The organism is Aquimarina rubra, from assembly GCF_042684305.1.
GTDB lineage: Bacteria > Bacteroidota > Bacteroidia > Flavobacteriales > Flavobacteriaceae > Aquimarina > Aquimarina rubra.
The window spans coordinates 1,541,271-1,656,613 of sequence record NZ_JBHULE010000019.1 but is presented as its reverse complement, the minus strand read 5'-3'; the positions used below and the strand labels follow the sequence as shown (position 1 = coordinate 1,656,613).

The window sequence follows — 115,343 nt, the reverse complement described above, 5'->3', positions numbered from 1 at the left end:
TAGCATTTAAAGTTGGAATTTGCGGTCCAAAATTAGGATCCAATGGACTTAATGGCGCAAACGGAACCGTAGTAAAAAAAGGTAATGTAGAAACATCTGGTAAATTAAGCACCACTCCTTTTGCTCCATTAGCTATAAGAGCACCAATCAAGTCGTTATACACTGAGGCAAAAACGTTGCTATTGGTAATATCATTCCCTCCATAATTAGCAGGATTTAACTCTCCTGTTACATTGTGATCAACACCTATACCACCAGAAGTAGCAAAACTAAGTATATCATTATTTCCTATCCATAAACTAAAAAAAGTAGGACTTTGTGCAATTGCATCTCCTATTACAGTAGCATCCGCAGAAGAAGCGAATCTTGCAAAATACGGGTTAGCTAAACCTGCTGCAACACCTGCAACATTTCCATATCCGGGAGCTGCTAAATGATAACTTTTAGCTCCAGGAACCCCCATATTATTAAAAGAACTACCTAGGTTATTTGAAATTTCTGTAGTTGGAGTAGCTCCTGTATATATAGCAGGGCCAGGATTTCCTTCTGCATCAAAGGCTAAAACAAATCTGTTGTTTAAAATCTGAGTACCGCCTAACAAAGCGCCACCAGTATTATCTGCCATTAAAGGTTGTGTAAATTCTCCACCACCTGCCAATGCAAATTGCTGAGATAATATATTAGGATATGAATTTTCTTGTCCAGTTATATATAACGCACCATCGGCAAAACCAGCTGTTAAAGAATTTCCTAGAGCAACGTAGTTCGAAAAGTCAGCTTCTCCACTAGTAAATACTCCAGCTTCATCAATCGGATTATCAAATTCTGGTTCACACGCTACTAAGCCTAATGCCAGAATTGCTAAATATTTTATATTATTTTTCATCTGTATTTGTTATTTTTTTTAATTGTCAGATGGAATCGCCAAAAATCATTGCGGTTGGTTGCAACCCATTGATATGGCTTATTTCATCTTCAAATTATAATTTATAAGTTAAACCAAGTCCTGGCGCAAATGCGCTCGATTTATAGGTACCTCTAAAAGGAACGCCTTGTCCGTTCTCCTGATAAAAATCATAAGATTCATTCACCTCTTCAAATCTTAGATAAAAGAATGATGCGTCGATCGCCAATTTAGGAGTAATAGCAAAACTCAAACCTCCTGTAAATCCTTGAGAATCATTACGTGGAGTTTCTGGAGCAAAAAATCCAGACTGAACAGGTGACTCATCAATATAATAACCAGCTCTTAAAGAAATCTTGGAAGTAGCATCATACTGCAATCCAAAACGATATACCGAAGAATTTTTATAGTTACGAGGGTTAAGTGATGTCGAACCGTTACCAAACTGAATATCCAAAGATTCATATACATCCCAGAACTGTCTGTTATAATCGAAAGCAAATAACCATTTTTTATGAAACTGATAAGAAAGACCTATAGATAATTCTGCAGGCAAAGGTAATTCTGCATTAAAGGTCGTGGTTCCATTCGCGGGAACGGCTGGAGAGTTCGGAAAATTGCTAAAAGTTGCTTCTCCACCTTCTGCTTCGAGAATAATCTCACTACGGTAGTTAAATCCTAATCTAAAGTTATCTGTAGGATTGAACATAGCACTTACACTCCAACCCCAGTTGCTTACACCTGTATCATCCACAGTAATATTAGAACGATTACCGTCTATATCTGTTAATGTCCTATTTGCGTTACGATTAAAGTTTACAGAACCTGTTACGTAAATCGGACCACCACCAATACTAAACTGATCAGAAAGCTTTATAGAAACTACCGGCTGAATATAAATTGCTGCTAAATCAATATTATTTACTAAATGAGAACCAGCCCAATCTGTTGGCCAAGTAACCTCACTACCATAAGGAGTATAAACTCCAAGACCTAACGCTAACCAGTCATTCACTTTATAAGAACCATATAGATTAAGAGGTGTTCCAACAGAACTATCTGTCTCAGAAGAAATTCCTAGATCAGAATTTTGATAAATTACATCCGTAAAAATACCACTGGCACCTGCACTAATGTTTAATTTGTTTTCTAAATACACAAGACCCGCAGGATTGAAGAATACTAGTTCCGCACTATTCACCACAGCAACACCCGTATGCCCCATAGCCATAGCTCTCTGCCCTTGCACACTAACTCTATATCCACCGGCATAAGTGACTAAAGTCACTAAGGCGAATAGAACTAATAATAGTAGTTTTTTCATAATAAATTAGAATTGTTTTTGTTTTTTAGAATATTTAAAAATTAATGCACCAAATTTAGTAGAAAATACCAATTATCCAACGAATTCATTAAAATATTATGCATACATAGTATTTTTTGTTTAATTTTTAACAAACCCTAACACCGAAGCTAAAAAATCCCCTGGATTCTCTGCATGTAACCAATGTCCCGCATTAGCAATCTCATTGATTTTCGATTTAGGAAATTGTCTTCTAATACGCTCCTCATCTTCAGTCAAGATATAATTAGATTTTTCTCCTTTAAGAAAAAGCGTATCACCTTGGTAAACAAAATCTTCTGATAGTTCTAAACCGATTTCTGAGGAATTTTGCATCAAACTATTCAAATTCATACGCAGCCCAAGTTCACCTTTCTCTTTCCAAAATAAATTTTTCATTAAAAACATTCGCACCCCTGTGTCTTTTACATAAACGCTTAATGCATTATCAACGTCTCCTCTGCTTTTTAAAACCTCAAAATCCAAAGAACTCAATCCATCCAGTATATCTTGATGGTGTAAAGGATAATGCTTAGGCCCTATATCAGCTATTATTAATTTGTCCATGATCTCTGGATGATTTACAGCAAAAAACATTGCCGTTTTACCTCCCATAGAGTGACCCAATAATTTTATATCTGTAAGTCTGTTATTTTTACAGTACTCGAATAAATCCGCAGCCAGAAGACTATAATTAAATTCATTACTATGTGGACTGCGACCATGATTTCTTTGATCAATTAGATGTACTTGGTATCCATTTTCAGAAATTTTTTTCGCAAGGGTTTTCCAATTATCACCCATACCTAGAAATCCATGCAAAATCAAAAACGGAGCACCTTCTCCAAAAACATTAGCGTGTAACTTCATACCACGTATTATTTAAGTCTGTGCAAATACATATTGACTACATTTTCCAATCCAAGATATAACGATTCGCTTATTAATGCGTGCCCAATCGAAACTTCTAATAATCCAGGGATATTTTCTTTAAAGAACTTAATGTTATCCAATGAAAGATCGTGACCTGCGTTCACTCCAATACCCAAATCTACTGCCAACATTGCACAGGTTGCATACGGAAGAACAGCATCCTTGTTGCCCTTTGCGTATTCTGATGCAAAAGTTTCTGTATACAATTCTATTCGATCTGCTCCGGTTTCTTTCGCTCCTTCAATCATTTTTTCTACTGGGTCTACAAAAACCGAAGTCCGTATATCATTTTTCTTGAATTCAGAAATCACTTCTCTTAAAAAATCTTTGTGCTCTATGGTATCCCAACCTGCATTACTGGTTATAGCATCTACTGCATCAGGAACAAGAGTTACCTGAGTGGGCTTAACTTCTTTTACCAGTTCAACAAACTTTGGTATAGGATTTCCCTCAATATTGTACTCTGTGTACACTATTGGCTTTAAATCATAAGCATCTTGATATCTAATATGCCTTTCGTCCGGCCTGGGATGAATTGTAATCCCTTCTGCTCCAAAATCTTGAATATCAGTCGCTACTTTCAGTAAATTTGGAGTATCACCGCCTCTTGAGTTACGTAAAGTTGCTATTTTATTGACATTAACACTTAATTTTGTCATAGTTTTTGATATAACTTTTAATAAAAAGCAAAAATACGAACTTGAGAGTGCCTCCGTTACATATTTTTGATTAATTTGCATAAAAAGCCCCGGGAATATGAAGACAAGCTTATACATCATAAACGAAATAGATCCTCTGACCACAACTGCCAAAGTTGCGGATGCTCAATTCTTGTTTAACGAACTGACATACACCCATTTCCCTGTTTTAAAAGATGGAGTTTACACTGGATGTATTTCAGAAGCAGACATACGATGTTTTGAAACTGAAAAAACCTTGGATTCTTATTTATATGCTCTAGAAGGTTTTTTTGTTAGAAATAATGCTAATTGGTTAGATATCTTGGAATCATTTGCACAAAATCATTCGAATATTATGCCTGTTCTGGATGATGATAATAATTATCAGGGATATTTCGAACTAGGAGATATAATGAATCTCTTTAATGAAACTCCTTTTTTAAGCGAACCAGGTAACATTTTAATTGTAGAAAAAGGAGTTTTAGATTATTCCTTTAGTGAAGTTTCACAAATTGTAGAATCAAACAATGCTAAGTTATTAGGTCTTTTTATCTCCAATATGGAAAACGATGTAACGCAGATTACATTAAAAATAAATGACAGTGACATCAATAATATTGTTCAAACTTTTAGAAGATACAGCTATAATATTGTATCAAAACATCATGAAGATTCATTCTTAAACAATCTTAAAGAAAGGTCACAATATTTGGAAAAATACCTTAATATTTAGACACAAAAAGTCAACTAACAACCAAAACAAATCAATTTATAATGAAGATAGGTATTTACGGCCAGTTCTATCACGAAAAATCCGGAATATACATCCAACAATTGTTAGAAGCGCTGGACAAAAATAATATCGAAGTAGTTATCGAGAAAAATTTCCTGGAACTTATCAATCTTCACGATGATATTGACAAAAGCTATTCTCACTTCAGTACTTTTGAAGAGTTAGATCATTCTTATGATCTTTTTTTTAGTATTGGTGGAGATGGAACTATTCTGAAAACGATTACCTATGTTAGAGATTTAGGAATTCCTATTGCAGGTATTAACACAGGAAGACTAGGTTTTTTGGCAACCATTCAAAAAGAAGAAATTAAAGATACGATTGATCTTATCCTCGATAAAAAATATTATATCTCACCCAGAACTATTGTTACCATAGATACCGTACCCCATTCAGATGAATTTGGAGTTTTAAATTTCGCTATGAACGAAATTGCCGTCAGTAGAAGAAATACAACTTCTATGATTACAGTCCACACTAGTTTAAATGATGAATTTCTAACTTCGTATTGGGCCGATGGACTCATTGTCTCTTCTCCAACCGGTTCTACAGGATATTCTTTGAGTTGTGGAGGCCCTGTAATGATGCCAGATGCAGAAAGCATGGTACTTACTCCTATCGCACCTCATAATCTTAACGCAAGACCGTTAGTGATTCCTGATGATAAAGAAATTAAGTTACAAGTTTCAGGAAGAGAAGATTCTTACCTAGTGTCTCTTGATTCTAGAATACACACATTACCCAACGAAACTACGGTTGTTATTAAAAAAGCTCCTTTTAAAATTAATATGGTAGTTTTAGAGGGCGACAGCTTCTTGAAAACATTACGAAAAAAAATGCTTTGGGGAGAAGATAAGCGTAATTAGACAATAAAATCTACTAAAAAGTGTTTTTTAATTCATACTATTTTACTCAAATTCTTGTGTAGTAAAGTTAATTGTTATATTTGCAAACTTTTGAAAATCTATGAGATACTTAGCATCCTTTGTATTAATTTTGTTTTTTGGACAATCCATCACCTCTCAGACCTATGAGGTTGGACTAATGGTTGGTGGTTCCAATTATATAGGAGATGTAGGATCTACCTACTATATTTCGCCTAATGCCCTTGCCATTGGAGCAATTGGAAAATGGAACCGAAGTAAAAGACATGCGTTTAGAGCATCTTTTTTGTACGCCAATCTTAAATCAAATGATTCCAGAGGAGATGACAGAAGGGTTCAAAGAGGTTTTAGCTTTAACAATTCTGTTAAAGAATTATCTGCAGGATTAGAATTTAATTTCTGGGACTGGTTTCTCTATGATGGTCAATCGCAATTTACTCCATACCTATATACAGGTCTAACAGGTTTTAATTATAGCGCTAAAGCAGTGGATCCTAATAACGGAAATCAAATTAGCTCCTATAGCGAAAAATGGAGTGCAGCTATACCAATGGTCGTTGGAATAAAGAAAACGATTGGAAGACACTGGGTATTAGGTGCAGAAATTGGTGCGAGATATACTTTTACCGATAATTTGGACGGAAGTGATCCGGACAATGCATTTGGAACAGGATTTGGTAATTTGGATAATAACGACTGGTATGTATTTACAGGCATAACATTATCCTACACATGGGGACGAATACCATGTTATTGTGCATTCTAAAAAATGATTAATAAAGAACAACTTAATTCTAATATTCCAGAACACGTCGCCATCATCATGGACGGTAACGGCAGATGGGCAAAAAAGAAAGGACTTTTTAGAGCAGTAGGACATGAAAATGGAACAAAAGCTGTTAGAGAAGTCGTAGAGGGAGCAGCAGAAATTGGTATAAAATATCTTACTTTATATGCCTTTTCTACTGAAAATTGGAACAGACCCAAATTAGAAGTAGAGACTTTAATGAAACTTTTGGTCAGTTCCCTGAAAAAAGAAATTAAAACACTTCAAAAAAATAATATCCGATTAAATGCCATCGGAAATCTACAAGCACTACCAGAAAAAGCAAGAAAGGAATTACTGGAAGTTATTGAAAAGACTAAGGATAACGAACATATGACACTTTCGTTAGCACTTAGTTATGGTAGTCGCGAAGAGCTTATAAAAACTATTCAAGAAATAAGCAATAAAGTTAAAAATAATGTACTTTCGCCACATCTTATAAATGAAGCAGTCATTAATGAGCATTTGTATACGAAAACACTGCCAGATGTAGACTTATTAATACGTACCAGTGGAGAACAACGTATTAGTAATTTTTTGCTATGGCAAATAGCGTATGCAGAATTATATTTTACTGAAATATTATGGCCGGATTTTAAAAAAACGGATTTATTTGAGGCCATTTTGAATTATCAACAAAGAGAGAGAAGATTTGGAAAAACTAGTGAGCAGCTTAGTTAAAAAGATGACAAAAAAATTACCCTTTACGTATTTTGCATTCATTGCATTTCTATTCAATACAGTATTACTTTCAGCACAAGGTTTACCCGGCACAACCGGAAAAGAGTATATCATTGGCGACATAGAAGTAACAGGAATATCGACCTACAGCAAGAATACCATCATCACTTTTACAGGTCTTAAAAATGGTGAACGAATTGCACTACCTGGAGATAGAATCAGTGCTGTAATAAAAAAATTATGGGATCTTGAATTATTTAGTGATATTAATTTTTTTATCACTAAAATTGAAGGAGAAAAAGCCTTTCTTGAAATCAATATTCAAGAAGTTCCCGAACTAAATCAGGCAAGAATTGAAGGTGTAAGAAAACGTAAAGCCGAGGATTTAATAAAAGACAATAGCCTTAATCCTGGAGCTAAAGTAACCGAAAACCTTATTACTACTACACGAAACTTTATTACCAACAAATATCGAAAAGATGGTTTTCTTAATACTAAAGTTCTTATTAGTACTACTCCGGTAAAAGATACAGTTCCTACGAACAAAGTTAATATGTTGGTTCGTATTGATAAAGGTGATCGAGTAAAGGTTGACAAAATCAGGGTTGAAGGAAACGAGCAATTTTCTGACGGTAAGGTGAGAGCGGCTATGAAAAACACCAAACAGAAAAAATTCTGGAGATTCTGGAAACGCTCTAAATATATCAAAAATGATTATCAAGAGGACAAAGAAAGCATTATAAGTAAATACAAAGAAAAAGGATATAGAGACGCCCGTATAACTTCTGATTCGTTGATTGTTGAAGATGACAATAGTGTATCATTAAAACTTGCAATAGAAGAAGGAAATAAATACTACTTTGGAGATATTAATTTCCTAGGAAACAGTGTTTATTCAGACAATCAGCTAGCAAGGCAATTAGTTATCAAAAAAGGAGATGTGTATAACGGAGTTCTTTTAGAGAAACAAATTGCAGATAATACCAAACCTGATGCTAATGACCTTACAAACTTGTATCAGAATAATGGGTATCTATTTTCTAATATCGATGCTGTAGAAACTAACGTAAAAAATGACACTATAGATTTTGAAATTAGAATTCGAGAGGGAAAACTTGTGCATTTTGATCATATCACCGTTACCGGTAATGATAAAACAAATGACCACGTTATTTATCGAATTCTAAGAACTAAACCAGGTCAGATATACAGTAAAGATCTTGTAGTAAGAACAGTTCGAGAAATTGGACAATTAGGTTTCTTTGACCCAGAACAACTAGAACCACAGTTTAAAAATGCTGATCCACAAGCAGGAACTATTGACATTAATTATCCTGTAGTCGAAAAAGGAGCCAGTCAGATTGAGCTTCAAGGAGGTTTTGGTGGAGGTGGTTTTGTTGGAACTTTAGGATTAGCCTTCAGCAACTTTTCTATTAGAAATATTTTTAACAAAGAAGCTTACAGTCCATTACCAATGGGAGATGGTCAAACACTCCGTATCAGAGCTCAAGCCAGTCAATTTTTTCAAACATACAGTTTATCTTTTGTAGAACCTTGGTTAGGTGGAAAAAGACCTTTCCAGCTATCTACATCTTTTTCTCATACAATTCAGTTTTTATTTAACAATAGAACCAGAGACGTAGACAGAGACAGTAAATTTTTGATTACCGGTGGATCTATTGGTATTGCGAAAAGATTAAATTGGCCAGATAACTACTTTACTTTATCACAGGCAGTTAGTATTCAGCATTACAATCTAAAAAACTATAATACAAGATTATTTACATTTGGTAATGGTTCATCTAACAACTTAGCGTATACCATTGGTATTAACAGAAACAACACAGCTGTCAATCCAATTTTCCCCACTTCAGGATCAGAGTTTAATTTGATTGCTAAACTCTCTCTTCCTTATTCATTATGGGACGGTACCGATTATAGTGCATTGGCAGAAGAAAGAAGTGATCTGCTTGATGAACAGCTAAATTTGGTTAATACAGACCCATCAAATACTAGGATTGGAGAAATCACTACAGAAATAGGAGAAATCGACCAGGAGCGTTTTGATTGGTTGGAATATTATAAAATTAAATTTGACGCAACCTGGTATACTACACTAACCAAATTAGGAAAACAACCACTGGTATTAAGAACCAGAGCAGAGTATGGTTTTCTAGGCGCTTACAACAATAACAGGGGAAATATTCCTTTCGAGAGATTTTTCTTAGGAGGAGATGGATTGGGTGCCACAGCACTTGACGGAAGAGAAGTTGTAGCTCTTAGAGGATACCCAAATCAATCCCTTATCCCACTGAGTAGAGCTAATGATCCAGATTTTATAGAAGATGGGGCAACAATTTATAATAAATATTCGTTAGAGCTTCGTTATCCAATTACTCTAAAACCATCAGCTTCGATTTATATGCTGGCGTTTTTAGAAGGAGGAGCGTCTTATGATAGCTTTAGAGGATTCAATCCATTTCAATTAAATCGTTCTGCTGGAGCAGGTTTACGTATCTTTATGCCAGCCTTTGGATTGCTGGGTATAGATTTTGGGTATGGTTTTGACCCAATTCCAGGTACGACAGGAAATAATGGATGGGAGACTCACTTTATCATAGGGCAACAATTTTAATTTTGGCACGATTATTTCTATAAACAAAACAGGATCATGAAAACAAAAGTTCTTTTAGTATTATCAGCTATCCTTTGGTTATCTTTTTCCAATTCAGCAGAAGCTCAAAAAGGTATCAGAATCGGTTACATAGATATGGATTACATCTTAGAAAATGTACCCGAATATAATGAAGCGTCAGCAGACCTGGAAACCAAAGTACAAAAATGGAAAGTAGAGATAGAAGCTGAATTAAAAGAAGTAGAACAGATGAGAAAAGATCTCAATAACGAACGTGTTCTGCTTACTAAAGAACTTATTGAGGAAAGAGAAGAAGATATTTTCTTTAAAGAAAAAGAAATACTGGAATATCAACAAAAAAGGTTTGGTCCTAATGGAGACTTATTTCTCCAAAAAAAGAGACTGGTTCAACCGGTTCAGGATCAAGTTTTCGTTGCAGTTCAAGAAGTAGCGAAGAATAAAAAATATGATTTTATATTTGACAAATCTGCAGATTTGGTAATGCTCTTCTCTGCCGACAGACATGATATAAGTGATCAAATATTATTAAGAATTAACAGAGCTTCTAAAAGAAAGCAAGTAAACAGTAAAAAAGAGAAAAAAGCGCTTGAGAGAGCAGAAAAAAGGAACTCAGAGCAGGAAAAAGAAGTAACCGACAGAGAGAAGGCTACGTCTCAGAAACAAGAGGAAAGAGAAAAATTATTAGCAGAAAGAAGAGCAGCAAGAGACTCGATCCGAGCAGCTAAGAAAAAAGAGTTTGAAGCAAGAAGAGCTAAACTTCTAGAAGCACAAAAAAGAAAAAAAGATTCTATACAAGCTCTAAAAGAGCAATTGAAAAACGATACACCCTCTAATGATGATGGTGAGACAAAGGAAAATGAAGATAATTAGAAAAATTAATTTTTAAATTTATAACACACTTAATATTACTGAAAATGAAAAAGTTTAGAACCCTATTTGTAGCTTGTGCATTCATCCTAGGAGCCTCAAGTTTTGTAAATGCGCAATCCAAAGTAGCACATATTGCTTCTCAGGAACTAGTGGAATCAATGCCTGCTTTTAAAGCTGCCAAAAGCGAAATCGAAAAGCTAAACAAAACATACGAAGCCGAAATCAGAAATATGGTTTTGGAATTGCAGAATACAATGAAAAAGTATCAGGCTGAAGCCCCTACTAAAACTGAAGAAGAAAATGCTAAAAGAGCACAAGAAGTTCAGGCTACAGAGAAAAGCATAGGAGATTATAGACAAAATGCTTTACAGGATCTTCAGAAAAAAGAAATTGAATTACTAAAGCCTATCTATGAAAGCGCACGTGTATCTATCCAAAAAGTAGCAAGAGCACAAGGATTTCAGTACGTATTAGATTCTACAACAGGAACAGGAGTTATCTTGGCTGATGGAAAAGATCTAATGGCTGACGTTAAGAAAGATCTAGGTATCTAAAAATTACCTTTACAGAATAAAATAAAAACAGTGAGTCTAGATTCTCACTGTTTTTTTATTTTTGGTATATACTATTTATATCCATGAACGATCAGGCAATTGGTATTTTTGACTCTGGTGTAGGAGGAACTTCAATTTGGAACGAAATTGCACGGGTGATGCCGAATGAAAACACCATATACTTAGCTGATAGCAAGTATGCTCCCTATGGCAAACGCAGCAAGGACGAAATCATCGCCTTAAGCATTAAAAACACCAAAAAACTTCTGGAGCTAAATTGCAAAATCATTGTTGTTGCCTGCAACACTGCAACTACAAACGCTATAAAAGTACTCAGAGAACAGTTTGACATTCCGTTTATTGGTATAGAGCCTGCGATAAAACCAGCTGCTCTTAATACTAAAACCCAAAAAGTTGGCGTACTGGCCACAAAAGGAACATTGTCCAGCGAGCTTTTTGCAAAAACATCCGATCAATATGCAAATAATATAGAGGTTATTGAAGTAATCGGCACCGGACTGGTAGAACTTATCGAAGAAGGAAAAATACAAACTCCAGAAATGGGTATGCTATTGGATTCCTATATACAACCACTGATTAAAAAAGGTATCGATCATCTCGTTTTAGGTTGTAGTCATTATCCTTACCTTATCCCGGTTCTTAGAAAAATGCTTCCTACTCATATTGACATCATAGATTCTGGTGAAGCTGTAGCAAGACAGACTAAGGTTGTTCTTTCTAAAAACAACCTCCTAAACCCTTCTAATCAAGAAGGGATCCATACTTTTTTTACTAATGGATCGTTACCTGTTTTACAAGAGATTCTAAAAAAAAACGACCTCACTTCTGTTTCAAAAGCTGTAAATTTTTAAAATTTGTAGGAATTAACTTTGTTTTTTTAATAATTTTGTTAAAAAAGTACCTTTTAGCGAATTTTAACACTTTTTATCGTTGATTGTGTCGTTTTTTTTTCTTTATTTGATAATGTATTGATTGTTAAGTTTTTACAATAAAGCAGATACTGATAAACCTTTTACCCCTAATTCTGTAATTATGAAAAAAAGCATTGTAACGCTTTTTGGATTGTTTTGTGTTGCTTTTTCTATAGCGCAAAACAATGTTCAAATAGACGGAAGATTAAAACCACATCTAGATAAGTTTTTCGAATACTGTAAAGAATACAACATCGAATATTATGATAAGTTATTTGAACTTAAAAATATTGACATTGTTGACACGCTAACCGTTTCTCCTAAAGGATCTACACTAGGAATGCTTACAAGAGATAAAAACAATAAAGTTGAAAACATAGTAATTAACTGGGTAGCCATGCTGGATCAGGAAATTCTAAAGGTAGTTGCATTCCACGAATTCGCGCATTATTTTCTGGAGTATGAAAAACACATTTGTGATGATTGTGGAAAAATAATGGCCGTTGTTAACACCAGTTATTTTGATATTGTAAAAGATTGGGATAACCAAGTAAAAACACTATTTCTAGACTCTCCGTTATATAAGAAAAGAAAGAGTGTTGCTTATAGCGGGCCACCTAACAGACATGATGTGTTTGCAAATTAATCATTTCTTATTTAAAATAATCTAACAAGGCTCCCTTTTTAGAAGAGGAAACGAGAAGTTCTTTACCGGAATTTAATTGAACGCTACCTCCTTTGCCCTTTTTATATCGAACGATGGCATTAACGTTGACCAAATAACTTTTGTGTATCCTAACAAAACCTTGATCTACTAAAGAATCCTCAAAATATTTTAAAGTTTTACTGACTAATTTTTGTCCTTGATTAAGGAATATCTTGGTGTAATTATCATCTGCTTGACAATACAATATTTCTGCGACTTTCAACACTTCAAAACCATCTTGTTGCGGTATGGTAATTTTTCCATCAGCGGCAGCAGATATTTTTGGTATTAATACTTTATCCTGTAGTTCTTTTTCGCGCTCTTTTATATGACTAACGTGATCAACAGCCTTAATTAGATTATCTATAGCTATTGGCTTTAAAAGATAATAGGTAGCCTGTGCATTTAGTGCATCAACGGCATAATGATCATAAGCCGTGACAAATACAGTTTCGAAGGTTCTGTCGGGCACTTGTTCTAATAAATCAAAGGCGTTACCATAAGGCATCTCTACATCAAGAAACAGAAGATCAGGATTATTGGATTCTAAGAGTTTTAATGTTTCCGGCACACTTGCAGCCTCGCCTATCACTTTAACTGTAGGACAGTATTTATTTAGATAATTTTTTAATATCTCTCGGCTATTTACCTCATCATCTACTACGATTGCTGTTAAATTCACAGTTATTAAATTTATTAGATTACTTTTAAACTCTTCTGAGTCACTTACTATTTTGAAACTTTTAAAGACTCTTAAAAATATTACGTATCTTTTTTGAGTGTCAATTTTACTTGAGTACCTCCTTCTTCATCAATCAAATCTGAGATAAAAACATCAACTTTATCCTTATACATTGTATTAAGAATATTGATCCGCTTTTTGATATTACTCATTCCTTGAGACTTTTGTTTCTTTTGATTTAATGTTTTTAGTGCTTTAGATTTTTCTCTCCCGATTCCGTTATCTGCGATCACTATTTCTATGGTTTCGCTATTCGTTTTATCAAAACGTATTGACAACAACCCCTTTTCTTCCTTATATCGCAATCCGTGCCACACAGCATTCTCTACATAAGGTTGTAGTAACATTGGTGGAATCATATATTCTTTGATATTAATTTCAGGATCTACTTCTATAGTATACTCGAATTTATCCTGGAATCTAAAATGCTCCAATTGTACATACAATTCTAATAACTCTATTTCATTTTCTAACGGAATGAAATCTTCCTCACTATTTTCTAAAACCGCTCTCATTAACAATGAAAAATCGGTTAGATATTTATTGGCAGCTCTTTCATCGCTTGTAGCTATGAATGTATTTACCGAATTTAATGCGTTAAAAATAAAATGTGGATTCATTTGAGAGCGCAATGATTTTAGTGCCAATAAGTTATTAGCATATTGCTGCTGTTTTATATTGCGATACATAAGATATGCCGCCAAAAACAATAAAACAGACAACCCAATTAATGAATAGATAATTATTTTTTGCTGTCCGGCTAGTTCCTGAGATGCAAATGCCAATTTATATCTACTCTCATTAAGTTCTCTATCTTTTTCTAGTGTAGCAATCCGATTCGCCTTTTGAGCCAGCTCTCTACTAAATCTGGTAGCTTGCGATATTTCCTGATCTTTTTGTACGTATAGTCTATCAATGATGACTTCATATTCTTTAAAAGCTTCAGAAGCTTTTTCTAATTCTCCTTTTTCTCTATATACCTCTCCAAGTTTTCTGGTAGCATCTTTTTGAACAACCAAATCATTTTCTGATTCTGCCTTTTTGATACTTTCTTCCAAATAAGGTATTGCTTCATCAAATTCGGATTGCGCAGCAAATGCATTGGCTATTTTGTAATTCTGCACCTGTGAGGTAATGGCCCTGTCTTCATTAGTAGTAGTATTAGGATCAGACTCAATACTGTCGTTTTTCACAGGACTGTATGCCTCTTTTTTTTCCAAATCCTGAATGTCCTCGAGTGCTTCCTTTCGTAATTGTATTTCTTTATCAAAACTGTTGTTTTTATTATAAAAATCAGCCGCTTTTGCTCTCTGTCGAGCTGAAGATTTTTTACTCCTCTTACTTGCAAGCTGTACAGAATTATCTAAATACTCCTCTGCTCCATCCAGATTTCCTTGAATCTGAAGCATTTCTGCCAACTTAGAATTTAAATCAATAATAAAATCTTCTGACTTGTTCTTTTGCGCAAAAGACAATGCTATATTATAATTATTGACAGCATTTTCGTTACTACCAGAACCCTTATAACTATCCCCTAATCCAGCATATACTTTAATTCGCTGTATAGCATTTAATCTGGATTTCTTTAATTCATCAAAAGTACGTAGGGAAGATTCATAATTTTCACTTTGTAATTGAGCATTTCCCAATTTAATTTTTACATCAGTATTATATTTATTGCTTAGACTAGTGATATAATTACTTTCAGCTAAATCAGGTTGTTTCCAATACGCATTAATATCTCCCAAAGTTTCAAAAAGCTCTGCCTTTTTCTCATCTCCGAAAGTATCATCATCCTCAATAGTTTCAAGAGCTTTTGTTACATAATCAATACTGGTTGTAGCGTCTTTTTTCATGGAATTTCTGGCAGCAGCAAGATGCACTCCATATGCAGCAGATAATTTTTTTTGCTTCCGCTCTCTTTCAGCACTTGAAACCGTGGGATCTTCTTGTACTTTAACATCAATTCTTTCTCCACTTTTAATAGTATGATGAATCGTATTAAAATTATCATGACTAATAATGATCTCATCGCCTATTTTGGCTTGTATTCTAAAATCTCCTAAATTATCCGTGAGATATGTATTACCACCTACTACTCTAATTTCTACATTCTTCAATGGTCGAAGCGTCTTATCTTCTTTTACAGTACCTCTTATTGTCATTCTAGGTACGACTTTTGATCCCTCTAGGATTCTCCGATTGTCTTGACCAAAAAAAGAATTAGGCAACAACCACATAACCAATAAAATGAAACAAAATTTATTCATCACATACCAAATAAGTAAGGTAAACTTAATCCATTTATACGGGATAATAAAATCAGAAATTGACGACAAACTGCTTTTCTATCAATATTTGGGTTACAAAAGACTACTTCCCTAACTGATACGGACTTTTCACTCATTGATATGAGAGCATTCCTCATTATCCATTTTTATCTAAAAAAGTTCCTATTAGTTTTAGCCTAAATTAAAAAAGCAATAATTATGAAGACAATAAATTTATGGGGCTTATTATGCCTACTAATAGTTCCTGTTTCCTGCAACGCAAAAAATAACGGTAATTCTGAGTTAGCTTTTCAATCTGATAACTCATACCAGATTTACACTTCCAAAACAGATCCAGATACAAGAAATATTCAAGTCGCGCTATTGTTAGATACGAGTAATAGTATGGATGGTCTCATTGATCAGGCCAAAGCTCAGTTATGGGAAATCGTAAACGAGCTATCTTATGCAAAGTGCGGTCATTATAAAATAAAATTACAAATTGCCTTGTATGAATATGGTAATGATCGTTTACCGTCACAAGAAGGATATATCAGACAAGTACTTCCTTTTTCTGATGATCTGGATGAAATCTCCAAAGAACTTTTTGCACTGACTACTAATGGTGGTAACGAGTATTGTGGTAAAGTAATCAATACTTCTATAAATCAATTAGACTGGAAAAAAAACAATGATCATCTAAAACTAATTTTTATAGCCGGTAACGAACCTTTTACCCAAGGCCCAGTAAACTATAAAGATGCTGCTATTGACGCAAAGGAAAAGGATATTACTATTAATACTATTTTTTGTGGAAACTACAAACAAGGTATAGAAACCAAATGGAAAAACGGAGCAGATCTAACTAATGGAGAATATAGTGCTATTGATCACAACAGAGAAACAATACACATAGCTACACCTTATGATGATATCATCTTACAATTAAATAGACGATTAAATAACACATATATCTATTATGGAAATGAAGGCTCTAAAAAAATGAGCTTACAAGCCGAACAAGATAGTAATGCTCGGTCTTACAGTCCTGCTAACGCAGTCAGCAGAACTGTTAGTAAAAGTTCTGGGTTTTACAAAAACAAAAGTTGGGATCTAGTAGATGCAGTAGAAGATGAAAATTTTGAGATAGAAGAAGTTGAGAAAGAAGAATTACCACAGGAATTAAAAGGTAAGTCTAAAACAGAACTAAAACAATATATCGCCGAAAAAGGTAATGAGCGAAAAGAAGTGCAGCAAAAAATACAGGAGTTGAATAAGAAACGTATAGAATACATCAAAAATAATAGCAAAAAGGATGATTCTAATCTCGAGGCTGCTTTAATTAAAGCAATAAAAACTCAAGGAGAAAGAAAATCTTTTAGTTGGGAATAATAATAAAAACAAAACCGATGAAAATAAGTTTAATACTTTTTCTAATACCCATTACTATGTTGTCTCAAAGGGAAGATAAATTACAAAAGTCAAAAGTAGATTATAATTCATTTTTGGAAATTAGCGAAGAAGTTTTGAAGTATAGAGAAACCAGATTAATACCTCTTAATAAATTTCTTGACTTCGCAAAAGATTCTAAAACTGTTTTATTGGATACAAGATCAGAAGCTGCTTACAAACGAAAACATTTAGAAGGAGCTGTCCATTTAAATTTTTCGGATTTTACAGAAGCGAAATTAGCGAAGATAATTCCGGATAAAAAGACAAGAATCTTAATTTATTGTAATAACAACATAGATGGTGATATACTAAATTTTCCAACTAAAAGTCTTCCATTGGCATTAAACATCCCAACCTTTATCAATCTCTATGGTTATGGCTATAAAAACATATACGAACTTTCCTCATTAGTTCCTATACTGGATAAACGGTTAAAATTTCATGGTACAGAAGTGAAGTAACCAAAAAGACTAGCTTATGAGGCTAGTCTTTTTTCTATATTGTATACAATGTCTTTGCTAATTATTCACCGCAGGACAATGACAATTCCAACGTTCTTTACGTTCTCCAAAATCATATCCCAATGTTAGTTGATGAAAACCTCCATTGCTTAATACCACAGAATTAGACTGGTAGCTATATGTGTAACCGACCATCCACTTTTTATAATTTATACCTAAAAATGGTGTGATATATTGAAGTTTTTGACTTTCAATTTCGGTACCTGTTTGAGAAAACTCTGCACCATCAAAACTTCTTCTATATGATAAACCTCCCCAAAGCGTGGCAAGCTCTCCGAATCTTCTGTACACCTTTAAATTTGCATCAATAGTGCTTTCCATAGTTTGATCCGTTGCCTGATATAATATTGAAGGCTCCAAACTCCAGGGACCATTTCCTAGCCCAAATACATATCCAACTGAAAAAAGATATCTTCTCTGATTATTAGGTTCTACGATTGTATTATTAGGATTATCAAAAATATCTCTCGTAGTTGGTAATATATTTTTTACTGTAAAATGAGCAAACCAATTAAGATAATGGTAAGACATCCCTACATCTATATTAAAATAGCCATCTTTTTGCAAATTTCCTCTTAAAACCGGATCCGGATCTGCTGGATCATCTAATCCTCTCTCATCTACATTTGATTGAATAAATGCTCCACTAATACCAAAGGACAACATATTAAGATCGGTTCGATCACGAGAAAATAATAAATGATAAGCAAATGTTGTAAATACTCCTGTCTGAGAAAAACGTCCGTTTTCATCTCTATAAACGATAGCTCCTAAACCTACTTTGTCACCTGTTCTAAAATTGATATTTGCAGATTGTGTGCTTGGTGCATTATCTACATCAAACCATTGCTTTCTAGCAGTAAGCCTAATTTTATTGGCGTTTGAGGCTCCGGCCATAGATGGATGAACCAAATATAGGTTATCAGAAAGATAATCTGCATATACCGGAATTCCTTCCTGAGAAAAGATAAATTGAGAGGTCAGAATAACAAGCAACAAATAGTATTTCTTCAAATTCATCAGAGGCATTATATTTAAAAGGAAAAACTAGGTTAATTATTTCAATATAAACTATTTAATTCTGCTTATATTGTGGGGCTTTAATATTTCTTTCCCAAATCAAAATATTATTTATTGCCGGCATCAAATATATAAATTTTTAGCAGAACATATCTTTTGACCCCAGTATTAAAACATTCTTAATCTTATAAACCCTACTATAAAGTGGAATTACTTTTTAGTAAATTTGCCAAAAATATATCCATGGAAAAGAATTTTGAAATAAAAGTTGAACCTACTTCTAATCCAAGTATTATAAAATTTGAGGCGAATTATTTTTTGACTGAACATACCAGCTATGAATTTGAAAATATCGATCAAGCCAAAAATTCGCCATTAGCTCAACAATTATTTTACTTACCATTTGTGAAAAGGGTGTTTGTTGCACAAAATTTTGTAGCAATAGACAAGTACAACATTGTAGAATGGACTGATGTACAACAAGAAGTTGCAGAACAGATAAAAGAGTATTTAAATAGTGGGCAACCTGTTATTAACGAAACTTCTTCTACAAAAAAAGTACCTATAACCATCTATGCAGAAAGCACTCCTAATCCCGCTGTACTTAAATTTGTAGCAAATAAGAAATTAGTTGCCTCGGGTCATGAGTTTAAAAGCATTGATGATACCAAAGAAGCTCCTTTGGCAGAAAAACTATTTCATTTTCCATTTGTAAAGGAAGTATATATCGATGAGAATTATATCTCGATTAATAAATACGATATGGCAGACTGGAATGACATTACCATGGAAATCAGAGAGTTTTTAAGAGACTACCTTGAACAAGGTAAGGAAGTACTTTCTGAAAATATAACAGTTTCTAAAAGCCAGGTGGAAAAGCAGGCGGAAGCTGCATTTGAGAAACTGGATGACACTTCTAAAGATATCGTTAATATTATTGAAGAATACATTAAACCAGCTGTTGCAAGTGACGGTGGTAATATTATGTTTGATTCTTATGATCCTGTGAGTAAAGGAGTGAAAGTAATCTTACAAGGTGCTTGTAGTGGATGCCCTTCTTCAACTTTTACATTAAAAAATGGAATAGAAAACATGCTTAAAGAGATGTTGAAAGATAAAGTAGCCTTTGTAGAAGCCATAAATGGGTAGTTTGTCGAATTATCTTTAATCATATCGAAAAAACCATTTAAATAATAATGGTTATTATTTAAAAAAGACCAAAGTATCTTGTATCTTAGAGAACCTTTTATAAAATATTAACCAAAAAATTATTAAAATGGCAATTGTTAAAGTAATAGAAGTAATAGCAACCTCAGAAAAAGGTTGGGAAGATGCAGCAAAAAACGGAGTTAAAGAAGCTGCAAAAACAGTAAAAAATATTAAATCGGCTTGGATATCTGACCAAAAGTTAGTGATCAAGGATAATGAAATTGCAGAGTATAGAGTTATTCTAAAAATATCTTTTGAAATCAATTAAAAATTTACCGGTATGAGTTGTCCTAAAGTAGGATGATAATATTATTTAAAGCATCTCAGTTTTTGAGATGCTTTTTTTACTAAAAAACCAATCTGATATCTGAAAAACGAATTTGGACAAAAAAAATATCCATTTTTTCAAATTTTCTATATTCATCGAGTTTATCATAAATATCAAACAATATTTTCCTTTAACACCAAATCAAAAAAAAATTATAATAATCATAAAATGTGATTGTTAAGCACGGAACTGAAGTTTTTTCTTACAAAATCTTCCTTTTTTTAGCTATCATTTACTGTTAAACCATAATAAAAAGATGTTAATTATGCAATAAAATAAACAGTAACGAACGAATATTTTGCGAAAAAACGAAATACTTTATCAAATAAATAAAAATAACCCATTAAAAGTTGATTTTTTGCGTATAATATTGCGTTTTATTAAATTTACAATAACCTAAATCAAATTGCCGTGAGAAAAAAACTACATGTACTATTTTTATTATTCTCGCCCATTTTATTTGCTCAACTTCCACAATCTTTAATGGAACCAGCAAAAATAGTGACTACTTTTGATGAGTATGACGGTTCTGTCTATAAAAACTTCAGATACAAGGATGCTAGTGTTATAGACGAAAATTCAGGAACATTTGACACTAAGCTTCGTTATAATACATACACCGATGCTTTGGAACTGGAAAAAGGAGAAGATTTGTTCCAATTAGTGAAGAATCCAACATCCCATGCGAGAATTGATGGAGATTATTATTACTACTGTAATTTTAAAACACAACGCGGATTAAAAAGACCCGGTTATTACGTTCTTGTCGAATTAAATGACAAATACAGAATCTACAAAAAATATGACCTAAAAATCAAAAAGCCCAGTAAAAATGGAGCGGCTAGCGGAAATGCAACTCCTGGAAAACTTAGTATCGAAACAAAATACTTTCTTGAAGAAAGAGGGGTTATTATGGAGCTTCCTATGAATAAAAAAGAAATTTTGGCAACACTTAGTGACAAAGAAGATGAGCTTAAAAAATATATAAAAAAGGAGCGTATTAAAGTAAAGAAAGAAGAAGATCTAATACGACTTGTTTCTAGATACAATGCTCTAAAAACCACCGATGGAAGTAACTCTAGAAGTTTGTTAACTACAAGAAAAAATTAAGCTTATTTACAGAAAATTTAATTGCTTATAATAAAAGCATCTCGCAATGATATTCTTGGGATTCTTTTTGTGTTTTTTAGAGTTCTAATCTTTTTACACCAAATGGATATATTCCTTCAATTTAATACCTTTTAGGCGTGAGAAATTCTTGTTTTTTATCGTACCCCTATCACTCTATAATATCACACATAAGTTTTTGATTTTTTTAATAAGACTCTTCACTCAGTTTATTAATATCAAATTTGTAAACACAAAATATCTCATTTGCACTTTTTTTCTTTGGAGTGATTAAACTTTATTTATACTTATTGAAGTAATTTCTTACAAATCTATAACGTTTTCGGAGCAAAAACTACTGTTTTACCATAAAAAAGTGATGTTATATTTTCAGCAAAACAGAATATTTCCCGTTAATACATTGACAAAAAAGTTAATCCTTTAATGAATTGATAAAAATATTGTATTAAAACTTATATTTTTGCATTTAATCCATCATTTTATTAAGTTTATTTCACCTAAATCAATAAGCCGTGAGAAAAATACTACAATTTTTGTTTTTAGTAATGTCGCCTGTTTTATTTGCGCAACTTCCGCAATCTTTATTAAAACCGACAGAGAGAGTTAGTACATTTGATGAGTATGATGGTTCTATTTTTGAGAGCCATAGATATAAAGATGCAAGTGTAATAGATGAGAAGTCAGGAACTTTTGATACTAAACTTAGGTACAATGCCTACACTGATGCACTAGAATATAAGAAAGGCTCTGACCTATTTGAACTCGTAAAGAGCCCTACATCGCATGCAAGAATAGATGGTGACTATTACTATTATTGTGAATTCAAAACGCAAAGAGGTTTAAAAAGACCAGGTTACTATGTGTTAGTTGAATTAAATGAGCGTTATAGAATTTATAAGAAATACTCTGTAAAAATAACAGAACCTGATGCCAAAGGATCTGTTAGTGGAACAGCTACTCCTGGTAAAGTACAAATTAAAACAAAATATTTTCTTGAGGAAAGAGGTGTAATCATGGAGCTACCTATGAACAAGAAAAAAATTCTTGCCGCACTTGGTGATAAAGAAGAAGAGCTAAAAGCTTACATCAAAAAAGAAAAAATAAAAGTACGAAAAGAGGAAGACCTTATCCGTCTTGTATCAAGATACAATGCGTTAAAAAGTAGTGATGCCAGTCCATCCAGAAGTTTACTTAGCACTAGGTCCAGAAGAGACTAATATCCTTTTCTTATTTTTTAAATAATATTTAGCCATCTGCCCTATACAGATGGCTTTTTTCATGATATCAAATTACATTTTTCTAGATACGATATAGAAAACCACTTTTACCTATATACAGGCGATATTTCAATATTTTTTACGTTAAAAACGTATTTAATCTATGTTTTATGCTTTTTATCGAATTATTTTATTATATTAGTACTTTAAATTTATATTATATGAGAAATATACTACAAATACTAATTTTTTTAACAACTTCGTCTTTATTAGCACAGTTGCCACAAGAATTATTAAGGATCACTCAGGAAACAAAAGTTTTTGACACGTATGTAGGTTCTATTTATACCAATAAAAAATACCAGAATGCGACTATAATTGATGAGAAAAAAGGAACATTTGATGCTCAGGTTAGATATAACATTTTTAATGATGCACTAGAATACACTAAAGACTCTAACTTATATGAGATTGTAAAAATTCCCACAACTCACGTAAGGATTGACAATGATTATTTCTATTACTGTACTTTTAAAGATGAACGAGGTTTTAAGAATCATGGATATTTTGTTCTTGTAGAATTAACAGAACAATACAGAATTTATAAAAAGTATGATCTAAAAGTTACCGAACCAAAAAGCATGGATGCCGACACCGGAACTACTCAAGTAGGTAAAATAAAAACTATAGAAACTTATTATCTTGAAGAAAATGGAACTGCTATAGAATTACCTACTAAGAAAAATGACTTATTAGCTATGTTTTCTGATAAAGAAAATGAACTAAAAGCATATATCAAAAAAGAAAAAATAAAAACTAGAAAGCCTGAAGATCTTGTAAAACTGGTTTCTAAGTATAATGCTTTAAGAAATATTTCTAACCCGTCACGAAGTCTTTTAAGTAATAGGGTTCAAAATAACTAACATCTTCAAAGTTGTTTTTTAAAAACTTCTCATAACTAATGGTTGCCATCTCATTTGCAGATGGCAATTTTTCTGAAATAAATTTTGCGTTTTGATGATTACATATTTCTGCGAACTTAGCTACTCCATTTCCGATAAAATACACCTCGCCCTCTTGTAAATAATTCTGGTAAGAAGTTTCTGTTAATATCTCGGCTTCAGTAGACCTTAGCTGTTCATAATCACTAGAGAATACAGCAGAATATACTTCCATCCTCCTGGCATCAATCATAGGCACTATAAATCCTTTTTTCGACTCTACCTGTAACGCTAAAGAATGTAATGTATTCACAGAAATCAATGGAATATCCAGTCCATAACACAGTCCTTTTGCCGCAGAAACTCCAATTCTTAAACCGGTATAAGATCCAGGACCTTTGCTAACTGCAATGGCATTAAGATCTCCAAAAGTTATTCCTGATTCATCTATTACGATATTTATAAAGTGATGCAAACGCTCAGCATGAGAATACTTGGTATCATAATCTTCTTTGGACATCACTATATGTCCTTCTTTTACCAAGGCTACTGAGCAATTAGTAGTAGAAGTTTCTATGCAAAGAATATAGGCCATCTTTAAAAAAATTTATGCAAAGATACCCTTAATTATCATATTACTCTTCAGTGTTTTTTTCCTTTTTAGAAGTCACTTTATCACCAGTCTTTAGTGTTTTGGTAACGATGTTATAAGGTCCTGTAATAACTTCTTCGCCAACCTGTAAACCTTCAGTAATTTCTATATTGCTATCATCCTGAATACCAGTTTTAATCACTCTTAATTTAGCAGCTCCTCCATCTTTAACAAATACACACTCAAATTTTTCATCAGATTCCTTAAGCTTTTCTTTTGTATAAGATCTCTTGGCTTTACTAGAAGTATCACTCTTAATCACTATCGCACTAATCGGAACTCCAATGATATTTTGTCTTTTATTAGTGATCACATCAACTGTAGCAGTCATACCCGGTCTAAAGGGAGAATAACTTTCTGGCTTATCCTTTACTAAGTCCTGATAGGATTCTTCGAGGATACGTACTTTAACTTTAAAATTCGTTACCTGGTCAGCACTTAATGTGTTTTCTGCGGAATTTGCAATCTCTGTAACTAATCCTTTAAACTGTTTTTTGAGGTAAGCGTCTACTTCTACAATAGTTGAATCTCCTAATGAAATTTTAACGATATCATTTTCGTTTACATCAACCTCAACTTCCATATTACTTAGATTAGCAACGCGTACGATTTCGGTTCCAGCCATTTGCTGTGTACCTACCACTCTCTCACCTAATTCTACAGATAATTTAGAAATAGTTCCACCCATTGGTGCATAAATTGTTGTTCTGTTCAGGTTATCTTTTGCTTCATTTACTGTAGCTTGTGCACTTTTTACACTATAAAATGCAGATTGTTTAGCAGCTTCGGCCACTTCAAATGATGAAACAGATGTATCCCATTCTGCTTTAGAAATTACTCCTTTATCAAATAATTCTTTATTACGATCATAGCTCAACTTTGCTTCCTTAAGACTTGCCTCAGCTTGTCTTAACCCGGCTCTTACATTTTCTAGCGCTGCCTGAGACCTGTTTAAACCAGATTGTATGATATCCGGATTAATTCTGACCAAAAGGTCTCCTTTTTTAACTTGTTGTCCTTCTTTGATTGGTAGATCAATGATTTCTCCAGAAACTTCAGAAGATAATTTTACCTCTACCTCCGGTTGAATTTTTCCGGTAGCTGAAACAGTTTCAATAATATCAAGTTTTTCAATTTTTGATATTTCTACTTCCTTTAGGTTTCCGTCTTTACCAAACCATCCTGCCTTTTTACCAAAGACCAGTCCAATAACTAAAACGACAACAATTATTAAAATGATTAGTAAAGTTTTTCTACTCATGACGTAATTTAAAAATTAATTCTATTGTATGAAATTACAACCTTTTTCATTAGTAGCCCAAACAGACTACTGGTTATTTACAATTTTATATCTGCTAGTTTTATTCCAAAATAAAGTTCTAGTACTTTGATTTTAAAAATATAATCAAACTTTGCCTGAACTTCATTACTTTGTGCATTTTCCAGCCTAAACTTGGATTGACTAAAGTCGAATGCATTCGTTCTTCCTACATCATACCTGTCTTTGGCATACTCATACGCTCTTTCCTGTGCTTTTACCGCAACTAATGATGCTTCGTAAGCTTCTGCGGATCCTTTTGCGTCCAGATATGCTTGATATACGTTACTATCTAGGTCTAATTCTGCTTGCTCTAATTGGAAAGCTGTTCGTTTTACATTAACCTTACTTCGCTTTACATTAACCCTTGACGAAAACCTATTGAGAATAGGCACACTCAATTGTAAACCATAAGAAAACCCATCATTTTCATAAAGTTGTTTTACAATATCTCTATCAAAGAAATCGTTATCTGCCCATCTTGTATTATATCCAAAGAATGCATTTAAGGTCGGATAGTACGCTCCTCTAGCAATCTGTAAATCTTTTTCTGCTAATAACTTGTTCTGTTCTGCAATCTGAACCTCATACCTAGATTGTCTTGCGGTACTTCTTATCTCATCAACTGATTTATCGAGTATAGACGTAGAAGGCACTAAATAATCTTGCTCTGCAATATCAAACTTTTCGTAATCTTTAATTAAAAGTGTTTGTGCTAACCCTACACGAGCAATCAATACCGCATTCTGAGCTTGAACAATACGCGTTAATTCATCAGCAGAAGTAGCTTCTATCTCTAGAAGATCCCCCTGTGGTAATACCCCAGCCTCGACAAGATCTTTGGTTCTTTTTAATTGCTCTAAAGTAATATCATGTTGCTTCTCTATTACTTTTAATGATTCCTTGTTTAATAATACTTGCAAATAACTATTGGCTACAAATAATGCAATATCATCCTTTGATTTACCAAGATTATATTGATTAACCAATCTGTTCAATTTGACCCTTTGTAATTGTCTAAAATTACGTAATCCGTCAAATAAAGTAAGTCCTAAATTAAATCCACCCGTCAGAGATGTAAATGTAGTACTCTCGAAAGTATTCGTTACAGGGTTAATGTTGGCTCCAGTATTTGAAGAAAGGGTTGCAGAAGTATTAACGGTAGGAACAAAATTTCCTAATGCTGCTAATTTATCAATTTCAGCGGCCTCTAAATTAAGTGCGGACTGTTTAATAGTTATGTTATTTTCTAAAGCATATTCTAGGCACTCTCGTAAGGTCCACTTTTTTTCTTGTGCCTGCGTAGCTAACATCCCAAAGAGGACAAAGCAAATAATCGAAATTTTAACTTTCATCTGTTTTTCTTTATTTTCAGAGGTCAGAAGGAAACTCACCCAAACATTTTATTAAAAACGCTTAAGATTTATTTCACAACACCTATTGGTATACTATTGATCGTTGTTGTTACACTTATTTGTAAAAAAAATTAATTTCCGAACTCCGGTTTCTTAATTTGATTCCAAACTTTAATTTTATCTTCTTTAGAAATTCCGCTTTTTATTTCTACGTTTATACCATCACTAACTCCTAATTCTACATCCCTATTCTCAAATTCTTGCTCTCCTGTAGCGACCTCTACAAAAGGCTTTTGAGTTTTAGGATCATATTGAATAAGAGATTCTTTCAGAGCCATAACGCTATCGACTTTTGCTAAAATGATTGATGCATTGGCACTTAATCCCGCTCTAATAAAAGTAGTATCTTTTTTATTTAAGGTTCCTTTTATTTCGAACTGAATAGCTCCATTTTCTTCTTTTCCTTTTGGCGCAATATAATCTAAAACAGCATCAAATTTTTTATTTTCAATAGCTCCAACGGTTATTTCCAAAGGTAGGTTTTCTTTTATTTTTCCAACTTCACTTTCATCTACCTTTCCTTCAAAAATCATTTTACCAACATCTGCTATGGCAGCTATAGTGGTACCATCATTAAAATTATTGGATTCAATGACTTGATTCCCTTCTTTTACAGGAACTTCTAATACCATTCCTGTAACTGTAGAACGTATTAGGGTATTGGCCGCACTTCCTAATCCTCTTGTAGTACCAGTACGAACGATCTGGTAATTCTGCTGAGCGGCTTCATAATTTTGTTTGGACTGCTTGTAAGATACGTCTGCGCCATCAAATTCATTAGCAGAAATTACTCCTTTATCAAATAGCTCTTTTTGACGATTGAAAACTTTTTCCTGATTATCCAAGTCTATTTTTGCAGTTTGGACAGCATTTTTGGCACTTTGTAATGACGATACGTTAGGAATAACCCTAATTTTAGCAATTAAATCCCCAGATTTGATCTGATCTCCTGCCTCGATATAAATTTCTTCAATAATTCCCGAAATATTTGGCTTTATTAAAACCTCCTCTTTTGGGACAATGCTGCCTGTAGCCACTGTCTTTTTAATTATTGTTTCCGTAGTACTTTGCTCTGTTTTATAAGTTACGGGATCTTCCTGATTTTTTTGATACAAATAATATAAGGCTCCTCCGAATATAACCACAATGAGAAGTAAAATAATGACAGTTATCGTTTTTTTCATTTTAGTATTTATTGATTTCTTACTATTCTAAATAGTTAATTGATTGATTTATAATTACTCTGCTCTTAAAGCATCTATTGGCTTTGTTTTTATGGCCACTTGTGCCGGTATTAATCCTGCTAGAAGACCACTGCTAATAAGGATCAATAAAGCGACAAAAACTACCGCAAGATCCACACTTGGATTCGCAAACATTGTATCTTCACTTTCCGGTATTCCTTCTAAAATCTTATTTGCTAAAAATAACACTCCTGTAGAAACTGCAATACCGGTCATTCCGGAAATGATCGTTAAAAAAATTGATTCTAATAGTATTTGTCCACGTACTGACCATGGCGATGCTCCCAAAGCTCTTCGTATACCTATTTCCTTTGTTCTTTCTTTGACAACAATAAGCATTATATTACTTATTCCTATGATACCTGATAGAAGCACTAAAACTCCTACGAAATATGCTACTCCTTTAAGTGCAATAAAAAGACCATTTATTTTACTAAATTCTTCATAAAGATCGAAATTTCCCACTGCACGATTATCCTCAGGGTGTATCGTATGATTTGTTTTAACCACATCGATAATATTTTTCTTAAGATTGGTTATAGAATTATCGTCTTCTGCGGTGATAGCCATCCAACCAACATTATCAGCTCTATTAAATGCCTGTGAAAAAGAAGTAAATGGGACATATATTTCGTTCTGCCCTCGCTCTCGGTCTCCATTGTTGGATTTTTTGACATAGGTGCCAATTACCATAAAACTTACTCCTTGTATCTTTATGTATTCCCCTATAGGTTCTTCTCCAAACTTGAACAACTCTTTCTTCACTCCCTCACCAATCACTGCCACTTTTCTGTTCTCGTCTATGTCACCATAGTTTATGAATCTTCCTGACGTAATTGTGATTGGATCTTGTTTGATAATTTCCGGATAGTCGCCATACACGTTAAACGCACCTGTATTCAACCCCCTAACTACATTATTAGTCCCTCCAAATCCTCCAAGTTGGTTGCGGGGCGATATATAAAGTAATCCCGGTACTTTTTCTCTAATAGAAGCTACATCTCCGATTTTAAAATTATATCTTCTTCCTTTAGGCAGTCCTTTATATGGTTTAGAAGCAACCTGAGTCCACATAAACATGGTATTAGTAGCAATGTCTCCAAAACCCCGCTTTACGCCGTTTTCTAATCCCTTACCAGCTGCCAATAATATCACCAGTATAAAGATACCCCAGAATACTCCAAAAGCTGTAAGCAAGGTTCTAAACCAGTTGGCGGTAAGCGCCTCTATAATTTCATTCCATCGGTCTCTGTTAAACATATTATTCGTCTCTTAATGCTACAATAGGTTTGATCTTTGCTGCTCTCCACGCTGGAAAAAAACCAGCAACTGCCCCTGCAAAAATTAGTATAAATACTGTGGTTAAAGCAACATTGAAATTCACCGAAGGACTTGATATAAAATCAGTTTCTATCATTGGACCCACAACTTCTAACAAAATCAAGCCACAAATCAAGCCTGCAAACCCTGCAATTGCCGTCACGAATATAGCCTCGTGCAAAATCATACCTATGATTGAAGAAGGAAGTGCTCCAATAGCCTTTCGAATTCCAATTTCTTTTGTTCTTTCTTTTACTATAATGAGCATAATATTACTCACTCCTACAACACCAGCAATAATTGTACATACACCTACCCACCAAAAAAATGCTTTGATCATAAAGATCAGACTATAAAAACGTTTTGCTTGTTCTAAAGAATTTCCAATTCCAATTGCTCTTTCATCTGTTGGGGCAATAACATGCTTATTCTTTAGGTATGAAGTTATCGTCGATACGAATTCTTCGGACTTTGCAACGGCTGTTTCAAAATCCTTCTCTGGTTTTAAGGTATATGAAAGGTTATTAATATTCTGCCCTCTATTGAAGACTTGCTGTGCTGTAGTTGATGGAACTGACACTTGTTCTTCTTCTCGTTCACCTCCTTTGTCCGAATACACTCCCACTACCTTAAATGGAATATCATTTAATCTCACATATTTTCCAATAGGATCTTCATCATTTTTAAATAAAGCTTCTTTAACTTTATTTCCTAAAGCTACTATTTTGTTTTTTTCATTAATATCCTGCTGATTGATGAACCTACCAGAAATCATAGATTGATTTTCAATAAATTGGAATCCCGGAAAAACACCTTCAATTCTATAACTACCCGATTCTTTTTTATAAGAAATTACCGCTCCCCATATTCGCACACGTGATGATTCATATTCTATAACATCTTCATTAGTTTTATGAATAAAATCAAAATCCTCATTCGTCATACTAAAAAATCTTCCTGGATTTAGTCCTTTATATTCTACAGAAGTAGGTCTTGTCCAGACCCAAATACTATTGGATGCATCGCCTTCAAATTCTTGTGCTATACCATTTTGCATACCTTGACCTACTCCTAGAAGAATTACCAAAATAAATATTCCAGAAGCTACAGAAAGTCCCGTTAAAAAAGTGCGCAACTTATTCTTTCGAATTGTATCAAATATTTCTTCCCAACGCTCTAAATTAAACATATGAATTGGCTCTTACTTGTTCTACAGTTCCATCGTCAATAATTACCCCATCTTTAAGATTAACTATTCTTTTGGTCATATGTGCGATATCTTCTTCGTGCGTTACGATAAGGATCGTTTTTCCTTCGTCGTTAATCCCTTGAATTAACTCCATTACTTCATAAGATGTTTTAGTATCCAAAGCACCTGTAGGTTCATCTGCTAATAAAACTTTTGGCTCGGAGGCTAGAGCCCGAGCGATCGCTACACGTTGCTTTTGTCCACCGGACAGCTCATTAGGAAGATGAGTCGCCCAATCAGCTAAGCCTACCTTATCTAAATAATGAAGAGCTTTGTCTGTTCTTTCCTTTCTTTTCATACCTTGATAATATAGTGGCATCGCAACATTATCTAGAGCATTTTTATAATTAATAAGATTGAAAGATTGAAAGATGAATCCAAGAAATTTATTTCTGTATTTAGCGGCTATCTTCTCATTAAGATTTTTGATAGGAAGATTATCTAAAAAATAACTTCCACTATCAGCTTCATCCAGCATTCCTAAGATATTAAGTAAGGTAGATTTTCCAGAACCCGAAGATCCCATAATAGCAACCAACTCCCCTTCTTTAACACTAAAATTAATACCTTTAAGTACGTGAAGGGAATTGCTTCCCATTTGGTAAGATTTATGTAAGTCTTTAATTTCGATCATACAGTAAGATTAAGATTCATAAGATGCAAAAAACACCTTTTTCTTTTGATCAAGACTCACTTACTTTATAATACTATAAATTCTAGCAGATTAATTTTCTAGTTTTCCCGTCTAGAAATAATTTGGATTGGTTAGTGTAGTCTTATACCATAAGACTTCTCCTACACCTATTTTGTTACACTTAATTGTGTTATGAAAATGTTAAAGATTAACAAATTAGAAGAAAGCTGCTAAATACTTTGAGAATTTTTCTTTTTATTTCTGTACATAACATATCCTATAGCACCAATAAGCACATACGGGATAATCATCAAATATACGATCCCATTATTGATACCTCTTGCAGTTTCTTGTCCTTCTTCACTTTCGAGTACTGCTCTGCACATAGCGCATTGCGCATCTACAGGAATTGTAAATAGTATTAATAAAACTGTTATATAGAATACTTTTCTTCTCATTTTGGATTCTAGCTTGGGCTGGAATGATAAATTAAACTTTTACATTAACCATAATAAGGAGAAATCATTAGATATACAACAACTCCGGATATTGCCACATATAGCCATATAGGAAATGTTATTCTGGCAATTTTTCTATGTTTGTCAAATCTTTTTGACAATGCTCTAACGTATGTAACCAAAACAAACGGAATTACGACCACAGATAAGATAATATGTGTGATCAATATGAAATAATATACATAACGTATAGTTCCTTCACCTCCAAATTTAGTAGAATCACTCGTCATATGATATGCAACATACATTACTAAAAACAACACTGAGCACGCAATTGCAGACTTCATAAGGTTTTCATGTAACTCAATCTTCTTATTCTTAATTGCCCAAAATGCCGCCAAGAGAATAACCGCTGTCAACCCATTAATACTTGCATAAATTGGAGGTAAAAAAGTAAGCGGTTTTACATCAAAACCCAATTTACGTAGATTAACACCAAATAATGCAGCTACCACTACCGGAATAGCTATCGACAATAGAACAATCCACTTATTATATTTACTTTCCTCTCTTGATGTGTTACTACTCATCTTTTTTCAATAATTTTTTGATATCTTCTAGCAAGATTGTCATCTGCTCCTCTTCTCCATTTTCATCTTTTTCTTCTTCTACCCCAATCGTACCTCGATAATATATTATTGGGTTTCCTGAAGCATCATAACGTGACCTAATATACCCCTCTTGATCGATCAAAGCAAAATATCCATTGTGTTCGAATCCACCAGGTACTTCTGGGTTTTCTGCGGCATAGATATTAAAACCAGCATTGGCCAGCTCATATAAATCCTCTCTTTCTCCAGTTAGTAGATTCCAATCAGGATTAGTAATTCCGTAATTTTCTGCATATTTCTTTAATATTCGGGGTGAGTCTCGTTTCGGATTAATCGTAAAAGAAGCTACTCCAAAATTTTCATAGTCTTTTAGTTCATTTTGCAAATACACTAGATTACGCGTCATTTTTGGGCATATTGTAGGACAACTGGTAAAGAAAAAATCTGCTACATACACCTTCCCTTTATAATCGTGATTCGTAATAACTAAACTATCTTGATTTAGAAAAGCAAACTCAGGGACTTTTCTTGGCTTCCCATTAATTTTTATATAAGCGAGTTTTTCGTTAGCTACTGGGTTCTGGGCGCTCATTCTATCATTTTTCACAATAGAAGACTCCTTTACCCTGTTTACAATTTTAGGAATAAAAATGATTCCAAAAATTAAAATGACAAACGATATACCAACGTATGAATATTTCTTCATTTTTCTATTTTTCTTTACGGTCTGCTTTGTATTTTTTTAGTGCTAAACGATATTCAGCAAGAATTACTTTTACATCATCTACCATAACATTGTTAAGATCTGCTACTGAACTCGTATCATAACCGTATATTTTTTGTTCTTTTTTATCGAGATTCTCTTCTCTGCCTCTTAGATTAGCCTGCTTGTCAATAATAAACACATAATTCGTTGCAAGTTGCTTATCCAACTTGTATGGAGTTTTAAGACCTTTAAAAAATCGTTGGATACTCTCAGGAGTCCCAAAAAGAAATTTCCAACCAGATACATCCACCATATCATCTAATTTGGTTAAAAGTTCTTTTGCAGCATCTTCACTCCCATAAGGTAAAATCATTACAAACTGAAAGTCTCTAAATTCGTAATTTTTTTTGTAGATCTTTTGATTCAGGTTAAATGCATTGCCTTTTTTATTATAAGCGTTTTCTCCAAAAAAGCCCAATATTGTAATCTTATCTTTTAAAGTTATCTGTTCTCCAGTAAGACTTTCGAAATCATCAAGATTACCTATAGATTCTTCTAAAATGGGAAGTTTAGAAAAGTTATCTACTGCTGAAGCAAAAAACAAATACACCACTATTGGTAGTATAAAAAGTATTCCGAGAACTAAAAATTTTTTCATTAAACTATAGACTTTACTTCGTTTGCAAAAATAAAAAAGACGGCTGAAACCAACCGTCTTTTGTAATCTTTTATTATGCTTTTAACGTATGTACAAAGCATCTATTAGAAGTCCCAGCTTTTGTGTCCAGCTTTAAACACTTCATATATATAATCACCTTCTGTTAGTAGTATAAACATTAAGTAACAGATTAGAAAAACTGCTGTCCAAACCACTGATCTTCTTAAACCTTTGGTTTCACCTTCCATATGCATAAAAGCCCAAGTAATATAGTATGCCTTATATATCGTAAGAATTATAAAGATCCAATTAAGCAATTTCATACTAATTACTGTAGTCTCTATCAAAAATGCAGGTTTTATAATACCTAGAATCACTTCAACTATCGTAACTACCGATAGTAAAATAAATACCATCCAAATTCTCTTGGTATTTGATTCATGATGTGCTGTATCGTGTGCCATAATATCTATTCTAAATTCTTTTTATTATTAAACCAGGTAGAAGAACGTAAATACAAATACCCAAACTAAATCTACAAAGTGCCAGTAAAGTCCAACTTTTTCTACCATTTCGTAATTCTTTCTTCTCTCATACGTACCTAATATCACATTGAAGAATATGATAATATTAATCACGACACCGGAGAATACGTGAAATCCGTGAAATCCAGTAATAAAGAAGAAGAAGTTAGCAAATAAGGGTGTTCCATATTCATTGTGGATCAAATTAGCACCTTCTACCACACCGATAGCATCGGTATTCAATCTTCTCAAAGATTCTTCTCTAGACAATATTGTTTTTTCTCCTTTGTCAGTAAGTATCTGTGTTCTAATTAAAAGATCGCTTCTTTTAGAAAAACCAGCTTTTATTTCTTCAACAGTATAGGTAGGTAGTGTTCCTTCTGATTCGTACCAGATTCCTTTTTTACTTTCGTGCTGTACTCTGTCTTGTGCATTATTTACAATAGCTACATCGTGCAAAGCAACTCTGTGTCCTTCGGTATCTACGAATTGAAGAATCTGTCCTCCCTTTGTCTCTATCGCACCATACTCTCCTTTGATGAAGTTTTTCCACTCCCAAGCCTGTGACCCTACAAATATTGCTCCTCCGATAATGGTAAGAAACATATAAAGAATCACTTTCTTTTGTTTCATATGATGACCTGCATCCACAGCTAACACCATAGTTACAGAAGAGAAAATCAATATAAATGTCATCAATGCTACATAATACATCGGTGCATCTACTCCGTGCAAAAATGGAAAGTGATTAAACACTTCATCCGCTATTGGCCATGAATCAATAAACTTAAATCTCGAAAAACCGTAAGCAGCAAGAAAACCAGAGAATGTAAGTGCATCAGACAGGATAAAAAACCACATCATCATCTTACCATAACTCGCCTTGAGTGGTTGATTACCTCCACCCCAGATTTTACCTTCTGTACCTGTATTAGTAACAGTTGTTTCCATATATAGAATTTGGTATTGTTAAATTTTCCACAAAAGTAATCAATTTTATTATCTAACGAAATATAAAAATAAAAAGAGATAAACCCACAAAACATCTACGAAATGCCAATACATAGCACCCAGTTCTAAACCAAGGGTTTGCCCTGTTTTATACTTTTGTTTAAAATGATTATAAATTACGACTAAAAGCACTATCAGCCCAACAATTACGTGAACTATATGCAATACTACTATGATATATAAAAAAGTTGGGACAATGTTAGCAGATGGACCTGTAAAATAATACCCTTGTGACATTATATCTGCAAAGCCTTGAAATTGCAAAAAAATAAACAGTATTCCTAAACTTAGCGTGGTTAACAATAAAAGTGTTGCAAGGCCTCTATTCTGATTTTCTATAGCTTTTTTAACAAAATGTAATGCTATACTACTAGCCAGTATTACAAAAGCACTTATAATAAAAGCATTAGGAAACTGAAGGTCTGTTAACCAATCTTCTCTTGTCTTACTAACCACGTATGCACTGGTAAGGCCTGCAAACGTCATTGTCATGCTTACCATTCCAAACCACATCATGGTTTTTTTTGCTCTCTTCTGTTTTTCGCTTGTTGTTCCTTGCGTTAAATCCATGCACGAATAAATTTATCTGCTACATAAATAATTTGTAGCAGTGTAATATAAGATACGCTTGCCAGCATTAATTGTTTTGCTGTCTTAGCGTCTTTAAATTTGTATAAACGAATTGCATATCTTAACAAAAACAATCCCAGAATTAGTATTAAAATTCCTGAAACCGGTGTTAAATACAATTTTCCTGTAACGCCAAAGACCGGTATTAACGAAGCAACAACTGTCCACAAAGTATAAATTATTACTTGAGTCGCTGTTCCTTTATCTCTTTTACCGGTTGGCAACATAAAGAACCCCCCTTTTTTATAATCCTCAAATAAAAACCAACCTATAGCCCAAAAATGTGGGAATTGCCAAAAAAACTGAACCATAAATAAAGTTCCGGGTTCTATACCAAAATCATTGGTTGCCGCTACCCATCCCAGCATAAATGGTATCGCCCCAGGAATAGCTCCTACAAAAACCGACAATGGAGTTTTGGTCTTTAGAGGGGTATACAAACTTACATATATAAATATCGAAATCGCCCCAAACATAGCTGTTTTCGGGTTGATAAAATACAAAACCGAAATACCTAAAATGGTAAATACTGCAGCAATAACAAAGGCTGTATTAACCGACATTCTTCCGGAAGGAATAGGTCTATTTTTGGTACGATCCATTAAAACATCCAGATCACGTTCGATAATTTGATTAAAAGCATTGGATGCCCCAACCATAAAATAACCACCGATTGATAGCAGTACTAATGTACTCCACGAAATCGTATCAACTCCTAATAAATAACCAGCTACAGATGAAAATACTACACTTAATGCTAATCGCATTTTAGTAATTTCCTTAAAATCCTGGATAACAGAAACTTTGGCAGTATCGACTTGGGTTATACTCAAATTTTGCACGTTTACTAAATAGCTTTTTTAAAAAGTGGTGCAAAGATATGCCTTAAAAGCATTTTAGGCAACTTATAACTATTTATAATTCACCTTTTAACAACTGTTTTAGCTAAACACACAAGTTTAAGCATGATTAAACTCATTTGTTTTAATACAATTGTATAAAAAAACCCAGCTTATGAAAGCTGGGTTTTTACTAATCAATAACCTTAAAAGTAATTGGTAAAATATAATTTACTTTTACCGGTTTATTTCCAATTTTTCCCGGTTCCATATTAGAGAACTTTTTTACAACTCTTCTCGCCTCTTTTTCCAATGCAGGATGTGGAGCCCTTACCTGAACTTCCTTAATAACTCCATCAATATCTACTTGAAATTGAACGTGGATTCTTTGCAAACCCTTTAGCCCATATTCTTCTCCTAAACCTGCATTGAATTTATTAGAAACTAACCTTTGAATTCTACTTGAAAAACAAGCAATTCTTTCATCGTTATTATCGTATTTTTCACAACCCGGATAGATAGGCGCTACAGTAACCTTATCAATAGGATATACAATCTTCTCATCACGACCCACTTCGATGATTGAGTCAATTGGAATTGCTGTAGACTTGCTGTTATTATTTTCACCTATTAGTTCTTTTTTCAGTTTTTGTAAAGCTAAATTGTTATCAACCACTTCTGGTTTCGTCCAGTCAGGCTCCTTAATCGTTTTGGTTTTAATAGTTACTTTTTTCTCAGGCTCTTTTTCAACCTTAAAAACATCCATCGTAAAATGAATTTCATCCACCTCTTTAGAAGCAATCTTTAGTGGTTCAACTACCGAAACCGAAGTATACATCTCGAAAATCACGTACGTGAATAAAAGGCTTGCGATAAGCCCAATCTGAAAGTTTACCAATGTACTTTTTCGTACATTAGCATCATGCTTGTTACTCATACTATTTAGTTTTAACGTTACAATTAAAACCTGAATCAACAAGCATACCAAAAAGGAATCCCGTTTACGATCATCGTAACGGGATTCTGATATTTCTAACTGTAATTGAATGTATTATGCAATCCGATTAATCCTGGATTTTAAACACAATTGGTAATTGATATTTTACCGTTACCGGAGTTTTACGTTGTTTTCCCGGTGTCATTGTAGGAAACAAACCGATTACTCTTTCTGCTTCTTTTTTTAGCTTTGGATGCGGAGCTCTAACCTGTATATTCTGAATAGTACCATCGGCAGCTACATCAAACAAGGTATATATCCTCTGCACACCACTTAATCCATAATCAGTTCCTATTCCTGTATCGAATTTTCTGGAAATAATTTTACTAATTTTCTCCGAAAAGCAAGCTGCTCTTTCTTTATTTGTTTTAAGATTTTCACAACCCGGAAAAATAGGCACATCCTCTACAACTGAAAAAGGAACATTTTCGGGGATCTCGTCTTCTTCATCATCTACAAGTGCATCTGGATTAAATGGCTTAGACTCTACCGGTTCTTCACTTTTAAACTCTTCGGTAATATCATCCAATGCCGCATCATCTTCTACTACTTCAAAATCAGTAGGATCCGGAATCGGCTCTGGTCTTTTTTGAGCGACCACTTTTTGCTCCGGTTCCTGGTAAACCTCAAACTCTCCATTCCAAATAAAAGGTTCATTTTCTAAGACTATCTGCTTGTCATCAGTCTTTTTGATAGGTTCTGAAGTATACACCTCAAACATTACATAGGTAAATAATAGACTTGCTATAAGTCCAATCTGAAAGTTTACCAATGTGCCTTTTCGCACATTAGCTTCATGCTTGTTACTCATATTATTTAGTTTTAACGTTACAGTTATTACTAAACACAACAAGCATACCAAAAAAAATCTCCTTTGCAATATAATTACAAAGGGGACTTCCATTATTCTAGTGATATCTTTTTCCTATTTTCCTTTAATTTGGAAAACAATCGGTAGCGAATATAAAGTTTTTACTGGTTTATCCTGTAGTTGAGCTGGTTTCATTTTCGGTAATAATTTTGCAACCCGTATAGCTTCATCCTGTAATTTTGGATGTGGACCTCTTGCACTGATCTCAATAACATTACCACACTCGCTTATTGCAAATTTCACATACACCCTATTTATTCCCGACAAACCGAGTTCCTCTCCTAACCCAGTATTATAATGATTTGATATATGTTGAAGCATGGCTTCTTTAAAACATTTTTTGTCTTTTTCAATTTCACCTGTTTCTATACAATCCGGATGAATCGCTGGCTTATCGTGTGGTACAATTATACTACCACTACCGTAATCCCTTCTAACACTTAAACCTCTTTTCTTAAATAAATCTAACGAATAAGCAACTTCAACTTTTTCGCCATTGTGTTCTCCTGGAACAACTGAGATTGTTGAAATACTATTTCCAATATATTGATTAAACACTTCATTATCACCTCTAACATTTAAACTTTTAATTGAACCATCAACAGTTATGATAAAATTTATGGTTGCTTTCAAGAATTCTTCTACGTTTTTATTTTGACTGTCAAAAGCTTTGTTTACTTCTTTATCGATTATGTGAATCAATGTATTTGTGAAACAGGCACGCAACTCACATTCCTCTATCCAATCACTACACTTTTCAAAAACCGGTGGCTTATCAACTTCCTCAAATGAAATTGGTTCATTAAATACCGATAATACTATATCATTTGTTGCTTTGAATAGATAATTATTAAAGACGACTAAGCTTATTATTAGGAGACTTTTTGTTAAATGCATTTGTACTAAATTATGATGGTTTTTTGTTGATTTGTTATAACCCGGAAATAAAAAAGCTTTCACGATTGTGAAAGCTTTCTTATGTATATATTTCAGTATTATTTAATCCTGAACCTGGAAAACGATTGGTAAAGAATACAGTACACCTACTGCTTTTCCTCTTTGTTTTCCCGGAGTCATTTTTGGAAGCATCTTTACTACTCTCTGCGCTTCTTTTTCTAGCCTTGGGTGAGGACCTCTTGCCTGAACACCTACTATGTTTCCGTTTCTATCAATTTTAAAACGAACATATATTCTGTTTACTCCAGAAAGCCCTAATTCACTACCAAGTTCTGTATTAAATTTACGGTTAACAAATTTCTTAACCTTATCACTCATACACTTCTTCTTTGCAGCATTTCCAGATTCTTTCTCACAACCTGGGAAAACCGGCACGTTCTCGATTACCGCAAACGGTACATCAGCGATTTCTTCTTCTTCCTCAACATCTTCTACTTCTTCTACTTCTACGATTTCTTCTTCCTGATTCGTTTCAGTAGATTCAATGATCGTTTCTTCTACTTCCTCTTCATCTTCTACAACATCAATAATCTCTGGTGCAGGTGGTGGTGGAGGTGGAGGCGGAGGTGTATTTAAGTTTTGAGTAATCGGAACTTCTTCTTCCTCCAATTCATCAAGATTAACCTGACCTATGTCAATGTTACTTCTATCATAAGTTTTCCACTCTATACTTTGCCAGGTAACAAACAAAACTAAAATTAGCCCAAGTTGTAAAAACAAGGCACTTTTTTTGGTTAAATCTGCTTTCGGATTTTTCTTAGGTTCCATATTACAATGTTATTATATGATTGCTAAAATAGCTAATTTCTTTTGTAATTTCCAATTAAAGATAAAAATGTAAAACAAAAAATACAATTTTTAACTTTTGAAGTATACAAACAAAGCCAAGATTCTTAACAATTGATCGTTTATAATTATTATTTGGGCGTATCACCCCTTAAGCTAACTAATTTATTCTTAAGCACTTTCAAAATAATCAATGCAAAAATAATGCCACTGGTGTTTGCTAACACATCATTCCATTCAGGACTTCGGTAAGTCGTTAATAGTGCTTGAAGCAATTCCATCAAAATCCCAAACAAAAAACCAAAAACTGATGCTCTAATTAAGCTTTGAGAAAATTCTTTGTGTTGCTTTTCTGAATAAAAGAAAAACAAAAACCAAATAATCGTAAAAACAAAATATGCTAACGAATGTCCAATTTTATCACTTCCGGTTATCTGAACATCTATTGGAATAAATACTCTAGCAAGAGACAACCAGCTTACCAAGCTAGTATATGCAAACGCCAACGTAAGCAAAAATTTATGCACCAATAAGGTCTTTATAAGCATCTGCTGATAAAAGATTATCGATTTGAGAGGCATCGGCTATCTTAATTTTCACCATCCAACCTTCTCCGTACGGATCATTGTTCACCAATTCTGGATCACTTTCTAAAGTTTCATTAAATTCTGTAATTTCTCCAGTTAAAGGAAGAAACAAATCAGAAACTGTTTTTACGGCCTCTACGGTACCAAAAACTTCTTCTTGTTCTAGTTCTTCACCAACGGTTTCAACTTCTACATAAACGATATCACCTAATTCACTCTGTGCAAAATCTGTGATTCCAACCGTAGCAATGTCTCCATCTATCTTAATCCATTCGTGATCCTTTGTGTATTTTAATTCTGAAGGAATATTCATCCGAAAAAGTATTTAAAAGTTGTTATTATTTTGAAGACGAAAATAAATCTATTTTATCAGATTTTAGAAAAACCACGCCAAAAATTATTAAAAATTAATCAATGACAGGCTATACCTGAATAAGCTCCACCAAAATTACAATCTATAGTTTACTAAAGAATGTTAATTTCCAAAATTATATCTAAGGGTAAAACCTCCTCGAATTGTAGTTTGCGGAAAAGCTGTAGAAATAGAATATTGGGAGAATGTATGATCGTAAAACAGTAAAGCGGTTAAATTCTTACTCAATGCATAATCCGTTGTAAACTTAATTCCGTAAATATCTTGTCCTGCAGTTACCTGAGTGTTATCAATATCCAGATATCTTATTACAGTTTCGTTTTGCCGCAGTGATAAATCCGCTCTAAAATTAAGATCACTCTTTAAGGTTGTCTTTTTACCTGCTATTTTGGTCACAAATGTTAAGTCTTGGATTCTATACCCAAGTCCAATAATATATTCATTACCTTGAATTTCTGTAAGTAAGTTATTATCAAAACTTAAGGATAAAGCTCTGTCTTTTTTCCATTCTGCCAAAATCTTAATGGAATTCTTCATTTCCATATCCAAACGTATGAGCGGACTAAATTGCTCAGTAAGATTAACATTTGCATATAATTCAGGATTCTTAAAGTTCTCTCCTTCATCCAATTCATCAGGATTATTTGGGTTATACTCAAGATTTGTCTGAAATTGATTAATGGTATAATTAGCACGGTATCCGTGTGCCATTGAGAATCTTTTGAAACGTTTCTTAAACCATTTCAGATTCATTAAACCTGTATACTTAATATCCCAGTTCGGAAGTGGAACATCTCTAAATGCTCCTTTCTGAACGTTTTCAGGATCGGCTCCCGTATATGCAGCAAGAAACGCAGGTAAGAGTACTGCTTGATTAGATCTTCCGTATCCATCAGGAAAACCATCTCCATCAGAATCCGTGGTAACCCCTCTTTCTGCTGCTAAACGCCTTGCTATGATCAACCTGTTTTCTCTAAACTCATCAAATGTTTCTGAAGTAAACTCATCACTTTTTTTGAATGCTGTTTTGATAAGCATTGTAGAGATTGTATAATTACCAAACACATTGGGTGTTAAGGAAAAATAAGGGTCGTATATATTTATCCCCAGTTCATTAAGCTCATTAGCATCTCCATCCCTATTTACTCTATAATTCTCGGTATAGGTTTCAGAATAATTCCTACTGGCACTAATATCGATTTTAAGGTCTTTTAGTAAATCCACAGAAGCCTGTACATTCAACTGCCGCCCTTCTACTTCTCTATATTGCTGGTTAAACTCGTCATACAAGGTTAACCAACCATTTCTAGCGGCTAAGTCTCTTATTTCTGCCTGACTACCAAAGGTAAAGCCTGCAGTAGGTTTTAAAGTTCCTACAAATCCCGGTTCTCGCAGATAACCCGGCAAGAAAATACCGTTATCCTGCTGATAATTAATATTTACTTTCTTTACCGCAGTAACCAGACCTATCGCGGTATTTAAAATTTTATCCCCAACAGTAAGTTTACTAGATTTCTTTTTGGTTCTCTTTTTATTGTTATCAGCCAATGCAGGTTTAGATGCTTCTTTCTCTTCACCTCCTTTTGCTGTTTTCTTTTTCTTCGCCTTCTTTCTTCCAGGTCTTTTCTTGGTTAAACCAACATACTTATATAAAGTACCCATATCCAAGGAACCATTTACAGTATGCACATTAGCATTTTGAATTGTGTTTCCTAAATCAGGAATTCCATCAAGGTTTTTTAACGCTTCACTACCTTTGGTCCATTGAAAATCTGCCGAATATGAATAGGTAGCCCTCATAAACTTGAACAAAGGAATTTTATTAAACGGAATTTCATAGTTGACTTGTAACTGCTGGCTATGAAAGTTAGGATCTCCTATATTAAACAAACCACTCCACACACCTATAGTTTCATCTACCCTGCCCTCATCATCGATAAAGTTCTTAACAATTCTATTATTTGCAGACGTAAAACTAAAGTTAAGAGATTTAGTCAGATTATAATTAATCCCGTATTGCCAATCAAACAGAAAGTTACGCTGAGTAAGAGGAAGTGGAGGTATGTCACCTTCATTAAGTGTAATATCTCTAAAGATTTGCTCGTTAAATTGTCTTGTAATATTTGAATTTACAGAAACACTTGTTGGTAAGAGGTTAAAGTTAAAGTCTTTTATCAGGTCAAAATATTTACTTTTCCCCAGCAACTTTATTTTCTTAAAAGGCTCCACCTCTTTTGGTTGAAAACTAAAATCATAAGTTCCTCCTAAACGAACACTCTGTTCTAAAGAATTTTCAATTTCAAAATCGTGATGATCTGTTTGGTTATAAGTTCCTGAAAAAGCGAAGTTCTCTACATCATACGGCATCGGTTTTGCATCGCCGGTTCGATCTTTTCGAAGACCAATCACATTAAAGCTTTGTCTTTTTGTATAGTTCACCGATTGCTTTCTTATTCTTTCTTTTTCGGCGGCGTCCGTTTGACGATCTAATCTATCATCTAACTCAATATCTAAAAACTCGGGATCATACTGCGGAGTAATCAGCTCTTCTCCTCTACTGTAATTAAATGGAACTTGTATACCCCATTTCTTCGGTAAAAGCTGCCCCAAATTAACATTAGTTGTTAGATCATATTGTTTTACATCTTCGATACTACGCTCATTTGGTCCTTGTTCTATCCCACCAAAACCTATGGTACTGATTCTTCCTGAAGCACTTACTGTGGCAAAATCCGCAACGTTAGCATCCACGCTTCCTACAGCAGCCCAACCACCTTGATTTTTAAGACCGCTTAAACGCATTTCGTTAAACCATACCGTACCAGATTCGTCGGAATTGCTTGAGTTTTTTACTCCGACCATCATGATCTGAATATCTCCAAAGTTTGGGTTTCCTTTTATCCCAACCCTAAGATTATTTGGACCATCAAAAAAGTTAAGATCTGCACTGCTCAATGAAGAAGTCCCTATCACCGTAGCCTTTATTTCCTGAAGAAACTCTAAAGGAAGATTAAGTCTATTTGCTTCTGGCCATACCTCATCCGGATTTGGATTATCTCTACTACCGCTTGAAACTTGTAAGGGTAATTCAATCTCATAAAAGTTGTTCGTAAAATCATTCCCCATTCTTATAAATGCAGTCAATTCATCGTCCGTCAATGAAGTTTGTGCCGGAAGGTTTTCTGCGTGTAAAAACATTTCCAAATTCTCATATTGACGCATATCCACATTGAAGTTTTTATAAACACCACGAGCATCATCTGGTTGCAGATTATTAACTGTTAAAGCTAATGCTCTTTCATCTTCTCTTATAGTCGTATTATTGTTGATTAACTCTTCTCTTCTTACACCAGGAGGAGTTGCATATCCAGGTGTTTCTTCTGAACTCACTGAGGTTACTATTACTTCATTTCCATCATTATTCAATCCATTTGTAAGATCATTTGTTGTGTTAAGCTGCACATACCTCCTGTAATCTCCTCGTACCAGATCCAAAGTAGCAAATCTCAAAATTACGGGCTGATCAAAATCAGTTACCACCATTCTCATAAAACGAATAGACCTGAAATCATTCTCACCAATATTTCTTCTACCAGTTGGTTCATAAATTGGGATTTTAAACCGAATCCATCTGGTACTCCTATTAATACCATTTAACACTAACTCATCAACAGGTTCAGGAGCATCAGAAATATATCCAGTACCCCCATCATTACCTACATCCATTCCTGGAAAAATAGGAATTTCATATTCATAATAGCTATCAATGGTATTCATAGTATTATCCCTGTTCACATCCTCTGCTGTAGGAAAAGTAGTATTTCCTCTATCATCGTTAGCAACGCTAGTTGGAGAATTTCCTTGAGAACCGTTGTAATCTTTATATCTTTCTATGATGTTTCCTTCAGCTTGTAAGAAATACCTGTAATTATCGTTTGCAGGGTCATCAGGATCAAATCCAGGAAACTCTGCTGCTTCCTGAACATCATCTAAACCATCATATCCCACATCTTGGTTTAACCTTGCTTGTCCTTCTGTATCAAATGCATAGATCAAGGATTGATTTACAGGAACCTTACCAAAATCCGTTGGAAATGTATCTTCATCAGATCCATCCGCAGGAAGTCCGTTTTCATATTGTTTCCTCCCATCTTTTAGTACATCTTCACTAATATTACCTAAATTAAAGATGATAGTTCCACTTGTTGCATTCGTAAGTGGTTCTTGTCCATCACCAGGGTCAAAAAAAGGATCCATCAACCAAAACTCAATAAATTCTACATTGGATTGCTCAAAATTAGTAGAAGTTATTTGTCTCATAATTCCACCAAAATTATCTTCAGGATTTGGCAGTATATTGTCCGAAGCATTATTGTTGTAATTGTAGGGACCTCGCTCGCTTGGTCTGTAATGTAAATCCAATGGAAACAATGACAAAGTTTGTCCAGGCGGCCTGTCAGTAACCGGAAAAATCTCATCAATAAAAACCCTTCTTGCCTCGTTAAAATTTAGATCCTCATCTGTAACACCGCTAGGTCTGGCATTACTATAAAACAAAGGATCAACTGTATACCACGACAAATCAGCCCTTCTGAATCCGGATTCAATTCCTGATAGCACCACCTCTTCATTAGGATTATTAGATCCAAAACCGATAGGTACACTAGAGAGTTCCCAGGATAATGCAGAGCTCACATCAACCTGTGTTTGTGCTCCTTCAAAATCATCAATGTAAGTAGTTACTTCGCCTCCAAAATCTGCTCCCTTTGGTGCTCCAGCTATCAAATAAGCCCCTTCTGCTCTTACCGAAACATTTGAAGGTACATCTGTATCAATATTAGGCAGCTTATTCACCATTCTGGTTAGGAACGGCACTTCTGTTGAGTAATTAAGATTGAATCCTAACAATGTATTGTTGATGGGTTCAAAGTTATAACTGGATTTTTGAGTTATTGGTCGCTCATTCAGATTTAAATAGGTCCCCCCGATAATAAAGTCATCACTAAATTTATGTTCAATATTTAAACCTGTAAACCGTTTGGTTTGTTGACCAAAAACTGCATTGTTCTCCGTCGAAACCTGGATAGGGGTGTTAGATGCTAACAAAGCTTCATCTAGAATATTTACTCTACCTAATTGATAATTTACCGTATAGTCTACACCTTCTTGTAAAGTCCTACCACCTGCGGTAACTGTAACCGAACCTTGCGGAACATTAAAAGCCCCTAATGGAATTCCATCTTGTCCAGAGGATTTGTACCTTCCTTTTAACCTGAAATATTGATTTTCTGCAGCTTGCTGACGTGCAATAATCTTCGTCTGCGTATATAACTCTCTAAAAACATATTTAGCTTGATTGTCATTATAGGCTCCGGGGTTGATGTAGTCATTTGGATTAGACGCCCCATCATTATCCAGCTTATTAAAAAGATGTTGCCCAAATGGCTCTACTGTGGTAAAGATAACTCTACCATTTTCCGGATCTATGGTTAATCCAGGGACATAATCAAAGAATCCATCTCCTGCCCCATCTGCACCCAATACAGGGTCATTATTAGGATTCAACCGATCCATATTAAAGACCGTTAATAATCTCGTTTGCTCTACATCATCAGGCAATGGTACAGAAGCACCTTCAGCTTGGGTGATGTAATTAACGGGAGAAGGGTTAGCGTATACGATATTCAATCTAAAATCTTCTGCACTCAATCTAAAGGCCCCCGTACTATAGATGTTTTTCATCATCAAATCCCAGATAGGAAGATCTACTCTAAAAACTGGGCTTTTAAGCATTTTTACTATCAAACTATTACTGGATCCAGACGGCACTCCTCCGCTAGAATCATTTCCTATAGTTGCATCCACCCCGTCATTAGCAAACTCTCCAACCTGATAGACAGTACCTCCAGAAGTGTATTGGAAAGCGACTGCCAATACCTCATCATTATTCAATTTTTGATTTAAAGAGATATACCCCAATTGTGTATTTAGTGTATACTCATTAGGATTTAATTGTCTTGCATTTTCTAAAATCGCATAATCCTCACCCTCACTAAAACCAGAAATGGCTCCTGTAAATCCACTCTGAACTGAAGATATCTGCCGTACTGCATCCGTTATAGGTCCTGCTGGCCCTATGGCAGTGGGATCTAGATCATTATTCCCGTTATCCGGAAAAGACCCAGCCGGTTGATTAAACAACGATGCTGGAATACTAAAATTACCAGCTACAGGAGATTCACCTAAATCTTGTAATGCCACTATGTTTCTGGCATCATTTAAAGTTTGTGCACTTGTTGCCCTATTTGTAAGCCATACTTCTATTCTGGTAATTTGGATATTGTTATTTATGAACGGATAGTTGGTCAGTGCATTATCGTATGTATCTCTAAAATAATGAGACAAGAAATAGTGTCTATTATCGTCGTACTCTACTGCTTCTATTTCAAAATCCTCAACAGTTCCTCCTCCTTGAACGTTCACTGATCTGGTTTCGGATCGCTGTTCGGAATAAACGGCTGTTACGGTCGTTCTACCAAACTGTAATCCAAGTTTTGCTCCAAAAAGACTTTGAGACCCTTGAATTAGAGAATTGTTTATCGGCATGGCTACGTTACCAATTTCGATACTTCTTATAATATCATCCTCTGTGGGCGTATATTCTAATTTTATCTGGTTCTGAAAATCAAATGTAGACTCTGTATCGTAATTGGCTGTTATTTGAAGTCTTTTTCCAACCTTTCCTAGTAGACTTAAACTAATTCTTTGATCAAAATCAAATGTAAAGTTGCTACGGTTTCTGGGAGAAAAAGCAGGATTATCTTGTTTGGTATATAAGATACCCAAATCCATTTCCACAGATCCTTGCGGAATTATCTCGATCTCATTACCCCCAAAAATGGTTTCAAAAAAACTGGAATTTACATAGAAAATAGGAAGAAGGTTTTTACGTTTTTCTTCACTCCCATCAGTTTTTCCACTAAAAGCACTTATTTTTTCCTTAAAATAGTCTCTTCTTTGCTCTTCTTCTACTAATGCTTCGAATTCTTCTGGAGTAAGAAAAAGTGGGTACCTGACATTAAAACTCCCCAACATTTCTCGATAAATATAGCGATTGGTGATTGGGTCATACTCATATTTTGATACGATGCTATTAGGATCGGGAAGAGAAATCTCACCCAATGAAAAGGTTGTACTTGTAGAATCACGAACGGTCTCGTTCTCCTGACCAAAAAGCACTCCACTATACAGTGCAATTAAACAAACTATTCTCTTTAAAAATTTAAAGTGTAAGGAATGTAACGAACTCAATGCTTTTATAAATTTTTTAGTGCTTGTTTAATAATATTTTCTACAGTTTCAGCGGGGTTGGTTTTTAGGATTTTGTCAACAACTTTACTTACTAGTTTTCGATTAAATCCAAGGGTTTCTAAAGCAGATAACGCTTCATCCTTATTAGTATTGTTTAGGGATACAGAAAGTTCATCAATATCATAAACTTTAAGAATTTTATCTTTCAAATCTATAATTACACGTTGAGCGGTTTTTGCTCCAATACCCTTAATGGATTGTATAGTTGCTACATCATTAGATGCAATGGCTTCTTTAATCTGGTCGGGATGTAAGGAGGACAACATAGTTCTGGCGGTACTAGCTCCAATTCCGGAAACAGAAATTAAAAGCCTGAAAATCTCTCGCTCTGATTTTTCTGCAAAACCAAATAAGGTATGCGAATCTTCTTTTACCTGCAGATGTGTAAATAATTGTAAGAGTTCCTGATCCGGTAATAGAGAAAATGTATGCAATGAAATATGCAGCATATATCCTACTCCATTACAATCTATTATTACCTCAGTAGGATTTTTTTCTACAAGTCGCCCCTTGATTTGTGTAATCATTAGTTAAATGAATGTTAAGCATCCAAAAGTAATAAAATTATACTACAATGCCGTTTAAAAAAAAAAGCTTCAAAAACACATCATCTTTGAAGCTTATTAAACTATTAAATCTGCCGTACTATTTCTTACTGTATCTCCCCAGAAACCAGAGAAAACATCTCTTTCTCTCTTTTTTCTTTCTCCTGGGCATCAATAACTGCGACAGCAGCAACATTCACCATTTCTTCAACGCTTGCTCCTAATTGAAGAATATGAACAGGTTTTTTCATCCCCATCATTATTGGTCCAATAGATTCTGAGTTATTTAGTTCCTTAAGCATTTTATAAGTACTATTCGCAGAATCGAGATTAGGAAATACCAATGTATTTACCTTGCGTCCATTTAATTTAGAAAATGGAAATTTATCTTTACGCATATCTCTATTCAGAGCAAAATCCATTTGTAATTCTCCGTCTACAATAAGATTAGGATAGTAACGATGTAAATAGGAAACTGCATCTTTTACCTTAGAGGCATTGGGGTGTTTTGACGATCCAAAATTGGCATATGATATCATAGCAACAACAGGATCGACACCAAACATCTCCACAGTCCTTGCTGTCATCTGCGCAATTTTTGCTAATTCCTTAGATGTAGGATCAATATTGATAGAAGTATCACTTATAAATAGAGGACCTTTATTAGTCATCATCACATTCATAGTTGCAATACGGGTCGCTCCTTTAGCCAATCCAACTAGCTCTAACATTGGTTTTAACACCGTAGGATAACTTCTGGAATACCCTGATAGTAAAGCATCTGCATCTCCTTCATTGACCATCATTGCAGCAAAATAATTACGCTCACGCATTAATCGCTGTGCTCCATATAAAGTTATTCCCTTTCTTCTATGATCCTGCCAGTATTTCTCTGCATATTTGTTTTTTCTATCAATTTCTTCATCTGCTTTTGGGTCAATAATGGTAACTCCGTTAGGATCAAAATCAATCTCCTTCATTAATTCCAGAATGATATCTTTTCGTCCTAATAAAATAGGAAAAGCGATTCCTTCTTCTTTTACGGTTTGCGCTGCTTTTAACACATCCAGGTGATCTCCTTCTGCAAAAACAACTCTTTTTGGACTTGATTTAGCGCGATCCATTAACAACCTTACTAATTTATTATCATTCCCCATTCGCTCTAATAAGTCACTTTCATATTTATCCCAATCCTGTATCGGCTCTGTTGCGATACCGCTTTCCATTGCTGCTTTAGCAACGGCAGGAGGCACTTTAGCAATTAATCTAGGATCAAAAGGTTTTGGTATGATATAATCTTTTCCAAAATTGAGTCGTGTTTCTCCATAAGCAATATTTACCTGTTCAGGTACGGGCTCTTTCGCTAAATCTGCCAACGCTTTAACCGCTGCCATTTTCATTTCTTCATTAATACCTTTAGCTCTTACATCCAATGCTCCTCTAAAGATAAAAGGAAAACCCAATACATTATTTACCTGATTAGGATGATCACTTCGACCTGTCGCCATAATAATATCCTTACGCGTTTGTATTGCTAAATCATAGCTGATTTCGGGATCAGGATTTGCCATTGCGAACACTATTGGATTATCAGCCATAGACAATAACATTTCTGGCTCTACCAGATTAGCCATCGACAATCCGATAAATACATCTGCATCATTCATAGCATCTTCTAGCGAATCAATATCTCTATCTGTAGCAAATTCAGCTTTTTCTGAAGTAAGGTTTTCTCTATCTTTACGGATCACACCTTTGCTATCCGTCATTACTATATTTTCTGATTTTGCTCCAAAGGCCTTATATAGTCGTGTACAAGAGACTGCTGCTGCCCCAGCTCCACTAACTACTATTTTTACTTTATCGATATCCTTTTCGGCAATTTCTAACGCATTTAACAATGCTGCTGCAGAGATAATAGCTGTTCCGTGCTGATCATCGTGCATTACAGGAATATCTAACTCTTCCTTAAGACGTCTTTCGATTTCAAAAGCTTCAGGAGCTTTTATATCCTCTAGATTAATACCTCCAAAAGTTGGTGCAATATTTTTTACAGTTTCAATAAACGCATCTACGTCTTTGGTATCCACTTCTATATCAAACACATCGATATCCGCAAAAATCTTAAACAACAACCCTTTTCCTTCCATTACGGGTTTTGATGCTTCGGGGCCGATATCTCCCAATCCTAAAACTGCTGTACCATTAGATATAACAGCAACCAGATTACCTTTTGCAGTATACTTGTATACGTTTGCTGTATCTTTTTCGATTTCCAAACAAGGTTCTGCTACTCCGGGAGAATACGCCAGTGACAAATCTCTTTGGGTTGCATATTTTTTGGTGGGTACTACTTTTATTTTACCAGGAGTGGGTTTTGCGTGATAAATTAGTGCTTCTCTTCGTTTACTTTCGATACTCATACTAAATCAATAAAAATTGTGTGCAATACAAAGGTACAAGTCTGTGCGAGATGCAAAAGGCAAAACACAGTTATCTTCAAAAAAATTAAAACTTCAGAAAACTATCTATCTTTTTATGAATTATATTGTGAATTTATCACTTATTTACCTTTTCTGATAAAGATATCATCAGGATCTACAAGTTGATCTAATTGAGATTTTAATTTTTTATCTAAAAAACTTAAGCCTAACTGATAGGATGCATTCATCCAGCCAAATCCACTAGGAGTTATATAGTCAAACTCTGTACCCACGTTGCCATATTCGGCATATACTTTATGTGTACATTTCACGACATCATATTTTTCAGGAATAGTGCCATTAAAGTTCACTGCATTTTTTGTGATCATCCACAACCATCTATATACTAGCTCCTGTGCTTCTTTTTCATATCCGTAGTTGATAAGACCTCTCCAGATCATCATTTGGTGTGGCGCCCAACCATTAGGGTAATCCCATTGGCGTTGAGGAGCATTAGGATCTTCTTTATTTGAGATATCTGTGGTTGCAGCAATACCGCCTTTCTGAACTAAATTATTAAATAAACTATTTACCAAAGATGCAGCCTGTTCTTTGGAACATAATCCTGCCCAAAGTGGATAATAGTTAGTTGCAGATTCTATTTTTTGTTGTGTTTTGGAAAGAAAATTATAGTCATAGTAAACTTCTTTTTCAGCATCCCACAACAAATTGTTTATGAGTTTTTTTCTTTTCTCAGCTTTAGTCAACCACATAAAGGATGTATATTTTGTGTGATCAACTACAAATATATCTTGAAATGCTTCTCTAATCAGATAGGCGATATCCTGTTCGTATTTATATAGCAGACTATTTATCCCGACAGTATTTAGATGCACACAAACATCATCTAATCTATTAGAGGTATCGTGACCACTTTCTCGCATAGATCTGTCATGAGTAAAATACAAATCAAGCTCCTGATCCTCTATTTCTCCGGAATTATATTTTTTGGTAAACTCCTCCAAACTTAGATCGTATTTTTCTGCATACTTATTTAATATAAAGTCAAAATGGCCTGCTTCTGTTTCAGGCGGAATTCCAATCCCTTCTCCGTAAAAACGACTTAATCCAGTCTCTGTTAGACGCACTCCTTTTTCCATCCATACGGTTTCGTATTCTTTTATGATCATCTTTAAATTGTTCGATAACCAGTCTCTCGAAACTTTAGGGTTTTGCTCGTATATTTCTCTGACCAAAGAACTAAAAAAAGGTGGCTGTGTTCTGGTAAGATAATAACTTCTGTTAGCGTTCAGAATCTTTCCATAATGCTCGATTTGATATCCAAAATTATCTGCCATAGACATGGCAAGATCAGCTCTGTCGTCAATCAATAATCCTACCGATTCGAAATAACTATCCCAACCATACATTTCGTTAAATCTTCCACCAGGAACTACAAACGGCTTCGCTTGATAATTACCCTTTTCATCTTTACTGTGCGCTAAATTTAAAATACCAGGAATTTCGTTTAACGTCTTCACATATTCTGGTGTAATATCCTCCGGAAGCGTTATTATTTTAAGCTTAGGAATTTCTGATTTTATAGATTCAAAATACGTAATAGCTTCTTGATCTTTATAAGGCACATACAATCTAAAACTATCTGTCTCCGATTTGGTATCCTCTAATACTTTTGCTAATCCGTTTTTATCAACTGATCTGGTAAGGTTATCCCAATATCTGGTCTTTATTAGTCTTGAAATTCTATGACTTGGAGATTCTGTTATTTTATCTAAGGAAATCGTATCTTCTTTTTCGGCTATCGCCAATTCCTGAAGCAAATTAGATAAATGATAGGTTCCTTTTATCAAGTTTGCTTCTCCATTTGAATCGACAAATTCAAATTGTTTTGGCCCCTTATCATCAACCGTTATTTTCTTATCTCCATCCGTATCTTCCTGAAGAATTAGTTTATCCAAAGTTTGCTGATGGCCTAAATACGAGGTTTCCTTTTCATCTGTACAGGTTACAAATAATGCAGGAAGCATCAGAAGCACTATATATTTAAACTTTAAATTTAGCATATTCAATGTTTTGTATTACCAAAAGAAACCAACAACCACGGCAGTTACTATCAAAAGGATGACAGATAAAATCCTGTAATTTTTATACCAAGGTAATCCCACCAGGTCTTTAGATTCTTCTATAAACATTTCTCTTTTATAGGTATACTCCTTGATTTGTTGTTCGGATTGAGGTTTAGTAGTCAAACTTACAATCATATGTAATGCTACACATATTACGAACAACCAAGTAGCTTTTGCTAAGAAATGTAATTCGTTTACGGCAGGAACCCAATCGAATGTCTGAGATAAAATCATTAAAACTGCTAATGAAAAACCTGTAAGCAAACTAACTATGGATCCATTTCCATTAGCACGTTTCCAAAATAATCCTAGTACAAACGTCGAAACCGCCGGTGGACAGGTATACGCAATTACTAACTGCAAATATGTCCATAAGGAATCACTTACACTTTCAATAAAAGGAACCCAAGAAATAGCCAATACTACTAAAATTACTGTAGTAATTTGACCTACCCGTACTAATTGCTTACTGGTAAGCTCAGGTTTTAGTTGTTTTACAAAATCCATTGTTACTAATGTAGACGCAGAATTAAAAGTTGCGGAAACCGAAGACATCATTGCCGCCATTAGTCCTGCTACTACTAATCCTAAAACCCCTACTGGTAATAACTGAAACAATAGTACCGGATATGTAAGATTAGGGCAATCCGAAAGGTTGTTACAAATAGTACCATCGGTCAGCGCATAATTAAGACCTGTAATATCTAAAGTACTAAATAGTAATAAAGCTAATACTCCTGGAACTACCATAATAAAAATCACTGGCAACTTAAGTAACCCTGCAAATAATGCTCCCCAACGTCCGTGATTGAGATCTTTAGCTCCCAAAACTCGTTGTACCATAAATTGATTATTTGCCCAAAAGTAAAATCCAAGTAATGGAACTCCAGTTAACAATCCCCACCACGGCATAAATTCATCATTATCTGGTCTAACAAGACTAAAGACTTCATCAGAATTTGCCGGTATATATTTTCCTTCTGCTAAACGGTCTCCAAAATTCACTTCTCCAGCAGATAACATGGTATCCAGTTTTGCCATCATTCCTGACCAGCCGCCTCCTAATTGCTCAAAAGCAAAATATGTTAGTAAACAAGATCCTATAATCAATAAAATTGCCTGTATCACCTCTGTTTGGATTACAGAGTTTAATCCTCCTGGAATTGTATAAGCTGCTGCTGCAACGGCTAATATCACTAAAATCAAGGTAGAATCCATAGAAGGAAACAGCAATGTCAATACGATTTTACCAACATACAAGCCCGCTGCAGTATCCACTAAAATATTTCCTACAACAGTAATAAATGAAAAATAATAGCGGGATCTTTTATCGTATCTTCTTTCTAAAAACTCAGGCATTGTATACACACCTGATCTTAGATAAAATGGAAGAAAGAAAATCGCAAAAAAGATCAGTACAACAACAGCAAACCACTCATAGTTATATACATTTATATTTGTCTGATACGCATCTGAGGCTAATCCGACTAAGGTAGAACTAGAAATATTAGCAGAAAACAAGGCAATCCCGACAATAGGCCAGGTCATAGTTCTTCCTCCTAAAAAATAATCTTCTGAGCTTCCTCGTTTTGATTTTGAAATTCCATAGATAATAATCCCGATGAGATACACTACAATGACTGTAATGTCGATATAAGATAATTCATTCATGTGTGAAATGTTTAATGCTTTATATACCTTTTCAGCCTCTTAGAAATTCTAAGTTTTAAGTAATTATGAGTTAAAATTACTTAAATTTTTAGCCAAAAATCTGATGAATATACAAGTTTATCCTAAAATTATTAACGTTTTTATACCAAAAACAAGTAAAAACAGGTATACAACCGTTTGTATTATGAAATCTTCAAATAATAAAAGCTTTTATTTCAAAAACTGAATATTTCGGCTTAACCCTGAAAACTTAGTTCGTTTCACTGCAGATTTTTGAAATACTTTTGAAAAAACTTCTTGGGTGATTTCTTCCCAATCCTTTTTAGTCATTTCCAGTATATCTGGTTTAGGGTTGAAAAGAGGTTCATTATGTGGTTTCGAAAACCGATTCCAGGGACACACATCCTGACAAACATCACAACCAAACATCCAGTTATCAAACTTTCCTCTATAATCAGAAGGAATTTCTTCTTTTAATTCGATGGTAAAATAGGAAATACACTTGCTACCATCTACTACATAAGGGTCTACAATTGCTTGCGTAGGACAAGCATCTATACAAGCTGTACATGTTCCACAATGATCTGTTACCGGGGTGTCATATTCTAATTCCAGATCAACAATCAACTCTGCGATGAAGTAGTATGATCCTACTTTTTGAGTTAACAGATTACTATTCTTTCCAATCCAACCCAAACCACTTTTTGCAGCCCATGCTTTATCTAAAACGGGTGCAGAATCCACAAATGCTCTTCCGTGAACCTCCCCTATGTTTTCTGAAATAAACTCCTGAAGTTGTTTTAGTTTATGTTTTATTACATGATGATAATCCTGACCATATGCATACTTAGAAATTTTAGGTGCATCCGGATCTTTTTGAGTTTCAGAAGGAAAATAATTCAATAATAAGGAAATGACACTTTTTGAGCCTTCAACCAGCTTAGTAGGATCAAGGCGTTTGTCAAAATGGTTTTCCATATACGACATCTGTCCTTGCATATTTTGGTTCAACCATTTTTCTAAACGAGGTGCTTCTTGTTCTAAAAACTCAGCCTTACTAATACCACAAGAGAGAAAACCTAAGCGTTTTGCTTCGGATTTGATTAATTGAGTATGCAAAGCTGTATTACTCACAATATTTTATCTTTTTTCAAATCTCAATATCGCGTTTACCGGTTTTAATGTGATCAATGGTTTTATCTTTATCTCGGATATCGAAGTAGAAATTTTATACTTTCTTACTAACTCACTAACCGTATAAATCATTTCGTACATTGCAAAATTACTACCTACACACATTCTTGGGCCGGCTCCAAAGGGAAAATACCAATCAGAATACTCTTTTTTATGATCAGAATGAAAGCGATCTGGTTCAAAAACCGACGGATCCTTCCAAAAATCTTGATGTCTATGTATCTCAAAAAATGAAATTAGAATAGTCGTTCCTTTTGGTAATAGTATATTATTATACGTATCATCTTCTATATTAACTCTATCGGAGAAATACGCCGGTGGATATAAGCGCATAGCTTCCTCAATACATTGTGCTACATATTTACTTTTATCAAATTGCTCCATTAATGTCAAATCTTCTGAACCAAGCGCCTGAACTTCTTTGTATGCTTTGTCTTGAATCTTGGGATGCAACGCTAATAAACTTAGACAAAAGGATAAGACATTTGACGTAGTTTCGTGTCCAGCCACAAATAGAATGAGTATTTCATCAATCAACCTTTCATTATCCATGGCACTACCATCCTCGTATGTTGAACTTAATAACATATCCAAAAGATCATCATATGAGTCTTTTGAATTTCTTCTTTCTTCAATGATATTGTTCAGTATATTTCTAGCTTCCTGAGTTAAGGTGAGTGTAGTTTTAATCTGACCACTAAGATGAAACCACCATCTTTTATAAGGTTGTCTAATTTCTCTTATTAAGGATTTCTGTGCAGCTTCAGTAATATGCTGAAGTCTAGCCATAGTGTCTCCTGTATCTGTGTAGCTAAACAAAGATTTTGCAACAACCTTAAAAGCTAAATCATTCATTAACGGATAAATATCAATGGTCTTATCCGGTTCTATTCTAGTGATTTCTTCTCTAATAGTTTGTCTAATTGTTTCTGCAATCAGATCTATCTTTTTTTTGTAAAACGCAGGTTGAATTAGTCTTCTTTGCTTCAACCAATGCTCACCATTTGAAGTCAATAAACCATTTCCTATGTACTTCCCTAGGTCTTTTGTCTGAAGCGACGACTTATAATACTTTCGATGTTGATTCTGTAGCATATGCTTTGCAAAACCAGCATCTCTGGTAAAAATTACTGATTTCCCAAACCCCAAACTTACTTGAAAAACGTCTCCATGTTTTTTAAAATTCTCGTGATGAAATGGCAATGGGTTACTTAAAATCCTTTTAGCATTTTTTAGAACCTTAATAAAGGAGACTTTTGGGATTACCATACTTCTTTCTGTTATTAATGGAAGATTTAATTTAGAATAAACCTCCCTGAATTCCTCCTTTAACACGCCCCAGATGCTTATACGCTGCTTCTGTGACCTCTCTACCTCTAGGTGTTCGCATAATAAACCCTTGTTGAATCAAAAAAGGTTCATATACTTCTTCTATAGTTTCAGCACTCTCACTTACTGCAGTTGCTAAGGTTGTAATCCCTACGGGGCCTCCTTTAAACTTATCTATAAGTGTTGTTAAAATCTTGTTGTCCATTTCATCAAGACCGTGTGCATCTACATTAAGTGCTTTAAGAGCGAATTTAGAAATCTCTATATCAATGCTCCCGTTACCTTTGATTTGCGCAAAATCCCGCACTCTACGCAGCAATGCATTAGCTATCCTTGGTGTCCCTCTACTTCTTCCCGCTATTTCTATGGAGGCTTCCATTGATATAGGAACATTTAATATATGTGCACTTCTTTCTACGATGGTAGCTAACAACTCTGTCGTGTAATATTGTAATCTGGACTGAATCCCAAAACGAGCACGCATCGGTGCTGTTAATAAACCGGATCGAGTAGTCGCTCCTACAAGAGTAAATGGATTTAAGTTAATCTGAACTGTACGTGCATTCGGACCACTTTCGATCATGATGTCAATCTTGTAGTCTTCCATTGCCGAATATAAGTACTCTTCCACAATTGGGCTTAATCGATGAATTTCGTCTATAAATAACACATCTCTATCATCAAGATTGGTTAACAAACCAGCTAAATCACCAGGTTTATCTAAAACGGGTCCTGAAGTAACTTTAATTCCGACTCCTAGTTCATTGGCAAGAATATGTGCTAATGTAGTTTTACCTAAACCAGGAGGTCCATGAAACAAGGTATGATCCAACGCCTCATCTCTTAGATTTGCTGCTTGAACGAAAATTTTTAGATTTTCAAGCACTTGATCCTGTCCAGCAAAATCTTCAAAAGCAAGTGGTCTTAAAGCTCTTTCTATATCTAAGTCTTCATTAGAAAAGTTTTCGCTTGACGGATTTAGATTTTCGTTCATAAATAACAATTTTCTATATTCTTCAACAAAGATAACATACTAACCGTGAAAAATTATTTTGATTTAACATCAAATCTTTCAAAGGGGTTTTCATTCATTCTGAAATCACATTATTATACTGATTCATCAAATAATCCAAACTATACAAAGCTCTATGATACTAAATAAAATTAGCGTTATTACTTTCTTTTATTGGCTTAGCATGTATCAAAAATTTAAGATAGAAAAACATTGCAATAATATCCGCCGAATATATCACCGCTTCAAAAACTGAATTATGATAATACAACTCTTGGATAGGTACCAAAGCATTTACCAAAATACAACTACTTGCTGCAATCAATAAATAATAAGAGTGTGTATGATGATTTCTCAAATAAATTATAAAGCAGCACGCTAAAAAATAAAATAATGAAATAATTATTAGTATAGCATAACCAATTGATTCCTTAAAACCAGGCATTGTCATATTAAATATTGAAAAGGCGAGGTAAATAACCAACAATAAACTTATTAAAACTGAAGGCGAAAACACCTCTTTGTATTTAATGCCTCTGAAAGAAATAAATGGAAATAACAAGTAAGAACATAACGAATAATAGAGCGGTAATAAAATACCTATATAGTCGAAAAATCGCTCAAAATCGCTTAAGACCAGAACATCATTTACTATTATGATTATGATAATAAAAGGATACAAAACCCTAACTTTTTCTATATTTTCAAAATAGATCCAAATCAGTGTTAAAGATGAAATTGGTTTTATGAAAACCAATTCTTCGTTACCAAAAAATAACCCACAAAAAAATACTATTACGATAGTTAGATAACAAGAGATATGTGCTGGGGAAATAAAATTCAATTATAAGTTGTTGTTTTAATATGACTAAAATGTAACTTTTACACATCACTAAGTTACTATTTTCAATATTGTAACTAAAAACCATCTTGATTTAAAAAGAGAAAGCCCTTTTGACACTGGTCAAAAGGGCTTTCTCTTTTAATGATATTTTTAATGATGCATCTCTTCTTCACCATCTTGTAATGGAGTGATTTGAGAAACGAAATCTTGTCCAGGGATTACATACTCACCATCTTCTCTGGTTTTACTATAGTCATAAGGCCATCTATATACGTGAGGAATAGCTCCAGGCCAGTTACCGTGTAAATGTTCTACCGGAGTAGTCCATTCCATAGTATTGGATTTCCAAGGATTTTGTGTTGCTTTCTTTCCGTAGAAAATTGAATGTATAAAGTTATATAGGAATACTAATTGTGCTGCTGCTGTAATTAAAGCAAAAACAGTAATTAACACATTCGTATCTGCCAAATCATCAAAGTACGGGAAATAGCTATTTGTATAATACCTACGTGGTAATCCTGCCATACCAATGAAGTGCATCGGGAAGAATACTCCGTAAGCACCTATTGCTGTTACCCAGAAATGTACATATCCCAAGTTCTTATTCATCATTTTACCATACATCTTAGGAAACCAGTGATATACTCCTGCAAACAAACCATATAATGCAGAGATACCCATTACCAAGTGGAAATGTGCTACCACGAAATATGTATCGTGTACATTAATGTCTAAAGTACTATCTCCAAGAATAATCCCTGTAAGACCTCCTGTAATAAATGTAGATACTAATCCTATAGAAAATAACATTGCAGGATTAAGCTGCAGATTACCTTTCCATAGAGTTGTTATATAATTAAATGCTTTTACCGCAGATGGTATTGCAATCAATAGCGTTGTAAATGTAAATACCGAACCTAAGAATGGATTCATTCCGGAGATAAACATATGGTGACCCCAAACAATTGTAGATAAGAATGCAATGGCTAAGATCGAAGCAACCATCGCTCTATATCCAAAGATAGGCTTACGAGCATTTGTTGCTATAATTTCTGATGTTATTCCTAATGCAGGTAATAATACAATATATACTTCAGGGTGACCTAAGAACCAAAACAAATGTTCAAAAAGTACTGGTGAACCTCCTTGATTATGTAATACTTCTCCAGCGATATAAATATCACTTAAATAAAATGAAGTTCCGAAACCTCTATCCATTATAAGTAACAAAGCTGCAGATAGTAAAACCGGGAATGATACGATACCAATAATAGCAGTTACAAAGAACGCCCAAATAGTTAATGGCATACGGGTCATTGACATCCCTTTGGTTCGTAGATTAATTACGGTAACTACATAATTCAATGAACCTAGTAAAGAAGATGCAATGAAAATAGCCATAGAAACTAACCATAACGTCATTCCTGTACCAGAACCACCAATTGCTTGAGGTAAGGCGCTTAGAGGTGGATAAATTGTCCATCCAGCAGATGCAGGTCCTGCCTCAGCAAATAAAGACAACACCATTATAACACTACTTAAGAAAAACAACCAATATGATATCATGTTTAAGAATCCAGAAGCCATATCTCTTGCACCAATCTGCAAAGGAATCAGAAGGTTACTAAACGTACCACTCAAACCGGCAGTCAATACAAAGAAAACCATGATGGTACCATGAATGGTTACCAATGCTAAATACATACTAGGGTCCATAACACCATCTTCACCAAACTTTCCTAGTAAAACTTCAAAAACAGTAAACTTGTGATCAGGCCATGCCAATTGTAATCTAAACAGTAAAGACATTGCAATACCAATAATCCCCATAATCAAACCAGTAATCAAATACTGTTTGGAGATCATCTTATGATCTTGACTAAAAATGTATTTAGTTATAAATGTCTCTTTATGATGATGTCCGTGATCGTGATCTTCTGCGTGACCATCTACGTGTGCTATTGCTGACATACAGTAATTCTTTTAATAAAATATATTAATTCTTCTTTTTCTTCTTAGTTACTTGCCTGAGCTGATAATTGCTCTTTAAAAGTCTGTTGCGTTTTCAACCAAGCGTTGTAATCCTCTTCTGACTCGACTACAATTTTCATTTGCATATTGTAGTGAGAAGCGCCACAAATTTTATTACATAATAAGTAATAATCAAATTCATAATTCTCAAGAGCTTCATCTCCGGCCGCCACCAACTGCTTGCTCTTTTCTCTTCTAATCTTATTAATAGTAGCTACCTTTTCTACCATAAACTCGCTATTACGCATTTCTTCAGAAGTCATGGTTGGTGTATATGAAAATTCTGTTATCATACCAGGCACTACATTCATTTGAGCTCTAAAAAAAGGCATATAAGCAGAGTGCAATACATCCTGAGAACGCATCTTAAAAATTACCTTTCTATTAACAGGTAGGTGTAACTCGTTTACGATCTTATCATCCATTCCATAAGAATCAGAAGCGTCTAAACCTAATGTATTTACTCCCTCTATAAAACGAACATTTGCTTTTCCTAACACGTTATCTTCTCCTGAGTATCTAGCTCTCCAATCGAATTGATACGCATAAAGCTCTATAATCAAAGGATTTCCTTCTTCTTCATCAATATTCATGATATCAGTCCAAGTAAACAATCCGTATATGATCAATCCTGCCAAAACAATCACTGGAATAATTGTCCAGATAAATTCTAATTTATCATTGTCTGCAAAAAATAACGCCTTATTGTTTTTATTTCCCCTATACTTATAAGAAAAGAAATGTAATAGTCCCTGTGTAATAATCTGAACAAACATGATTAACACCATAGAGATTAACATTAACCTATCATACTCTACTCCATGTTCTGAAGCAGATTCCGGAAGGAAAAAGCTATTATATTGTACAAAACAAAATATTGTCAAAAGGTATATGAATACAACAAAAGCAAGCATCAACTTACCTTGTAAGTTATTATCCTTGTCATTAGCTACCTGAGAATCATCCGCACCTTTAGCTTGAGACAATTTCAATATTTTTGACATCTGCCATAAGGAGATTCCAATAAGCGCTATAACTACTATGGTTAAGAATACAGTCATTTTTTATCTATCTTCTTTTTTACGATCTAATTTTTAATAATGAAAGTGTTTACTTTCTTCGATATAAGGATTACCCTTAGCTAATAATGGTGCTTTGGTAAGTGCTTTAAATACTACAAATAAGAATAAACCTAAGAACAATAATACAGCACTAATTTCGGTAACACCAATGAACCAGGATTCTCCTACTGTTGCAGGCATTACCATATTGAAAACATCCACATAGTGTCCGCATAAAATAATGACCCCCGCCATTACAACAAACCAGTTAATACGTTTGTAATCGCTATTCATTAATACTAATAATGGGAATATAAAGTTCATCACTAACATCCCGAAGAATGGTAATTTATAATCTTCAATACGAGTAATGAAATATGTTACCTCCTCAGGTATATTAGAATACCAGATCAGCATAAACTGTGAGAACCATAAGTACGTCCAGAATATACTAACACCAAACATAAACTTAGCTAAATCATGAATGTGACTATTATTAACAAATTCTAAGTATCCTTTTGACTTCAAGTAGATTGTAATTAAAGCGATTGTAGTAATACCAGATACAAATAAACTAGCGAATACATACCAACCAAATAGTGTACTAAACCAGTGCGGATCAAAACTCATAATCCAATCCCAAGAAGCCATAGACTCGGTGTATATAAAAAACACTAGGAATCCGGCTGCAATCTTAAAACTCTTTTTGTACCACTTATTACCAGTTGCATCTTCATCTTGCTTTCTGGAGTACTTAACAGCAAAATGTCTATATAACATCCATCCACCTAAGAAAAATGCTGCTCTAAAAATAAACCAACCACCATTTAACCAACTAGCTTTTCCTTGTAATAACTTATCATGAGCAACTACTTCTGGATCTGCCCATACAAACAAATGATTTATATGGAAACCTGATAAGGCAAGTATCACAAAAAGTATGATCCCTCCAGGAACTAAATATGCCGTAATCGCCTCCATCACTCTAAATAAAACTGGAGACCAACCTGCTTGTGAAGCAAACTGTATCGCATAAAATGCCAATACACCTAATGCAATCATAAAAAAGAAAAACGCTGCTACATACAATGCTGCCCAAGGCTTATTCTGTAATTGATGTAAAGTGTGCTCATAATGAGCATCTCCACCGTGTGCATCTTCTTTTCCATGAGTTTCAGTTCCATGCCCATCTGTAGCATGTGTATCTGTTGTTGCGTGCGTATCACCATGTCCACCTCCATGAGCATCGTGTTCTGCCATCATTTCTTTTACCTCTTCGATAGTACTTGGAGCCGAAACGAAACCTATAGTAAGCCCAATTGCACCAACAACCACAAGAATGATAGAAAATAATTTTAATTTACTTGATAGCGTATACATATTTTTATAATATCGTTATTCTTAACTTTTATTAATTAGTGAGTTTCTTCAATTACTTCGGGTCTCTTCTCTACCGCAGGAATTAAATTTGAAGGAGCATCACTTTCTTTATCAATTCGCGCTGTTTTACCCTCAAGATCAGCCTTTAGTTTCTGAACATACTGTACAATCTGCCAGCGTTCGAGCTCATTGGTCTGAGAAGCATAGGATCCCATAGAATTTATTCCGTAATACATTACGTGATAGATACTACCCTCTGTAATAGCTCTACCAACATCATCATAGCTAGGAACACCAAGAATTTTTTCTCTTTGCACTAAAGTTCCTTTTCCATCCCCTTTACTTCCGTGACAAATTGCACAATAGATATCATATAAAGCTTTACCCGCTTCCTCATTTTCTTTTGTGTAACGAATTGGATTCTTTAAGGAATCCTTCGCTAATTGATAACCCTCGGGAGCATTCTTATAATCATACGGCATCCACCCTCTTGGAACAGAACCCACTACAGGTAGCATTGCTTCCTGACCTCCTGGAAAAACATCGTACTCACCATAAGCTTCATAACCTATTGGTTCATACATATTAGGCATATACTGATAATTTGGTTTTGAATCTTTTTTACAAGAAACAATACTTATCATCATTATTGCAACTACTATTATATTTAAACTATTCTTCATTATTACTAATGGTTATCTTCTTGCTTATCTATTACTTTAATTTCAACAGCACCTGTATTACTTAAGAAACTTGTCATTGCATCCAGATCGTGACTCCCAGCATCTACTTCCATCAAGAAGTGATCATCTGTAGTTCTTACATCAGGATTTTCAGCTTCTTTAAATGGCCACAACTTACTTCTCATATAAAAGGTAATTACCATTAAATGCGCTGCAAAGAATACTGTAAGTTCGAACATAATTGGAACGAAAGCCGGCATATTTTCGATATAGCTAAAACTTGGTTTTCCTCCGATGTTTTGAGGCCAATCTTCAATCATAATGTAATTCATCATGGTGATTGCCACTGTTAAACCAACACATCCATACATAAACGATGTTATTGCTAACCTAGTTGGAGCCAATCCCATTGCTTTATCAAGACCGTGAACAGGAAAAGGAGTATAAACCTCTTCAATATGATAATGTTCTGCGCGAACCTGCTTTACAGCGTCCATTAGGACATCATCATCTGTATATAATGCATGTATAACTTTAGATGCCATACTTCTAGTTGTTTTTTAATTTTTCAGCTTGCCCAGCCCAATCATCGCGTTGTGCTCTTCCTGGGAAAGATTCTGTGATACTATCTAATAAATTGTATTCTGTTTCAGTCATTTTACTTACCTGATCAAAAGTAAATATACCTAGTTCGTTAAGTTTAACCTCCATCACTGGACCAATTCCATTTATCTTTTTAAGATCATCCGGCTTCTGAACGTTTGCATCAAAAGAACCGATGTTACCTAATAAACTATCCAGATTCTTTTGGGTATCTTCTGAATCCATATCTTTTACAATCGTTTCTGAAGAAACCTTAACTCCAACCTTTGGAAGCTCATCTCTGTGATCTATTCCTGCTTCTCTAAGTTTTTTATACTTCTCACCAGATGATTTCAAAATAGTTTTTACTTCTGCTTGAGCAATCACAGGGAATGTACGTGCATATAATAAGAACAATACGAAAAAGAATCCTATGGTACCGATAAATATTCCTATATCAACAAACGTAGGAGAAAACATCGTCCAAGATGATGGTAAGTAATCTCTGTGAAGCGAAGTCACAATAATTACAAATCGCTCAAACCACATTCCAATGTTTACCACAATAGAGATGATAAATGAGAACATTATACTCCTTCTTAATTTTGGGAACCACATAAACTGTGGTGAGAATACGTTACAAGACATCATCGCCCAGTATGCCCACCAGTAAGGTCCAGTTGCCCTGTTCAAGAATGCATATTGTTCGTACTCAACACCAGAGTACCAAGCTACAAACAGCTCTGTAATATACGCAACACCAACTATAGAACCCGTAATCATAATTACGATGTTCATCAATTCTATATGTTGTATAGTAATGTAATTCTCAAGGTTAGATACCTTTCTCATTATGATAAGAAGTGTATTTACCATTGCAAATCCTGAAAAGATCGCACCTGCCACAAAATATGGAGGGAAGATCGTTGTATGCCATCCCGGAATCACTGATGTAGCAAAGTCAAAAGATACAATTGTATGTACTGAAAGTACTAATGGAGTTGCCAGACCTGCAAGCACTAGAGATACTTCTTCAAAACGTTGCCAATCCTTAGCTCTACCACTCCATCCAAATGAAAGGATACCATATATTTTTTTATTGAAAGGTGTAATTGCACGATCTCTAATCATAGCGAAATCAGGTAACAAACCAGTCCACCAGAATACCAATGACACCGAAAGATAGGTTGAGATCGCAAATACATCCCAAAGCAATGGTGAGTTAAAGTTTACCCACAAAGAACCAAACTGATTCGGAATAGGTAATACCCAATATGCCAACCAAGGACGTCCCATATGTATGATAGGGAACAAACCTGCCTGAATAACCGAAAATATGGTCATCGCTTCTGCAGATCTATTTATCGCCATTCTCCATTTTTGACGGAATAACAATAGTACTGCAGAAATTAATGTTCCTGCGTGACCTATACCTACCCACCAAACGAAGTTGGTAATATCCCAGGCCCATCCTACTGTTTTATTTAATCCCCAGGTTCCAATACCTGTTGATACTGTATAAATTATACAACCTATTCCCCATAGGAAAGCAAAAAGAGCGATAGAAAACACAATCCACCAAGATTTATTTGCTTTACCTTCAACTGGTGCAGCAACATCCACAGTTACATCGTGGTACGTTTTATCGCCAGTTACTAAAGGCTTTCTTATAGGTGCTTCGTAATGAGACATAATCCTTTATAATTGAATTGATTCTTTATTTAGTTAATTAGGCTTCTGTAGTATTTCTTACTTTCGTTTGGTACATCACATTTGGTTTCGTACCTACGTGCTCAAGTAAGTGATACATACGTTTATCCTCAGTTAATTTAGCTACTTTACTGTCCTTGTCATTGATATCTCCAAATGTCATTGCACCAGAAGAACAAGCAGCTGAACAAGCTGTTTGGAACTCTCCATCCTTAATAGCTCTTCCATCTCGCTTAGCATCCAAAATTGTCTTTTGAGTCATTTGGATACACATAGAACATTTTTCCATAACTCCTCTTGAACGAACCGTAACATCAGGATTTAATACCATACGACCTAAATCATTATTCATATGGTAATCAAATTCATCATTTTCGTTGTACAAGAACCAGTTAAATCTACGTACTTTATAAGGACAGTTGTTTGCACAATATCTAGTACCTACACAACGGTTATATGCCATATGATTTTGACCTTGTCTACCGTGAGATGTTGCCGCAACAGGACAAACAGTTTCGCAAGGTGCGTGATTACAGTGTTGACACATTACCGGTTGAAAAGCAACTTCTGGATTATCTGAAGGCACTTCCATCTCTCCAAACTCAGACAAAGAACTACTTAGCCCTTTCATGTCATTCTTCTTTTGATTATCGCCATCAAAGCTATCTTCTGAAGAATAATAACGGTCGATACGCAACCAGTGCATATCACGAGATCTTCTGATCTCAGACTTACCTACTACAGGAACATTGTTCTCTGCGTGACATGCAATCACACAAGCTCCACATCCTGTACAAGCATTTAAATCAATAGAAAGGTTAAAATGATGTCCAATAGAACGATCAAACTCATCCCAAAGATCAACTTCTGGAGAAGTTACTTCATATTCTATATGATTTTTACTCACTTCTGGAATCGCATTCCATTCGTGTTTATCCTTAGTATTAAATATCTCTAGCGTCGTTTCTTTGATAATATCACCACGACCCATTAATGTATTGTGTAATTGCACGCAAGCAAATTCGTGCGTACCTTCAGCTTTTGCTAACGTAACGGATTGAACAGCATTTTGGTTTTGATATAATGCATATGCATTTACCCCTACCTGCATTTCCTCTTTAAGACCTGCTTTCTTACCATACCCTAAAGCTAAACCTACAGATCCTTGAGCTTGTCCCGGTTGAATAATTACCGGTGCAGTTATATTAACTCCATTAACTGTAACAGTAGCATAACTTCCATTTAAAGCTCCGTTAGCGACATTCTCATTCACCAATTCTAAAGCTTCTGCATCTGCTCTGGAAACTGTTAAATAATTATCCCAAGAAGCTCTGGTAATTGGATCCGGCATCTCTTGCAACCAAGGGTTGTTTGCCTGCTGTCCATCACCTAATGCAGTTTTTGTATATAAAGTAAGTTCTAATCCGTTTGATTTTGCTGTAGACAATCTTCTTGCCGCTGCTCCTACGTTAGGACCTACTGGAATTTCAGTTTCTGCAGTATCTCCTTCTGGAGTAGCAATGGCAGTTTCTAACGATTCTTTTGCTAGTACTGGCTTGACCAATACCCCATCGTGCAATGCTTGATTCCAAGAAGTTCCTCCTAGAACCCCTGTCCACGCACTTTTTATATAGTCATTATATGCAACTGTATTTCCTGTCCATTTTAATAATGTTTCCTGAAATTGACGGGTATCAAATAAAGGGCGAATAGTAGGCTGCATTAAACTGTAGCTTCCTTTCTTTAGTTCAACATCACCCCAAGACTCTAAATAATGCGGAGTCGTAGCCACATAATTACATTCTAAAGCAGTTTCATCATTATGCATGCTAAATGCAACTGATACATCTACTTTTTTAAGACCTTCTTTAAACTCATTGGCATTAGCAAGCGTGTATACAGGATTAACTCCCGCGATTAACAAACCTCCAACGCGTCCTGCGTTCATATCTTTTACTAACTGAGCAACAGCTTTTGCATTACCCTGACGTATTTTACGAGGCGTATTTTTATTAAAAGCTTTACTTGTAATATGCTTGTTTATTGCTAAAACTAACAACTGTGCATCTACATCCTGAATTCCCGAAACAACAACAGCGTTACTTCCAGCTTTCTGAATTTGCTTAGCAGCTTTTACCACCTCAGCATCCAATGCAGCGTCTAAAGATCCTTTTGACCCAGCTCCGGTAACATACTTATATAAAGCAGCTAACACTTGCTTCTGCTGTGTTGGAGTAGCTTTTATTCTTTTATCTGCATTTGCTCCAGAAAGAGACATGTTTGCCTCGAACTGAATATGCTTTGACATTTTACCATTTTTCGGAACACGACCTTGAGCATATCCTCCATCATATCCACCACCTTGCCAATCTCCTAAGAAATCTGCAGCAATACTTACAATGGTATTTACTTTAGAAAAGTCATAATCCGCTAAAGCTCTTTCACCATACATCATCTCATACGCATCCAATGCTTCACTAGAAGAAACCGCATCATACACTATATGAGAAACATTACTATATTTTGCTTTGAACTCTGCTATCAATTTAGAAGTCGAAGGGCTCGCAAAAGTCTGAGTCAATAAAACAATTTGTTTTCCTCCAAGACTATTAAGTTTAGCACCAACTTCTTTATCCAGATCTTCCCAGCTAATATCCTCTTCACCCTTCTTCGGACCTTGTAAACGAGAACTATCATACAAAGACAGAACCGAGGCATGAACTCGGGCATTAGCTTCTCCGTTAGAAGTAGCCAGATTATTATTCTCCACTTTGATTGGTCGACCCTCTCTTGTCTTTATTAAAACACTAGCAAAATCAAAACCATCAGCAATTGTAGTCGCATAATAATTTGCTACACCAGGAACAATTCTTTCTGGTTGCACCACATATGGTATTGATTTAATCACTGGGCCTTCACAAGCTGCTAAGGATGCAGCTGCAGTACTAAAACCTACATATTTAAGAAAATCACGACGAGAAGTCGAAGAACTTTCCAGAGATGATTTATCTCCTAAAAACTCATCCGTAGGAATCTCCTGAACGAATTCATTTTGTTGTAGCGTCTCAACAATAGAGCTATTTTCGTTTAGCTCTTCAACACTTTTCCAGTATTTCTTGTTTGATGACATATATAATTGATATTAGCTTCTTACTTATTTTCGCTTAACGAATAAATCATTTATTAATAGTGGCACTTACCACATTCCAGACCACCCATTTGAGCAGCAGTCAATTTATCCACTCCATATTTCTTAGACAATTCTTTATGAATCTTTTCATAATACTCATTGCCCTCCATTTTCACATTAGTTTCTCTGTGACAGTTAATACACCATCCCATAGTTAAAGGAGCGTGTTGGTACATAATCTCCATCTCTTCTACCGGTCCATGACATTTCTGACACTCAATACCTGCAACACTTACGTGCTGAGAGTGATTAAAATATGCAAAGTCAGGAAGATTATGAATACGTACCCATTTCACAGGTTCAGTCTCACCAGTGTACGATTGTGTATTCTCGTCCCAACCAACGGCTTTATATAATTTCTGAATTTCACCGTCATAGAATTCTTTTGAATATTCCTCTGTAGCCGTACTTTCTGCCACCTCAGCAATAGATTTGTGACAATTCATACAAACATTTAAAGAAGGGATTCCAGAATGCTTAGACACTCTTGCCGAAGAGTGACAATACTTACACTCTATCTTATTTTCGCCCGCATGAATCTTATGCGAATAATGAATTGGCTGAATCGGCATATATCCCTGATCAACTCCTACTTGCATAAAATATCCGTATACAAAGTACCCACTTCCTAACAACAAGAATACAGCAGTAACCAATACTAAAAATTGGTTCTGAACAAATGCCTTCCATATTGGAGTTCTAGCTTCTGCCTCTGGTAATTCAACACCATTAGCTTCTGCGAAACTTCTAAGTGTTTTATTCACTAGGAACAAAACAACCACTAGCATTAGGAACACTAATGCTAATGCCGCTAATACAAGGTTAGAAGAAACACCTGAACCTCCTGAAGAACCAGTAGGCAAAGCTCCAGCCGCAGCTGCAGGTGGCGGATCTGCCTTAGGCACCATTACATATGCCAAGATATTGTCGATATCAGTATTTGTTAGTTGAGGAAATGCATTCATCGAAGTCTTATTATACTCCTCCCAAATAGCAATGGCCTGTGCATCACCTGATGCAATCATTGCGGCACTATTTTTAATCCAAGAATACAACCACTCTCTCTCATACTTATCAGCTACTCCAAAAAGCGCTGGACCAACTGCTTTCTTATACCGCTTATGACAAGCAGCACAAAGCGATTTGAACAAAGCTTCTCCTTTCGCAACATCTCCACCATCAGTGGATTCTACAGCTGCAGCTTCCGTTGTTGCCGCTTCTTCCTGCGCAAAAACTGGATTCAATAAAGAGAATAAAAAAACAGTTCCTAGAAGTAGGAGTTTTGAGGCTGAATTTCGGTATTTCACCTGTTTCATATTATTAAGTAGAATTATCGTCTAAATTTTGGTATGGTTTTTTCATTATTCGTAAAAAATGACAAAAAACCAAGTCCGTTTAATTCGACAGCAAAAGTACTATAATAAGTCGATTTTAGAAATGTTAGCGAACTGTTAAGTGCTAATTTATAACAATTCTAAATAATATTTTTAAAGGATATTGAGTTATTAAACTTTACCTTTGTATCAAATCTATTTGTAATGAGAATTTTAAATAAAAAAAACAACCTTTTACTATTAGGTTTTTGTTTTTCGGGAATCACTTATTTAAGTGCACAGGATTCGACAAATTCTGACAATCCGACTGTTTTTACCACTATAGAAATGACCCCTCCAGCCGAACCCACGATTACCGTAAATCAAGATCCCAGGATTAAGCAGTTGTTGGATATCAAAACAAAAATGGATAAAGATGGGGTGTTAAGTGAGAATTATAGAATCCAGTTATATAACGGAAATATGAACGAGGCTCAAAAAGTTCTAAGAAAAGCAGAGACCACATTTCCCCAATGGAAAACAGACATTAAATGGGAAACCCCGGACTTTAAAGTTTGGATTGGCAACTACCGTAGTAAATTAGAAATGGACAGAGCTTTAAAAGATATTAAAAAAGAATTTGCAGGAGCATTTCCTTTTAAACCTGAAAAAAAATAAATCTTTTTTTATATCATCCAAATACTTGTAAATAAGAAAGCCTGATCATATGATCAGGCTTTCTTATTTACTTAATTATGTGGTATTATAATTTTTTCTTCACAGCTACTTCCTGGAAGGACTCAACTACATCACCTATCTTAATGTCATTGTAATTTTTAATCTGTAAACCACAATCATATCCTTTAGCAACTTCTTTTACATCATCTTTAAATCTCTTTAAAGAAGAAAGCTCTCCGGTATATACAACAACTCCTTCGCGGATTAATCGTATCCCTGCGTTACGGATTATTTTACCGGTTTGAACCATACAACCTGCAATGGTTCCAACTTTAGATATCTTAAATGTCTCTCTAATCTCTGCAGTACCGGTAATTTCTTCTTTCATTACTGGAGAAAGCATACCTTCCATTGCATCCTTAAGATCATTGATCGCATCATAAATAATCGAATATGTTCTGATATCGATTTCTTCTTTATCAGCTACCTGACGAGCATTACCGGCAGGCCTTACATTAAATCCAATGATGATCGCATCAGAAGCCGATGCTAGTAACACGTCACTTTCTGTAATAGCACCTACGGCTTTATGAATAATATTTACATGAATTTCTTCGGTAGATAATTTCTGGAACGAATCCGTCAAAGCTTCTACTGAACCATCCACATCACCCTTAAGAATAATATTTAATTCTTTAAAGTCTCCAAGAGCAATTCGTCGTCCAATTTCATCCAGCGTAATGTGTCTTTGTGTACGAACAGATTGTTCTCTATGTAACTGAGCTCTTTTAGACGCAATATCTTTAGCCTCTCTTTCATCCTCCAGAACACTAAATTTATCACCTGCTTGTGGCGCTCCATCCAGACCCAATATCGATACCGGTGTAGAAGGTCCAGCTTCTTTTACATTATTACCTCGTTCATCCTGCATCGCCTTCACCTTACCACTATTTTTACCAGCTAACACGTAATCACCAACTCGTAGCGTACCTGTCTGTACTAAAATTGTAGACACATACCCTCTACCTTTATCAAGGAACGCCTCTACTACTGTTCCTGAAGCCAATCTATCAGGATTAGCCTTAAGTTCTAGTATTTCAGCTTCCAAAAGTACTTTTTCTAAAAGCTCCTTAACTCCTTGCCCGGTTTTAGCAGAAATATCATGGGATTGAATTTTTCCTCCCCAATCTTCTACCAACAAGTTCATAGCTGCTAATTTCTCTTTTATCTTCTCTGGGTTTGCCTCTGGCCTATCCACTTTATTAATTGCAAAAACAATTGGTACCCCTGCAGCTTGTGCGTGACTAATGGCTTCTTTTGTTTGCGGCATCACATCATCATCTGCTGCAATTACAATAATAGCTAAATCTGTTACCTGGGCACCACGAGCACGCATCGCCGTAAAGGCTTCGTGACCCGGAGTATCAAGGAACGCTATTTTTTGTCCATTACTCAATTGCACTCCGTATGCCCCAATATGCTGAGTTATCCCACCACTTTCTCCGGCAATTACATTTTCTTCACGAATATAATCCAGTAAAGATGTTTTTCCGTGATCTACGTGACCCATTACAGTAACAATAGGAGCTCTTAACATAAGATCTTCTGGAGCATCCACAATTTCCTCTATAGATTCCTCTATATCTGATGTTACAAAATCAACTTCATAACCAAATTCATCTGCAACGATAGAAAGTGTTTCAGCATCCAAACGCTGGTTCATAGTAACCATGATACCCAATGACATACAAGCCGATATTACTTGAGTCGTAGGAACATCCATCATCGTGGCTACCTCTGAAACAGTAACGAATTCAGTTACCTTAAGTACTTTACTTTCTTGTTCTTGTTGTGCTACATCGTCCTCTACTTTCTGACGGTGTTGATCACGCTTATCTCTACGATATTTTGCTGCTTTGGATTTATTAGATTTCCCTTGAAGCTTTTCAAGAGTTTCTCTAACCTGCTTTTGTACTTCTTCTTCGCTTGGTTCTTCTTTAACAATTGCAGGTCTTTTTCCTTTTCCGGGACCACGGTTTCCGGGACCTCGATTTCCTGGACCGCGACCGCCACCTTGTCTATTACCAGGTCCTCCTGGTTTACCGCCACCGTCTTTACTTATTCTTCTACGGCGCTTCTTTGCATCTCCATCAGAAGATTTATCCGACTTATCTTCTTTCTTCTTAGGCGGCTTCTGAAATTTAGTTAAATCAATTTTCTGACCTGTAAAATTAGGACCATCCAATTTCTTGTATTGCGTTTCAACCTTTACAGATTCTGCCTGAGCTTCGGGCTCTTGAGCAACCGAAGTATCCTTTTTAGGTGTTTGCTGCTCTACCGGTTTTGAAGCTTTTTTCTGCTCTAGATCAATAGCGGCAACTTTAGCTACCTTAATACCCTTTTTTGGAGGTCTATTTGAAATAACTTCGGGTTTCTTTTCCTCTTCTTTTTTCTCCTCTTTTTTTGGAGCTTCCACTGCTTCTTTTTCTTTGGGCTGTTCGGCAGTTTCTTCTTTCTTGTCTAAATCAATCTTACCAACTTGTTTAGGTCCGGTTAATTGGGCTTTAGCTTTTACAACTTCACGGGCTTCAGCACGCTTACGTTTTTCCTCCTGCTCCGACTCAATCTGCACACGCAGCGCTTCTTTCTCTTTTCTTTTTTCCTCTCCAACCTCTTTTGAAGCCACCTTCTTACTCTTGTCTGTCTGAAATTCGTCAAACAACAGCTGATAGATCTCTGAAGAAATTTTTGTGGTAGGACGCGAGTCTATCTCATGACCTTTTGAATTCAAAAAGTCAACAGCCCGATCTAGCGAGATATTGAATTCGCGTAATACCTTATTTAATCTCATTGTTTTTGCTTCAGCCATAAATGCCTATTATTTTATGCTCAAATATAAATTAATTGAAGTTATTAATCTTCAAATTCTGATTTTAATATTCTAATAACCTCACCAACAGTCTCTTCCTCAAGATCTGTTCTTTTTACTAAATCTTTAATATCTTGTTCTAAAATACTCTTAGCTGTATCTAATCCTATTTTAGCAAACTCTTCTATAATCCAAGAATCAATCTCATCAGAGAACTCTGATAACTCTACATCTTCCTCTACACCTTCTCTAAATACATCTATCTCATAACCAGTTAATTGACCTGCTAATCGTATGTTATGACCTCCTCGTCCAATAGCCTTAGAAACCTCTTCAGGTTTTAACATAACTTCTGCACGACCTCCTTCTTCATTAAGCTTTATAGATGTTACTCTTGCAGGACTTAAAGCTCTCGTGATATATAACTGTAAGTTATTTGTATAATTAATTACATCTATATTTTCATTCCCGAGCTCTCTAACGATACCGTGAATACGTGATCCTTTCATACCAACACAAGCTCCAACGGGATCAATTCTATCATCATAAGAATCTACAGCAACTTTAGCTTTTTCACCTGGTATTCTAACTACCTTTTTCACTGTAATCAATCCGTCAAACACCTCAGGTATTTCTGACTCAAACAACTTCTCTAAAAATAAAGGAGATGTTCTGGACATTATAATAGCTGGTTTATTACCTTTTAACTCTACAGATTCGATAACTCCTCTTACATTCTCTCCTTTTCTGAAGAAATCCGAAGGTATCTGTCTGTCTTTAGGTAAAATAATCTCATTCCCTTCGTCATCTAATAAGATTATCGCTCTATGGCGAATATGATGCACTTCTGCCGTATATATCTCTCCTTCTAACTCTTTAAATTGCTTATAGATATTTGTATTGTCGTGTTCGTGTATTTTAGAAATTAGATTTTGACGTAAAGCTAAAATTGAACGTCTTCCTAAATCTATCAGTTTTACTTCTTGAGAAACATCTTCACCAATTTCAAAATCCGGTTCTATCTTCTGAGCTTCAGAAAGAGATATTTCCTGATTCCCATCTTCAACCTCTCCATCTGCAACCACCACACGGTTTCTCCAAATTTCTAAATCCCCTTTATCGGGATTTATAATGATATCGAAATTATCATCACTACCAAATTTCTTTTTTAATGCATTCCTAAATACATCTTCTAAGATCGCCATCAGCGTAACACGATCGATTAACTTATCATCCTTAAATTCTGAAAATGACTCTATTAATGCGATATTTTCCATATCAATCTATAATTAAAATGTTATTATAACTTTTGCTTCTTGTATTTCGGAATACGAAATACACTCCTCTTTAGTTACTGTTATTTTTCCTTTACCTACAGGTTTGGGTTCTCTTGTTTTCCAAACCAACGTAATGTCATCATCTGTCACAGAAGTTAATTCACCCTCAATAGTCTGATTACCCTCTGTTTTAACCTTAAGTTTTCTACCTATATTTTTTTTATATTGACGCTTATGAATAAGTCCTTCAGAAACTCCAGCCGACATTACCTGTAATGAAAAATCTTCTTCTTCTCGATCCAAATTATGTTCAATTGCCCTACTAACTGCAATACAATCTTCTACAGTTACTCCTTCATCACCATCAATGATTACCTCAATACTATTACCAGGATGTATCTTTTGTTCAATTAAAAACAACGAAGGCCTTTCTAATAGTGCCTCTTCTAACAAATTCTGAACTTTATCTTTTAACGACATAGGTAGATAAAAAGAGGGGACTTTCCGTCCCCTCCATCTGGTTTTTTAATTTCAACGGTGCAAAGATAGTAATAATATCTTATATTCAAAACCCACTTAACAATGAATTTATTCGTAATTTTAAATGACTATTAAGGAATTACCGCTTAATTAAGCTTAAATTCAGAATTAAAACCTATTTTATTAACCTACTTCTTTTAAATTATTAAGTAAATAATACAGAATCAATTAATTTTATTGACAATTATTCTAAACACACCTTAATCATGATTAAAAAAATTCTAGTACCTACAGATTTTTCCTCTCAAGCCGAAAGTGCTTTAAAAGTAGCTGCACAAATAGCTAAAAAAAATGACTGTCAGATTTATCTTTTGCACATTTTAGAAATGCCAGTTCATTTGGTTGACTTAATGTCTTCAGGAGCTTCTGCTCCGGCACCAGAAGCCATTTTTTTTATGAAGCAAACTCATAAAAAATTTGAAGAGGTCTTAGCCAGTGATTATCTGCAAGGTCTGGAAATATTTGAAACGGTGAGTTTTGAAGATGTGCTACACGGCATTATGGATTCTTGCAAAAAAAATGATATCGACATGATCATTATGGGATCTCACGGCTCCTCGGGCTTTGAAGAATTATTTATTGGATCAAACGCTGAGAAAGTAGTTAGAACTTCAGAAAAACCCGTATTAGTTATTAAAGAGGATTGTGACATATTTAGTGTTAATGATTTGGTATATGCTACAAACTTTGATGACGAAGACAAACCATCTTTAATCGCAGCCTCAGAATTTGCTAAACAACTAAACGCTAAACTACACCTAGTATGGATAAATACAGCCAATAGCTTTAAAACCACCAGTGAAACTGAAGAAAAAATGAATCTGATGATATCTGGTTTGCCTATTGAAAACTATTCTTTAAACATCTATAACGATATTAATGTAGAAAAGGGAATTCTAAATTTTGCTAATTCTGTTAATGCTGGTCTCATTGGAATTAGCACACATGGAAGAAAAGGGTTATCCCACTTTATCAACGGAAGCCTTGGAGAAGATGTAGTGAACCATGCCAAAAGGCCTGTATTGACTTTTAAGATATAGTTGCTGCAAAAGCGGTTAACCAAAAGAGCAACAATAAAATTGTTGCTCTTTTGGTTTTCCTTATGTTTATATCAATTTCTAGTTAGGACCTTTACAAATAAAAAAAAGGAACAACACTAAATTTGTTGCTCCTTTTTATGTTGGTCTACTAGGGCTCGAACCTAGACTCTTCTGGACCAAAACCAGACGTGTTGCCAGTTACACCATAGACCAATGCGTCATTGCGGGTGCAAATTTAATATATTCTTTTTGCTCTGCAAACATTTTTTACAAAAAAATATCTCTTCTCCATTTTTTAACATTTAAATTACGGATAAATTAAATGTGCACCGCAATCAAAATATAAACTTCTGTTAAGCGTTTGCTAAAAAAACCAATAGAGAAGTATTTTTATTACTAAATTCGCCACACCTTTTATAATAGATATATCTTATGAGTACATTCAACTTTAAAAAGTGGAATAAAATACTAGGATGGGTAGTTTTTACCATTGCATTATGCGTTTACTATCTTACCGTAGAACCAACTGCCAGTTTTTGGGATGCAGGTGAATATATAGCAACTTCTTCTAAGTTACAGGTTGGACATCCGCCTGGCGCACCTTTGTTTCAAATGATAGGAGCCTTTGCTTCAATATTTGCATCAGACACAACTCAGATAGCGTTTGTAGTAAATATGACCTCAGCTTTTGCCAGTGCATTTGCTATCCTTTTTATGTTTTGGTCTATCACTATTTTAGTACAAAAGCTTATTATTAAAGATGAAGAATTCACAGAAGCTAAAGCTTTCGCTACTCTTGGAAGTGGGCTGGTAGGTGCATTAGCATTTGCATTTACTGATAGTTTCTGGTTTAATGCGGTAGAAGCAGAAGTATATGCCATGGCGACCTGCATTTTATCTGTACTTTTCTATCTGGGATTACTTTGGGAAAGAGATATGCATAATCCTCGAGGAAATCGATGGTTAATTTTAATTGCATTTATTGCAGGACTTTCTTTTGGGATTCACTTTATGGGACTACTTTCCATTCCTGCTATCGGATTATTGTATTATTTTAAAAACTACAAGGTTACTGTAAAAAACTTCATTGTTGCTAACATTGTAGTGGTGGCAATTCTTTTGTTTATTTTTAAATTATTACTTCCCACTACTCTGAAATTATTTGGATGGTTTGAAGTAACTTTTGTAAACAGTCTCGGGATGCCTTTTAATTCCGGAACTATCTTCTTAGGATTAGTCATTGCTGCAGCCTTTTATTATATTCTAAAATATACCCGGAAAAAAGAATTTCCTTTGATTAATTCTGCAGTATTGTGTGTGTTATTTATTTTTATAGGGTTCTCTTGTTGGATTATGTTGCCGATTAGAGCTAACGCAGGAACCGTTATTAACGAAAATAATCCAAACAATGCTCGTGAATTACTAGCGTATTACAATCTAGAACAATATCCTGAAACACATCTGTTTTATGGTCCACAATTTACCGAAATATATGCCGGGCTAGATGAAGATAATCCATATGAGGACGACAAGCCTAAATATGAAAAGAATCTCAAAACCGGAAAATATGATATTGTAAATGACTGGAAAAATGCCCGACAGAATATCGATGATGATCATAAGGCTTTTCTTCCAAGAATGTGGAGTACCGAGCATATCGCTAATTATATGGATTTTACCGGACCTATTAAGTTTACTATAAAACCGGAATATCAGGATGAATCTGAATTGTTAGAAGCGGTAACACAATTTAGAAGAGAATACGCCGTAGGGAAACTCGATAATGATGATTACAACAAATTTTTACGTTCTTTTGGAGATTATCTTAACGTAGAAAAACCTTCCTTCAAATCTAACATTCAATATCTTATAGAATATCAAATGGGATATATGTACTGGAGATATTTTATGTGGAATTTTGTGGGTCGACAAGATGATAATCAAGGAAAATACACAAATCTAGAAGGAAACTGGCTAAGCGGTATTAAATTTATAGATGAGTTACACCTTGGATCGCAAGACAACTTACCTAGTGATGTAACCAAAAACAAAGCTCGTAACACCTATTACTTTTTACCTTTATTATTAGGGCTTATTGGTTTTGTATTCCAGATGCAACGGGATAAAAAGAATTTCTGGATTTTATTAGTCTTTTTCTTATTCACTGGTTTAGCATTAAAAATATATCTTAATGAAAGGCCTTTTGAACCTAGAGAACGTGATTATGCACTTGTTGGATCCTTTTATGTTTTTGCTATTTGGATCGGTTTTGGCGTGTATGCGCTATTTGATATTCTTAAAAATTCACTGAAACCTAAATTGTTAGCTCCAATTGTCACGGTAGTATGTTTACTTGCTGTACCTACTCTGTTAGCTGCCCAAAACTGGGATGATCACGATCGTTCTAACAGATATACTGCCCAGGCAATGGCTAAAATGTATCTACAGTCTTGTCAAGAAGATGCGATTCTATTTACCATAGGAGATAATGATACGTTTGCCTTATGGTATGCTCAGGATATAGAAGGATATCGAACAGATGTACGAACCGTGAATACTAGCTTATTTGCAACAGATTGGTATATTGATCAAATGAAGCGAGCAGCATATGACGGTAAGCCAATTCCATCGCAATTAACACACGATTTCTATCGATTTGGGAACAATGATGCGATTTACTATAAACCAATAACAAGAGATACCATTCCAATAAAGACTTGGATGGATTGGATTCAAAGTAATAAAAAAGAAACCAAAGGAGATTTACAAAACGGTAAGCAAGTCAACACTTTCCCTTCTAAACATATTAGAATCCCTGTAGATAAAGAAGCAGTTCTTAGAAACGGAATAGTTCCTCAAAAAGATGCAAATCTTATTGTTCCTTATATAGACATTCATCTTAAAGGAGATTTACTATTTAAGAACCGTCTATTAATGCTCGATATCATTGCTAATAATAATTGGGAAAGACCTATTTACTTTACCGGAGGTAGTTTTGGAGATGATGATTATTTATGGATGAAGGACTATTTACAATTAGATGGTGTTACTTATAAATTAGTTCCTATCAGAACTCCAATCGACAAACGAAATCCATATGATATGGGTCGTATTGATACAGATGTGATGTACAAAAACGTGACAAGTTGGGATTGGGGAAACAGTGAAGACCCTAATATCTATCACGACCCGGAAACACGCAAGAATGCCATAACCTATAGAAGTAATCTTGCAAGATTGGTAGAAGCTCTTATCAACGAAGGAAAAAAAGAAAAAGCCAAGGAGATTCTAAATTTAGGTATGGAGAAAATGCCCATAGAGTATTATGAGTATTACACCTTGCTAGAACCATACGTAAGCGGTTATTATGAAGTAGGAGAAAAGGAAAAAGCACGTGAGCTGTGGAACAAAATTGCAAAGAAATATCAAGAACAGCTTACCTATTTTGGTAGTCTTACATTAGAAGAACAATATAAATATGCCAGTGAAATAGTTAGTAATGTAGAAAGATATCGTAGTGTGGTGGATTTACTATTGATCAATCAAGACAGGGATATGATCGAAGAAAAAGCAGAAGAATTCAATAGATATCTTCGTCTATTCACTAGACTTTATTCTGAAGATGAAGAATATGATAATCAAGATGCATTGGAAGAGCAAGAACGAGATTTGGAAAAAGAATTTCTGGATAGCCTACAGTCACTAGATACTTTAGAAAATACATCAAATTTGTAAATTTATGGAGCCTTACCACTGTAGGGCTCTTTTTATATATTTAATTTGGATATCATCCCTACTAAAACTCCTAACAGCGTTAAGCTGCTTTTCCCTAATTACACCTGGGATTTTTATGCAAAAAAGGGAAAAAAAATATATCTCACCTTTGATGATGGACCTATTCCTGATGTTACAGAGTTTGTATTAGACCAACTTCAGTTTTTTGGAGCAAAAGCTACTTTCTTTTGCATTGGAGAAAACATAAAAAAACATCCCAATATTTTTAAAAAAATCATTGCAAATGAACATAGTATCGGTAATCATACTATGAACCATCTAAAAGCCAGAAAAAACAAGCTGGATGTGTATATAGAAAATGTTTTTGAATGTGAAAAGAAAATAGCAGAGCACTCAATAATAGAAAACAAACTATTTAGACCACCTTATGGACAACTAAGTAAATCTAAGTTGACGACACTAAAAAATGCTGGATACAAAATTATCTTATGGGATGTCTTATCCAAAGACTGGGACAAAAACACATCTCCTGAGGAATGCCTTCATAATGTAATAAGTAATTCTAAAAACGGAAGTATTGTCGTTTTTCACGATAGTATTAAAGCTTATAGAAACTTACAATACGCCTTACCAAAAGTACTCGAATATTTTACTGAAAAAGAATACACATTTGATAGTATTTAAAACGCTAGCTTTAGAATAAAAAACTATACGTATTCTTTCATAAGACCAATAAGCGTATTGGCGTCCTGCTCACCGCTTTGTCTCCACACCATTTCCCCTTCTTTATAAATCATAAGTGTGGGAAGCCCTTTAATCCTTAAGGCTGTTGCCAGTTCTTCGTTTTTGTCTACATCTATCTTTATGACTTTTGCCTTATCACCAAGAGCAGCGGCTACATCTCTTAACACCGGATGCATAGAAACAGAAGGCTCATTCCATTCGGTATAAAAATCCAGCAAAACAGGAACCTCGATACCTATTAACTCTCCAAACTTTGACATGTTTTTAAATTTTAACTTGTAATTCTGTTACAGTAACGAATAAAGCTTCAATATAATTGTAAATATAACATTTTCTACGAATTAAGTGGGTTTAGGACCTTTTCTCAACTCTATGACCGTAATTTCCGGCCATATCCCAACTCTACCAGGAAAGGCGTGAAAACCAAAACCTCTATTCACATTAAGATAACGGCCCATTTCATCATACATTCCAGCCCATTGTTTATACACATACTGAACAGGACTCCATTTCAAAAATCCAGGAATTTCTATACCAAACTGAAATCCATGCGTATGCCCACTCAGTGTGAGGTGATAATGATCTTCGTGTTTTCTCACTTCATACTCCCAATGTGAAGGATCATGACTTAATAAAATCTTAAAATCCTCTTTAGAAACACCTTCTGATGCCTTAGTTAAATCTCCTGCTTTTTTAAAATTATGCCCCCAATTTTCAACTCCTACAATAGCAATACGTTCTCCATCTTTTTCTACAAAAGCATTTTCGTTAAGTAATAATCTAAAATCTATTTTAGAATGCACCTCTTTTATCGCTTCAAAATTAGCGGCCTTTTCTTGTTCTGTATCCCAGGTTACATACTCGCCATAATCGTGATTGCCCAAAATAGAATATTTACCATAAGATGGTTTTTTCAACCCTTTAAAAGTATCGATCCAATCATCCATTTCACTAGCCATAGTATTTACTATATCTCCGGTAAAAACTAACAAATCAGTTTCTTGTTGATTAATTAAATCTACCGCATATTCAATTTTAGCTGCTTCATCAAAACTACCTGAATGAATATCCGAAATCTGAGTCAATCGAAATCCATCAAACGCTTTAGGTAAATCATCAAAAAAAAGTACATGATTAATTACTTTGAAATTATACTTCCCTCTAAATATACCATGAACCAACCCGGCAAAGGGTATTGCAGCAACACCTAAGGCTAGTTGACTAATAAATTTCCTTCGGTCGGGTAAATATTGCGTGGCATTTCCGTCAAAAAAAGTATTTGTTAGATACGTATACCCAGCAATACAAAGTCTAATAATATCTTCCCCAAACATAAACAAAACCAAAATCAATTTTGGCACCAGTGTAACTAACAACAAACCGCTAGCTCTAAGAGAATATTTTGTTGGACCAACACTTCTGTCATAATTTGCAAAAACATAGATTACATACCCTATAACGAGCAATGAAAAAACCAAATATGCAATTTGTAACCATTGATTTTTAGTAATTGTTCTCATTACTTGATAAGCATATATTTCTATTAGAATGTAGAGTATTAAAGGAATGATCCAGCGCATAAAACCAATTAATTTATTAACAAAACAAAGCTATCCTACCTTTTACCAATCCCAATTACATTTAAGTAAAAATTAACGATTCACAAATGAATCATAAGAAAATATTCTGATTACATAATCGAATGATTGGTATAACACCATAAATCTTAGAATTTTCTTTCATATGTAAATTTTTTATTCGTACCTTCGTTCTACCATTTAACTATGGGGATTTACAAAAAAAATCTACAGTATTCAGAAAATATTACTATCGTATTTATAGCAATTGATAACATTGTTATCAATTTTATTTTGGGGCGAAATGCCGTCATTCATTGACGGCATTTCTTATTTAATAGATTTTGAATCCATTTTCACTAATCTTCTTTTTATATTGCATTTCTAAAAACTAAACAGATATTATGTCACAAAAACGTCTTTTCCTTCTGGATGCTTATGCGCTGATTTTTCGAGGCTACTATGCTTTAATTAAAAATCCAAGAATTAATTCTAAGGGGCAAGACACTTCTGCAATTATGGGGTTTGTCAACTCACTTTTTGATGTAATCAAAAGAGAAAACCCAGATCATCTTGCGGTAGCATTTGATAAACAAGGCAGTAAAGATCGTCTAGAAATATTTCCAGAATATAAAGCCAACCGAGATGAAACACCTGAAGCTATAAAAATTGCAGTTCCTATTATACAGGAAATCTTAAAAGCAATGCATATTCCTATTATTGAAAAGGCTGGTGTAGAAGCAGACGACCTAATCGGAACCATAGCTAAACAGGCTGAAAAAGAAGGGTATAAAACCTACATGGTAACTCCTGATAAAGATTATGCACAGTTGGTATCTGAAAATATTTTTATGTATCGCCCTGCAAGAATGGGGAATGGCATAGAAATTTGGGGAATTCCAGAAGTACAAAAAAGATTTGAAGTTGAACGCCCTGAGCAAGTAATCGACTATTTAGGGATGATGGGGGATGCTGTAGATAATATTCCCGGACTGCCTGGCGTAGGAGACAAAACAGCTAAGAAGTTTATTGCCGCATATGGATCTATGGAAGGCCTGTTTGAAAACATAGATCAACTAAAAGGCAAAATGAAAGAAAAAATAGAAGCTAATCAAGAATTAGGTCTACTCTCTAAAAAGTTGGCTACTATTATCCTTGATTGTGATGTAACTTTTGATGCAAAAGATTATGAAATATCAACTCCTGATGCAAAAAAGGTACAAGAGATTTTTGAAGCATTAGAATTCAGAAGATTAACGGACCAATTTACCAAAATCTTTTTTCCTTCAGACACTTCATCAACCACGACTAGTAACACCTCCCCCTCTAAAAAGCAAGTTGAACAAGCTGGTGCAGGACAATTTTCATTATTTGGTGATAACCAAGAGGCTTCTGCATCAACAACCTCATTTTCCAGTAGAAAGAACATTTCTAATACAGAACATTTTTATCAGTGTATCTTACCTGGGATGGCTATGAAGTTATTTCTTCAAAATCTATTAAAACAAGAAAATGTCTGTTTTGACACAGAAACCACAGGTCTTGATGCACTTACTGCAGAATTGGTAGGTATTGCTTTTTCGTGGGAAGCCGGAAAAGGATTCTATATTCCATTTCCGGAAGACCGCAAAGAAGCCCAAGAATTAATTGAACAATTACGACCATTTTTTGAAGCTGAGCACATTACTAAAATTGGTCAGAACTTAAAATATGATATTAAAGTATTAGCCAAATATAATCTTAGCGTAAAAGGAAAACTTTTTGACACCATGTTAGCTCACTATCTTATAAATCCTGATATGAGACATAATATGGACGTACTTTCTGAAACCTATCTTAACTATACTCCGGTTTCTATAACCGAATTGATCGGGAAAAAAGGAAAAAATCAATTATCTTTTAGAGGGGTACCACAGGAGCAACAAACAGAATATGCTGTAGAGGATGCTGATATAACCTATCAACTAAAAGAGCATTTTACTCCAGAGCTTAATGATGCCAATATCCTGTCTTTATTCGAAGATATTGAAGTGCCTTTGCTTCGTGTTCTTGCAGATATGGAAATTGAGGGGATCAATTTGGATAAAAAATTTCTGCAATCGCTTTCAGAAGAACTAGATAATGATATCAAAGCATTAGAATCTAAGATTTATCGGAAAGCTGGAGAAGAATTCAACATAGCGTCACCCAAACAATTAGGCGTGATCTTGTTCGAGAAAATGAAATTGGTAGACAAACCAAAGAAAACCAAAACAGGACAATACTCTACCGCAGAAGACGTGTTGTCATATCTGGCAAAGGATCACGAAATCATCCAGAATATCTTGGATTACCGTGGATTATCCAAACTAAAAAGCACTTATGTAGATGCATTACCAAATCAGGTAAATGAAGCTACGGGTCACGTACATACAGATTACATGCAAACGGTAGCTGCTACTGGTAGATTAAGCTCTAACAACCCTAATTTACAGAATATACCTATCAGAACAGAACGTGGGCGACAAGTTAGAAAAGCATTTGTACCTAGAAGTGATGAATATACTTTACTCGCGGCCGATTATTCTCAGATAGAATTGAGAATCATTGCAGCGCTTAGTGAAGAAGAGACAATGATCAGTGCTTTTAAAAATGGAGAAGACATTCATGCTTCAACCGCTTCAAAAGTATTTAGTGTTCCAATTGAAGAAGTAACAAGAGAACAACGTGGCAATGCCAAAACTGTAAACTTTGGAATCATCTACGGGGTTTCTGCTTTTGGATTAAGCAACCAAACAGATCTTTCTAGAAGTGAAGCCAAAGAATTGATCGACACTTATTATAAAACCTATCCTAAGCTTCGTAATTATATGAGTGAACAGGTAGACTTTGCGAGAGAGAACGGATACGTGCAGACAGTTCTAGGAAGACGTCGTTACCTAAAGGATATTAATTCTGCCAATGCTGTTGTAAGGGGAGCCGCAGAACGAAATGCCGTAAATGCGCCTATACAAGGTAGTGCTGCAGATATTATCAAAATTGCTATGATAAATATCCACAAAAAACTTACCGAAGGAAATTATAAAACCAAAATGCTATTACAAGTACATGATGAATTGGTTTTTGATGTCTATAAACCTGAGTTAGAAGAAATTCAACCCCTGATAAAATCCGAAATGGAAAACGCTTATAAACTTGCCGTTCCTTTGGATGTGGATTTGGGACTAGGAAATAATTGGCTAGAAGCTCATTAAAAACTGTAACTACTTTTCATTATTATATACTGATATATAAAAATCAACTAACCAATCACTATTTACTTTATGGAACAACTTTTTACACTCGATAGCCTATTTACTTTATGTATGCTGGTTTTACTACAAGCAGTATTAGGTTTTGATAATCTATTATATATTTCTTTAGAATCTAAAAAAGCACCTGCAGACAAACAAAGTTTTGTTCGTAAGATGGGGGTTGGACTTGCTATCATTTTACGTATCGTATTGCTTTTTGTATTAATGTCATTGATACAATTTTTTCAAGATCCTTTTGTAAGCCTGCACGACAATAGCGTTATTGAATTCGAATTTAATGTACATAGTATCATAGTACTTGTCGGTGGTGTATTCATTATTTACACAGCGATTAAAGAAATCTGGCATATGATGCTTCTCAATGAACATGAGGAGAGTCATAAAGATGTGCACAAAGGCTCTACAAAGAAAATCATCTTTTGGATCGTGATTATGAACCTTGTTTTTTCTTTTGACTCTATTCTAAGTGCCATGGCATTGACTAGCCATATGGAATATGTGCCTCAATTAATATTAATGTCTATTGCTATTGTTATGGGAGGTATTTTAATGATCGTTTTAGCAGACAAGGTGTCTAATTTCCTTCAGAAAAATAGAATGTATGAAGTATTAGGACTTTTTATACTATTCATAGTTGGAATTATGTTATTATCAGAAGGTGGTCATTTGGCACATTTACATTTGTTTGGTAATGCCATTACTCCAATGAGTAAAACAACCTTCTATTTTGTTATTGTCGTATTAGTAATTGTAGATATCGTACAAGGACGTTATCAAAAGAACTTATTAGCCGAAAAGAAGCGTAAGGAAGCTTTAGTTAAAACCAAGGAGGAGAAATAATTTTTAGTAAAATAGAATTTATAAAAAAACGCTTCTTTTTTGAAAGAAGCGTTTTTTGGCACTATATTTCATTCAAAACTATTGTCGGGTAAAGATCAATGCTACTTCGCCCAAATCTTCAACTACATCAGTAAAAGAAAGTGTTGTTTCTGTTAATGTAATAGTTACTGTTTTCGCATCCATTCCACTAGGGGCGAATGTTAATTGATCTTGATCAAGATTCCAGGTTCCGGTTTCTGTAAGTGTTACACCTGTACAGCTTGCTGTTACTACTGGAGGCACTCCTATTTCTACATTTACATCAAGTTCGCTTGCAGTCTGATCATAAGTATTATCGTCATTCACTATAATGGTATCTTCAAAGCATGGTAGCTCATCCAGTAAATTAGAAGAAGCTGTTCCATTCATATCAAGATCTAAGGGCAATGCTCCTGATGCAGAAGTAAGTTCCCAAGTACCAACAAGCGAAACCGTATCAGGGTTAACATCACCTCCATCATCATCGTTACTACAAGAAGTAAAAACTAATGCAAAAGAGATTAAAAAAAGAAAAAAAATATTTTTCATAATTTGAGTTTTAATTAATAACGGTTTGTTGTGAAATTTTAGTATGTGTAAAATTACTCTATATGAGTCTAAAAAAACTAATATTTATTCTTACCTTTCTGTAGTTGCAGTAAAAAAATCATAGTAATTTAGAAATGTAGGAATAACTGGGCCATTAAAAGGGTTAGGACCATTAAACAACACACAGACACCGATTTTATTTTCAGGATCAATCATTAATTGTGTTTTATATTCATTTACATTTCCGCCGTGATAAATGATGGTTCTATCTCTATAATCTAATACTCTCCATCCTTTTGCATAATATGAATCTGTAACACCATCCCATAGATTGACATAAGTGTCCTTTTGACTCGTACAGATCATAGGGTTAAAAACTTCTGTCAAACTCTCTTGAGAAATTATATCAGGGTGATGTCCCAACAATACCTTTAGATACTCCGCCATATCAGAAATAGAGGCATTAATCCCTCCTGCCGCAGCTACATTATAATAGTTTCTATGAAGATCTGTAAGATAATATTTCTTCGAATAGTGATTCCATTTATGCGGTAAGGCAATATTAGAATTGTTCTTAATATCTTCATAGGTACTTGAAGCGTTTTTCATTCCCGCCGGCATAAATAATCGTTCTTTAAGCAAGGTATCAAAAGATTTACCTGTTGCATTTTCCATTACTTTCTCTACTACCGAAAAAACAGCATTTTGATATTCATATTCGGTTCCTTCTCTGGCAACTACTCCGTTTCTCTTAAAATTAGATATGATATTCTTTAAAGGTAAGCCTTTGTGTATAAGTTTAGAATTAGTGTATTTATACAATCCTGCAGTGTGAGATAAAAGATGATTTACTTTTAACCTACTTGCTTGTGCTTTATCTTTTAAGTCAAAATTACTAACTGACTCCTTTACTCCCTGATCCCATTCCAGCTCCTTGTTATCAACCAGATTTCCAGCCAGAACTGAAGTAACTCCTTTAGATAGGCTTGCAATCCTGAAAACGGTATTCACATCTACAGAATCAGTTGTGTGAATTTTTTTTACTCCAAACCCTTTTTTATAGATCACCGTAGAATCCTTAACAATCACTATTGCTGCACCCGGACATTCAGAAATATTAAAATTCGTAGCAAAAAACTTTTCATAATGCTCCAGAAAAAATGATAGAGAATCTTTTTTCGACACTACGGGTTCTTGGATAGTAACAACCTCTTTTTCGTTAGTTTTAGAGGTAGTACATCCTATTACAAAAAGACAAATAAAAAATCCCAAAAAGTTTTTCATACAGCAATACTCTAATCTGCTGCAAAATACATGTAAAATACTTTTATGTAAAAAAATCAGGATCCTTTTTCACACTTTATAACACAAATCTGTAGGTAGCCTTAATTAAAAAAGTGTTTTCTGGTTGTTGACCAAAAATTTGATTATCTAAACTTCTAAACAAGTGATCTCGTGGATCCCCTAAGCCATTAACTCCTTGAGACCAAACCAAGAAAATTTCTGATCCCGGAATATACTCCCAACGCACAACCAAATTAGATCTAAACTGTACAAATGCAAAATCAGGATTACCAATGGTATAATCCACTGTTCCATCTCTGTTTTCATCCACAGAATATACATCATCGGCAAATGAAATCTGATTATCGTCATATAAGGTTACTCTTTCGTTTAAATCAGAAGCAATAGGATTATTCACATAATTAAAATCTGTATAAGTACCTCTGGAAATAAAAGGTTGTCCGTAATACTGAATGGTTAGATTAGGATTGATATTATAATTTAAACGAATGCTTGCACTTAAAGTTTGTTGATCTATTCTGGCCGTAATGTAACGAGGGGTTCCATCAAAATCCGTCTCAGTCACATATTGAGTTTTATTGGGATTCCTCTCAAATTCCGGGTTTATAGACATACTAAACGAGTCGAATGGTTGATATCGCATTCTCAACACATATCGATGAAAGGTAAAATTATTCTGTCGTGCACCAGAATTCACATATCCCATCGTGAAATTAAACTTCTTTCTACTATCCGATCCAAAAAATAGAAAAGCAAAATTCTCTTCAGAAAAACGCCATCTAGGGCCTCCTCTTAAGATAGTGTTTATATAAATCCTAGGCTTATGAGCAGCTCCCACTTCTGTCCACCAATTATTCTGGTAATTGATATAGCCATTAAACTCATATTGAATTCTGTTATAATTCCCTTCAAAATCAAAAGCAGACGATTGCTCAAAATTAATATTAGCTCTTCTGTAGAATTTTGTAGGTTTTAGAAATAGATAACGAACATTCGCAAATTGCCTGATATCATCAGCTTGTCTTAAGAATCCGACATCATTTAATTCTAATTCTGGAGATCTCCAGAACACACCTGCAGTATATCTCCAGTTTCCTCCACCAGATTTACCACCTATGAGCTTTCCTCCTGTTCCGGTAAGAGATGTTCTGTTTGGATCCACTTCCACGTGGTCCGCATCTACTCTTTGAAAAAGGTGTGTTAACTCATTTTGTGTCGCTTCAATAGCCTCTTTAGATCCTTCTACGTGACTTGTTACAATATTTCCTTCAATAAAATATTTTCTTTCCTTCCAGTTATGTCTAAAATCCAAACCTCCGGTATAAGCAGATTTTCTTAAAAAGTTGAGATTATTTTCTCTTAGCCCAACCAGTTCTGAAGTCTCATCTGTATCGGGGTTATCATAATCTATATTCAATATATCACCCAGATTTCGATTTGTTGCGGTAAAAATACCTCCTATATAACTATTACGATCATTAAAATCTTTTTGAACTCTACCCACAAAATAATTGGTTAATGGCTCTACTATGGTTTCTCTCCTGTTACCATCGGCATCTTCGATTTTAGCGATTTCTCGCTCAGTAACACTTTCTAAAATTCCAATTGACCAACCGTCTTTAGTTTTTCCACTAAACTTAGCAGCACCAAGAATTGTGGTATTAGTAGGTCTATCCACAAATTCTGTATTAATTGGGCTCGAACCAATAGAGCCTTGTGGGCTTCTTCCGATTCTTCTGGAATAAAACACATTATCCTGGCCGTTAGCAAAACGATAATCAAAAATATTTTTGTTTTCAACGAAGAAAGGACGTTGTTCTCTAAAGAAAATTTGAAAGCCATCTAATGCGATGGCCGCAGGATCTGCTTCTACCTGACCAAAGTCCGGATTAACCGTTAAATCCATCGTAAGATCATTGGTAATCCCAATTTTTGCATCTAGACCACCGTTTAATTTAAATTCATCTCCATCTCTAAAAGGATTGCCATCCTCTTCGGGAAACGTATCATATTGTACAACTCCAAAAGGCTGGATTTCTAGTTGCTTCTGTGGTTCAATATCGATCAATCCTCTCAACTCTCCAAATTCACTAACCCATCCAGGAGCATCCTGCGGAACTCTTTGCCATACAGATCTTTCTTCTTTTCTAAAAAAACGTCTAGTTAACTGAAGCCCCCAAACTTGCTCTTTACTTTTACCAAACTTTAATTGACTTAAAGGAATTTTTACTTCGGCAGTCCAGCCTTCATCATCGATATTAGTAGCCGTGTACCAGATAGGGTTCCAACTACCATCCCAATTGTTTCCGTTGTCGGATATGAATTCATCTCCTTTTACACCCGCAGCAGTTATAGTAAAGGAAAAACCTGTTCGTTTATCGTGATAACTATCCAGATTAATTTCTACCCAATCCCCTGCAAATCCATCTCTTCGGGATAATCTTTTTTCTATTTTACCAGGGTCGCTATCATAACATCTGTATGCAATGTATAGGAATTTTTGGTCGTATAAAATTTTAAACTTTGTTTGCTCACTCGGTGGAGTATTTTCATCGGGTTGGTTCTCTATAAAATCTCCTGACCATTCGACCAAATCCCAGCTTGATTCTTCGATGATTCCATTAATTGTTGGTGCTTCTGATCCGTTAAGAGGTTTAGTGGTGTAGATTCTCTTTTTTACAACTGTAGAATCCTGCGCATTCATAAATAATGTAAAAAGGAATACTCCAATTACCTGGATGGTGCTCTTCATGATGATTAGTTTTGTTGATTGATGTTTAATAGAGACTTAAATTATAAATCTTTGTCACAGTTATCTTACCTATTTAGTAAAATATTAACATGAAAAAGAGATTTTGAACATCAGAATGACAAAAAAATCATCATACGATTGATCTATCTGAAAACCAACAGCTCATAGTTACAAAATAATATCAATTACCTGTTTGCTATATAAATATATAATTGTACATTTGCACCCCTATTTTATATAGGAAAGGAATGTTTAATTAGTAAAATTAGTTAGTGTGGACACATTAAGTTACAAGACAGTATCTGCCAATAAGGCAACCGTTTCTAAAGAATGGTTACATGTAGATGCTGAAGGACAGACTTTAGGACGTCTATCTTCTGTAGTAGCAATACTATTAAGAGGAAAGCATAAGCCTAACTTTACCCCACACGTTGATTGCGGTGACAATGTAATAATTACAAACGCCGAAAAAATCAACTTAACAGGAAAAAAGTGGACAGATAAATCGTATATCCGTCATACTGGTTACCCTGGAGGGCAAAGAAGTCTTACTGCTCAGGAGTTATTTGACAAGAACCCAGAGCGTTTAATCGAAAAAGCGGTAAAAGGAATGTTACCTAAAAACAAATTAGGAGCAGCTTTATTCCGTAATTTAAAGGTACATGCCGGAGCAACTCACAACCAAGAAGCTCAGCAACCTAAAACTATTAACTTAAAAGAATTTAAGTAATGGAAGTTATTCACAAAATTGGTCGTAGAAAAACGGCTGTAGCTCGAGTTTACCTTAAAGAAGGTTCTGGAAAAGTTACGATCAACAAAAAAGATCTTAACGATTACTTTCCTACTGCTACATTACAATACAAAGTGAACCAACCTTTTGCCTTAACGGACAATGAGGAGAAGTTTGATGTAAATGTAAATGTATACGGTGGTGGTATTACAGGACAAGCTGAAGCTGTTCGACTAGCAATATCAAGAGCGATGTGCGAGTTAGATCAGGAAAACAGAGCAATCCTTAAACCAGAAGGTTTATTGACTAGAGATCCAAGAATGGTAGAGCGTAAGAAATTCGGACAGAAGAAAGCTCGTAAGAAATTCCAGTTCTCTAAACGTTAATTTATTAAAACAGTATTTGTTGTTATCCCCGATAGGGAGGTTAGTTTAGCATCTAAATACTCAAGGCCGTATCAGAATGATAGCCACTTGGGTATTGCTAATTCAACAGAACGTAAACTATTACAAAAATGGCAAACAATATCGAAGTAAAAGACTTACTTGATGCAGGTGTACATTTTGGTCACCTGACAAGAAGATGGGATCCTAATATGGCACCATATATTTATATGGAGCGTAACGGAATCCACATCATCAACCTATACAAAACAGCTGCAAAGATTGACGAAGCAAGTGAAGCTTTAAAGAAAATCGCAGCATCTGGTAGAAAAATCCTTTTCGTTGCTACCAAGAAACAAGCTAAAGAAATTGTTGCTGAGAAAGCAGCAAAAGCTAACCAACCATACATCACAGAAAGATGGCCTGGTGGAATGCTTACCAACTTTGTTACTATCCGTAAAGCAGTAAAGAAAATGGCTGCAATCGATAGAATGAAGAAAGATGGTACTTTCAACACTTTATCTAAAAAAGAGCGTTTACAAGTAGACCGTTTAAGAGCGAAATTAGAAAAGAACTTAGGTTCTATATCTGATATGACTCGTTTACCTGGGGCGTTATTTGTTGTGGATATTACTCGTGAGCATATCGCGGTAAAAGAAGCTCAAAAATTAAACATTCCTATTTTCGCAATGGTAGATACTAATTCTGACCCACGTCAGGTTCAGTACGTTATCCCTGCAAATGATGATGCTTCTAAATCTATCGACAAAGTAATGACATACGTTAGTGATGCTATTATCGAAGGTTTAAGTGAGAGAAAAGCTTCTAAAGAGACACCAAAAGCAGAAGCACCTGCTAAAGCTGAAAAGGCACCTGCTAAAACTGAAGCTCCTGCAGCTCCAGTTGTAGAAGCTCCTGCTAAAACTGAAGAAGCACCGGCAGTAACTGAAGCTGCTAAGCAAGAAGAAGAATAAACATTCATTGATTGCTTTCAATCATTAAAAATTATAAAGTTAAAGTCTAAGTATCGAAACTTAACTTTACTATAAAATTAATGAGTCGTTTAGTTCTTTACTTTCGTAGTAATCATAACTAAACGACTTATTTTTTTACACAAACACATTAAATATTTAAAGATATGGTTAAGATAACCGCCGCAGAAGTTAATAAATTAAGAAAAGCTACAGGTGCAGGAATGATGGACTGCAAAAAAGCATTAGTTGAAGCTGAAGGAGATTTCGATAAAGCTATAGATGTATTACGTAAAAAAGGACAGAAGGTCGCAGCTAAAAGAGCTGACCGCGATTCATCTGAAGGAGCTGCTATTGCTAAAATTAATGCAGACAACACTGTTGGCGTATCTATAGTTCTAGGTTGCGAAACAGATTTTGTTGGTAAAAATGAAAGTTTTGTTGCACTTGCAAATGAATTAGCAGAGTCAGCATTAAATTATTCTTCTAAAGAAGAGTTTTTAGCTTCAGATTTTGGTGGAATGACTGTTGCAGAAAAATTAGTAGAACAAACTGGTGTTATTGGTGAAAAATTAGAAATCAATGCATTTGCTAAATTAGAAGCTCCTTATGTTGGTTCTTACGTTCATATCAACAAAATCGCTGCTCTAGTTGGGCTTTCTGCTAAAGTAGATAAAGTAGATGTGTTGGCAAAAGATTTGGCTATGCAGATTGCTTCTATGGGAGCTACAACGCTTTCTTATAAAGATTTTGATCCTGCTTATGTAGCTTCAGAAACTGAAGCTAGAATTGCTGTCATCGAAAAAGATAATGAAGAATTAGGTCGTTTAGGTAAAACACTTAAAAATGTACCTCAATACATATCTATGTCTCAGCTAACTCCTGAAGTTTTAGCAAAAGCAGAAGAAGATGCAAAAGCAGAACTAAAAGCAGAAGGTAAGCCAGAACAAATATGGGATAGAATTCTTCCAGGAAAAATGGAAAGATTTATTTCAGACAACACTACCCTTGACCAGGAACAATGTCTTCTGGACCAAAACTTCATCAAAGATGAAAAAATAAATGTCGCTACGTATGTTGAATCATATGGTGATGTTAAAGTAACTTCGTTTGAAAGAGTATCTTTAGGTTAATAACCGCCTGACAGGATATTACTTATCTATGAAAAATCAAAAGCCGCTTCAATTGAAGCGGCTTTTTTCGTCATTTTTCGAAATATCTTTTCATTGCATTTAAAACATTTTTCTAAACATTCTGGACCCCTCCAAAATGCTACCCCAAAAAAGACCAACTCCCCAATCAGTCTAGAATACATATTACACTTTCGCTAATATGTAAATTCTTAAAAAACATTTCAATACTAATTCAAAAATATTCCTCATCTCCCCTATTTTTGTTTTCCTTTCACAAACGTATAACATTATCCAAAGCCAATCAATAGAGGCATCAGGGGAAAAGAACCCTTTTTTAATACCAACACTTCAATTTTAACATTTCTGTCTTATTTCAGAAAGATTTACCTTTACTTAGTAAAGTATTTTCTAAATTAAGAATATCATTATATTTGCACCACAGTTCAAACAAATGATGAAATACAATAGAATATTACTGAAATTATCAGGAGAAGCCCTGATGGGAGATCGCCAATACGGTATTGACCCTAAAAGATTAGCAGAATATGCTAATGAAATCAAACAAATAACTGATAAAGGCGTTGAAGTAGCTATAGTTATAGGTGGTGGTAATATTTTTAGAGGTGTCGCCGGTGCCAGCAAAGGCATGGACAGAGTTCAGGCGGATCACATGGGTATGCTAGCTACTGTTATTAATGGATTAGCATTACAGAGCGCGTTGGAGGATGCTGAGATACCAACAAGACTGCAATCTGCTATAAAAATTAATGAAGTCGCAGAACCATTCATTAAAAGAAGAGCCATTAGACACCTGGAAAAAGGAAGAGTAGTTATTTTTGGCGGCGGAACTGGCAACCCTTATTTCACAACAGATTCTGCAGCCGTACTTCGTGCTATAGAAATTAATGCAGACGTAATCCTGAAGGGAACAAGAGTAGATGGAATTTATACCGCAGATCCGGAAAAAGATTCTCAAGCTACTAAATTTGATTTTATTACATTTGATGATGTGTTAAGCAAAGGACTTAAAGTAATGGACACAACGGCATTTACATTAAGTCAGGAAAATGAATTACCTATTATAGTTTTTGATATGAACAAAACTGGAAATCTACTAAAAGTAGTTTCTGGAGAATCTATCGGAACAAAAGTAAACCTATAACAAAGTGGCTCGTTTTTTGATCTACTGAAAAGAAAAGAATTATTTTAAGATGAACGAAGAAGTAAAATTTATTCTGGATTCAACGAAAGAATCTATGCAGGGCGCTATAGCCCATTTAGAAAAACAGTTAATTGTAATTAGAGCAGGAAAAGCATCTCCAGCCATGCTGAGCGGTGTTATGGTGGAATATTACGGAAACCCAACGCCATTAAATCAAGTTGGGAATGTAAACACTCCGGATGCTAGAACGATCACAATTCAACCTTTTGAGAAATCACTTATTCACGAAATCGAAAAAGCAATCTTAATGGCCAACCTTGGCTTTAATCCAATGAACAATGGAGAAAGCGTAATCATTAGCGTTCCTCCTTTGACAGAAGAACGTCGTAGAGAATTGGTTAAACAAGCAAAGGCAGAAGCAGAAGACTCTAAAGTTGGTGTGCGTAACGATCGTAAAAACGCCAATAATGAGATTAAGAAATTAGAAAAAGAAGGACTGTCTGAAGACATGGCGAAAAATGCTGAAACTGACATACAAGAGTTAACAGATAGTTATATCAAGAAAATTGATGAAATGTTTACTGTTAAAGAAAAAGAAATCATGACAGTCTAATATTTCAACAAATACTGATGCAGAAGTATTTATTAATAAATACTTCTGCATATCTTCAATACTTATGAATCAATTCGGATAATGCAAAACAAACTTTTCTGTTTATTATTTTTTACTCATTTTGTTTTACTATCCCAAATTAGCATTACCGGAAAAGTAATTGATCAAAGCACCAACGACCCTCTACCTTTCGCTACCGTAAAGACCGATGATAATGCTTACGCATTAACTTCTTCTAAAGGTGAGTTTGTCATAAGATGTGATAGCTATCCGGTAAATCTAACGGTTAGCTATGTCGGTTATTCGACAAAAAGCTTTTCTATTAAATCTGAAGACATCGTAAAAGTAGAAATACTCCTTACTCCAAAACAAGAAAGTTTAGAAGCAGTAACGCTAGATATTCCAGGAAGTATCGCTTCCAATATTATAAAGCAAGCCATAGCTAATAAACAAAAGAACAATCCCGACAAGTCTTTATCCAGCTATAATTATAAAACCTACAATAAATTCAAAATTACTGAAGATAATCAGGCTCGATTTGAAACACCAGATACTACTAAGGTAGACATGGAGCGGATATTTAACGACGCACATTCTTTTCTTTCTGAAAAAGTGAGTTTTCATGAGTTTAACAAAGGACGAGATGAGAAAGAAACTGTTCTGGCATCCAGAATGTCAGGATTTAACAAACCTGTTTACAACGTTTTAGGAATCAAAATACAATCCAACTCTCTATATGAAGAAAATTATGTGATCTTCAATAATCGATATGCAAGTCCTTTATCAAACAGGGCTCTCAGGAATTATTACTACAAAGTACTGGACACTACTCAAGGAAAAAGACCGGCATATGTTGTACTTTTCCAGCCACGGAGGTCCAAACGAATTGCCAGCTTAGAAGGCGTGTTATATCTAGATATGGAAACACTAGCCATCCAGAAAGCTGTTGCCGAATTAAGAGGAGAACTTAATGTTATGGTAACTCACGATTTTAAATATAATGAAGAGGAAAAATTGTGGCTACCTTTGAATCAGGAGGTTACTATAAGACCAGGGATTGGAAAACAAAAAGTTGCTTTATTTGGTGGTCAAATATCTGTTGGACGGCTAAGTACAGATAAGAAAAGCTTTACAGGTAATAATGATTTTCTTGTTTCTAAAACTGACTTTTTTGACTATGACACAAAATCAGACATCAAAATAAAGCGTCAACAATCAGCAATAGAAATAGCTCCCGAAGCTACAACCCGAAGTGAACAATACTGGAACACTTATAGAACGAGTGCGATCACCGAAAAAGATCTTAATTCTTTTCCGATTGTGGATAGTATCGTCAAAGCCCAAAACATAGAACGTAGGATAGATGTAATTCAAAGTTTTAATATCGGGTATTATCCTGTTGGTTTTTTTGATTTCGATCTTACTTATCCCATTAAATATAATAATTTTGAAGGTTTACGATTAGGGATCGGAGGCTTAACAAACCAAAAGTTATCTAAACGATTTCGGGCAGAAGGCTATCTGGTTTATGGTTTTAGGGATGGCAAATTCAAATTTGGTTTAGGAGGTGGCGTTTTGCTAAATAAAGATTCGGGATCTTGGTTAAATGTAAATTATACCGATGACCTTAGAGAAGTTGGAAGTTTTTTTTATTTAACAGACAGACGTGTATATTCTTTATTCGAACCTCGTTTGGTAAATATAGATTTCTATTACAAACACAGAACCTGGAGCACGAGTCTGCAACACAGAATTTTTCCGAAATTATTATCAGAAACTCAATTATCCGTTAGTAATATCGATCAAACGGGTGGATATACATACCTTGATGATGGTAATGTGTTTTCACAATATAAAACTGCAGAATCTACCATCGCGCTTAGATGGAGTCCATTTAGTAAATTTTTAAAAACACCTAATGGTTTTAAAGAAATACAAGATGGATACCCAAAAATTACTACTCAATATACACAAGGATATAAAGGTTTATTTGATAGTGATTTCAGCTACAGCAAAATAGGGATTAAAGCAGAATACATTATTAACCGCCTTAACCAATCCAGTACTAGTTTATTATTAGAAGCAGATATTGCAAGTGGTGATGTACCACTTACTCACTTATACCATGCATATCCAAATGCTCCAACTAAAGAAACTGTTTTCCAAAGATTTTCTGTAGCAGGACGAAGGAGTTTTGAAACCATGTATTTTAGTGAATTTTTTAGTGATCGTTTAGCAACTTTACAGATTAGACATAGACTAAGACCTTTTAACATTGCCAGTTGGCTTAAACCAGAGATGGTATTTATCACTCGATATGCCATTGGCGACGTAAGCAATCGAGATAAACACCAAGGCGTAGGTTTCAATTCTCTTCAACAGGGTTATCAGGAATCAGGTTTTGAAATCAATAAACTTTTTGCAGGTTTTGGATTGAGTTTTGCGTATAGATATGGTGCCTATCATCTGCCAAAGATTGAGGATAACATTGCCTTTAAATTCACTTTTTACTTAAAGCTATAATACCTGATTATTTATTTATTTTCTTTTAGAGATTTTTTAAATATTAAAACCTCAAATTCTTACATTTGCACAAGGAAAATAGAGAATGGCAAAGTTACTAACTTTCGGGTTTTGGAATACATTAGCTGGAATTATACTCCGCAATAGAGCAGCGATATTCATAATTATTATTGGAATTACAGTCTTTCTTGGCTTTCAGTGGAAAAATATGCGTTTTTCATTTTCTGAAGCTAATCTTCTTCCAGACGACCACGAAGTCAATATAAAATATCAGGAGTTCCTCGATAAATTTGGAGACGAAGGTAATCTTATTGTAATGGCTGTGAGCGACAGCACTCTATTTACTCCTAAAAAATTAAAAGCCTGGAACGATTTTAACGATTCTTTTAAACAGTATAGCGAAATTGATCTGGTCATTTCTGTGAGTGACTTAAAAAAACTTAAAAAGGAAGATAATCCTGCCAGATTTGAACTGGTTTCTTTCATAAAAGATACTATCTACACAGAGAAGAATGTTTCAGAATACCAAGATGAGTTATTTAACAAATTACCCTTTTATGAAGGGCTTATATACAGCAATAAATCCAACACCATACAAAGTGCTATTTATCTAAATAAAGATATTGTTAATACTATCGTTAGAAAAAAGTTTATTGAAGATGTTTTAAATCCTAAAGTAGAAGAATTTGAAAAGAAATTCGGAATGGATGTAAAAGTATCCGGAATGCCATACATAAGAACTATGAATTCTCAGAACATTATGGACGAGATTCAGATTTTTATTTTAGCCGCGTTACTAGTTACTTCATTAATTTTCTTTTTCTTTTTTAGATCTTTCAGAGCGACTTTTATTTCGATGACTGCTGTAATTATAGGTGTAATGTGGGCATTTGGTCTACTTGGGCTTCTACAATATGAAATTACGGTTCTAACCGCTATTATTCCTCCGTTGGTTATTGTTATTGGTATTCCTAACTGTATCTTTTTAATTAATAAGTATCAACAGGAAATAAAAAAACATGGTAATAAGGCAAAATCTTTACAGCGCGTTATTACTAAAGTAGGAAACGCCACATTGATGACTAACGTCACCACTGCTGCAGGTTTTGCTACTTTCGCTTTAACGGAAAGTAAATTATTGAAAGAATTTGGAATCGTAGCCGCCTTAAATATCGTAGCGCTATTTATTCTATGCTTACTGGTTATTACGATCATCTATAGCTATATGCCACAGCCTAAGGAAAGACATTTAAAACATTTAGGAAAAAGATGGGTGGAAAGACTGGTAAACTGGATGGAACACGTGGTTAAAAACCAGCGTATCACCATATACATTACTTCTGTTATCATATTAATTGTTAGTATTATTGGAATTTATACAATTAAAGTTTCTGGAAGCTTATTAGAAGACATGCCTAAATCAGCTGGTTTTTTTAAAGATATCCAGTTTTTTGAAGATGAATTTGACGGCATCATGCCATTAGAAATTTTAATTGACACCAAACGCAAACAAGGAGTTCTCAAATTACCTACCCTTAGAAGAATGGCTCAATTAGAAGAGCTGCTCGAAGAAACACCAGAGCTGTCAAAACCTATATCCATTGTTAACTTAGTAAAATATGCTAAGCAAACTTACTACAATGGAAATCCAAAATATTACCAACTACCTACAAGTCAGGAACGAAATTTTATTCTGCCCTATGCCAAAAGTTTTGAATCTGAGGCAGGTGCCATGAATAGCTATGTTGATTCTACAGGACAATATGCGCGAATCACCACATTTATGAAAGATGTAGGTACTGAAGAAATGGAACGAATAGAAGCTAATTTGGCACCAAAACTTGCAAAACTATTTCCCGAAGATCGTTACGAAGTTACTTTTACTGGAAAAGCACTAATCTTTCAGAAAGGAACTACATATTTGGTCTGGAATCTTATCTTTTCTTTAGGTCTGGCTATTATACTTATAGCATTATTTATGGCCTGGATGTTTAGATCCTTTAAAATGATTGTCATATCCTTAATACCTAATTTACTGCCTTTATTAATGACTGCAGGTTTAATGGGCTTTTTAGGAGTACCCATAAAACCATCCACGATATTGGTTTTTAGTATTGCTTTTGGTATTTCTGTGGATGATACCATTCATTTCCTAGCAAAATACAGACAAGAACTAAAATCAAATCATTGGAGAATACGTAAATCGGTTTTTGCAGCTCTAAGAGAAACCGGAGTAAGTATGTTTTACACTTCTACAGTCCTTTTCTTTGGCTTCTCTGTATTTATGATCTCTAGTTTTGGTGGGACAAAGGCATTAGGTGGATTAGTATCCGCGACACTATTATTTGCGATGTTAGCTAATTTGTTGTTGTTACCGTGTTTATTACTTTCTTTAGAAAGAAGCATTGCAAACAAAAAGACATTAAAAGAACCTGCATTAAAAATCATTGACAACGATGACGATTACGAACTTCCTGAAGAAGAAAGCAACTAACTAGTTTTCTTTCATATCGAATTCAATTTTAACTATAAAAAAAGAAGCCTCGCCGGTAAACCAGCGAGACTCCGTGTAAGATAGATTACCCCAAAACCTATCGAACTAAACTTAACGTAAACACAATCGTCATAATTGCATATGCAAGATACGCCCCCTTTTTGTATTTTGAAATACCCTTTAGGGGGGGATTTCCCCCTTTCGATAAAACAAACAAACTTTTAACATTTATTTAGTAGTCCTGAAAAAGCAAAAAATATTTCAAATATCTTAATAACAGACATTTAACTTATAAAATTGCGTAGGAATTTTTACATCATATTTTAAACAAACCCTAAAAAAAAGTGGTTTTTTCCCCAAAAAAGTAGTTTTTTATGGTTTTAACATAGAATTACTCCAGAAAAAACCGTCAGATTTTGTCTTGTTTTAAAAAAATCAGTTTTTATAGAATAACAAAGTACTTAAACACTAATTCTTTTGAATTTGATTTTTTTGAAGAGCAACATTATGCATCAATTCGATTAAAAAATTATCTTTGCTACCTTAAAATTTTATAACCTTTATCCAAGAAATTCAAAATTGGATAGATAATCTAATAAACTGATTAAATTAAAATTAGTTTTCATATTAAAAAGAAGACAATACTGATATACTAATTCCATCAGACCGATGTAAAACAAATAAAATTAAATTGATGAAACATACTAAAGTAATAGACGTATTAGAAAGTGACAAACTGTTGCAACCTGTGACGGTAAAAGGATGGGTTCGTTCTTTTCGTAACGATCGTTTTATAGCGATCAATGATGGATCTACTATCAACAATATTCAATGTGTGATTGAGGACAACACTATTGATACTACTATTACTGATAAAATAAATGTTGGAGCTGCTCTTGTAGTTACCGGTACACTGGCAGAAAGCGAAGGAAAAGGACAAAGAGTAGAGATCAAAGTTACTGCAGTCGAAATAGAAGGAGAAGCTGATCCCGAAGAATTAAAACTAACAATCCTTTCTCCTAAACGCCATAGCTTAGAAAAACTAAGAGAACAAGCTCATTTAAGAGTTCGCACTAATACTTTTGGAGCCATTATGCGTATGCGATCCAAATTATCTTTTGCGATACACGAATATTTTCAGAAGAATGACTTTTATTACGTGCACACACCTATCATCACCAAGAGTGATGCAGAAGGTGCCGGAGAAGCTTTTAAAGTGACAAACTTAGATCTTAATAACATCCCAAAGGATGAAAACGGCGAGGTTGACTATAAGCAGGATTTCTTTGGTGGTGAAACTAACCTAACAGTTTCTGGACAGTTAGAAGCCGAAACCTATGCAATGGGATTAGGACAGGTATATACCTTTGGACCAACGTTTAGAGCAGAAAACTCTAATACATCTCGTCATCTAGCTGAATTCTGGATGGTAGAGCCAGAAGTTGCTTTTTGTGATCTGGATGGCAATATGGATCTTGCAGAAGATTTTATAAAATATGTTATCCAGTTCGTTTTAGATAACTGCCAGGATGACCTTGAGTTTTTAGAAAACAGACTGGTTCAGGAAGACAAACAAAAACCTCAGGCAGAAAGAGCAGAGATGTTGCTTAGAGACAAGTTAAAGTTTGTTTTAGAGAACAACTTTAAGCGAGTGAGTTATACTGAAGCTATAGAAATACTTAAAAACTCTAAACCTAATAAGAAGAAGAAATTTAAATTTCCTATTAACGAATGGGGTGCTGATTTACAAAGTGAGCACGAACGCTTTTTAGTTGAAAAACATTTTAAATGTCCGGTAATATTATTTGATTATCCAGCAGATATCAAGTCTTTTTATATGAGACTTAATGAAGATGGAAAAACAGTGAGAGCAATGGATATTCTTTTTCCGGGTATTGGAGAGATTGTAGGAGGTTCTCAGCGTGAAGAACGCCTAGATGTCCTTAAACAAAAAATGGCTGCTTTAAACATACCGGAAGAAGAATTATGGTGGTATCTGGATACTCGTCGTTTTGGAACTTGTAAACATAGTGGTTTTGGATTAGGTTTTGAAAGATTGGTATTATTCGTTACCGGAATGAGTAATATCCGTGACGTAATTCCTTATCCAAGGACTCCGTTAAATGCTGAATTTTAAAAACGTAGTTTAATTTCTATGTTTCTTTAATAAAATCTCAGAAATTAGATCATCTATGACCTTTTGGTTACTATCTAATTTCTGAGATTTATTTTTTGCTTTTTGAATTTTATCATAATGTGGAAACTTGCCGGTTTCTGCCAATAACTGCATTGTGTTTTCAAAAAAAGTATTCAGTATAGGCATCACATATTGACTTTGGGTATTATTATCTCTTAAACGAAGAAACTTTTTTGCATAAGCCAAAAATAGTTGTGGATACTGGGCAAACGTTATAATCGCCTCAGCAAAACTTTTCTGCACCGCTTCTTTATCAACAGAATTTCTAAATTTCAGTTTTGTAATATCAATATGCTTTAGTATATACAAAAGAGCGCTTTCTTTTATGAAATTACTATAGTCGGTATTCGAACAGTAATAAACCTCCATTCCAATATTAGTATTTATGATGAGTACTTCATCTCCAATACTATCTTTTAAAAAAGACTGAAAAGTATCCGCAGTTGTCGAGGACATTAGTAAGCGCCTTTTGATGTCTGTAGAACGTATGTTAACAGATTTTATATCTTCTATATTATGATTTATATTCACTTGATAGCATTCATCAATTCAGCAAAATCAATACCTTGATTTTTTGCATGCATTTCTGCAGTATGTCCATTATTATCCTTTGCAGTAATATCAGCTCCATTATTTAACAGTAACCGCATAATCTCTTTCTGACCAAAAGTTGCTGCAAAAATTAATGCCGTAGCGTCATTATAGTTTTTGATATTCACATTAGCACCTTCGGAAATTAGTAATTCTGCTATTTCATAATGCCCTTTAAAACAAACACCCATTAACGCAGTATTACCGGAAGCGTCTTGTTCATTAATATCTGCGCCATGGCTAAGAAAAAGTTTTACAATATCTAAAAAACCATAATATGAAGAAAGTAAAAGCGGTGTAGAACCTCTTTGATCCTTTACATTTACCAAGTGTTTATCATTATTAAGAAAGCTTTGAACTGCTTCCGAATTTCCCGATCTGATAGCATTAAAAATAGTATCCATTAGTTTTGAAGTTGTCATAATTAAAACAAATACTTACTTATTATAAGCAAAACTTGTTGTTTGAAGATATCAAAAAAAATAATAGCAAAAATTTAATTAGCAGAAATTTATAATTTCAAAGACAAAACTACTCTTCTATCCATTTCCGGAACTCCGATGTAGTAGCAGAACTTGTCATTACTTTTTCTTTCACACCTTTCAATTTTATTAACAATCTATTTTTAAAATGATTTTCGATCGTTTCTATATATTCAATATGTATAATCTGGCTTCTATTAATCCTAAAGAACTTTTTGGGATTTAATTGCGCTATTAAGATTCCTATTTTTTCCAAAACAGGATGTGTTTTCCCAGATGAATCTGTAGCAACACAAAAATCCCCAGATGCTACGATCAAGCTTATATCGATAACATTTAACAACTGAATTCCTTTGGTTCGCTTAATTACAAATCGTTTTTTGTATTGAACCTGTTCCTCTTGCATTGCAGATTTTAGCACATTAATGGTAGTTTTATCTAAAGAGCTATAATTACCTTGCTTAAATAATGATTGGTATTTTTCTAATGCTTTTTTAAAATCGTTCTGCGAGTAAGGCTTTAAAATATAAGCTATACCATTGGTGTTAAACGCCTGGAATAAGTATTCATCATGTGCTGAGCAAAAAATTATAGGACAATCTACATTTACATTATTAAATAAATCAAATGATGTCCCATCTAACAACTGAATATCTGACAATATGAAATCGTATTTATTATTTTTTAGAAATCTGGATCCATCAGCAACAGTACGAGACCAATCGTGAGAAATAGGTTCTTCAAAAAAATCATCTAAATTTGATGTTAGTTTTTGATATGCCGGAATTTCATCCTCTAAAATTAGAATATTCATAGTCTTAAGATTCATTACTTAACTTCACAATAGGGATAGAAACTTTAAATTTTGATGCTGTATTAATAACCAGCACCTTTTGATCTGATAACAATTTGTATCGTGTCTTTAAATTCTTTAAACCAGTTCCAAAGGATTCTTCTTCAGATTGAATTTTAGATTTGGTATTAATCACCGTTAACAAATCCTCTTCTATTATTACTTCTACGTCAATACTTTTACTATTTAGTGCCTTATTATGTTTTACAACATTTTCGAGTAATGTTTGAATTGAACCTGTTGGAATAAACTTATCATCAAAATCAGTATTCTTATGTATCTGAAAATTATAATCGTCTCCAAACCTGGTTTCTATTAAAAATATATAATTCTCTGCAAAACCAACTTCCTCAGAAAGTTCCATCACCTCAGCATCCTTCGTTTGAATTAAATAACGGTAAATTAATGATAAGCGATTAATATACTCTTTGGCTTTTGTAGTGTTATGATCAATTAGCGCATCTAACGTATTCAGATTATTAAATAAAAAATGAGGATCTATCTGTGATCGTAATAGTTTTAATTCATTTTCCTTTTGTTGTCTTTGTACGTTAAAAAACTGAGCCTGACCTTCGTAGAATTTCTTAGCAAGTAAAATTCCAAAAACAAAACCGGCATCATCAGACAATCGAAAAAAACTTTTTAGCAAAAAATCATACCATTTCGGAAATTTATTCCAGTCACCGTCTCCACTCCAAAATCCAGCAACATAATCAATAGCTCCAAAAAAACACATTACAATAAGGCCAAAAAACACAAATTGAACGTATTTTTTTTCTTTTACTATATAACTAGGAATAAGCCAATACATAAAAGCTAAAATGATAATAAACGAAAGTGCGGCTGATAAAGGAATATCAACAAGGTATTCGATAAGATTGTTATCTTCTCTGTAATAATCAATACAATTAAAAAGAATTGTAACCGCATATACAATACCAATTAATGTGTAATCTGACTTGTTAAACTTAGTATTCATACTTTAAATCTTCTGATTTTTACGTTTTCTAATACGTCTAATGACCCACTTTAGAAAAAATACTACAACAAGAATAAGTAAAATCGAGAAAATACTTAAGGTGACATACAGTTTTGTTTTACTGGGATCAGCTAACAAGTAGAAAAACATATCCTGTCCTAATTGCTCTCCAAATTCAGAGTTAGTGAATAATACGTATCCCCAATCCTTTTTGGTGTCTAAAAGGAACCAACTGGTAAAGCCGATATTATTACCTCCATGACAATAAACATTAGTTAAAGGCAGTTTTATATTTGTAAAACCCAGCGTATATCTTACATCAAATTCATCATAAGGCACCTTAGAATGTGGCTTCAACAATTCTTTATAGCTTTCTTGAGATAAAATATCCTCATTCATTACGGCAATCATCCATTTAGAAAAATCAATAGGTTCCGAATGTAAAGATGCTGGTGCAGAAAAGATACTATCCTCCTTTTTAACCCAATAATTATTTTGCCAATCAACCCGATTATTATTTTCGTCATAAGGTTCTGCTTTGTGTTTTCTGGTATAATCATTCTGAATATAAATTGTATGTTCCAGTCCAATTGGCTTTCCTATTCTTTTCTGAAATTCTGCCTCCAAGCCTGCATCATCTGTATTTAAAATGTGTTTTAATACCTGCGTTACATATTGATACCCTTCTCCAGAATAAAAATAATCTGTACCTGGTTCGAATTGAATTTTTAACGTATTATCCTCATCATCTTCTCTCCAATTCTGAAAACCCGTTTGATGACTTAATGCCATTCGTGTCGTTATTTTTTTATAACGCTCATCATGAGCAATATCAGGATACTCCAAGTATTGATATAAAGGCTTATCCAGGTCAAGAACTCCTTCTTCTACAAATGTCATTACAAAAAAACCAAACACAGGTTTTGATATAGAAGCTCCTTCAAAAATAGTTTGCTTTGTGACTGGTAACTTTTCTTCTACGTTAGCATATCCATCTATTTTATGATACACCACTTCTCCATCATTAATGATGGCAATAGAAATTCCAGGAATTTTATATTCAGCCATTTTGGATGTAATAAAAGTATCTAAAGAATCCTTTGGAATATCAAATCCTAAATAACTATCTACTGAATCATTATTTGTTGAAGTACAACTGGTCATTACATAACCAATTAGTACAATGATTCTAAACTGTTTTACAAAATTTTTCATACTATGTTTTTAGTTTTTATCATCAATTCTATCCCGTTCTTCCTCTGAGACATTGCTTCTCTTTTTATTTTTACTAAACTTAGATCCAAAATTATAATTCAACTGAAGAAAAATATTTTGCCTTGGCCAATCATTAACAATTGTTGCATTTACATTATCGTAATTGATGCTTCCAAAGAATTTTCTATTCAGAATTTCTTCAAATTCGAGGCTTACCTTTAAACGATCATTCATAAACTTCTTACTGACTGCAACATCTACCCCAGCCATCCATTTGTATTCTATTTGACCCTCTAACCCACCTGTAGAATAATATCCTGAGATTTCAGAGTTTATATCCCAAGGTAATTGATATTCAGCACTTGTATACCAGGTTAGACTCCATTGTGATAAATCCAACGCTGGGGTTAATCTCTCAGATGTATATTCATTATAATTCACAATGATCCCGGTATATCCACCCAATCCTTTTATGAAATCTAACGGACCAAATAAACTAGCAGTAAAATTATTATTCTCTGCAAGATTGATGACAGAGCGAGAAGTTTCTGCAGAAGTATCATTTTGGGTGATAATTTCGAATAACGCGTCTTTTGTTTGCCCATAACTAACACTAAAAAACGGCTGATCTTCATACGTAAGGTTAAAGCGAAAGCTATTGGTAAAAGCAGGTTTCAGGTTTGGGTTTCCTTCTTCAAAAGTAAATGGATCATAATAGTACACAAAGGAATTCAGAGAACTATATGATGGTCTTTGAATTCGATAACTATACGCAACATTTACTCCGATCTCTTCAGTTATTTCCCTTCCTAAACTTAGACTGGGAAACAATTTAGAAATCTTTCTGGATCTTGTTTCATTTTGTGTCACCGAAGTACCTTCAGTATCACTTTCTTCCCAACGCAATCCTCCAGAAAATGACCATTTGTTATATTTCGCGTTAAATTTTGAATACACTGCCAAAATACTCTCATCTATCAGAAAACGATTGCTTTGATTCTCGTTATTTATAAATTCTCCTTGATCATTCTCCGTTAAGGCTTGTAAATCACTATCAGAATTCACCTGGGAATACTTTGCTCCTAATCCCCAACTAAAATTATCGTTTTGTGTTCGTTTATAATCTCCTTGATAAGTAAATATTTCAAAATCTGCATTCTGAAAGTAACGTTGATTATTATACTCTATTGGACTTTCTTCTATTTGAAATAAATTATTTTCATTTTTAAACATATAATCTATATAACTAAAATCCAATGTTATTTTATTCTTCTGATCATCATACTCGTAATATGGATTAAATGTATAGGTGATTCGATCTCGATCATAGCTATTATCGGTTAATAGTGTTGCTGATGTATTTCCGTTGCTGACAGTAGTATTATTTTTAGTAATTCGATCTGATAAAGACTGAATTCTATTAGCATTAATACCGATAGTATTTGTATTATTTACATAATAATCAACCCCACCGCTTAATCGATATGTCTCGGGATCAAAAGGTGAAATCGATGTTTGATCATAGGTTTCATCTAGAACTTGCCTCGATATGATCAAATCCTCCCTCCAAGAAGACCGATTATAACCTGCACTCGCCTGCCAGTTGAGTTTATTTCTATAACTAGCAACAGATGCACTCGTACCATAAGTAAGGTCATCGACATATCCAATAGTACTACGTATATTCCCGTGAGTCCCCAATTTTACATTTTTCTTTAAAATGATATTTACAATTGGTCCAGATCCTTCCGCATCGTATTCAGCTCCCGGTTGCTGAATCAGTTCTACTCTCACAATGTTATCTGCTGGCATTTCTCGTAACAGAGAAGCAACATCCATATAATCAGTTGTTTTGCCGTTAATAAGTATTTTAATATTGCTCTGCCCTCCATAATTTATATTTCCATTTGTAACAATAACACCTGGAACCTTTTTCATTACATCTTGTAGATTAGTATTGATCATTTCAGACTTTTCGATATCTACAATTAGTTTTTCTGCGGTTTGCTTAATAATTGGTTTTTTGTAGGTGATCAATACTTCATCTAGCTGCTCTGATTGTAACACAAAATTCATTACCAACTCACTCCCTGTATTACTAAGACTAAAAATTTCTGAGATTTTAGTATCATAACCAAGCATCGATACCTCTATCCTATAACTACCTGCTTTAATGTTTTCGAAGAAGTACTCACCTTTTTCACTTGTAGCCATCGCCGAAATTGCGGTATCTGTTTTATCTTGGTAAACAATAACATTTGCAAAAATGAGAGATTCTTGATTTTGATCCGTGACATTCCCTTTAATTGAGTTTTGTGCGCACATCGTTTTTACCACGATGAGCAAAATAATTATTAGTGTTTTTTTGAATTCCACAACTTTTCGTTTTTTGATTGATGATGGAACAAATGTAGATTCGCCCTACCCTATTTTAAAGTAGATTCTGCTCAATCGGGTCAAAATACAGTTGAATGTGTTTTTACAATAGACTAAAAAAACAAAAAAAGGAGCTACTCGCTCCTTTTTTTGTTTACTGAATATACCAATGAAACTAGCCTAACTTCTCTTTCATTCTAAGTAATTCTTGTTCTATCATTTGTAGTTTACCTTCCATACCATCTGCAAACTCAGGAATACGTTTACAAAACACATAGCGAACACGCCACATTTCTTTAATTTCGGAAATAAGATATTCTTCATCCTCAATATTTTTATGATCCGCACGTAATACCACACTATTCTTAGTAATGTAAAGCCTTCTGAAAATAAGTTTTGTATCGGTTAAAGCAACTACCAAAGTTCCATTATTTAATTTCTTAATAACATCAGAAGGTACTTTCTCACCGATAACAACATCTTTTGGATAAAAGCCTTGATCGTGATTGGTCATTTCTAAATTTAGTACGGTATATCCTCTAAACTCTTTAGCAGGATTGACAGGTAATTGAATGGTAGGCAGTTCTTTTATAAAGTTGCTTTTATCATATAAAGCTATATACTCTCCAGAAGTACTTTCAGTAATACAGGGAATTACTGCAAATTGCTCACGCTTTATATCCTGTGCATAAGTGGTAAGATCTCCCTTAAACTTCAGGAGTTCATTAACGGTTAGTTCTCCGGTTAGCAACTTATCAATTTCTATGCTAAAATAATTAGCTATTTTTATAATAGTATCAATTTTAGGCTCACTTCGTCCTTCTTCATAAGCTCCTAAAGTACCTCGTTTCAGGTCAAAAAGCTCAGCAAATGCTTGCTGACTCAAACTTTTTACACTTCTAATTTTTTTAATATTTTTTCCAAAAAATGACATTTTTGCTAATTTTATTTGCAATTATAAAAAATTATTGTACTTTTACACTAACAATATTAGCTAATATATTTAATAAATGCTAATTTTAGTAGAAATACTTTTCTAGAGTAGATTGATTTTGGGCAAAATCATTTGTGATACTAAAAATTTTAGCAAACAACTAATTCATTAACTTAAAAAACAACATACTCATGATATCCATCGTACAATATCTTGCCAATTTAGCTGTCGATATAGTAGAAAAGTTATCCTACTTTTTGTAATATTGATACTAAGTCAGAAACCATAAATAAATTACTAATAATCAATCAAAAACAACCATCACATGCAAGATCATTTTGAACAGGTGAAAGAATATTTACTGAAACTTAATTTCAATATCATTCATGAAAATAAGGGAGATGGAATTATAATGATCAGTAAAGAGAACGAAGGGATTAAAAATCTCATACTTGGTGTAGCATTACCAATTTTAATTATAGAACAACATATTTTCAATATTAAAAATAAAAATGAACTCGTATATCGAAGCTTACTTCAGAAAAACAGGGATATCGTGCACGGAGCATTTGTGCTGGACGAAACCGGAGAAAAAGTAATCTTCAGGGATACATTACAATTAGAAAACCTAGACCTAAATGAATTAGAAGGAACATTAAATTCTTTAGGCTTATTATTAAGCGAATACTCGCAACAAATTATAAATTTTTCAAAATATTAATACTATGAACTTTTTCAAAAGACTATTTAAAATAGGTGAAGCTGAGGCAAATTCTGCTATCGATAAAATGGAAGATCCTATCAAAATGACAGAACAAGGGATCCGTGATATGAAAATAGATCTCGAAAAAAGCCTGGAAGCCCTGGCGCAAGTAAAAGCATTAGCTATCAGATCCAAAAACGACACCGAAGAATTTGCTGCCAAAGCAGAAGATTATCAACAGAAAGCCATGCTGATCCTAAAAAAAGCACAAAATGGAGATCTTGATACTGCCGAAGCAGATAGGTTAGCAAAAGAAGCATTGATCAAAAAAGAAGAATCATTGCAGCACGTAACTCGTGGCAAAGGTGAAACAGAAAAGTTTGATGGTTCTGTATCTCAATTAGAAAAAAATGTAGAAGAGATCAAACAGAATATCAGCAAATGGGAGAATGAGCTTAAAACCCTGAAAGCACGTGTAAAAGTTTCTGCAGCTACTAAAAATGTAAACAAACAGATGGCAGAAATAGATAGTTCTAGTACAGTTTCTATGTTGGAGCGTATGAAAGACAAAGTAAATCAGGAAGAAGCATTGGCAGAAGCATACGGTGATATCGCAAGCGCATCAAAATCTATTGATGATCAATTAGACAAAGCGGCAGATATTACAAAGAGTAATGCAGAAGATGATTTAGCAAAGCTAAAAGAGCAACTTGGAATGAATGACGAAAAGAAGTAGAAACTACTAGTAATCAGATACTTTTAGTCCATTCAGCAAAATATTAACAAAAAAACTAATAAATCATGGTAACATCTACGACAGAAACGATACCTAATAAAGAAGTAATTCAGATTTTAGGAATAGCAAGAGGAAGCACAGTGAGAGCACGAAATATTGGTAGAGATGTTTTTGCAGGACTAAAAAATATAGTTGGTGGAGAAATAGAAGAATATACCAAATTACAAGCACAATCCAGGGAACAAGCTTTACAGCGAATGAATCAGGATGCGCAACGTTTAGGAGCAGATGCGGTTATTAATGTGAGACTCACTACCTCTATGGTGATGCAGGGAGCATCAGAAATATTGGCGTATGGAACAGCAGTAAAACTTAAATAACAAGGATATGGAATTTTTATTCGTAGGACTTTTTTGGACATTTCTTATTACCTCTCTGATCTATTTAATTATTCGAAGAATTAAAGTTTACAAAACAGAAGACTTTGAAAAGAGAGACAACTAAACAACTAGTAACTAACTAAACAACTAAAACATTGAAGGAACTTGTAGAAATAGCATTTTCACCGGTGAACGCATTTTTCTCTATAATGTGTATAGCACTAATATTATACTGGATTTTAACCATTCTAACCGGCCTGGATTTAGACTTTTTTGACGTAGAATTTGACGCTTCTACTGATCTGGATTTAGATGTGGATATGGATGCAGATATGGATAATTACAATCCAGATGTAGACCTTCCGCAAAAAAATCTAAACGCAGAAGTTCAATCAGAAAGTGTTGGTGTACAATTTTTAAGGTATTTCAATTTTGACGAACTTCCCTTGATGTTCATGTTGACTATATTATTCTTTTCAATATGGTTTATCTCAATAAATATAACTCATACGTTTGGATGGCAGTCTAATTGGATGGGATTCGTAATGTTACTACCCAATTTAATTGTGAGCCTTTTCATTACAAAACTCCTTACCAAACCTATTGCTAAAGTTTATCGCATGATTGACCATAAAGGTGAAGAAGAAATCGACTTTCTTGGACGTAGATGTATTGTAAAATCACCAGTATCTGGCGAAAAATTAGGGCAAATCGAGGTAATGGTAAAAGGTGACCCAATAAGAGTTCAAGCAAAGG

94 protein-coding genes and 1 tRNA gene (2 of these 95 cut by a window edge) are annotated in these 115,343 nt (G+C 34.4%); 35 read left to right on the top strand and 60 right to left on the bottom strand.

Annotation, left to right across the window (positions count from 1 at the left end; all coding sequences use genetic code 11):
* From ACFSR1_RS15730 to ACFSR1_RS15715, 4 genes are all read right to left on the bottom strand, one after another.
* A protein-coding gene (locus tag ACFSR1_RS15730; RefSeq protein ID WP_378293974.1) for a G-D-S-L family lipolytic protein crosses the window boundary here: on the bottom strand, positions 1 to 886 show its 5' portion. Its footprint begins 701 nt before the window's first position; 886 of the gene's 1,587 nt are visible here — the first part of the coding sequence; its start codon is at positions 884 to 886; its stop codon lies off the left edge, out of view.
* Between the two features lie 94 nt (positions 887 to 980).
* The gene (locus tag ACFSR1_RS15725) at positions 981 to 2,228 is read right to left on the bottom strand and encodes an OmpP1/FadL family transporter (protein WP_378293973.1); all 1,248 of its coding nucleotides are present in this window, start codon (positions 2,226 to 2,228) and stop codon (positions 981 to 983) included.
* A gap of 120 nt (positions 2,229 to 2,348) precedes the next feature.
* Entirely contained in the window at positions 2,349 to 3,116 is a 768-nt protein-coding gene (locus tag ACFSR1_RS15720) for an alpha/beta fold hydrolase (RefSeq protein WP_378293972.1), read from the bottom strand.
* Positions 3,117 to 3,124: 8 nt separating this feature from the next.
* Positions 3,125 to 3,838, bottom strand: a complete 714-nt coding sequence (locus ACFSR1_RS15715; protein ID WP_378293971.1) for a pyridoxine 5'-phosphate synthase — start codon at positions 3,836 to 3,838, stop codon at positions 3,125 to 3,127.
* A gap of 97 nt (positions 3,839 to 3,935) precedes the next feature.
* Between ACFSR1_RS15715 and ACFSR1_RS15710 the strand changes: the two genes are divergently transcribed.
* From ACFSR1_RS15710 to ACFSR1_RS15670, 9 genes are all read left to right on the top strand, one after another.
* Positions 3,936 to 4,592, top strand: a complete 657-nt coding sequence (locus ACFSR1_RS15710; protein ID WP_378293970.1) for a CBS domain-containing protein — start codon at positions 3,936 to 3,938, stop codon at positions 4,590 to 4,592.
* 41 nt (positions 4,593 to 4,633) lie between these two features.
* Positions 4,634 to 5,518, top strand: coding sequence for an NAD kinase (locus tag ACFSR1_RS15705; protein WP_378293969.1), 885 nt, complete (start codon positions 4,634 to 4,636; stop codon positions 5,516 to 5,518).
* Between the two features lie 100 nt (positions 5,519 to 5,618).
* On the top strand, positions 5,619 to 6,302 hold the full coding sequence (porG, locus tag ACFSR1_RS15700; RefSeq protein ID WP_378293968.1) for a type IX secretion system protein PorG: 684 nt from the start codon (positions 5,619 to 5,621) through the stop codon (positions 6,300 to 6,302).
* A 3-nt stretch (positions 6,303 to 6,305) separates the two neighbouring features.
* The gene (locus ACFSR1_RS15695; RefSeq protein ID WP_378293967.1) at positions 6,306 to 7,043 is read left to right on the top strand and encodes an isoprenyl transferase; all 738 of its coding nucleotides are present in this window, start codon (positions 6,306 to 6,308) and stop codon (positions 7,041 to 7,043) included.
* Positions 7,044 to 7,047: 4 nt separating this feature from the next.
* Positions 7,048 to 9,678, top strand: a complete 2,631-nt coding sequence (gene bamA / locus ACFSR1_RS15690; RefSeq protein ID WP_378293966.1) for an outer membrane protein assembly factor BamA — start codon at positions 7,048 to 7,050, stop codon at positions 9,676 to 9,678.
* A 36-nt stretch (positions 9,679 to 9,714) separates the two neighbouring features.
* Complete coding sequence (locus tag ACFSR1_RS15685) at positions 9,715 to 10,569, top strand: OmpH family outer membrane protein (RefSeq protein WP_378293965.1); 855 nt, start codon at positions 9,715 to 9,717, stop codon at positions 10,567 to 10,569.
* A gap of 44 nt (positions 10,570 to 10,613) precedes the next feature.
* The gene (locus ACFSR1_RS15680) at positions 10,614 to 11,123 is read left to right on the top strand and encodes an OmpH family outer membrane protein (RefSeq protein WP_378293964.1); all 510 of its coding nucleotides are present in this window, start codon (positions 10,614 to 10,616) and stop codon (positions 11,121 to 11,123) included.
* Between the two features lie 83 nt (positions 11,124 to 11,206).
* Complete coding sequence (gene murI / locus ACFSR1_RS15675; protein WP_378293963.1) at positions 11,207 to 11,995, top strand: glutamate racemase; 789 nt, start codon at positions 11,207 to 11,209, stop codon at positions 11,993 to 11,995.
* 181 nt (positions 11,996 to 12,176) lie between these two features.
* Positions 12,177 to 12,701 (top strand): hypothetical protein, encoded by a 525-nt coding sequence (locus tag ACFSR1_RS15670; RefSeq protein ID WP_378293962.1) that lies wholly within the window; start codon positions 12,177 to 12,179, stop codon positions 12,699 to 12,701.
* A gap of 7 nt (positions 12,702 to 12,708) precedes the next feature.
* Here ACFSR1_RS15670 and ACFSR1_RS15665 read toward each other — a convergent pair whose 3' ends face one another.
* Together ACFSR1_RS15665 and ACFSR1_RS15660 are read right to left on the bottom strand one after the other, a co-directional pair.
* Positions 12,709 to 13,443 (bottom strand): LytR/AlgR family response regulator transcription factor, encoded by a 735-nt coding sequence (locus ACFSR1_RS15665; protein ID WP_378293961.1) that lies wholly within the window; start codon positions 13,441 to 13,443, stop codon positions 12,709 to 12,711.
* Between the two features lie 80 nt (positions 13,444 to 13,523).
* Positions 13,524 to 15,668, bottom strand: coding sequence for a tetratricopeptide repeat-containing sensor histidine kinase (locus tag ACFSR1_RS15660; protein ID WP_378293960.1), 2,145 nt, complete (start codon positions 15,666 to 15,668; stop codon positions 13,524 to 13,526).
* A gap of 324 nt (positions 15,669 to 15,992) precedes the next feature.
* On the opposite strand from ACFSR1_RS15660, the gene ACFSR1_RS15655 reads away from it, so the two are divergent.
* Both ACFSR1_RS15655 and ACFSR1_RS15650 read left to right on the top strand, forming a co-directional pair.
* Positions 15,993 to 17,165: a vWA domain-containing protein gene (locus ACFSR1_RS15655; RefSeq protein WP_378293959.1), complete on the top strand. Its 1,173-nt coding sequence runs from the start codon at positions 15,993 to 15,995 to the stop codon at positions 17,163 to 17,165.
* A gap of 17 nt (positions 17,166 to 17,182) precedes the next feature.
* Positions 17,183 to 17,686: a rhodanese-like domain-containing protein gene (locus ACFSR1_RS15650; RefSeq protein ID WP_378293958.1), complete on the top strand. Its 504-nt coding sequence runs from the start codon at positions 17,183 to 17,185 to the stop codon at positions 17,684 to 17,686.
* Between the two features lie 57 nt (positions 17,687 to 17,743).
* On the opposite strand, the gene ACFSR1_RS15645 is transcribed toward ACFSR1_RS15650, so the two are convergent.
* Positions 17,744 to 18,766: a PorP/SprF family type IX secretion system membrane protein gene (locus tag ACFSR1_RS15645; protein WP_378293957.1), complete on the bottom strand. Its 1,023-nt coding sequence runs from the start codon at positions 18,764 to 18,766 to the stop codon at positions 17,744 to 17,746.
* Between the two features lie 243 nt (positions 18,767 to 19,009).
* On the opposite strand from ACFSR1_RS15645, the gene ACFSR1_RS15640 reads away from it, so the two are divergent.
* From ACFSR1_RS15640 to ACFSR1_RS15620, 5 genes are all read left to right on the top strand, one after another.
* Entirely contained in the window at positions 19,010 to 19,915 is a 906-nt protein-coding gene (locus ACFSR1_RS15640; RefSeq protein ID WP_378293956.1) for a NifU family protein, read from the top strand.
* A 127-nt stretch (positions 19,916 to 20,042) separates the two neighbouring features.
* Positions 20,043 to 20,243: a dodecin family protein gene (locus tag ACFSR1_RS15635; protein WP_378293955.1), complete on the top strand. Its 201-nt coding sequence runs from the start codon at positions 20,043 to 20,045 to the stop codon at positions 20,241 to 20,243.
* A gap of 471 nt (positions 20,244 to 20,714) precedes the next feature.
* Complete coding sequence (locus ACFSR1_RS15630) at positions 20,715 to 21,413, top strand: hypothetical protein (protein ID WP_378293954.1); 699 nt, start codon at positions 20,715 to 20,717, stop codon at positions 21,411 to 21,413.
* A 530-nt stretch (positions 21,414 to 21,943) separates the two neighbouring features.
* On the top strand, positions 21,944 to 22,648 hold the full coding sequence (locus tag ACFSR1_RS15625; RefSeq protein ID WP_378293953.1) for a hypothetical protein: 705 nt from the start codon (positions 21,944 to 21,946) through the stop codon (positions 22,646 to 22,648).
* A 221-nt stretch (positions 22,649 to 22,869) separates the two neighbouring features.
* Positions 22,870 to 23,571: a hypothetical protein gene (locus tag ACFSR1_RS15620; protein ID WP_378293952.1), complete on the top strand. Its 702-nt coding sequence runs from the start codon at positions 22,870 to 22,872 to the stop codon at positions 23,569 to 23,571.
* Here ACFSR1_RS15620 and tsaB read toward each other — a convergent pair.
* From tsaB to ACFSR1_RS15435, 37 genes are all read right to left on the bottom strand, one after another.
* Complete coding sequence (gene tsaB / locus ACFSR1_RS15615; RefSeq protein ID WP_378293951.1) at positions 23,525 to 24,184, bottom strand: tRNA (adenosine(37)-N6)-threonylcarbamoyltransferase complex dimerization subunit type 1 TsaB; 660 nt, start codon at positions 24,182 to 24,184, stop codon at positions 23,525 to 23,527. The two genes, ACFSR1_RS15620 and tsaB, sit on opposite strands and share 47 nt — an antisense overlap.
* A 40-nt stretch (positions 24,185 to 24,224) precedes the next feature.
* A complete protein-coding gene (locus ACFSR1_RS15610; RefSeq protein ID WP_378293950.1) occupies positions 24,225 to 25,502 on the bottom strand; it encodes an efflux RND transporter periplasmic adaptor subunit in 1,278 nt (425 codons plus the stop codon).
* A 77-nt stretch (positions 25,503 to 25,579) separates the two neighbouring features.
* Positions 25,580 to 26,914: a TolC family protein gene (locus ACFSR1_RS15605; RefSeq protein ID WP_378293949.1), complete on the bottom strand. Its 1,335-nt coding sequence runs from the start codon at positions 26,912 to 26,914 to the stop codon at positions 25,580 to 25,582.
* 131 nt (positions 26,915 to 27,045) lie between these two features.
* Entirely contained in the window at positions 27,046 to 28,158 is a 1,113-nt protein-coding gene (locus ACFSR1_RS15600) for an efflux RND transporter periplasmic adaptor subunit (protein WP_378293948.1), read from the bottom strand.
* 54 nt (positions 28,159 to 28,212) lie between these two features.
* Positions 28,213 to 29,478, bottom strand: coding sequence for an ABC transporter permease (locus tag ACFSR1_RS15595; RefSeq protein WP_378293947.1), 1,266 nt, complete (start codon positions 29,476 to 29,478; stop codon positions 28,213 to 28,215).
* 1 nt (position 29,479) lies between these two features.
* On the bottom strand, positions 29,480 to 30,727 hold the full coding sequence (locus ACFSR1_RS15590) for an ABC transporter permease (RefSeq protein WP_378293946.1): 1,248 nt from the start codon (positions 30,725 to 30,727) through the stop codon (positions 29,480 to 29,482).
* Positions 30,720 to 31,421 carry an ABC transporter ATP-binding protein gene (locus ACFSR1_RS15585; protein ID WP_378293945.1) on the bottom strand — a complete coding sequence of 234 codons (702 nt, stop codon included), beginning with the start codon at positions 31,419 to 31,421 and terminating at the stop codon, positions 30,720 to 30,722. Before ACFSR1_RS15585 ends, ACFSR1_RS15590 begins: the two co-directional genes overlap by 8 nt.
* Positions 31,422 to 31,651: 230 nt before the next feature.
* On the bottom strand, positions 31,652 to 31,879 hold the full coding sequence (locus ACFSR1_RS15580; RefSeq protein WP_378293944.1) for a hypothetical protein: 228 nt from the start codon (positions 31,877 to 31,879) through the stop codon (positions 31,652 to 31,654).
* A 44-nt stretch (positions 31,880 to 31,923) separates the two neighbouring features.
* A complete protein-coding gene (locus ACFSR1_RS15575) occupies positions 31,924 to 32,469 on the bottom strand; it encodes a DUF420 domain-containing protein (RefSeq protein ID WP_378293943.1) in 546 nt (181 codons plus the stop codon).
* A complete protein-coding gene (locus ACFSR1_RS15570) occupies positions 32,462 to 33,196 on the bottom strand; it encodes an SCO family protein (RefSeq protein WP_378293942.1) in 735 nt (244 codons plus the stop codon). The genes ACFSR1_RS15575 and ACFSR1_RS15570 overlap by 8 nt, the downstream gene beginning before the upstream one ends.
* Before the next feature lie 4 nt (positions 33,197 to 33,200).
* A complete protein-coding gene (locus ACFSR1_RS15565; protein WP_378293941.1) occupies positions 33,201 to 33,854 on the bottom strand; it encodes a hypothetical protein in 654 nt (217 codons plus the stop codon).
* Between the two features lie 104 nt (positions 33,855 to 33,958).
* Complete coding sequence (locus ACFSR1_RS15560) at positions 33,959 to 34,318, bottom strand: cytochrome C oxidase subunit IV family protein (protein WP_378293940.1); 360 nt, start codon at positions 34,316 to 34,318, stop codon at positions 33,959 to 33,961.
* A 27-nt stretch (positions 34,319 to 34,345) separates the two neighbouring features.
* The gene (locus ACFSR1_RS15555; protein ID WP_378293939.1) at positions 34,346 to 35,329 is read right to left on the bottom strand and encodes a cytochrome c oxidase subunit 3; all 984 of its coding nucleotides are present in this window, start codon (positions 35,327 to 35,329) and stop codon (positions 34,346 to 34,348) included.
* A 48-nt stretch (positions 35,330 to 35,377) separates the two neighbouring features.
* Positions 35,378 to 35,959: a cytochrome c oxidase subunit 3 gene (locus ACFSR1_RS15550; RefSeq protein ID WP_378293938.1), complete on the bottom strand. Its 582-nt coding sequence runs from the start codon at positions 35,957 to 35,959 to the stop codon at positions 35,378 to 35,380.
* Entirely contained in the window at positions 35,950 to 36,852 is a 903-nt protein-coding gene (gene cyoE, locus ACFSR1_RS15545) for a heme o synthase (protein ID WP_378293937.1), read from the bottom strand. Before cyoE ends, ACFSR1_RS15550 begins: the two co-directional genes overlap by 10 nt.
* 199 nt (positions 36,853 to 37,051) lie before the next feature.
* Positions 37,052 to 37,795, bottom strand: a complete 744-nt coding sequence (locus tag ACFSR1_RS15540) for an energy transducer TonB (protein WP_378293936.1) — start codon at positions 37,793 to 37,795, stop codon at positions 37,052 to 37,054.
* A gap of 127 nt (positions 37,796 to 37,922) precedes the next feature.
* Positions 37,923 to 38,666: an energy transducer TonB gene (locus tag ACFSR1_RS15535; RefSeq protein ID WP_378293935.1), complete on the bottom strand. Its 744-nt coding sequence runs from the start codon at positions 38,664 to 38,666 to the stop codon at positions 37,923 to 37,925.
* A 114-nt stretch (positions 38,667 to 38,780) separates the two neighbouring features.
* Positions 38,781 to 39,686: an energy transducer TonB gene (locus ACFSR1_RS15530; RefSeq protein WP_378293934.1), complete on the bottom strand. Its 906-nt coding sequence runs from the start codon at positions 39,684 to 39,686 to the stop codon at positions 38,781 to 38,783.
* 39 nt (positions 39,687 to 39,725) lie between these two features.
* Positions 39,726 to 40,451 (bottom strand): energy transducer TonB, encoded by a 726-nt coding sequence (locus tag ACFSR1_RS15525; protein WP_378293933.1) that lies wholly within the window; start codon positions 40,449 to 40,451, stop codon positions 39,726 to 39,728.
* Between the two features lie 149 nt (positions 40,452 to 40,600).
* On the bottom strand, positions 40,601 to 40,996 hold the full coding sequence (locus ACFSR1_RS15520; protein ID WP_378293932.1) for a VanZ family protein: 396 nt from the start codon (positions 40,994 to 40,996) through the stop codon (positions 40,601 to 40,603).
* On the bottom strand, positions 40,989 to 41,369 hold the full coding sequence (gcvH, locus tag ACFSR1_RS15515) for a glycine cleavage system protein GcvH (RefSeq protein ID WP_378293931.1): 381 nt from the start codon (positions 41,367 to 41,369) through the stop codon (positions 40,989 to 40,991). The genes ACFSR1_RS15520 and gcvH overlap by 8 nt, the downstream gene beginning before the upstream one ends.
* A gap of 162 nt (positions 41,370 to 41,531) precedes the next feature.
* The gene (gene sov / locus ACFSR1_RS15510) at positions 41,532 to 48,740 is read right to left on the bottom strand and encodes a T9SS outer membrane translocon Sov/SprA (protein WP_378293930.1); all 7,209 of its coding nucleotides are present in this window, start codon (positions 48,738 to 48,740) and stop codon (positions 41,532 to 41,534) included.
* A gap of 5 nt (positions 48,741 to 48,745) precedes the next feature.
* Complete coding sequence (gene ruvA / locus ACFSR1_RS15505) at positions 48,746 to 49,327, bottom strand: Holliday junction branch migration protein RuvA (RefSeq protein WP_378293929.1); 582 nt, start codon at positions 49,325 to 49,327, stop codon at positions 48,746 to 48,748.
* Between the two features lie 125 nt (positions 49,328 to 49,452).
* Positions 49,453 to 51,768, bottom strand: coding sequence for an NADP-dependent malic enzyme (locus tag ACFSR1_RS15500; RefSeq protein WP_378293928.1), 2,316 nt, complete (start codon positions 51,766 to 51,768; stop codon positions 49,453 to 49,455).
* A 140-nt stretch (positions 51,769 to 51,908) separates the two neighbouring features.
* Positions 51,909 to 53,852 (bottom strand): trehalase family glycosidase, encoded by a 1,944-nt coding sequence (locus tag ACFSR1_RS15495; RefSeq protein WP_378293927.1) that lies wholly within the window; start codon positions 53,850 to 53,852, stop codon positions 51,909 to 51,911.
* Positions 53,853 to 53,867: 15 nt separating this feature from the next.
* Entirely contained in the window at positions 53,868 to 55,586 is a 1,719-nt protein-coding gene (locus ACFSR1_RS15490; protein ID WP_378293926.1) for a sodium:solute symporter, read from the bottom strand.
* Positions 55,587 to 55,796: 210 nt separating this feature from the next.
* A complete protein-coding gene (gene queG / locus ACFSR1_RS15485; RefSeq protein ID WP_378293925.1) occupies positions 55,797 to 56,720 on the bottom strand; it encodes a tRNA epoxyqueuosine(34) reductase QueG in 924 nt (307 codons plus the stop codon).
* A gap of 6 nt (positions 56,721 to 56,726) precedes the next feature.
* Positions 56,727 to 58,049, bottom strand: coding sequence for a cytochrome P450 (locus ACFSR1_RS15480; protein WP_378293924.1), 1,323 nt, complete (start codon positions 58,047 to 58,049; stop codon positions 56,727 to 56,729).
* Positions 58,050 to 58,080: 31 nt separating this feature from the next.
* Entirely contained in the window at positions 58,081 to 59,103 is a 1,023-nt protein-coding gene (ruvB, locus tag ACFSR1_RS15475) for a Holliday junction branch migration DNA helicase RuvB (RefSeq protein WP_378293923.1), read from the bottom strand.
* A gap of 1,012 nt (positions 59,104 to 60,115) precedes the next feature.
* On the bottom strand, positions 60,116 to 61,936 hold the full coding sequence (locus ACFSR1_RS15470; RefSeq protein ID WP_378293922.1) for a cytochrome c oxidase subunit I: 1,821 nt from the start codon (positions 61,934 to 61,936) through the stop codon (positions 60,116 to 60,118).
* Positions 61,937 to 61,980: 44 nt separating this feature from the next.
* On the bottom strand, positions 61,981 to 63,057 hold the full coding sequence (locus tag ACFSR1_RS15465; RefSeq protein WP_378293921.1) for a cytochrome c oxidase subunit II: 1,077 nt from the start codon (positions 63,055 to 63,057) through the stop codon (positions 61,981 to 61,983).
* A 33-nt stretch (positions 63,058 to 63,090) separates the two neighbouring features.
* Positions 63,091 to 64,437: a quinol:cytochrome C oxidoreductase gene (locus tag ACFSR1_RS15460; RefSeq protein ID WP_378293920.1), complete on the bottom strand. Its 1,347-nt coding sequence runs from the start codon at positions 64,435 to 64,437 to the stop codon at positions 63,091 to 63,093.
* 35 nt (positions 64,438 to 64,472) lie between these two features.
* Positions 64,473 to 65,120, bottom strand: a complete 648-nt coding sequence (locus ACFSR1_RS15455; protein ID WP_378293919.1) for a c-type cytochrome — start codon at positions 65,118 to 65,120, stop codon at positions 64,473 to 64,475.
* A 5-nt stretch (positions 65,121 to 65,125) separates the two neighbouring features.
* Complete coding sequence (locus ACFSR1_RS15450; RefSeq protein ID WP_378293918.1) at positions 65,126 to 65,665, bottom strand: DUF3341 domain-containing protein; 540 nt, start codon at positions 65,663 to 65,665, stop codon at positions 65,126 to 65,128.
* Positions 65,666 to 65,669: 4 nt separating this feature from the next.
* Positions 65,670 to 67,397, bottom strand: coding sequence for an NrfD/PsrC family molybdoenzyme membrane anchor subunit (nrfD, locus tag ACFSR1_RS15445; protein WP_378294517.1), 1,728 nt, complete (start codon positions 67,395 to 67,397; stop codon positions 65,670 to 65,672).
* Between the two features lie 34 nt (positions 67,398 to 67,431).
* On the bottom strand, positions 67,432 to 70,542 hold the full coding sequence (locus tag ACFSR1_RS15440) for a TAT-variant-translocated molybdopterin oxidoreductase (RefSeq protein WP_378293917.1): 3,111 nt from the start codon (positions 70,540 to 70,542) through the stop codon (positions 67,432 to 67,434).
* A gap of 53 nt (positions 70,543 to 70,595) precedes the next feature.
* On the bottom strand, positions 70,596 to 71,918 hold the full coding sequence (locus ACFSR1_RS15435; protein ID WP_378293916.1) for a c-type cytochrome: 1,323 nt from the start codon (positions 71,916 to 71,918) through the stop codon (positions 70,596 to 70,598).
* A 222-nt stretch (positions 71,919 to 72,140) separates the two neighbouring features.
* On the opposite strand from ACFSR1_RS15435, the gene ACFSR1_RS15430 reads away from it, so the two are divergent.
* On the top strand, positions 72,141 to 72,593 hold the full coding sequence (locus tag ACFSR1_RS15430; protein WP_378293915.1) for an SPOR domain-containing protein: 453 nt from the start codon (positions 72,141 to 72,143) through the stop codon (positions 72,591 to 72,593).
* 85 nt (positions 72,594 to 72,678) lie between these two features.
* Here ACFSR1_RS15430 and infB read toward each other — a convergent pair whose 3' ends face one another.
* Genes infB through rimP form a run of 3 tightly spaced genes read right to left on the bottom strand, consistent with a single transcriptional unit; the run spans position 72,679 to position 77,219 of the window.
* Positions 72,679 to 75,462 carry a translation initiation factor IF-2 gene (infB, locus tag ACFSR1_RS15425; protein WP_378293914.1) on the bottom strand — a complete coding sequence of 928 codons (2,784 nt, stop codon included), beginning with the start codon at positions 75,460 to 75,462 and terminating at the stop codon, positions 72,679 to 72,681.
* A 44-nt stretch (positions 75,463 to 75,506) separates the two neighbouring features.
* The gene (nusA, locus tag ACFSR1_RS15420) at positions 75,507 to 76,739 is read right to left on the bottom strand and encodes a transcription termination factor NusA (protein WP_378293913.1); all 1,233 of its coding nucleotides are present in this window, start codon (positions 76,737 to 76,739) and stop codon (positions 75,507 to 75,509) included.
* 12 nt (positions 76,740 to 76,751) lie between these two features.
* A complete protein-coding gene (gene rimP / locus ACFSR1_RS15415) occupies positions 76,752 to 77,219 on the bottom strand; it encodes a ribosome assembly cofactor RimP (RefSeq protein WP_378293912.1) in 468 nt (155 codons plus the stop codon).
* 266 nt (positions 77,220 to 77,485) lie between these two features.
* Here rimP and ACFSR1_RS15410 point away from each other — a divergent pair, with 266 nt between their 5' ends.
* On the top strand, positions 77,486 to 78,319 hold the full coding sequence (locus ACFSR1_RS15410) for a universal stress protein (protein ID WP_378293911.1): 834 nt from the start codon (positions 77,486 to 77,488) through the stop codon (positions 78,317 to 78,319).
* A gap of 140 nt (positions 78,320 to 78,459) precedes the next feature.
* Here ACFSR1_RS15410 and ACFSR1_RS15405 read toward each other — a convergent pair.
* A tRNA-Gln gene (locus ACFSR1_RS15405) sits at positions 78,460 to 78,532 on the bottom strand.
* Between the two features lie 219 nt (positions 78,533 to 78,751).
* Between ACFSR1_RS15405 and ACFSR1_RS15400 the strand changes: the two genes are divergently transcribed.
* Positions 78,752 to 82,054, top strand: a complete 3,303-nt coding sequence (locus ACFSR1_RS15400; RefSeq protein WP_378293910.1) for a glycosyltransferase family 117 protein — start codon at positions 78,752 to 78,754, stop codon at positions 82,052 to 82,054.
* 45 nt (positions 82,055 to 82,099) lie between these two features.
* Positions 82,100 to 82,738 carry a polysaccharide deacetylase family protein gene (locus ACFSR1_RS15395; RefSeq protein ID WP_378293909.1) on the top strand — a complete coding sequence of 213 codons (639 nt, stop codon included), beginning with the start codon at positions 82,100 to 82,102 and terminating at the stop codon, positions 82,736 to 82,738.
* 23 nt (positions 82,739 to 82,761) lie between these two features.
* Here ACFSR1_RS15395 and ACFSR1_RS15390 read toward each other — a convergent pair whose 3' ends face one another.
* The gene (locus ACFSR1_RS15390) at positions 82,762 to 83,058 is read right to left on the bottom strand and encodes a thioredoxin family protein (protein ID WP_091407947.1); all 297 of its coding nucleotides are present in this window, start codon (positions 83,056 to 83,058) and stop codon (positions 82,762 to 82,764) included.
* Between the two features lie 81 nt (positions 83,059 to 83,139).
* Positions 83,140 to 84,378 (bottom strand): metallophosphoesterase, encoded by a 1,239-nt coding sequence (locus tag ACFSR1_RS15385; RefSeq protein ID WP_378293908.1) that lies wholly within the window; start codon positions 84,376 to 84,378, stop codon positions 83,140 to 83,142.
* 398 nt (positions 84,379 to 84,776) lie between these two features.
* Between ACFSR1_RS15385 and polA the strand changes: the two genes are divergently transcribed.
* Positions 84,777 to 87,608: a DNA polymerase I gene (polA, locus tag ACFSR1_RS15380; protein WP_378294516.1), complete on the top strand. Its 2,832-nt coding sequence runs from the start codon at positions 84,777 to 84,779 to the stop codon at positions 87,606 to 87,608.
* A 69-nt stretch (positions 87,609 to 87,677) separates the two neighbouring features.
* Positions 87,678 to 88,508 (top strand): TerC family protein, encoded by an 831-nt coding sequence (locus tag ACFSR1_RS15375; protein WP_378293907.1) that lies wholly within the window; start codon positions 87,678 to 87,680, stop codon positions 88,506 to 88,508.
* Positions 88,509 to 88,586: 78 nt separating this feature from the next.
* Here ACFSR1_RS15375 and ACFSR1_RS15370 read toward each other — a convergent pair whose 3' ends face one another.
* The 3 genes from ACFSR1_RS15370 to ACFSR1_RS15360 form a co-directional block, all read right to left on the bottom strand.
* Entirely contained in the window at positions 88,587 to 89,075 is a 489-nt protein-coding gene (locus ACFSR1_RS15370; RefSeq protein WP_378293906.1) for a lipocalin family protein, read from the bottom strand.
* Positions 89,076 to 89,165: 90 nt separating this feature from the next.
* Positions 89,166 to 90,359: a serine hydrolase domain-containing protein gene (locus ACFSR1_RS15365; protein ID WP_378293905.1), complete on the bottom strand. Its 1,194-nt coding sequence runs from the start codon at positions 90,357 to 90,359 to the stop codon at positions 89,166 to 89,168.
* Between the two features lie 76 nt (positions 90,360 to 90,435).
* Positions 90,436 to 93,132, bottom strand: coding sequence for a DUF5916 domain-containing protein (locus ACFSR1_RS15360; RefSeq protein ID WP_378293904.1), 2,697 nt, complete (start codon positions 93,130 to 93,132; stop codon positions 90,436 to 90,438).
* 274 nt (positions 93,133 to 93,406) lie between these two features.
* Here ACFSR1_RS15360 and rplM point away from each other — a divergent pair, with 274 nt between their 5' ends.
* The 9 genes from rplM (at position 93,407) to asnS (ending at position 105,278) form a co-directional block, all read left to right on the top strand.
* Positions 93,407 to 93,862 (top strand): 50S ribosomal protein L13, encoded by a 456-nt coding sequence (rplM, locus tag ACFSR1_RS15355; protein WP_378293903.1) that lies wholly within the window; start codon positions 93,407 to 93,409, stop codon positions 93,860 to 93,862.
* A complete protein-coding gene (rpsI, locus tag ACFSR1_RS15350; protein ID WP_378293902.1) occupies positions 93,862 to 94,248 on the top strand; it encodes a 30S ribosomal protein S9 in 387 nt (128 codons plus the stop codon). The genes rplM and rpsI overlap by 1 nt, the downstream gene beginning before the upstream one ends.
* A 128-nt stretch (positions 94,249 to 94,376) precedes the next feature.
* Positions 94,377 to 95,219 (top strand): 30S ribosomal protein S2, encoded by an 843-nt coding sequence (gene rpsB / locus ACFSR1_RS15345; protein WP_378293901.1) that lies wholly within the window; start codon positions 94,377 to 94,379, stop codon positions 95,217 to 95,219.
* Positions 95,220 to 95,383: 164 nt separating this feature from the next.
* Positions 95,384 to 96,349: a translation elongation factor Ts gene (gene tsf / locus ACFSR1_RS15340; RefSeq protein ID WP_378293900.1), complete on the top strand. Its 966-nt coding sequence runs from the start codon at positions 95,384 to 95,386 to the stop codon at positions 96,347 to 96,349.
* Positions 96,350 to 96,803: 454 nt separating this feature from the next.
* A complete protein-coding gene (gene pyrH, locus ACFSR1_RS15335) occupies positions 96,804 to 97,511 on the top strand; it encodes a UMP kinase (RefSeq protein WP_378294515.1) in 708 nt (235 codons plus the stop codon).
* Between the two features lie 49 nt (positions 97,512 to 97,560).
* Positions 97,561 to 98,124 carry a ribosome recycling factor gene (gene frr / locus ACFSR1_RS15330; RefSeq protein ID WP_378293899.1) on the top strand — a complete coding sequence of 188 codons (564 nt, stop codon included), beginning with the start codon at positions 97,561 to 97,563 and terminating at the stop codon, positions 98,122 to 98,124.
* An 81-nt stretch (positions 98,125 to 98,205) separates the two neighbouring features.
* On the top strand, positions 98,206 to 100,647 hold the full coding sequence (locus ACFSR1_RS15325) for a DUF5686 family protein (RefSeq protein WP_378293898.1): 2,442 nt from the start codon (positions 98,206 to 98,208) through the stop codon (positions 100,645 to 100,647).
* Positions 100,648 to 100,732: 85 nt separating this feature from the next.
* A complete protein-coding gene (locus tag ACFSR1_RS15320; protein ID WP_378293897.1) occupies positions 100,733 to 103,141 on the top strand; it encodes an efflux RND transporter permease subunit in 2,409 nt (802 codons plus the stop codon).
* Between the two features lie 694 nt (positions 103,142 to 103,835).
* A complete protein-coding gene (gene asnS, locus ACFSR1_RS15315; RefSeq protein WP_378293896.1) occupies positions 103,836 to 105,278 on the top strand; it encodes an asparagine--tRNA ligase in 1,443 nt (480 codons plus the stop codon).
* Positions 105,279 to 105,287: 9 nt separating this feature from the next.
* Here asnS and ACFSR1_RS15310 read toward each other — a convergent pair whose 3' ends face one another.
* The 7 genes from ACFSR1_RS15310 to ACFSR1_RS15280 form a co-directional block, all read right to left on the bottom strand.
* The gene (locus ACFSR1_RS15310) at positions 105,288 to 105,794 is read right to left on the bottom strand and encodes a hypothetical protein (protein WP_378293895.1); all 507 of its coding nucleotides are present in this window, start codon (positions 105,792 to 105,794) and stop codon (positions 105,288 to 105,290) included.
* A 71-nt stretch (positions 105,795 to 105,865) separates the two neighbouring features.
* Positions 105,866 to 106,333, bottom strand: a complete 468-nt coding sequence (locus ACFSR1_RS15305; protein ID WP_378293894.1) for an ankyrin repeat domain-containing protein — start codon at positions 106,331 to 106,333, stop codon at positions 105,866 to 105,868.
* A gap of 127 nt (positions 106,334 to 106,460) precedes the next feature.
* Entirely contained in the window at positions 106,461 to 107,225 is a 765-nt protein-coding gene (locus ACFSR1_RS15300; protein ID WP_378293893.1) for a LytR/AlgR family response regulator transcription factor, read from the bottom strand.
* A gap of 4 nt (positions 107,226 to 107,229) precedes the next feature.
* Positions 107,230 to 108,243 carry a sensor histidine kinase gene (locus tag ACFSR1_RS15295; protein ID WP_378293892.1) on the bottom strand — a complete coding sequence of 338 codons (1,014 nt, stop codon included), beginning with the start codon at positions 108,241 to 108,243 and terminating at the stop codon, positions 107,230 to 107,232.
* 3 nt (positions 108,244 to 108,246) lie between these two features.
* Complete coding sequence (locus tag ACFSR1_RS15290; protein ID WP_378293891.1) at positions 108,247 to 109,458, bottom strand: serine hydrolase domain-containing protein; 1,212 nt, start codon at positions 109,456 to 109,458, stop codon at positions 108,247 to 108,249.
* A gap of 9 nt (positions 109,459 to 109,467) precedes the next feature.
* Complete coding sequence (locus tag ACFSR1_RS15285) at positions 109,468 to 111,783, bottom strand: outer membrane beta-barrel protein (protein WP_378293890.1); 2,316 nt, start codon at positions 111,781 to 111,783, stop codon at positions 109,468 to 109,470.
* A gap of 226 nt (positions 111,784 to 112,009) precedes the next feature.
* Positions 112,010 to 112,768, bottom strand: coding sequence for a helix-turn-helix domain-containing protein (locus ACFSR1_RS15280; protein ID WP_378293889.1), 759 nt, complete (start codon positions 112,766 to 112,768; stop codon positions 112,010 to 112,012).
* A gap of 325 nt (positions 112,769 to 113,093) precedes the next feature.
* Here ACFSR1_RS15280 and ACFSR1_RS15275 point away from each other — a divergent pair, with 325 nt between their 5' ends.
* The 4 genes from ACFSR1_RS15275 to ACFSR1_RS15260 all read left to right on the top strand — a co-directional run.
* Positions 113,094 to 113,489, top strand: coding sequence for a molecular chaperone Tir (locus tag ACFSR1_RS15275; RefSeq protein ID WP_378293888.1), 396 nt, complete (start codon positions 113,094 to 113,096; stop codon positions 113,487 to 113,489).
* A gap of 4 nt (positions 113,490 to 113,493) precedes the next feature.
* A complete protein-coding gene (locus tag ACFSR1_RS15270; RefSeq protein ID WP_378293887.1) occupies positions 113,494 to 114,207 on the top strand; it encodes a PspA/IM30 family protein in 714 nt (237 codons plus the stop codon).
* Between the two features lie 65 nt (positions 114,208 to 114,272).
* Positions 114,273 to 114,587 (top strand): YbjQ family protein, encoded by a 315-nt coding sequence (locus tag ACFSR1_RS15265; RefSeq protein ID WP_378293886.1) that lies wholly within the window; start codon positions 114,273 to 114,275, stop codon positions 114,585 to 114,587.
* A gap of 155 nt (positions 114,588 to 114,742) precedes the next feature.
* A protein-coding gene (locus ACFSR1_RS15260) for a hypothetical protein (protein WP_378293885.1) crosses the window boundary here: on the top strand, positions 114,743 to 115,343 show its 5' portion. It continues 98 nt past the right edge of the window; 601 of the gene's 699 nt are visible here — the first part of the coding sequence; the start codon lies at positions 114,743 to 114,745; its stop codon lies off the right edge, out of view.

Coding starts and splice junctions, on each gene's coding strand:
- ACFSR1_RS15490 (WP_378293926.1), bottom strand. CDS start 55,586: ATGAATGAATTATCTTATATCGACATTACAGTCATTGTAGTGTATCTC.
- ACFSR1_RS15585 (WP_378293945.1), bottom strand. CDS start 31,421: ATGATCGAAATTAAAGACTTACATAAATCTTACCAAATGGGAAGCAAT.
- murI (WP_378293963.1), top strand. CDS start 11,207: ATGAACGATCAGGCAATTGGTATTTTTGACTCTGGTGTAGGAGGAACT.
- frr (WP_378293899.1), top strand. CDS start 97,561: ATGAACGAAGAAGTAAAATTTATTCTGGATTCAACGAAAGAATCTATG.
- rpsI (WP_378293902.1), top strand. CDS start 93,862: ATGGAAGTTATTCACAAAATTGGTCGTAGAAAAACGGCTGTAGCTCGA.
- ACFSR1_RS15680 (WP_378293964.1), top strand. CDS start 10,614: ATGAAAAAGTTTAGAACCCTATTTGTAGCTTGTGCATTCATCCTAGGA.
- ACFSR1_RS15565 (WP_378293941.1), bottom strand. CDS start 33,854: ATGAAAAAATTTTTAGTTCTCGGAATACTTTTTATACTACCAATAGTG.
- infB (WP_378293914.1), bottom strand. CDS start 75,462: ATGGCTGAAGCAAAAACAATGAGATTAAATAAGGTATTACGCGAATTC.
- ACFSR1_RS15325 (WP_378293898.1), top strand. CDS start 98,206: ATGCAAAACAAACTTTTCTGTTTATTATTTTTTACTCATTTTGTTTTA.
- ACFSR1_RS15600 (WP_378293948.1), bottom strand. CDS start 28,158: ATGAAAAAAACGATAACTGTCATTATTTTACTTCTCATTGTGGTTATA.
- ACFSR1_RS15715 (WP_378293971.1), bottom strand. CDS start 3,838: ATGACAAAATTAAGTGTTAATGTCAATAAAATAGCAACTTTACGTAAC.
- nusA (WP_378293913.1), bottom strand. CDS start 76,739: ATGGAAAATATCGCATTAATAGAGTCATTTTCAGAATTTAAGGATGAT.
- ACFSR1_RS15450 (WP_378293918.1), bottom strand. CDS start 65,665: ATGGCATCTAAAGTTATACATGCATTATATACAGATGATGATGTCCTA.
- ACFSR1_RS15480 (WP_378293924.1), bottom strand. CDS start 58,049: ATGGTAATCCCAAAAGTCTCCTTTATTAAGGTTCTAAAAAATGCTAAA.
- ACFSR1_RS15390 (WP_091407947.1), bottom strand. CDS start 83,058: ATGTCAAAGTTTGGAGAGTTAATAGGTATCGAGGTTCCTGTTTTGCTG.
- ACFSR1_RS15305 (WP_378293894.1), bottom strand. CDS start 106,333: ATGGATACTATTTTTAATGCTATCAGATCGGGAAATTCGGAAGCAGTT.
- ACFSR1_RS15285 (WP_378293890.1), bottom strand. CDS start 111,783: ATGTGCGCACAAAACTCAATTAAAGGGAATGTCACGGATCAAAATCAA.
- porG (WP_378293968.1), top strand. CDS start 5,619: ATGAGATACTTAGCATCCTTTGTATTAATTTTGTTTTTTGGACAATCC.
- ACFSR1_RS15375 (WP_378293907.1), top strand. CDS start 87,678: ATGGAACAACTTTTTACACTCGATAGCCTATTTACTTTATGTATGCTG.
- ACFSR1_RS15435 (WP_378293916.1), bottom strand. CDS start 71,918: ATGAAACAGGTGAAATACCGAAATTCAGCCTCAAAACTCCTACTTCTA.
- tsaB (WP_378293951.1), bottom strand. CDS start 24,184: ATGGCCTATATTCTTTGCATAGAAACTTCTACTACTAATTGCTCAGTA.
- ACFSR1_RS15525 (WP_378293933.1), bottom strand. CDS start 40,451: ATGGAACCTAAGAAAAATCCGAAAGCAGATTTAACCAAAAAAAGTGCC.
- ACFSR1_RS15455 (WP_378293919.1), bottom strand. CDS start 65,120: ATGAAGAATAGTTTAAATATAATAGTAGTTGCAATAATGATGATAAGT.
- ACFSR1_RS15280 (WP_378293889.1), bottom strand. CDS start 112,768: ATGTCATTTTTTGGAAAAAATATTAAAAAAATTAGAAGTGTAAAAAGT.
- ACFSR1_RS15575 (WP_378293943.1), bottom strand. CDS start 32,469: ATGAGTAGTAACACATCAAGAGAGGAAAGTAAATATAATAAGTGGATT.
- ACFSR1_RS15560 (WP_378293940.1), bottom strand. CDS start 34,318: ATGGCACACGATACAGCACATCATGAATCAAATACCAAGAGAATTTGG.
- ACFSR1_RS15430 (WP_378293915.1), top strand. CDS start 72,141: ATGAGAATTTTAAATAAAAAAAACAACCTTTTACTATTAGGTTTTTGT.
- ACFSR1_RS15370 (WP_378293906.1), bottom strand. CDS start 89,075: ATGAAAAATATTTTTTTTCTTTTTTTAATCTCTTTTGCATTAGTTTTT.
- ACFSR1_RS15555 (WP_378293939.1), bottom strand. CDS start 35,329: ATGGAAACAACTGTTACTAATACAGGTACAGAAGGTAAAATCTGGGGT.
- ACFSR1_RS15720 (WP_378293972.1), bottom strand. CDS start 3,116: ATGAAGTTACACGCTAATGTTTTTGGAGAAGGTGCTCCGTTTTTGATT.
- ACFSR1_RS15440 (WP_378293917.1), bottom strand. CDS start 70,542: ATGTCATCAAACAAGAAATACTGGAAAAGTGTTGAAGAGCTAAACGAA.
- ACFSR1_RS15685 (WP_378293965.1), top strand. CDS start 9,715: ATGAAAACAAAAGTTCTTTTAGTATTATCAGCTATCCTTTGGTTATCT.
- ACFSR1_RS15635 (WP_378293955.1), top strand. CDS start 20,043: ATGGCAATTGTTAAAGTAATAGAAGTAATAGCAACCTCAGAAAAAGGT.
- rimP (WP_378293912.1), bottom strand. CDS start 77,219: ATGTCGTTAAAAGATAAAGTTCAGAATTTGTTAGAAGAGGCACTATTA.
- ACFSR1_RS15265 (WP_378293886.1), top strand. CDS start 114,273: ATGGTAACATCTACGACAGAAACGATACCTAATAAAGAAGTAATTCAG.
- ACFSR1_RS15705 (WP_378293969.1), top strand. CDS start 4,634: ATGAAGATAGGTATTTACGGCCAGTTCTATCACGAAAAATCCGGAATA.
- ACFSR1_RS15295 (WP_378293892.1), bottom strand. CDS start 108,243: ATGAATACTAAGTTTAACAAGTCAGATTACACATTAATTGGTATTGTA.
- ACFSR1_RS15590 (WP_378293946.1), bottom strand. CDS start 30,727: ATGTTTAATTTAGAGCGTTGGGAAGAAATATTTGATACAATTCGAAAG.
- ACFSR1_RS15580 (WP_378293944.1), bottom strand. CDS start 31,879: ATGAGAAGAAAAGTATTCTATATAACAGTTTTATTAATACTATTTACA.
- ACFSR1_RS15400 (WP_378293910.1), top strand. CDS start 78,752: ATGAGTACATTCAACTTTAAAAAGTGGAATAAAATACTAGGATGGGTA.
- ACFSR1_RS15670 (WP_378293962.1), top strand. CDS start 12,177: ATGAAAAAAAGCATTGTAACGCTTTTTGGATTGTTTTGTGTTGCTTTT.
- ACFSR1_RS15655 (WP_378293959.1), top strand. CDS start 15,993: ATGAAGACAATAAATTTATGGGGCTTATTATGCCTACTAATAGTTCCT.
- ACFSR1_RS15300 (WP_378293893.1), bottom strand. CDS start 107,225: ATGAATATTCTAATTTTAGAGGATGAAATTCCGGCATATCAAAAACTA.
- ACFSR1_RS15460 (WP_378293920.1), bottom strand. CDS start 64,437: ATGTATACGCTATCAAGTAAATTAAAATTATTTTCTATCATTCTTGTG.
- ACFSR1_RS15725 (WP_378293973.1), bottom strand. CDS start 2,228: ATGAAAAAACTACTATTATTAGTTCTATTCGCCTTAGTGACTTTAGTC.
- ACFSR1_RS15495 (WP_378293927.1), bottom strand. CDS start 53,852: ATGCTAAATTTAAAGTTTAAATATATAGTGCTTCTGATGCTTCCTGCA.
- ACFSR1_RS15320 (WP_378293897.1), top strand. CDS start 100,733: ATGGCAAAGTTACTAACTTTCGGGTTTTGGAATACATTAGCTGGAATT.
- ACFSR1_RS15385 (WP_378293908.1), bottom strand. CDS start 84,378: ATGCGCTGGATCATTCCTTTAATACTCTACATTCTAATAGAAATATAT.
- ACFSR1_RS15550 (WP_378293938.1), bottom strand. CDS start 35,959: ATGGATTTAACGCAAGGAACAACAAGCGAAAAACAGAAGAGAGCAAAA.
- ACFSR1_RS15275 (WP_378293888.1), top strand. CDS start 113,094: ATGCAAGATCATTTTGAACAGGTGAAAGAATATTTACTGAAACTTAAT.
- ACFSR1_RS15465 (WP_378293921.1), bottom strand. CDS start 63,057: ATGACTGTATTCTTAACCATAGTAGTTATAGCGCTTATTGGAATCTCC.
- ACFSR1_RS15605 (WP_378293949.1), bottom strand. CDS start 26,914: ATGAAAGTTAAAATTTCGATTATTTGCTTTGTCCTCTTTGGGATGTTA.
- ACFSR1_RS15570 (WP_378293942.1), bottom strand. CDS start 33,196: ATGAAGAAATATTCATACGTTGGTATATCGTTTGTCATTTTAATTTTT.
- ACFSR1_RS15710 (WP_378293970.1), top strand. CDS start 3,936: ATGAAGACAAGCTTATACATCATAAACGAAATAGATCCTCTGACCACA.
- ACFSR1_RS15535 (WP_378293935.1), bottom strand. CDS start 38,666: ATGAGTAACAAGCATGAAGCTAATGTGCGAAAAGGCACATTGGTAAAC.
- ACFSR1_RS15360 (WP_378293904.1), bottom strand. CDS start 93,132: ATGAAGAGCACCATCCAGGTAATTGGAGTATTCCTTTTTACATTATTT.
- ACFSR1_RS15640 (WP_378293956.1), top strand. CDS start 19,010: ATGGAAAAGAATTTTGAAATAAAAGTTGAACCTACTTCTAATCCAAGT.
- gcvH (WP_378293931.1), bottom strand. CDS start 41,369: ATGAATATTCCTTCAGAATTAAAATACACAAAGGATCACGAATGGATT.
- ACFSR1_RS15660 (WP_378293960.1), bottom strand. CDS start 15,668: ATGACAATAAGAGGTACTGTAAAAGAAGATAAGACGCTTCGACCATTG.
- ACFSR1_RS15365 (WP_378293905.1), bottom strand. CDS start 90,359: ATGAAAAACTTTTTGGGATTTTTTATTTGTCTTTTTGTAATAGGATGT.
- ruvA (WP_378293929.1), bottom strand. CDS start 49,327: ATGATTACACAAATCAAGGGGCGACTTGTAGAAAAAAATCCTACTGAG.
- pyrH (WP_378294515.1), top strand. CDS start 96,804: ATGAAATACAATAGAATATTACTGAAATTATCAGGAGAAGCCCTGATG.
- ACFSR1_RS15310 (WP_378293895.1), bottom strand. CDS start 105,794: ATGTCCTCGACAACTGCGGATACTTTTCAGTCTTTTTTAAAAGATAGT.
- ruvB (WP_378293923.1), bottom strand. CDS start 59,103: ATGAACGAAAATCTAAATCCGTCAAGCGAAAACTTTTCTAATGAAGAC.
- asnS (WP_378293896.1), top strand. CDS start 103,836: ATGAAACATACTAAAGTAATAGACGTATTAGAAAGTGACAAACTGTTG.
- tsf (WP_378293900.1), top strand. CDS start 95,384: ATGGTTAAGATAACCGCCGCAGAAGTTAATAAATTAAGAAAAGCTACA.
- ACFSR1_RS15470 (WP_378293922.1), bottom strand. CDS start 61,936: ATGTCAGCAATAGCACACGTAGATGGTCACGCAGAAGATCACGATCAC.
- ACFSR1_RS15645 (WP_378293957.1), bottom strand. CDS start 18,766: ATGAATTTGAAGAAATACTATTTGTTGCTTGTTATTCTGACCTCTCAA.
- rpsB (WP_378293901.1), top strand. CDS start 94,377: ATGGCAAACAATATCGAAGTAAAAGACTTACTTGATGCAGGTGTACAT.
- ACFSR1_RS15270 (WP_378293887.1), top strand. CDS start 113,494: ATGAACTTTTTCAAAAGACTATTTAAAATAGGTGAAGCTGAGGCAAAT.
- bamA (WP_378293966.1), top strand. CDS start 7,048: ATGACAAAAAAATTACCCTTTACGTATTTTGCATTCATTGCATTTCTA.
- ACFSR1_RS15500 (WP_378293928.1), bottom strand. CDS start 51,768: ATGAGTATCGAAAGTAAACGAAGAGAAGCACTAATTTATCACGCAAAA.
- ACFSR1_RS15695 (WP_378293967.1), top strand. CDS start 6,306: ATGATTAATAAAGAACAACTTAATTCTAATATTCCAGAACACGTCGCC.
- ACFSR1_RS15650 (WP_378293958.1), top strand. CDS start 17,183: ATGAAAATAAGTTTAATACTTTTTCTAATACCCATTACTATGTTGTCT.
- ACFSR1_RS15620 (WP_378293952.1), top strand. CDS start 22,870: ATGAGAAATATACTACAAATACTAATTTTTTTAACAACTTCGTCTTTA.
- ACFSR1_RS15290 (WP_378293891.1), bottom strand. CDS start 109,458: ATGAAAAATTTTGTAAAACAGTTTAGAATCATTGTACTAATTGGTTAT.
- ACFSR1_RS15410 (WP_378293911.1), top strand. CDS start 77,486: ATGATTAAAAAAATTCTAGTACCTACAGATTTTTCCTCTCAAGCCGAA.
- ACFSR1_RS15595 (WP_378293947.1), bottom strand. CDS start 29,478: ATGTTTAACAGAGACCGATGGAATGAAATTATAGAGGCGCTTACCGCC.
- ACFSR1_RS15540 (WP_378293936.1), bottom strand. CDS start 37,795: ATGAGTAACAAGCATGATGCTAATGTACGAAAAAGTACATTGGTAAAC.
- ACFSR1_RS15610 (WP_378293950.1), bottom strand. CDS start 25,502: ATGAGTAGAAAAACTTTACTAATCATTTTAATAATTGTTGTCGTTTTA.